The sequence below is a fragment of the Saccharothrix coeruleofusca genome (genome assembly GCF_017876325.1).
GTDB lineage: Bacteria > Actinomycetota > Actinomycetes > Mycobacteriales > Pseudonocardiaceae > Actinosynnema > Actinosynnema coeruleofuscum.
The window spans coordinates 1,495,176-1,606,417 of the sequence record NZ_JAGINV010000001.1 but is presented as its reverse complement, the minus strand read 5'-3'; the positions used below and the strand labels follow the sequence as shown (position 1 = coordinate 1,606,417).

Genomic DNA, 111,242 nt, shown 5'->3' with positions numbered 1-111,242 from the left:
TCCCCCGGCTCGGGCACCACCCAGCCCGTGTCGCAGTCGGCGGGCAGGCTCACCGAGGTCACCACGGCCAGCGGGGTGTCGGGGTCGTTCGTGGCGGTCATCCGCCAGACGACGAACGGGATCACCAGCACGAGGACCAGGGCGACGACCAGGAGCGCGTACAGGCCGCGGCGGTCGTCGCTGCCGCCGATCCGGATGCGCCGGGCCTGGACCACCGTCCCCGCTCGGCCGCTCATCTCGTTGCGCGTGTCTTCGATGGCCACGATCATCCGTCACGGGCGTCGGATCGATCACGCAATTCTGCGGCGGGTGACGCGTCATCGCCCCGCAGGTAGGACACCGTGAGCAGGACGATCTTCCGGGCGCTGACCGCCACGGCGTGCACGTCGCGCAGTTCCACCGCCTCCGCGGCGTTCGGCTTGCGGTAGTAGATGGGGCCGGTGAGGGACAGCTCGCGGTCCGGGCCGTCGTCGGCGGAGTTGCTGAACCACTTCAGCCACCCGGCCACGTACGAGCCGTCGTCCAGCACGCACCCGACGTACTTGCGCGTTCCGGGGTTGCGGGTGAACAACGCCCACCAGTTCGACAGGTAGGTGATGCTCTGCGACGTGGTGGACTTCCAGTCGGGGCGGAAGCGGCTCAGGTAGAGGCGGCGCGGCCACTCCGCGGCGGCCAGCGCGGCGAGGAGCGTGGCCAGCGCCAGCAATCCCGCTCCCCAGGCGAACAGCGTCGCGTAGTGCGCGCCGAAGTACCCGCCGGGGTCGCGCACCAGCCGCCCCACGTCCGGCGTCGCCTTCGGGAACAGCGCCCTGAGCGCGGCGAACACCGCCAGCGCCGCCGCGTCGGCCAGCACGCTGGTGAACGCCAGCGAGATCGTCTCGCGGAACGGCGAGAAGCTCCGGTGGGAAGCGGACCGCTCGCGCAGCAGCCGGTAGGCGAATCCCGGCATGAGCAGCACCAGGAAGATCACCAGGCTCGCCAGCGTGGTCGGCATCTCACCCCTTCGTGTGAGCGACGGCGGATCGGTCGCTCGGCGCAGTAGTGTGGTCCAGCCCGTGACGGGAGTCCAGTACCGCGGCGACGTCGGAGGAGCGACCGTGTCGGACCCACGACCCGAAGAGCAGTTACCGCCGGAGGGCGAATTCGAGTGGGAGCCCGCCGCCCCTTGGGGCCAGCCCCCGGCGGGCGGCGCCTACCGGGGGTGGGAGTCCGACGGGGCTCTGCCCGGTTACGGGGCTCCCCTGGTGGCCGAGGTGGAGGGGCCCGACCCGGAGATCTCGGACAAGCGGCCCGAGTCGCTGTGACCGGGTCGCTGTGACCGGGCCCCGTGGCCGCGCCGGGGCGCGACCACGGGACGCGATCAGGCGCCGGTGAGCGCCGAGACGACGGCGGGGAACCAGCGGTCGGCCATCTTCCGCTCCCCCGAGGCGTTGGGGTGCACGCCGTCGTAGGTGTCGGTGGCCGTGGCGAACCCGGTCCACTGGTCCACGACGGTGATCGGCGAGGCGGTGGTGGACTTGCCGCTCGCCCAGCCGGGGATGGCCGCGTTGAGGTCGACCACCCGCTGCCCGCAGGGGGCGCACTGGGACGTGCCCATGGGGATGATCTTGGCGACGATCACCCTGACGGTCGGCTTCTGGGCGCGCATCCGGTCGACGAGCTTGCCGTAGGCGGCCAGGATCGTCACCGTCGAGCGGTTGCTCCACACGTCGTTGGTGCCGAAGTGCACCAGCACCACGTCGGGGTCGGTCGCCCGCAGCCAGGGCACCAGCTGGTCCTGGTCGGCCACGGCGGTGACCAGCGCCCCGCCGTGCCCCTCGTGCTCGCCGTCGTAGGCGACACCGCAGCCCTGCGCGGGTTGGGTGCCCACGAAGTCGATGTCCGTGTGCCCCGCCGCGCGCAGGTCGACGTCCAGCCGCGCCCGCCAGCAGCCGGGGGAGCCGGTGATCGAGTCGCCCAGCGGCATGATCCGCACCGGCGCCTCGGCCCGCGCGGGCGCGGCGACCACGAGGAGCCCGACCAGCGCCACCAGCACCGCTGACGCGGTTGCCCTGATCACGGCCGCCCCTCAGGCCGTGTGGTCACGGCCACCGCCCCGGAGCGGGCCGAGCGGTTGCCCGCGGCGTCCCGCGCGTGGACGGCGAAGGTGTGGGAGGCGACCGCCGTCTCGGTCCCGCCGCTGTAGACGCTGGCCTCGCGCGAGGTCGCCTTGATGCCGTTGGCGCCGTTGAACGCCCGCTGTCCCCAGGAGGTCAGCCGCGCGGCGTCGAAGTCGGTGACCAGGTCCAGGTACTCCACGCCGCCGCCGTTGCCGCTCCAGGACCAGGCCAGGTAGCCCAGTCCCAGCCGCTGGGTGGTGGCGAAGATGGCGTCCTCGTCGGGGTTGCCGTCGGAGTGGTCGTGGCCGAACTCGCCCACCAGGATCGGCAGGCCTGCGGAGACGAAGCGGTTCAGGTAGTCGTTGATCTCCGTCGCGGTGTCGAACACGCCGTACATGTGGATGGAGAAGATGGTGTTCCTCTGCGGGTCGGCGTCGAACACCGACGCCGCGTTGTCGCGCATGGTGAAAGCCCAGTCCTGGCCCCAGTTCGGCGCGTCCACCATGATCGTGTGGGTGAAGCCCGCCGAGCGCAGCCGGGTGATGGCGTCGCGGGTGTCGGCGGTCCAGGCGGTGTAGTTGTTGTTGCCGTAGGGCTCGTTGCCGATGTTGAGCAGCACGTAGCGCTCCTGGCCCGCCAGCGCGCTCCGCACGCTGATCCAGTAGTCGACCGCCTTGGCCAGGCTCACCGCGCCGCTCTGCTCGCCGTAGCCGGTGGTGTCGTGCACCTCCAGCACGCAGATCAGCCGGTTTGCCTTGCACTGGGCGATGACGCCGGCGACGTCGTCGGCGTTGTTGCGGGTCCACCGGTCGCCGCTGGAGAGCACGACGCGGACGGTGTTGGCGCCCAGCGCCTTGATGTCCTTGAGCGCCTGGGTGGTCCGGCCGGTGTACCAGGTGTGGGCGTGGTTGACGCCGCGCATGACGAAGTCGTTGCCGTTGGCGTCGAGCAGCCTGCCGCCGCTGATGGAGAAGCCGGTGGCCGCCGAGGCGGGCACCACCGACACCAGGGAGAGGGCCAGGGCGGCGATGGCGGCGCCGACCAGGGCGAATCGCTTGCGCATGGGGACCTCGCGTGGTTGTCGTCGTTGACGGGCGAGTGCAGGGCAGCGCGATCCCACCAAAGCAATTAACCGCTTAAGTGTCAACGGCCCCGCATTGTTCGACGATCGTTCGACGGCGGTTGCCGCGCGAGCGGTCAGCGCAGCGGGCCGGTGCTGGCGCGGGGCACCAGTTCCGGGTCCGAGGTCCGGACCTGCTCGACCGCCGCGCCGTCGATGACGCGCAGCAGCAGGCGGACCGCCTCCGCGCCGCGCTCGGCGATCGGGCGGCGCACCGCCGACAGCGCGGGCCGGACCAGCCTGCACAGCGCCGAGTCGTCCCAGGCGACCAGGGACAGTTGCTCGGGCACGGACAGGCCCAGCTCCTGGGCCACGCCCAGCGCCGACACCGCCATCACGTCGTTGTCGAACACCAGCGCGGTGGGCGGCTCGCCGCCGGTGAGCACCCGGCGCGTCACCCGCGCGGCGGCCTCGTCGGAGTAGTCGGCGTGCACCACGCGCGCCCCGGTCAGCCCCAGCCGCGCGGCGGTGGTGGTGAACGCGCGCGAGCGGGTCTGCGTGTGCACGAACCTGGTCGGCCCGGCGACCCGCACGATGCGGCGGTGCCCCAGCGCCACCAGGTACTCCAGCACCTCCACCACGGCCACCGCGTCGTCGGTCCACACGCAGGGCACGTCGTCCACCACCGGCTCGCCCAGCACCACGGCGGGCAGCCGCAGCTCGCGCACCAGCTCCACCCTCGGGTCGTCCTGCACCAGGTCGACCAGCAGCACGCCGTCCACCCGGCGCTCGCCCCACCAGCGCCGGTAGGCGGCCAGCTCGGCGGCGGCGTTGTCGGTCACCTGCAGCAGCAGCGAGGTCGGCCCGCCCGCCAGCGCGCCCTGGATGCCCGAGATCAGCTGCATGAAGTACGGCTCGACGCCGATCACCCGCGCGGGCCGGTCGACCACCAGCCCGATCGCGTTGGCCCGGCCGTCGGACAGCGAGCGGGCGGCGCTGCTGGGCACCCAGCCCAGCCGGTCGGCGATGGCCATGATCCGGCGGCGGGTGGGCTCGGAGACGCCGGGGCGGTTGTTCAGCGCGTAGGAGACCGCGCCGGTGGACACGCCCGCTGCCCTTGCGATGTCCGAGATGGTCGGACGCTTGGCTGGCACCCCCACCTCCTCAGCGTACTGATCATCGAGTCTAGACCTGCCCAGTAGGGTGGTTAAGCGCTTAATGATCACTCGAAAGGGGTGCGCCGTGCCCTGGTTCGACCTGCCCGAGCCGGAACTGGTCCGGTACCGGACCGCCACCGAGGAGCCCGAGGGGCTCGACGACTGGTGGCGCGCCCGGCTCGACGAGGCCCGCGCGGCAGCCGCGCCGCCCGCCCTCGAACCCCACCTGCCCGAGGTGTACGGACCGCTGGGCGTGTGGGACGTGGAGTTCTCCGGCGCGCTGGGCGACCGCGTCAAGGGGTGGTACCTGCGCCCGCCGGGGTCGGGCGACGAGCCGCTGCCCACCGTGGTGACCTACATCGGCTACGGCGGCGGGCGCGGGCTGCCCACCGAGCACGCGCTGCTGCCCGCGGCGGGCTACGCGGTGTTCGTCATGGACACGCGCGGCCAGGGCGGTCGGTGGACCCCCGGTGCCACCGCCGACTCCGCGCCCGCCGGTCCGTCCCACCCCGGCTTCATGACCAGGGGGATCACCGCGCCGGAGACCTACTACGTGACGCGGCTGATGACCGACGCCGCGCTGGCCGTCGAGGTGGCCGCCGGGCTGCCGGGGGTGGACGCGGCGCGCCTGGCGGTCTCCGGCGGCAGCCAGGGCGGCGGACTGGCGCTGGCCGCCGCGGCACTCAACGGCGACCGGGTCAAGGTCTGCCACGCCGACGTGCCCTTCCTGTGCGACTTCCAGCGCGCCATCACGCTGACCGGCTCCGACCCCTACGCCGAGATCGCGTCCTTCCTCGCGCACAACGTCCACCTCGTGCCCGCCGCGCTGGACACCCTGCGGTACGTCGACGCGGCGCTGCTGGCCCGGCGGATCACCGCGCGCAGCCTGCTCAGCGTGGGGTTGATGGACGAGGTGTGCCCACCGTCCACTGTGTACGCCGCCTACAACGAGATCACCGCGCCCAAGGAGATCGCGGTGCTGCCGTTCACCGGCCACGTGGTGCCGCAACTGCACGCCGAGACCAAGCTGCGCCACCTGCGCGAGCACCTGTGACGTCCAGGGTGGGCGGTCACCAGGCGTCGCGCTGGAAGCTGGGCGTCTCCTCCGGCTCGTCCCACACCGGGCGGGACGGCCGGGGGGCGGGCGGCGCCTGCGCCGGGGCCGGGACCCGCGGGAGCAGGTCGGGCACCGTGCGGATCACGCCTTCGTCCACCAGACCGGCGTAGAGGGCGCGCACCCGCTCGCGGGCCTGGATCGCGGCGGCGCGAGTGGTCTCGGTGATGCGGCGGGCCAGTTCGGCGGCCGAGGTCCTGGTCATCACCTCCGGGGCGATGACCAGTTCGGTGAGCAGCCCCGTGGCGTCCACGGTCACGCGGACGGAGTTCTCGGGCGAGACGGCCGTGGCGCTGACCGCCGCCGCCTGCCCGCCCGCCGCCTCCAACGCCTTGCTCTGCCGGGCGATGCGGGTGCTCAGGTCCTCGGTGCGCGAGCGGAGTTCCGCGGCTCGCGCGGCGAACGTATCGGAGTCGGTCACGCCTCGGGTCCTCTCAGCTGCGGATCTGCTCGGGATAGGCGTCGTCCTCGGTGCCCCACGGGCCGTGGTCGGACGGGCGGTCCGGTTGCTTCGGCGGTTCCACGACCACGTCGTCCTTGGGCAGGCGGTCGCGGACCTGCGGGGTGTAGCCGTCCTCCGGGTGGAAGTCGTCGGGCTCGAAGCCGCCGTCGGAGACCACCCTCGGCCGGTCCGGGCGGACGTACTTCAACTCGTTGCCGGTCAGGTACTTCGCCACCTCCGCGAAGCCCTTCTCGATCTGGGCGCGGGCCTCCTCGGCGCGGGCCACGATCTCCTCGCCCGCGACGACCATGGACACGATCACCTGGGCTCGGTTGTGCCCGTCCAGGCTCGCGCTGTACACACTGACCGCGCCGGACATCATCGCCCCGACGACCGCGGCGGCGATCGGCCCGCCGGGGATGGCGGCCGAGGCGACCGCGGCGATCGCGCCGACCACCGCGAGCACCAGCTTCGTTTTGTTGGCGCCTGCCTGCTCGATGCCGGTGTTGGTCTTGTCGATCAGTTGCAGCACGTCGGAGCGGAGCCCCTCCACGACGGCGCGCTGCGCCTTCACGACCAGGATCAGCGCGTCGACGCACTCGCGCTTGCGGTTGATCGCGGCTTCCATACCGCGCAGGTACGACCGCGCGTTCTCGGCCGCGGAGCCCTCCCAGTCGTCGAGGTGGTCGATGGCATCGCCGATCAGCTTCGCGTGGTCGCGGCCCAGCCGCATGTTCAGGTCGTTCAAGTCCTGGATCGTGTTGTCGAGCGAGTCGAGGTCGCCGGAGCAGAACTTGTCGAACACGTCGTACAGGCGCGGCACGATGGGCCCGCCGAAGTAGTGGTAGTCGTCGGGGATCGGCGAGTTCTCGGTGACCTGCCACAGGATGTTGCTGAAGTTGCTCGCGGCCCCGATCATCTCCTGCTGCCACTGCGCCTGCGACATCAGCCCAGCCCCTGGTTCTCGATGGCCTGGAGGTTGGCTGCGGCGCCCTGGTCGGCCTGGCGGTAGCGCTGGGCGATCTCCAACAGGGCCGCCGCGGCCAGCAGCAGGTTCTCGGCGTTGTCGGCGAAGATCCGCTCGAGGAAGCCGCGCGTCTCGTCCCAGGCGCTGCCCGCGGGGGCGAAGATGCCGTCCTCGTCGTACTGCCCGGCGGTGAAGCCGATGTCGGAGTAGCGGGTGTCGGCGAGCCGGGATCTGGCGTCCAGCAGTTCGGCCGCCAAGGGCCGCAGCGCCTTGTTCGCCGCTTCCTCCAGGCTGGTCACCTCGGCTGAGAATCCGCCGGCCACGCGCCCCTCCCCCGGTCGCCCCCGCTGTCACCGGTCACGGTAACGCGAGCGACGTCACGGCGCGGGGGAAACGGGCGGATCACCCGGTGAGCGGCGCCGGGTGGTGCTCGCGGGCACTGGGCGGACCGTGAGGGGGCCACCGCCAGGACCCCCTCACGACCGTCCCGGTCAGTGGACTCGACGGCTCTCCGGCGGCCCGAAGTAGCTCTGCTTCAGGCCACCTGTGTCCACGACCAGCTTCTGCACCACCACGGTCGGGTCGACCATCCAGAACTTCAGCGTGTGCGTGCCCGCCTTCGTCAGCACGTGCTCGGTCACCGTGCGGTTGACGTTGTCAGAGGTGTTGCGGGCCCACTGGTTGTTCATGGACGTGTCGTCCGCCCCGGTGGCGGCGATGATGTCGACGACCTGCGGGGCCTGGTCGTCGAACGAGACCGCGTAGCGCAGGCCCGGCCCGGACAGCACCGGGTTGCGCGGCGACAGGTGCGCCCACACCCGCACCGGGCCGCTGGTGGTCAGGGTCATCTCGTACTCCAGGCGCGGCCCGTTCGGCTCGCGGCTGGGCGCGGTCACCGGGAACGGCTCCACGCCCGCGCCGGTCCGGCCCAGGTCGGGGATGACCTGCCAGCGCACCCCGTCGCCGCCGACCGCGCGGGAGTAGTGCGACGCCTCGACCGAGACGTACCCGTTGGCCTCGACGAAGCCCTTGGCCTTGACGGGCCGGTTGTCCACCACCGCGTTGACCACGACCTCGCGGCCCGCGCCGGTGATGGTGATCGGGACGGTGGTCTCGCCCCTGGGCGCCCGGCGCCAGTCCACCTCGACGTCGAGGCGGACCTGCTTGTCCACGGTCCCCTTGGGGCGGGAGACCTTCAGCCACGGCGCGCCGGACTCGGCTCGGTACTGGAAGGGCACCGACCCCCGGTTGAACACGTCGACGTACTGCCCCGGCTGGGACTGGTGCGGGCTGAACGTCGGCAGCACCGGCGTGGACCCGGCATGGGGCCACCACTGGTCGGAGCCGTCGACCGCCACGCCCAGCTCGGCCACGGCGGGCAGCTCGATCCGCTTGACCGCCGGGAACACCTCGTCGGGCAGCGCCTCGTTGTTCAGCTCCGGCTGCTGCCACGGCGCGTTCGGGCCGTAGCGGGCCACGTCGCCGTAGCCGATCTTGGGCTGGGTCTGGAAGTCCTTCCACTTCCCGCCCGCCAGGGTGTTGTTGTAGTAGTCCGACATCGCCTGGTCCTCGGCGAACCGGGCGTCGGTCTCGTCGGCGAGGTCGTTGGCCGAAGCGCGGCCCTGCGCCACGTACAGCAGGTTGGTGAACTCGGCGCGGCGCAGGGCGTACAGGTTCGCCGACGCCTTCACCTGGTAGTGCACCAGCTGGTAGTAGGCGTCCTGCAGCGCGCGCGGGATGGTCCGCTTGATCCGCTCGGACTTCTCGGCCAGCCGCTGCCACTGCTCGGTGACGCGGTCGATCTCCCGGTAGTCGGTCAGGCTGAACGGGGTGGCCTGGTCGTCGTAGACCACCGTGGTGCCCTCACCGCTGATGCGGCGGTTGAGCAGCTCCGGCTTGCGGTCGGACTGGAGCTTGGCGTACTCGCGCAGCACCTCGGCGATGCCCGCCGCGCTCGCCGCCCCGAAGTTCTGCGCGGCGTAGCGCTTCTCCCACTCCCCCAGCTTCTCCAGCGGCCAGCGCTGCGGGTTCCAGGCGTAGTCCAGGAAGAACTGCAGCGGCAGCTCGTTGTTCTTCAGGTCGCCGACGTTGACCACCCACAGCCGGTCGATGCCGTAGCTGTAGGACTGGTTGAGCTGGTCCCAGACGTTGGGCAGCAGGTTGGTGTCGACCCACTTGTAGTTGCGGCCCACGCCCACGTAGTCGAAGTGGTAGTACAGGCCGTACCCGCCGGAGCGGGGTTCCAGCGACCGGTCGGGGAACTTGCGCATGTTGCCCCAGTTGTCGTCGCAGAACACCACGGTGACGTCGTCGGGCGGGCGCAGTCCCTTGTCCCAGTAGCGCTGGACCTCCTTGTAGAGGGTCTGCACCTGCGGGATGTCGGTCAGCTGCTTGCCGCTCTCACGGGCCAGGATCTCCCGCTGCGAGGCCAGGATCTCCTGCATCAGCTCGATGCCGTCGCCGTCGGGCAGGCTCACGTCGCCGTTGCCGCGCATCCCGAGGGTGACCACGCCCTCGAAGTCCTCTTCCCGCATGCGCTTGATGCCGTCGGCCCAGTACTGCTTGATGGCGTCGGCGTTGCGGCGGAAGCTCCAGTTGCCGTTGCCGCCGTAGGGATCGCCCACGTCGGGCTGCGCGTGCCGGTTCCACTCCTCGATGCCGCGCATCATGGGCGCCTCGTGCGAGGTGCCCATCACCACGCCGTACTCCTTGGCGGTGCGGTGGTTGAGCGGGTCGTCCTCGGCGAAGGCCCGGCCCCACACCGCGGGCCACAGGTAGTTGGCCTTGAGCCGCAGCATGGTCTCGAAGACCTCGGCGTAGAACTGGGCGTTGAACCCGCCGGGGTAGCCGGGGGCCTTGCCGGGGCCGAAGAACTTCGGGGCCCAGCGGCCCAGCTGCGGGTTCTCGTCGTTGATGAAGAAGCCGCGGTACTTCACCGCGGGCGTGCCCTGGCTGTGCCTGCCGGGCAGCACGTGCAGCTCGTCGCGGTGGCGCGGCACCACGTCGTCCCAGAAGTGCCACGGCGACACGCCGATCTCGCGGGAGACGTCGTAGGCGCCGTAGATCGTGCCTCGCTGGTCGCTGCCCGCGATGACCAGCGCCCGCCGCACGCCCGGCAGCGGGTCGGCGACGACCTGCTGCAGGGAGGTCTCCCACTTGCCCGCCACGCCGGAGACGTCGAGCTTGCCGCGCCGGACCAGGTCGTCGATCAGCGGGCTCTTGCCGATGGTGCCGATCAGCACCGCGTCGCCGCGCGGCACGTCGTGCGCCAGTGCGGGTTTGACACCGGTGACCCGCTCGACGTCGTCGCGCAGGTCGCCGACGACGCGCACGACGCCCGCGTGGTCCTGCGGGCTGACCACCAGGGTGGCGGCCTTGCCCTTGGCCACCAGGGGGAACCGCCCCGGTCCGGGGCGGTCGACCACGTAGCCCTCGACGCGCGAGGGCCCCGCCGGCTCCGCGGCCGCGGTGACGACGGGCGTCACCGCGGCCAGCAGGGCCAGCGGCACTAACAGGGGCAGTGCCTTCACCGATCGCCTCCACGGGGTGCGGTGGTCACCGGGGTCACCAGGACCCGGTCGTGCCCGACGAACCTGGGCTCGCCGGTGAGCTGGACCGAGCGCTCCCAGCGGATGTCCTCGCTGGAGCAGCCGACCAGGACGCGCAGCTCGCCCGGCTCGACCACGCGCCTGCCGTCGCGCCCGGTGAAGGAGGTGCGGTCGGCGTGCAGCCGGAAGGACACCAGCGCCTCCTCGCCGGGGTCCAGCTCGACCCTGGCGAAGCCCGCGAGCTGGCGCACCGGCCGCGTCACGCTGGCGACCGGGTCGTGCAGGTAGAGCTGGACGACCTCGGCGCCGCGCTGCGCGCCCGAGTTGCGCACCGCGCAGCTGACCTCGACCTCGCCGTCGACCGGCAGCTCGTCGGCCACCGCGAAGTCGGTCAGCTCGAAGGAGGTGTAGGACAGGCCGTGACCGAACGGGAAGCACGGCGTGGGGTCGACCGAGCTGATGTCGGTCTTGCCCGCCAGCGCCGGGCGCAGGTAGGTCACCGGCTGCCCGCCCGAGGTGGCGGGCACCTGCACCGGCAGCTTGCCCGAGGGGTTGACCCGCCCGCTGAGCACGCCCGCGACCGCGCCCGCACCCTCCTCACCGGGGAAGAACGCCTGCACCACCGCGGCCGTGCGGTCCACGTAGGACCCCAGGGCGTACGGACGGCCGGTCAGCAGCACCAGCACCACCGGCTTGCCGGTGGCCAGCAGCGCCTCCAGCAGCTGGCCCTGCACGCCGGGCAGCTCCAGGTCCTCGGCGTCGCAGCCCTCGCCGGAGGTGCCTCGGCCGAACAGCCCGGCCAGGTCGCCCAGCACGGCCAGCACCACGTCCGCGTCGTTGGCGGCGGCCACCGCCTCGTCGAAGCCCGCGCGGTCGTCGCCGCTGACCTCGCAACCCTTGGCGGAGAGCACCTCCGCGTCGGGGAACTCCTCGCGCACGGCCTCCAGCAGGGTCTTCATCGCCACCCCGAGCGGCACCTCGGGGTGGCGCACGCCGACGTGGTTGGGGAAGGAGTAGCAGCCCATCATCGACAGCAGGTCGTCCGCGCACGGCCCGACCACGGCGAGCTTGCCGCTGCCCGCCAGCGGCAGCGCCGAGCCCCGGTTGTCCAGCAGCACCACCGACCGCTCGGCCATGGTGCGGGCCAGCTCGCGCAGGTGCGGCGGGTCCAGGTCCACCGGTTCGCCCGCGACCACGGCGGGCGAGTCGGGGCTCCAGTCCGGGTCGAGCAGGCCCAGCTCGCACTTCTGCCGCAGCACGCGGGTCACCGCGCGGTCCACCAGCGCCTCGTCCACCACGCCGGAGCGCACCAGCTCGGCCAGCGGCTCGCCGTAGCAGCGCACGCTGGGCAGCTCCACGTCCACGCCCGCGGCCAGCGCCAGCGCGGCGGCCTCGCCCGGTGAGCCCGCGATGCCGTGGGTGGTCTCCAGGAAGGACACGCCGAAGTAGTCGGCGACCACGACGCCCTGGAAGCCCCACTGCTCGCGCAGCAGCTCGGTCAGCAGCTTCGGGTCCGACGCGGGCGGCACGCCGTCCACCTCGGCGTAGGAGTGCATGACCGACCGGGCGCCGCCCTCGCGCAGCGCCATCTCGAACGGCGGCAGGACCACGTCGGCGAACTCCCTGGGCCCCATCGACACCGGGCCGTGGTTGCGCCCGCCGCGCGAGGCCGAGTAGCCGGCGAAGTGCTTGAGGGTGGCCACGATCCCGGACGACTCCAGGCCGCGGGTGTAGGCCGCACCGAGGAGGCCGACGAGGTACGGGTCCTCGCCGATGGTCTCCTCGGTGCGGCCCCAGCGCGGGTCGCGCGTCACGTCGAGCACGGGGGCCAGGCCCTGGTGCACACCGACGGTCCGCATCGCGCGACCCACCTCGGCGGCCATCCGCTCGACCGACTCGGGGTCGAAGGAGGCGCCCCACGCCAGGGGAACCGGGAACACCGTCGCCTGCCAGGCGGTGAAGCCCGCCAGGCACTCCTCGTGGGCCATCGCCGGGATGCCGAACCGGTTGTTGGCCACCAGCCTGCGCTGCGTGTCGGCCAGCACCTTCGCGCCGGTCAGCGGGTCCACCGGCTGCGTGCCGAACACGCGGGTCAGCTGCCCGAGGCCGGGCTTGGTCAGCTCGTCCCACGGCGGCAGCGGCTCGGCGAACTCGTGCTGGGCGGGCGCGACCGCCTCCTCGTCCTCGGTGATGCCCACCCACACGCCCACCAGTTGGGCCAGCTTCTCCTCCAGCGTCAGCTCGGCCAGCAGGGCGGCGACCCGCTCGCCGGTCGGCCTGCTGGGATCGGCCCAGGTGTTCACGTGCACGGTGGCTCCTTGGTTGATGATCTGACGACGAGCTCGGTGGCCAGTTCCACGCGCTCGGTCTCCACGGCGCGACCCGCGATCAGGTCGGCCAGCATCCGGCCCGCGTGCCTGCCCATCTCGGTGAGCGGCTGCCGGACGGTGGTCAACGCGGGTGAGGACCACACCGCCACCGGCAGGTCGTCGAAACCGACCACGCTCAGGTCCTGCGGCACGGCCAGGCCCGCGACCCTGGCCGCCTCGATGACGCCGAGCGCCTGCTCGTCGTTGCCCGCGAACACGGCGGTCGGCCGGTCGGGCAGGCTCAGCAGCTCCACCGCGCGCCGGAACCCGCCCTCGTGCCGGAAGTCGCCGTGGCGCACCAGTTCCGGGTCGAACGGGATGCCCGCGCGGTCTAAAGCCGCGCGGTAGCCGTCCACGCGCGCGCGGCTGCACAGCATCCCCAGGGGGCCGCCGATCACGGCGATCCTACGGTGCCCCAGCTGGATCAGGTGCTCGGTGGCGGACAGGCCGCCCGCCCAGTTCGTCGCGCCGACGCTGGGCACGTCGGGGTGCGGCAGGTCGACCGGGTCGATCACCACGACCGGGATGCGGGAGTCGGCCAGCACCCGGCGGTCGGCCGCGGTCAGCTGCGAGGTCACCAGCAGCACGCCCGCGCGCCGCGCCTCCACCAGCGAAGTCGCCCACGAGGCGTGCTGGCGCGGCCTGGCCATCGAGGAGACCACGACGTGCAGGCCGGAGTCGACCACACCGCGGATGATCTCCACCGCCCACGGGCTGTCCAGCGCGGTGAAGACCAGGTCCACCAGCAGGTGACTGGAACCGCGGCGGGAGCCGACCGGGACGTAGTCGTACTCGGCGAGCAGCTGCCGGACCCTGGCTCTGGTCTCGGCGCCGACGTCGTCCTTGCCGTTCAGCACTTTGGAGACCGTCGGCAGCGACACTCCCGCAGCCGCGGCGATGGTGGCCAACGTGGCTCGACGCATGCGCCGATAGTATCGAAACTAGATCGAAACACAAGAGTGATGCTTTGAGCTGCTGAAATGGGTTGTCTCAACACGCCCAAGTGACGCTTGACACCTGGTGTTAACCCCCCTAAGGTCTGCGCAAGTCGTGGATGTTTCGAAACTTTTCGACGCCACGGAATTCCGCAGCGTGGCAGAAGGGTGGCGGTCGCATGTCCCGCCGATCTTGGACGCGTCCCCTCATCGCGATGGGGCTCGTCACGGCAGCAGCAGTGCTCTCCGCATGTGGATCGGCCGGTCCTGCCGGTCCGGCCGGCGGCGGGGTGAAGGTCTGGGCGCTGCAGGACCCCGTGCTCAACCCGATCGAGCAGAAGTCGCTTGACTCCTTCAAGGCCGCCGGTGACAACGGCTCCCTGGAGACCTTCGGCAACGACCCGTACAAGCAGAAGCTCCGGGTCGCCATCGGTTCCCCGAACGCGCCCGACGTGTTCTTCAACTGGGGCGGCGGCAACCTCAAGGAGTACGTCGACGCGGGCAAGATCGCCGATCTGACCCCCGTGCTCGACCAGAACCCCGAGCTGAAGAACGCGTTCATCCCCAGCGTGATGGACGGCGCGAAGATCGACGGCAAGCAGTACGGCATCCCCATGCGCGGCATGCAGCCCGTCCTGCTGTTCTTCAACAAGAAGGTCTTCGCCGACGCGGGCGTGCAGCCCCCGAAGACGTGGGACGACCTGCTGTCGCTGGTCGACACCTTCAAGAACAAGGGCGTCCAGCCGATCTCGCTGGCGGGCTCGCAGGCGTGGACCGAGCTGATGTGGGCGGAGTACCTGCTCGACCGCATCGGCGGCCCCGAGGTGTTCAAGGCCATCCGCGACAACGGCGCGGCGGGTTGGAAGCACCCGGCGGTGCTGGAGTCGCTGACCAAGCTGCGGGAGCTCATCGACCGCGGCGGCTTCGGCGACAACTTCGCCTCCGTGGGCTACGACGTGGGCGGCGCCTCGACGATCCTGGCGCAGGGCAAGGCCGCGATGCACCTGATGGGCTCCTGGGAGTTCGTCAACCAGCAGGACCAGAGCCCCGACTTCGTCAAGAACGGCGACCTGGGCTGGACCTCGTTCCCGTCCATCGCGGGCGGCAAGGGCGACCCGAGCAACGTGGTCGGCAACGCCAGCAACTACTACTCGGTGACCTCGGACTCCAAGCAGCTCGACGCCGCCAAGAAGTTCGTCTCCACCACGCTGCACGAGGACTCCTACGTGCAGGCGCTGGTCGACGCCGGTGACGTGCCCGCGGTGGTCGGCGTGGAGGACAAGCTGGCCAAGGCGCCCAACGCCGACTACACGACGTGGATCTACAACACCGTCAAGGAGGCCAAGCACTTCCAGCTGTCCTGGGACCAGGACCTGCCCGCCGACGACGCGACCTTCATGCTGACCCAGCTGCAGGAGCTGTTCCTGAAGAAGGTCTCGCCGGAGCAGTTCGTCAACGCGGTGGCCGCGCGCTGATGCAGTCCCAACGACCGTCCAGCTGGTACGCCGTGCCCGCGTTCGCCTTCTTCGGGCTGTTCGCGGCACTGCCCATGGTGCTGGTGGTGTACCTGAGCTTCACCTCGTGGCAGGGCCTGGGCACGCCGACGTTCAACGGGGTGGCGAACTGGTCCAGGCTCATCTCCGATGGAGAAGCCCACGCGTCCATGGGGCGGACCTTGCTGCTCATGGTCGTGTCCTGGGCCGTCCAGACCCCGATCGCACTGCTGATCGGGGTCTGGGCGGCGGGCAAGCAGCGCTCCCGCGCGGTGCTCAGCTCCATCTTCTTCCTGCCGCTGCTGCTGTCCACCGCCGCGATCGCCCTGCTCTGGCAGGCGCTGCTGGACTCCAACTTCGGCATCTTCGCCGGGGGTCCGCAGTTCCTCGGCGACCCGGACATCGCCATCTACACCGTGGTGTTCGTGATCTCCTGGCAGTACATCCCGTTCCACACGCTGCTGTACCAGGGCGCAGCTCGGGGCATCCCGGCTTCGCTCTACGAGGCGGCGATCATCGACGGGGCGGGCAGGTTCGGCCGGTTCTTCAACATCACGCTGCCGCAGCTGCGCTACACCATCGTGACCTCGTCGATCCTGATGCTGGTCGGCTCGCTGACCACGTTCGACACGGTGCTGATCCTGACCCAGGGTGGCCCTGGCACCGCGAGCCGGATCATCCCGCTGCACATGTACATCACCGGCTTCAGCGGGTTCGAGATGGGCTACGCCAGCGCGATCGCCGTGCTGCTGGTGGTGCTGGGCACGGCGTTGTCGGTGATCGTCACGCGCGCCACGGGTTTCCGGGCGATGAGCAGCCAGCAGGAGGGTTCGTGAAGTCGCGCCCCAACTGGCCCGCCGGGCTGTTCGCCGTGGCGTGGCTGGTCATCGTCCTCGGGCCGCTGGTGTACGTGCTGACGGCGAGCCTGCGCAGCCGGGCGGACTACCTGACCGGCGGTACCCTCGCGGTGCCGGAGAACCCCACGCTGGACAACTACACGACGGTGCTGACCGGCGGGTTCGCGCAGTACCTGCTCAACAACGTCATCGTCACCGTGGCGACGGTGGCCATCGTGGTGCTGGTCGGCGTGCCGTGCGCGTACGCGGTGGTGCGCGGCACGGGCCGGTTCGTGCAGCGGGGGTTCACCCTGCTGCTGGCAGGCCTGGCCATCCCCGCGCAGGCCGCCATCATCCCGGTGTACCTGCTGATCACCCGGATGCACCTGTACGACACCCTCACCGCGATCATCCTGCCCACGGCGGCGTTCGCGCTTCCGGTGGCCACGCTGGTGCTCACCAACAGCCTGCGCGACGTGCCGCGCGAGCTGTACGAGGCGCAGGCGATCGACGGAGCGGGTTCGTTCCGCGTGCTGGTGAGCCTGGTCCTGCCGCTGGCCAGGCCGGCGATCATGACCGTGGTGGTCTACACGGCGCTGAACGCGTGGAACGGCTTCCTGTTCCCGCTGGTGCTCACGCAGTCGCAGTCCAGCCGCGTGCTCACCCTGGGCCTGTGGAACTTCCAGGGCCAGTTCGGCACCAACATCCCGGCGCTGATGGCCGCGGTGACGCTGTCCGTGCTGCCGATCTTCGTGGTCTACCTGATCGGCCGCCGGTTCCTGCTCAGCGGTCTGACCGCGGGCTTCGGCAAGTAGTCCTGCCCGTCCGGAGCGGGTCCTCGGGGTGCTCCCCCGCGGACCCGCTCCGGCGTTTCCGGGGTAGTCGGAACCCGATTGGTCCAGACCGAACCGGGTCACCCGATCGTGTGAGCGCTCTCCTCGTTGACACGCCACGCGAATGTTGCCGATAGTTTCATGGTCATTAACGATTGTTTTCGACTTCGCGCAGTGCCGATTCATGCCAGAGAACCACAGGAGAGCATCGCGGCTGGGGGTCAGAAGTGCACCTCGCTGCCGTAGACTGCGCCCATGCCGACCAAAGCCGACCCGTCCTCCCCGGATGGCACCGCACCGGGCAAGATCACCATCGCGGATATCGCGGCCGAGGCCGGGGTTTCGGTACCGACAGTTTCGAAGGTGATGAACGGTCGGGCGGACGTCGCCCCGCACACCCGCGAGCGCGTCGAGGCCATCATCCGCAGGCACGGCTACCAGCGGCGGGCCGACGAGCGGTCACGGCGCTCCAACCTGGTGGAGCTGATGTTCCACGAGCTGGAGAGCGCGTGGGCGCTGGAGATCATCCGGGGCGCCGAGCAGGTGGCCGCCGACAACGGCCTGGCGCTGGTGCTCTCCGAGTCCCAGGGGCGGCTGACCCCCGGCCACGGCTGGCTTGAGGGCGTCATCGCGCGCAAACCGCTGGCGGTCATCTCGGTCTTCTCCGACCTCACCGGCCAGCAACTGGCCAAGCTGCGCGCCCGCGACATCCCGGTCGTGGTGGTCGACCCGATCGGCGAGCCCGACCTGGACACCCCGTCGATCGGCGCGACCAACTGGAACGGCGGGCTGACCGCCACCCGGCACCTGATCGAGCTGGGGCACACCAGGATCGCCATGATCGGCGGGCCTGAGCGCGTGCTGTGCAGCCGGGCGCGGGTCGACGGCTACCGCGCCGCGCTGGAGACCGCGGGGCTTCAGGTCGACCCGGACCTGATCCGCTACGGCGACTTCCACGTCGCCTCCGGGCACCGCCAGTTCGCACCGCTGCTGGACGGCCCGAACCGGCCCACCGCGGTGTTCGCGGGCAGCGACCTGCAGGCGCTGGGCGTCTACGAAGCCGCGCGCGCCGCCGGGCTGCGGGTGCCCGAGGACCTGAGCATCATCGGCTTCGACGACCTGCCCGTCGCCCAGTGGGTGGGCCCGCCGCTGACCACGATCCGCCAGCCCTTGCAGGACATGGCAGCGGCGGGCACCCGTCTCGCCATCACGCTGGCACGGGGCGAGGAGCCCGAACACCGCCGAATCGAGCTCGCCACCTCGTTGGTCGTGCGGCAGAGCACCGCACCGCCGCGCGGACGAGCCGTCTAGTGGTGATGCCCCGGCGGCTGGATGTAGACGCAGCCCGGTGCTTCAGCTGGAAGTGTGTGTCCTCCTCCGTCCTCCGTCCCGCTCTCCGCTGTCGACGTGCCGCCCGTCGCTGACCCGCTGTTCGCCGTCGAACCGCCGTCCGTTGTCGGAGCGCCGTCGGCTGCCGGAGCGCTGTTCGCCGTTGAAGCGCTGTCCGCTGCCGGGCTGCACCGCAGGTGGTGCAGCCCCAGTGACTCCAGCCCCAGCGTGCCGCTGAGGGCGAAGCCGTTGCCGAACCCGAAGTCGGGGTCGTCGCCGACCTCCCCGCTCGCCCGCGCGGCCTGCCAGGACTTCTGGAACTCGGCCAGCCGGTCGCGGTGGAACACCACCAGCCCCAACCGCTCGTAGGGCCCGACCTTGCAGGTCGCCCACTCGGCCACGTAGGGCGCGTAGAGCTTGGTGCGCAGCGGGCCGAGGAACTCGGCGAACTGCTCCATGGTGCGCTGCTCGGCCTGCGCGCACTCACCCGTCTTCTCCCGCAACCACTCCGCGATCTGCGTCGTCGTGGTCAGCGGCGGTCCCAGCGCGGTCGCGCCGAGGGTGGGGCCGGAGGTGGCGGAGCCGCCCGCCGAACAGGCGGCCGACCCCACCAGGAGCGCGGCCGCGGCCGCGCAACCCCCCAGCATCACGCCGACGCGCACAACGCTCCGTTCAGGGTGAACGAGGCGGGCTTGGCCGGGTTCCCGCCCGTCGTGCCGTTGAAGCCGAAGCTGACCGAGGACCCCGGCGCGATGTCGGCGTTCCAGGCCATGCCCTTCGCGGTGGCCCTGCCGCCCACCACGGCGACGTCGGCCGACCACGCGCTGCCCGCGATCCCCTCTCCGGAGGGCAGCTCCCAGCTCAACTGCCACGCCTTGACGGCGCTGGAGCCGGTGTTCTTGACCAACACGTTCGCGGTGAAGCCGCCGGACCACACGCTGGGCGTGGCGTAGGAGACCGCGCACTCGCCCGCCGTGCCCCCGCCACCCGCAGTGGTCACCGACACCGCTGCCGACGGCGGTGAGGTGTTGCCCGCCGCGTCCCGCGCCACCACGTAGAACTGGTAGGTGGTGCTCGGGGTCAACCCGGTGATCGTCGCGGAGGTCGTCGAACCCGAAGCCACCTGCACGTCGGTCGCGCCCGCCTCGCGGAACACCTGGTAGCCGGTGACGCCGACGTTGTCGGCGGACGGCGACCAGCTCAGCGCCACGGAGTCGGCCGACGCGGTCCCGGTGGGCGCGCCCGGCGCGGTGGGTGCCTGGCCGTCACCGCCGCTGCCGCCGGTGAAGATCACGTCCGAGCAGCTGTAGAACGCCTCGGGGCTGTCGGTGCGCTGCCAGATCGAGTAGATGATGTGCCTGCCGGTCTTGTTGGGCAGGGTGGCGTTCCAGGAGTACTCGCCGCTGCCCAGCGGCGGGTTGAGCACGCTGTTGAACGGCGCGGGCTCCAGGTCCGACCACTTCAGCGGCTTGGTGACGTCGAAGCCGTCCTTGGTGACGTACTGGTCCCAGGTGCCGGGGTGCGGGGCCCAGGCGTTGTAGCGGAAGGTGATCGGCGCGCCCGCCCGCAGCGTGGTGGTCGGCCAGTCGTCGCGGGCCAGGTTGTAGGCGTCGTACTTGGTGCTGGGCCCGCACAGGTCGCCGTCGGCGATGATCTCGCGGTGCTTGCCCGCCGCCTGGCTGATCAGGTTGCCGTACCAGTCCCACAGCGGCTGCTTGCCGCCGATCGCGACCGCGGCGACGCACGCCGGGTTGGTGGGGTTGAGGTCGCCACCCCCGCCCGCCCGGCCGTCCTCGTAGCAGGCGTAGGTCCGGCTGGCCGGGTAGGTCATGGACCCGTGGGCCATCGCGACCCCGCCATGGCCGAACACGGTGGTCACGCCGACGACGCCGAGTACGGCCGCGGCCAACGCCCCTAAGCGCTTGAGTCGCAACGTGTCTCCTTCAGATCCACGGTGATCTGGGAAATCTGGGAGCGCTCCCAGTTCCACACGATCGCACCCGTGCGCCACGACGTCAACAGCGTGTTTCGGCCAGGGCACGCCGGGTATCGATCCAGTCATGCGGATCGCGGTGGTCGGACAGGTCGCGCGGGACCTGGTGCTGGTCGTGCCGCACGTGCCCGACGCGGGCGGCTCGGCGCCGGTGCGGCAGCGACGCGAGATGCTCGGCGGCAAGGGCGCCAACATCGCCGTGTCGGCGGCGCAACTGGGCGCGTCGCCGGTGCTGGTGGGCGTGCTCGGCGACGACGAGGTGGCCGACCGGCTGGTCGAGCAGCTGACCGCGGACGGCATCGACACCTCCGCCCTGGTGCGCAGGCCCGACACCACCACCGGGCTGGTGGTGGACGTGGTGTGCGACGGGCGGTACCGGTACTTCGAGGACCTGCCCGAGTCGGTGCTGCTGGCGCCCGCGGACGTCTCCGCCGCGGCCGACGCGCTCGCCTCGGCCGACGCCGTGGTGGTGCAGCTCCAGCAGCCCGGTGAAGCCGCGCTGGTGGCCGCCCGCGCCGCGCGGGGACTGGTCGTGCTGGACGGCGTGCCCTCGGACCGCGTGGACGAACTGCTGGCCGCCGCCGACGTGCTGCGGGCCGACCACCAGGAAGCCGAACTGCTCACCGGGCACCCGGTGGACGGCGTGGACGCGGCGCTGCGCGCGGGGCGCGAACTGCTGGAACGCGGACCGTCCGTGGTGGCGCTGGAGGTCGGCGGAGAGGGCAACGCGTTCGTCTGGCGGGAGGGCGAGCTGTTCCTGCCGCTGGACGACGTCGAAGTGGTCGACACCAGCGGCGGCGGCGACGCGTTCGTGGCCGCGCTGACCGTCGCGCTCGTCGGCGGCGCGGACGTGCCCGAAGCGGCGCGGCGCGCGGTGACCGCGTCCGGCAAGACCGTGGACCACCCCGGTGGCCGCCCAGATCTGGCCCCCTCCCCTCGGGAGTCGAACGCCCAAGCCGTGTGAGTTCAACGCCCAGGTCGTGTGAGTTGAGCGTTCGGGCACGGTGAGTTGAGCGTTGGGGTTGGGTTATCCAGCAAAGCGGCGCTCGCGGGGGCCCCGCTGCGCGCGCGCCGGTGCGTGGGCAAGTACTACCCGAGGGGGCTGGGAGGGTCGGTAAGTACTGCCCGAGGTGGGTGAGGGCGGGGGGCGGGGTGTCCGAACGCTCGGTTCGTGGTGTCTGGACGCGCTACTCGCGTGGGGGGCGACACGCCCATGGTCGGGTGACACCGGGGGCGGGCGTGGTTGTTCTGAGCGTTGAACTCAGGGGTCCTGAGCGTTCGACTCGCGGGGGTCAGGTGGGCCAGTGGCGGAGGGTGGTGTCGAGGACGTCGAGGAGTCTGTCCCAGGAGGACTCGATCTCGCCGGAGTGGTCGAACCCGCCGGAGCGCTCCAGGCTCACGTAGCCGTGGAAAGCGCTGTGCAGCAGCCGCACGGCGTGCACCTGCTCGGACTCGGGCACCTCGTAGCCGCGCAGGATCGCCCGCGTCATCTCGGTGTGCCTGCGTCCCGCGCTGGCCGCCGCCGTCTCCGCGTCGAGCCGGAGTTGACCCGCGGCGTACCGGCCGGGGTGCCGCTTCGCGTAGTCCCGGTAGGCGTTGGCGAAGGCCACCAGCGCCTGCTTGCCCGACCGGCCCGCCACCGCGTCGGCGGCCCGGTCGGCGAGTTCGGCCAGTGCCAGCAGCGCCACCCGGACCCGCAACTCCTGCGCGTTCCTGATGTGCGAGTACAGGCTCGCGTCCTTGACGCCGAACCGGCGCGCGAGCGCTGAGACGGTCACGTTCTCGAAGCCGACCTCGTCGGCCAGCTCCGCCGCGGCCGTGGTCAGCCGCTCGGCGGTCATCCCCACCCGTGCCATGTGTCCCCCTTCACTCTGCCTAGAGATAATAGTCATTTGCCTAATGCCTCTAGGAAACCTACCGTCGTACCCGTGAAACCAGTGACCGAGCGTGACATCCGCGCCTCCTTCATCAATTGCACCAAGGGCGAGGCGAAGCGGCTGGCCGTGCCCAAGGACCTGGCCGGGCGGCCGTGGGAGGACTTGGACTTCCTGGGCTGGCAGGACCCCTCCTCGACGGAGCGCGCCTACCTGATCACCGAGTCCGGCGACGGGTTCGTGGCGGTCGCGCTGCGCCGGGCGACGCCGGCGGCCGGGCAGGCGCGGCGCAACATGTGCTCGTTGTGCCTGACCACGCACACCGGCGGAGGTGTCTCGCTGATGACCGCGCGCAAGGCCGGGCGCGGCGGGCAGGCGGGCAACTCGGTGGGCGCCTACATGTGCTCCGACCTGGCCTGTTCGCTCTACTTGCGCGGGAAGAAGGACGCAGGCCCCGGCAGCAGGCTCCACGAGTCGCTGTCGCTGGAGGAGAAGGTCGAGCGCACCACCGCCAACCTCGCCGGGTTCCTGGCCAGGGTGGCCGGATGACCGACGGGGCGCGTGAACCCCGTATGGACGAACCCGGCTGCGTTCCGTAACCTGTCCGAGACCCGAGGACGTAACCCATTCGGGCTACACCCGGCACGAGGAGGATTGCGCGAACGTGGCGTCGCACCCCGCAAGGCGCAGCGTCCGCGCGGCACTGGCGGCCACCACGGCCGCCGCCGCGCTGGTCGCCGGACCACTGCCCCACGCCGCGGCCGATCCCGTGCCGCCCAACGCGTCGGACGCGCTGAAGAAGTACAACGAGCTCTCCACCGAGGCGGAGAAGCTCAACGAGGAGCACCTGCGGGCGCAGGAGGACCTCAAGGCCAAGCAGGGCGAGCTGGACCAGGCCAACCGCGACCTGCAGCAGGCCAGGCAGGCGCAGGACGCGCTGCGCGGCGAGGTGGACCTGCTGACCGAGGCGTCCTTCGAGGGCGCCCGGTTCAGCCAGCTGTCCGCGCTGCTGGTCAGCGACTCCCAGCAGGACTTCCTCGACCGGATGAGCGCGCTGGGCGTGCTGGCCGCCGACAACGCCGCGGCGCTGGACGGGCTCGGCCAGGCCGTCGACAAGGCCGACGACGCGCAGCGCCGGGCCACCGAGGCCACCGCCGCGGCGACCAAGCTGGTCGACGAGATCGCGGGGCGCAAGAGCGAGCTGGACAAGCAGGTGGGCGAGGCCCGCGAGCAGTACCGGTCGCTCAGTGCGGCCGACCGGGCGGCGCTGAGCGACCTGGGCGACACCAGCGCCATCCAGGTCCCCGCGGGCACCGCGGGCAAGGCGCTGCAGTTCGCCCTCCAGCAGCGCGGGAAGCCCTACGTCTACGGCTCCAACGGCCCCGACTCGTGGGACTGCTCCAGCCTCATGCAGGCCGCCTACCGCTTCGCGGGCGTGTCGATCCCGCGCACCACCTACGGTCAGGCCACCATCGGCCGCGCCGTGGGGCGCAACGAGGTCAAGGCGGGCGACCTGGTCATCTACTACTCCAGCCAGTCGCACGTGGCGATGGCGATCGACGGCATCCGGGCGGTGCACGCCTCCACCGAGGGCGTGCCGGTCAAGATCGCCGACATCGACTCGATCGGCCCGGTCAGCGTCATCCGCCGGGTCGAGGGCTGATCGGGGAACGAGGCTTAGAACCACCTCGTCGGGGGGTACACCGCGCCGGTAGGCAAGATCCCCGAGGAGGAGGCGGCCGTGGCGGTCGACGTCGTTGACCTGATCATGCAGGACCACCGCGAGGTGGAGCGGCTGTTCGCTGAGCTGAAGAACCACCCCGAGAAGCGACCGCTGCTGGTGCCCGTGCTGGCGGCCGTGCTGACCGCGCACAGCCGCGCCGAGGAGGCCGAGGTCTACCCGGTGGCGCGGGACGAGGCGGGCGAGATCGACGAGGTCGCCCACAGCCAGGAGGAGCACGTCGAGGCCGAGCAGCTGCTGGCCCGGCTGGCGGCCGCCGACCCGTCGTCGCCGGAGTTCGAGAGCCTGCTCGACGAGGTGGTCGAGTCGGTCACCCACCACGTCGAGGAGGAGGAGTCCTCGGTGCTGCCGGGGATGCGGGAGAAGCTGTCCGCGCGGCGCAGGCTGGAGCTGGGCGAGGCGTTCGCCGCCAGCCGCGCCCGGCACCTGGGCGAGATGCCCGGCGAGGCCACCAAGGAGGAGCTGCTCGCGCAGGCGCGCAACGCGGGCCTGACCGGGGTCGCGGGCAAGAGCAAGCAGGAGTTGACCGAGGAGCTGAAGTCCGCGGCCTCTTCCTGAGCTGTCGCCACCCCTGGTCGCGATCACGCTCGGGTCGGGCACGGCCTCGGCGTCCGCGACCAGGGGTGCTCGCCGGAATCCCGCAGGACTTCAGGAACTCTGCTCCATCACCAGGATCGCGCCGTTGGGCGTGTCGGTGTTGGAGCGCAGCGAGCTGCACACCACGCGCACGGTGACCTCGCGCCCCTTGCGGTTGACCGCGGCCATCTTCATCTCGGTCAGGTACGCCGCGTCGGTCAGCGCGTTGCGCACCACCGGGCGCAGATCGGCGACCGGCAGGCCGATGTCGAGGTTGAGCAGGTGCTCGCCCTCGGCTTCGTCGCGGCGCACCCCCCACAGCTCCTCGGCGCCCCGGTTCCACGCCAGCACGCGCATCTGCAGGTCCAGCACCACCACGCCGGGGCGCAGCGAGGTGAGGATCGACTCCAGGAAGTCGTTGACCTGGTCCAGTTCCAGGGTGCGCTCGCGCAGCGTGTCGTTGATCGTCTGGAGCTCGTCGTTGGTGGACTGCAGCTCCTCGTTCATCGTCTCCAGCTCTTCGTTGGTGGACTGGAGCTCCTCGTTGGTCGTCTCCAATTCCTCCACTGTGGACTGGAGTTCCTCGTTCGTGGTCTCCAGCTCCTCGTTGGTGGACTGCAGCTCCTCGTAGGCCGATTCGAGCTGGCGGTTGGCGTACTCCAGGTCCTCCAGCAACCGGCGGGCCGAGGTCACGTCGTGGAAGACCACCGACACGCCGATGAGCGTGTTGTCACCGGTGACCAGCGGGTTGATGTGCACCTCGAACCACAGCGACTCCCCTGCGGCGCGCGACCACTCGACCTCCTTGACGCGCAGCGCGCGCCGTTCCAGGCGAGCCTGCTCGACGTAGCCGCGCAGCTCCACCGGCCGGTAGGACAGGTCCAGGTCGCGCAGGGGCCTGCCGATGTCCTTGGCGCTCAGCCCGAACATCGCCTGGGCCTGCTGGTTGACCAGCGCTACCACGTCCTCCGCGCTGACCACCACCTGGGCCACCGGGCTGGCGGAGAACGCGTACTCCCGCAGCTGGTCCAGCCCGCCCAAGTCGATCCGCCGGTCCTGCACGTAGCTCTGGGTCACGAAGTGGGCGGTTCCCCCCACACCGCTGAGGGCCTTGCGGAACAGGCGGTGCTTGAGGTCCACCGGGTCGAAGATGCGGCTGTGGCTGAGCAGCATCTCCGCCTTGCCCAGGAACAGCACGCCCCTGGGCATGAGGGCGAAGTGGAACCGGCCCAGCACCTTGGCCTGCGTCTCCTGGTTGAAGTACATCAGCGTGTTGCGGCACACCAGCAGGTCGATCCGCGAGATCGGCGCGTCCTGCACCAGGTCGTTGCGGCCGAAGATGACCGACCGGCGCAGGTCCTTGCGGAAGGCGTAGCGCCCGTTCTGGGGCTCGAAGTACTTGGCCACCAGCTCCGCGGGCACGTTCTGCAGCTCGCGCTCGCCGTAGAGCGCGTGCCGGGCGTGGGTGAGCGCCTCGTCGTCGACGTCGGTGGCGTAGATCTTCACCCGCTGCCGGAACCGCTCCGGTCCCACCGCCTCGGCCAGCACCATGGCCAGGCTGTACGCCTCCTCCCCGGACGCGCAGCCCGCGCTCCACACCCGGATCGGGTCGTCCGGGCCGCGCTCGGCCAGCAGGGTCGTCACCACGTCCTCGCGCAGGAAGTCCCACGCCTCGGCGTCCCGGAAGAACCCGGTGACGTTGATCAGGATGGTGTTGAACAGCGAGTTGAACTCGTCGGCGTTGACCTGCAACTGGTCGATGTAGTCGGGGTAGTTGTCGATGCCGACCTGCGTCATCCGGTGGCGCACCCGCCGCATGAGGCTGGTGCGCTTGTAGCCGGTGAAGTCGAAGCCCCGGCTCTCTTTGAGGTAGCGGAGGACTTCCTCGAAGTCGTCGTCCGGTGCCAGGCGTTCGCTCACGGCCCGCAACGCTACCCGGATTCCCGACGGCCGCTCGACCGCCTAACCGTCCAGGACCGCCCAGACCACCTTGCCGCCCCCCGGCCACGGCGAGTAGCCCCAGAACCGGCTGACCGCCTCGACCAGCTGGATGCCGCGCACGCCCGCCTCGGGGCCTGCGGCGACGCGCGCCGTGGGCGGGCTGTTCGAGCCGTCCCGCACCGCGATGACGAGCCGGTAGCCGCGCAGCTCCATCCGCAGGTTGGGCGCGGAACGCGCGTGCCGCAGGGCGTTGTCGACCAGCTCGGTGGCCACCAGCACCGCGTCGTCGGCCAGTTCGTGGACCTCCCAGCGCTCGCAGGTCGCCCGGACGAACTGCCGCGCCATCAGCGCGCTCGCGGGCGACTCGGGCAGCTCCACCTCGTCGCGCCTGCGGTGGGGCGGGTCCTCCACCACGGCCAGCGCCTCCTCCAGCGAGGCGAAGTGCGGGACGAACCGGCCCGCGCCGCCGCTGGCCAGGGCGTGGCGGTGCGTATCGGACTCCCCGACCAGCATGATCCGCACACCCGGCCACTCCGAGACGCGCATCCACACCGTGGAGAACACCGACATCACCGCGGGGGTGGCGAACTCGAAGTCCTCGCCGAGCCGCACGACCACCGCGGAGGGGCCGGTGACCGCGCACTTGAGCAGCCCGTCGCGCAGGGTGCGGTAGGTGGTCAGGTCGAGTCTGCCCTCCGGGCGGACCACCACCACGTTGTCGACCTCGGCCAGGTCGAGGGTCAGGCTCATCCGCTTCGCTCCGCGTTCGACTGCCTGTTGAACAACCCGCTGAGCAGGTGGTCGCGCAACACGTCGGCGGCGTCCTGCGCCTCCCGCTCGGTGTGCCCGTAGCGGTCGGCCAACCACCGGTTACCCCTGGCCTCGGCTTCCCTGCCCATGCGCTTGGCGAGCTTCACCTTCTCCTCCAGGGTTCGCAGAGCCGTCCACAGCGCCTTCTCCAGCGACACCGCCTGCGCGTCCAGCAGCGCTTCCGCGGTCCAGGCGTGGCCGACCTGGCAGCGGAAGCGCTTGTGCTCGGCGTCCAACTCGATCAGGGTGCCATGGCAGTCCGGGCAGCTGAAGTCCGAGGGCGTGCCCATCTCGTCCACCTCACCGGGGGTCGCACCCCCACCGCCGCCCGCCAGCCTGGCCTCCAACCGCAGCAGCTCGGGCATCCCGGCGTCACCGCCGGTCTCCACTTCCTGGAGGGCGTGCTCCCGCAGCAGGAACCCCATCTTGCCCACCGGCTGCACCTGCGCGTCCGGGACGTGGCGCAGCACGCTCTCGGGCATCCCCCGGTACAGCGCCTCCTCCGGGTCCTGGACGACCGCCAGGCCGCCGCGCGAGACGATGGCGACCACACCCGCCGTGCCGTCGTCGAGGGTGCCCGACAGGATCACGCCGATGGCGCCCGCGCCGCGCGCGACGGCGGCGGAGCGGAACAGGGCGTCGACCGCGGGCCGGTGGCCGTTCTCGGTGGGGCCGTGCGAGAGGCGGAACTCCCCGTCGACCACGAGCAGGTGGTGGTCCGGCGGGGCCACGTGCACCCGCCCCCTGACCACGGGCATTCCGTGACGTGCGCTGACGGCGGGCAGCGGACCGCTGCGGTCCAGGATGGCGGGCAGCGCGCTGGTGCCCCCGGCGGGCAGGTGCAGCACCACCGCGACCGCCGCGGGCAGGTCCGGAGGCAGGTTGGCGACGAACCCGCGCAGCGCTTCGACCCCGCCGGCCGACGCGCCGACGACGATCAGGTCTCTCGGCACGAGCGGCATCCGATCACCTCGCCCGGTGGTTACCCCGCGATGACGGGACGTACTCGTTAACATTTTCGTTTCAGAACCGATGCGAACAGGGCCGGTGGTGATTCCGTGGGCAGCGGCGAGCTGTGGAGTCCCGGCGCGGTGGCCAGGATGCTCGCCATCTCCCCCACCACGCTGCGGACCTGGGACCGGCGCTACGGCTTGGGGCCGAGCAGCAGGCAGGAGGGCAAGCACCGGCGGTACTCGCCCGAGGACGTGGCCCGGCTGCGCCGGATGCTCGCGCTGACCGGGCAGGGCGTGGCGCCCGCCGCCGCGGCAGCCATGGCGCTGGGCGACGCGCCCACCGCGCCACCGGACGAACCCGAGCGGGCAGAAGGCGCGAGCGCCGCGGAACGGCGCGGTTTCGCCCGCGCCGCGGAACGGCTGGACCTGCCGCTGATGGTCGAGCTGGCCGGGCAGCTCGTGCGGCGGCACGGCGTGGTGCGCGCCTGGGAGACCGCGCTGGCGCCCTACCTGGTGTCGCTGGGCGAGCGCACCGCGGCGCGGGAGGACGGGGTGGAGGTGGAGCACCTGGCGACCGCGAGCATCCTGCGCGCCCTGCACGCCGTGCCCGCCCCACCGGAGAACGGCAGGTTGCCCGCGCTGCTGGCGTGCGCACCGGAGGAGCAGCACTCGCTGCCCCTGGATGCGCTGGCCGCCGCGCTGGCCGAACGCGGCTGCGCCGCCCGCAACCTGGGCGCCAGGGTGCCACCGGAGGCGCTGCTGGGCGCTGCGGCGCTGCTCTCCCCCGCTGTCGTCGTGCTGTGGGCGCACGCCCCCCGGTACGCGGAGGCGGCCCCGGCGGAACGGTTGGCGGAACGCGGTCACAGCGTGGTGGTCGGAGGACCTGGTTGGGGGGCGCCTCCGCCGGGCATCCGGGTGATGCGGTCGCTCTCCGAAGCGGTCACCACCGTGCTCGAGTTGAACCGATTCTGAATCGAATTTAGGCTGGGCGAGCCAGCGGGTTCCCTCCGGACCGAGGACGTGGTCGCATGCCCGAACTGTCCCGACTGCCCCAGCCCACTGCCGAGTCCTGGGACTGGCAGCTGCGCGGCCTGTGCCGGGGGATGGACAGCGCGCTGTTCTTCCACACGCCGAACGAACGCGGCCCGGCACGACGCCAGCGCGAGGAACGGGCCAAGCAGGTGTGCGCTCACTGCCCGGTGCTGGCGCGGTGCCGAGAGCACGCGCTGGAGGTGGAGGAGACCTACGGGATCTGGGGCGGGCTGGGCGAGAGCGAGCTGCGCCGGTTGATCGCACGACAGCACCGGCGCGGCTGACGCCCCGTGATCAGTCCTGGCGGGCGCCCGCCTTGGGACGCCATTGGGTGTACCCGGCCCGCTCTGCCTCGGCGACCGAGTTGAAGGTGACATCGCCCTTCATGCGGCGGAAGTAGGGCGAGTCCGGCGTGTGGAAGATCATTGACTTGGAGCTGCCCTTGATCAGGACCGGTTCGGCGTCGGGAGCCGGGGCTGCCACGGGTGCGGCCTCCGCGACGGGCTCGGTCGCGACGGCGACCGGCTCGGCAGCAGCGGGCTCGGTACCAACGGCAGTGGACTCCGGTGCAGGCTCGACGGCGACCGGTTCGGCAGCAGCAGGCTCGACGGCAGCGGGCTCGACCGGTGCGGGAACCTCGACAACAGGCTCTGCGGCGGGCTCGGGAGCGGATTCCGCCACCACAGGCTCGGCAACAGCAGGCTCGACGGCAGCAGGCTCGACCGGTGCGGGAACCTCGACAACAGGCTCTACGGCGGGCTCGGGAGCGGATTCCGCCACCACAGGCTCGGCAACAGCAGGCTCGACGGCAGCGGGCTCGGCAACAGCGGGCTCGGCAACAGCGGACGCTGCCACAGGCTCGGGAGCAGGCTCGGCAACAGTGGTCTTGGCATCCCCGCCAACCACGGGTTCAGGGTCCACCGCAGGCGCGGGCGCGGGTTCCGCCACCGCGGCGATCGCCGGCGCCGCGACGGGGACATCGGTTCGGGGTTCCGCATCCTCGACGGGCGCGGGGTCGATCTTCGTGGCAGGCTCGACCTCCGAACCGGCCGGAGCGCTCCGGCGCTCCAACTCGGCGCGCAGCCCGCGGATGGTGCTCCGCAGGCGGAGCCAGGTCAGCAACGCACCGACGCCGAACGCGGCGGCGCACAAGACGAACACTTGGGCGAACAACCAGAACACCCCTACTCGTTGGCTCCGCTTACCGGCGGCGAGCACGTCGGTCAGCAGCCCGGCACCGGCCGTTGCCACCGGGGCCGACGACCCCGCTTCCACCGCTCCGGGCTGGGCCCGCAGGGTGGAAAGATACATTTCACCGGAGCAGGTGAATCATGCCGCCCTGCGCACCGCCTCCACCCGGCACCCGCACCGGCTGCACACCGGGTGCTCGTTGATCGGGATCTCCGCCAGCAGCCTGCGGGAATCGTCGAAGGTCGGCACCCGCAGCCCCGGCACGAGCAGGCTGTCGAGCACCTCCTGGTAGCGCCTGCCCCGTTCGCGTGAGCGCTGCACCGGGTCGCGCAGCCGCGCCCGCACCCGCTCCTTGGACGCCTCGCGGGCCCGGTTGCCCTCCTCGCCCAGCGGGACGGCGGGGCGGGGCTGGTTGAGCCGGGCGTTGCGGCGGTTGATCCGCCACCACCGCCCTAAAGTCATGCCCTCCACAGGGGGGCGCGCCCGCCGCGCGCCCCCCTCCCACCACGACCGCAGCCGCGCGCGGAGGAAGTCGTGCGCAACCTGGTCGCGATGCCTGGGAGCCCCCTGCCTGGCTCCGTCGGGCCTGCGGTCCACGGCCATGAGCAGGGCGTCGACGCTCCACCCCTCGGCGAACCACGGCGCCGCCACCTCACGCAGCGCACCGCGGTGGGCGTCGGCCCAGCCCGCCCGGAGGCAGAACGCCTCCACGGCCGTGTCGATCTCGTGGTCGGTTTCGGGGATGACACGGCCGGGCCACTGCCGCGGATCTAGTCGCACGCGCATCGCTTGGCTCCTTCCGAACACGTACCGAACACCCGTTCGAGATAGTGCCACTGACCACCGACAATTTCGGGATGCCAAGTTCTGCTTATATAAACCATCCCTTAAACGCGCTGGTCACGGCGATGTCGCGAAAACGCTGTTGTCACCCTGATGGCGGGTTCGCGCGATCCGGCTGCCCACCCGGCGAGCCCTGCGGGTTCGACTCGCGGAAGGGGTGATGTCGGCGGGGCCGCGGGTACCCGTGGCCACATGACGGACACCTTGTGGGACGAGTTCCACCGAGTCGTGAACATGACCTCGCTCGAACTGGAGGAGTGGCTGCGCACCCGGTCGGCCGATGAGGACGCCGAGCAACTGCCCGACCAGGCGGGCACGCCGACCGGCCAGGAGGTGCTGCGGGTGCTGCGCAAGCGGCGCACCGACCTGACCGAGCAGGACGTCCTGGTGATGCGGAAGGTCGTCGACCGGGTGCGCGCCGAGCGGCGCGAGGACCTGGAGCCGACCGCCGGGCAGGCACCGTGGCGGCACCGGCTCATGTCGATCGGGCACGACCCCCTCAAGCCCGCCTGACGCCCGTGGCGGGTTCGCGAGCGCCACCACCCGGTGGTGCTCGCGAACCCCCGGCCGCTCAGACGCGGGTCGCGGGCACCTTGTCGGCGTCGCCCAGGCGCACGCCCGCTTCCGGGATCAGGCCGAACTGCACGACCTGGCGGCGTGCCAGCAGGTCGGTCACCCAGTCCACGGCCACCCGCAGCCGGTTGCCCGGCATCGCCAGCAGGTGGTAGCCGCGGGCCACCACCTTGGCCGGGAAGCCGGTCAGCGGCACGCGCAGCGGGTCGGCGACCGCCTGCGCGCCCGCCAGGTCCACCACGAACCCCAGGTCGCGATGCCGGTAGCGGCCCACCCGCCCGTGCCCGAGCGACGCGGCGACGTTGCGGCCCGCGAGCTTGCCCTGCCGCTGGGCGTGCTGCGCGGTCATCGGGGTCGGCTTGCCGCCGTTGTGCACGTCCGGGACCGCCGCCACGTCACCGGCCGCGTACACGCCCTCATGACCCCGCACGGCGAGCGTGTCGTCGACGACGACACGGCCCTTCTGGTCCGGCAGGCCGGACGCCTCGACCAGCGGGTCGGGCCGCACCCCCACGCACCACACCACGGTGCGGCTGGGGATCTCCGAGCCGTCGGTCAGCTTCACGCACCGCTCGGTGACCTCCTCCACGCTGGTCTCCAGCCGCACCTCCACGCCGCGCCGCTCCAGCACCCGCCGCGCCGGGGCGGACAGCCGCTCGTCCAGGCCGGGCAGCACGCGCGGGGCCAGGTCCACCAGCACCCACCGCACGTCGGCCTCGGTCAGGCCGTCGCGGTGGCGCAGCGCCTCCCTGGTCAGCCGCTGTCCCTGGGCCACCAGCTCGGTGCCCGTGTAGCCCGCGCCGACCACCACGAACGTGGCGCGGCAGGCGCGCTCGGCCGGGTCGTCGGCCTGCTCGGCCAGCTCGATCTGGCGCACGACGTGGTCGCGCAGGAACACGCTCTCCGCGATGGACTTGAACCCGAACGCGTGCTCGGCCACGCCGGGGACGGACATCAGCCGGGTGACGCTGCCCGCGGTCAGCACCAGCCGGTCCCACTCGACGGTCCGCTCGCGGCCCTCCACGTCCACCACCGCGCAGGTGCGCGCCTCGGGGTCGACCGCGGTGGCGTTGCCCAGGACCAGCCGGGTGCGGGGCAGCTTGGGGCGCAGCGGCACGGCCACCCGGCGCGGGTCCAGCGACCCACCCGCGACCTCCGGCAGCAGCGGCACGTACAGCATGTAGTCGGTGGGGTTGACCGCCACCAGCTCGGCGGCGTCCGGTGGCAGCGCCTTCTCCAGCTCGCGCAGGGCGTGGTAGCCCGCGAACCCCGTCCCGACCACGAGCACCCTCGGTTTCCGGTCCATGCCACGTCCCTTCGCGCACCGCGATCGGAGAAGCTGGGTACCCCTGGTCCGGATTGGGTAGACATGCACCATGACGCTGGGTCTGCCCAACGGGGTATCCGCCTGCTTGTTCGACTTGGACGGCGTGCTCACCAGCACCGCCGTGCTGCACCGCCAGGCGTGGCGGCGCACGTTCGACGACTTCCTGCTGCCACGCGGGGAAACAGGGTTCACCGAAGCCGATTACGTGCAGCACGTGGATGGACGGCCGCGCTACGACGGGGTGCGCACCTTCCTCGCCTCCAGGGGCATCACGCTGCCCGAGGGCTCCCCCGACGACCCGCCCGACCTGGACACCGTGCACGGTGTCGGCAACCGCAAGAACGCGCTGCTGGACGAGATCATCCGCACCGAGGGCATCTCCCCCTACCCCGGTTCGGTGCGCTACGTGCAGGCCGCGCAGCGGGAGGGGCTGGCCATCGCCGTGGTGACCTCGTCGGCCAACGCCGAGAAGGTGCTCGACGCGGCCGACTTGAGCAAGTACGTGCAGGCTCGCGTCGACGGGCTGGTGATTGTGCGGGACGGTCTGCGGGGCAAGCCCGCGCCGGACTCGTTCCTGGCGGGGGCGCGGGCGCTGGGCGTGGCCCCGGCGCGGGCGGCGGTGTTCGAGGACGCGCTGGCCGGTGTCGCGGCCGGGCGCGCGGGTGGTTTCGGGTACGTGGTGGGCGTGGACCGGGCTGGTCAGGCCGACGCGCTCAAGGCGAACGGTGCGGACGTGGTGGTCGAGGACTTGGCGGAGCTGCTGTGACGGGAACGGGGTACGACGTCGAGCCGTGGGTGCTGCGCTGGCGAGGGCTCTCGGTGGTGGACCTGCGCCGGACGGAGTCGACCTTCGCGCTGGCCAACGGGCACATCGGGATGCGCGGCACGCTGGACGAGGGCGAGCCGCGCGGTCTGCCCGGCACCTACCTCAACGGCTTCTACGAGGAGCACGAGCTGCCCTACGGCGAGGGCGGCTACGGCTACCCCGAGGAGGGCCAGACGGTCGTCAACGTCACCGACGGCAAGGTGTTCCGGCTGCTGGTGGAGGACGAGCCGCTGGACATGCGCTACGGCCGTGCGCTGGCCCACCACCGGGAGCTGGACTTCCGCTCCGGCACGCTGCGCAGGTACACCGACTGGGAGTCGCCCACCGGCAAGCGCGTGATCGTGCGCTCGGAGCGACTGGTGTCGCTGACCCAGCGGGCGGTCGCGGCGATCCGCTACGAGGTCGAGCCGCAGCAGGACGTGCAGCTGGTGGTGCAGTCGGACCTGCTGGCCAACGAACCGGTGGACAGCGAGTCCGGTGACCCCAGGGTGGCCGCGGCGCTGGACTCGCCGCTGGTGGCCGACTTCGCGCACGCGGAAGGGGCCCGCGCGGTGCTGGCCCACCACGCGCGCCGGTCCGGTCTGCGGATGGCCGCGGGCATGGACCACGAGGTGCACCTGGCCAAGGACGGCGTGCGCACCTCGATCCACGCCGAGGAGGACCTGGCCCGGTTCACCGTGGCCGCGGACGTGCCCGCCGGGCAGCGGCTGACGGTGGTCAAGTACCTGGGCTACGGCTGGTCCGGGCAGCGGTCGGTGCCCGCGTTGCGCGCGCAGGTGGAGGCCGCGCTGGAGGGCGCGCTGCAGACCGGCTGGGCGGGCCTGCTGGCCGAGCAGCGGCGGTTCCTGGACGACTACTGGGAGGTCGCCGACATCGAGGTCGACGGCGATCCCCAGCTCCAGCAGGCGGTGCGGTTCGCGCTGTTCCACATCCTGCAGGCGGCGGCCCGCGGCGAGACCCGCGCCATCCCCGGCAAGGGGCTGACCGGTCCCGGCTACGACGGCCACGCGTTCTGGGACACCGAGACCTTCGTGCTGCCGGTGCTGACCTACACCGTGCCCGACGCCACCCGCGACGCGCTGCGCTGGCGGCACTCCACGCTGGACAAGGCCAGGGAGCGCGCCGAGGTGCTCGGCCAGCGCGGCGCGGCGTTCCCGTGGCGGTCGATCAGCGGCGCGGAGTGCTCGGCGTACTGGCCTGCGGGCACCGCGGCGTTCCACGTCTCGGGCGACGTCGCGTACGCGGTGGCGCAGTACATCGACGCCACCGGCGACGAGGAGTTCGAGCAGCACTGGGGCGGCGAGATCCTGGTGGAGACCGCCCGGCTGTGGGCGTCGCTGGGCCACCACGACAAGGGCGACGTGTTCCGCATCGACGGGGTCACCGGGCCGGACGAGTACACCGCCGTGGTGGACAACAACACTTACACCAACCTGATCGCGCAGCAGAACTTCCGGTCCGCCGCGCGGGTGTGCCGCCGCCACCCGTCGGTGGCCTGCAAGCTCGGCGTGTCCGAGGAGGAGATCCAGTCCTGGGAGCGGGCCGCCGACGCGATGCTGCTGCCGTTCGACGAGGTGCTGGGGGTGCACCAGCAGTCCGAGGGGTTCACCTCGCACGCGGAGTGGGACTTCGAGGGCACCGACCCTGACGCCTACCCGTTGCTGCTGTCGCACCCGTACTTCGACCTGTACCGCAAGCAGGTGATCAAGCAGGCCGACCTGGTGCTGGCCATGCACCTGCGCGGTGACGCGTTCACCCCGGAGCAGAAGGCCCGCAACTTCGCCTACTACGAGGCCAGGACGGTGCGCGACTCGTCGCTGTCGGCGGCCACGCAGGCGGTGCTGGCCGCCGAGGTGGGGGCGTTGCAGCTGGCTTACGACTACCTGGCCGAGGCGGCTTTCACCGACCTGCACGACCTGCACCGCAACGTCCACAACGGACTGCACATGGCGTCGCTGGCGGGCGCGTGGTCGGCGCTGGTGGCGGGCTTCGGCGGGATGCGCGACCACGGCGGCGAGCTGTCGTTCGCGCCGAGGCTGCCACCGCACCTGACGCGGTTCGCGTTCCGGATGTGCTACCGGGGCACCCGGTTCGCGGTCTCCGTGGAGGACGGCTCTGCCACCTACCGGATCATCTCCGGCGGCCCGCTGCGCACTTCCCACCACGGCAAGGAGATCGTGGTGGAGCCGGGCGTCGAGCTGACCCTGGAGGTGCCCGAGCCGCCGACGCCGCCGAAGATCCGCCAGCCCGCGCACCGGATGCCGCGGCGGCGGTTGGCGGGCGGCTAGCGAGGTAGCGCCCCGCCCCCGTCGGGGGCGGGGCGCTACCTGATCACCCCTGCGGCAGCCCGCGCCATGTCGCCGAGCAGGTGGCGCCTGCTGCGCAGCAGGAGCAGGCCCGCGACGACCGAGGTGGTCGGCGCGATCACCGCGATGGCGGCCTGGACGCCCCAGATCCCCTCGGCGATGCCGACGAGCACCGCCCCGCCGAGCCCGCCGACGACCGCCAGGTACAGGCTGACCACCGCGAAGGCCGTGCTGCGGAACGCCGCGGGGATCACCGCGGCGACGACGAGGCTCAACGTGACTATGCCCGCGAAGACCATGCCCTGAGTGATCATCCCGACGACGATGAACGTGGCGACGTTGGGCGAGTAGACCTGGACGGCCAAGCCGATGCCGAGCGTGGCCAGCGCCGCGCAGGCCACGTACAGCGATGCCTTGGGGCTGCGGCTGAACAAGCGGTCGCCGTAGGCGCCACCGAGCCCCGCGCCCACCAGCCCGCCCAGGGCGCTGACGGTGATGATCACGCCGCGCGCCGTGACGCCCTGGTGGAGGTGGTCTTCGAGGATGAAGCTCAGGTAGTTCGGCACCGTGATCGCGGACAGGCCGAACGCGCCGAGCGAGAGCATCGCCAAGTAGAAGGTGCGGATCTTCTTCAGCTGCCCGAAGGTGGCCAGCAGCGGCAGGGGCTTGGTCGTCGGCTCCCGGAGCGGCCCGCCCCCGTGCGCCGCCCGCCGCTCGAAGCCACCACGGGGCGGTTCGGGCAGTCGCAGCGCGGCCAGGCCCAGCAGCAGGGCGGGCAGAGCGAGGAAGCCGAACGCCCACCGCCACGGCTCGTGCTCCTCGGGGATGAGCGCGGCGAAAACCGTGGCCACGAGGGGCCCGGCAACGATGCCCACCGGCTGACCGCTGCGGTGGATGCCGAGCACACGCCCGCGTCCGGTCGCCGGGTAGGTGTCGGTCAGCAGCGCGGTCTGGATGGGGCCCTCGTTGGCCTTGCCGATGCCCGCGAGGATGCGGACGACGGTCAGCTGCCAGAGGTTCTGGGACAGGCTGAAGAAGGCCGTCGACGCGGCCCACACGAGGGTGGAGACGCCCGCGATGGTGGTGCGGCGGCGGCGGTCCGCGAGCACGCCGAGCGGCACCGCGCCGAAAGCGACCATGACACCGGCGAGCGCCGCGATGGTGGCGATGGCCGAGGAGCTGACGCCCAGCGAGTTGCGGATCTCGGGCGCGAAGACGCTGAACACCGAGCCGTCCACGCTGTCGAGCACCTGCAGGCCGAAGATCACGCCGAGCGTCATCGGTCCGCCCGCAGCCATGACCTGCTTGAACGTCATCTTCGGCGGGGGCCCGGCGTCGAGCGGGACCGCTGCTTGACGCGGGGCACCACCGCTGTCCGGCGCGGGAGGTGCGAGGGGGCGTCGACCTGCGGTCATGGCCCGGTCTTGTTCGGTCATCGATGCCCTTTCACGGCATTGCCTGGCGAAAGCCCTTGACGTGGCCTGGTTCGGCGCGCACGGGCAGCGAGCGCCCCCCGAGAGCCGGTTCCGACGGTGACCCGCTGTGTTAGCCAGCATAGCGATAACAGCGCAACACAGGTGGAGCGCCCAGCGTACACACTTCTATGCTGATTGACACAGAGTTGGTCGGCCCGTACGTTCGCCGCATCGGCCCGTGTTGGGTTCCATCGAGGAAAGGCATTCCCGTGCAGGAGTGGGAGGGGTCCGTCGCCTTCGTCACCGGCGGCGGACAGGGCATCGGTCTGGGCATCGCGCGCGCACTGGCCAAGCGCGGTGTCGGTCTGGCGGTGGTCGACATCGACGAGGCGGCGCTGGCTCGCGCCAAGGACGAGCTGTCACAGGTGACCGCGGTGGAGACCTTCCGGCTGGACGTGCGGGACCGCGCGGGGTTCGCCGCGGTCGCCGACGAGGCCGAGGCGAAGCTGGGGCACGTCAACCTGCTGTTCAACAACGCGGGCATCGCGCCGTACTCGCCCGCGGCGGAGCTGCGGTACGAGAAGTGGGACCTGGCCATCGACGTCAACCTCAAGGGCGTGGTCAACGGCGTCCAGACCTTCCTGCCCCGCATGATCGAGCGCGGGCAGGGGGGCTACGTGGTGAACACTGCGTCCGGGGCGGGCCTGGTGGCCGACGGGAACGTGCTGTACGCGACCACCAAGTTCGCCGTGGTCGGGCTCTCCGAGTCGCTGCGGCAGGCGACGGCCAGGCACGGCATCGACGTCAGCGTGCTGTGCCCCGGCCCCGTCGACACCGACATCGTCCGCAACACCCGGTCGGCGAACGAGAACGCTTCCGTGGGTCTGCCGGAGAACCTCGTCGCCGACGTCGAGGCGTTCCTCAAGTCGGGCGCCGACATCGACTCCGTCGGCGAGATGGTCATCGCGGGCATGCGGGCCCGGTCGACGTGGATCCACACCGGTCAGGAGGTGCGGCCCTACCTGGAGAAGCGGATGAAGGAGTTGCTCGCCTCCGTGCCCGCCCCGGCCACCAGCGGGGCCCGCTGACCGGGAACCGGGTCAGCCGGCGCTCCCCCCGGAATCCCGTCCGCCCCCACCCGCGCCGCCGCGGGTGGGGGCGGACGGGATTTCCCAGATGTCGGCGAGGTGCTCGTCGACCAGGGCTGCCAGCGACTGCAGGGCCTGGTCGAGGTCGAAGCTGTCGGGATCGATGAGCGCCTGGAGGTGGATGCCGATGAGCGCCCCGTTGAGCGCCACCGCGAAAGCGCGCTCCCGCTTGGCCGCGGCTTCGGGATCGACCCCCTTCGGGCGCTTCAGGCGCAGCACCGTCTCCAGGCCCTCGCGGCGCTGGGCGAGGAACTGCTGGTACTGGGCGTGGACCGCGCCCGTGCTGTTCATCGCTTCGGTCAGGATCATGAACAGCAGCGCCGAGTTGTCGCTGCGCACCCATGCGGCGTAGTCGTCGAACACCTCGGCGAGCGGGGGCACGACCCGGTACCGCTCGGGCCGCATCACGCGGTCGATCGCGCGTTCGACGACGGCCATCACGAGGCCGGCCTTGTTCTTGAAGTGCCACGGGATGGAGCCCCGGCTGATGCCGGAGAGCTCGGAGATGTCGACGAAGGAAGTGCGGTCGAACCCGCTCTTGGCGAGCAGCTCCTCGGCCGCGTCGAGGATGCGACGACGGCTCTCCTCGCCGATCTCGTCGATCCGACGCCGCCCTCGGGAACTCACGGTCGCCATAGTAGTGCCCGTTTCACAGCTGCTGCGGCTGGGTGAACGCGGGCATCGCACCGTCGGCGTCGCAGGAGTCCGAACGGCGGAGCGCACCGCCCACATAGGACGTTTCGGCGCGCTTCGGCGGTGGGCGGCCGACTCGGCGGCGCAAACGGGCCACCAGGACGCGAGAGCGCCCGGTCGGGGTGCCGAGGGGGGAGTAGCACCCCGACCGGGTCTCGTCAGACGGCCAGGGGGGAGGGCCGTCCAAGCTCTCGTCGCACAGTCGGATACCCCGCCGCGGCGGTTCCAACCGCTCCGGCGGATCAATTCCTGTGAAGCACGTCACTGCGCCAACACCCATGGGCGGGCCGCGACGATCCGCGATCTTGACACCGCCGCGCGCGGCGGAGTAGGACGGCGGGCGTCCGTCCACCGTCGATCTGCGGGGCGATCTTGCGACTGCGAGCACTGCTCACCACGGCGGCGTTGCTCGCCGCCTCCGCCTGCGGCGCCACCCCCGACGCGCCCGCCAAGACCACGCTGACCTGGTGGGACCACTACGACTCCGGCGCGGCCGACCAGGCGGTCACCGCGCTGATCGCGCGCTACCAGGGCGCGCACCCCGACGTCGAGGTCAAGCGCACCGCCATCCCGCCCGCCGAGTTCCGCGCCAAGCTGGACCAGGCGGCGGCCTCGGGCGCGTTCCCCGACGTGGTCGCCGTCGACTCCCCCGACCTGCCCCGGCTGGTGGCGCAGAACGCCGTCGCCGACCTCACCGACCGGTTCCAGGGCTGGGCGGTCGGTGAGGCGCTGCTGGAACCGGTGCGCGAGAGCGCGCGGCACGGTGGCCGGTTCTACGGCGTCCCGCTGCGCAGCGAGACCCTGGCCCTGGTCTACGACCGCGAGGTGCTCGCCGGGGCGGCACCGCCCCGCACGTGGGACGACCTGCGGGCCACCGCCAAGGCGCTGACCAGGGACGGTCGTGCGGGCCTGTGCTTCGCCGGACTGCCCGAGGAGGACCTGACCAGCACCTTCCTGGCCTTTCTGTGGCAGGCGGGCGGTGACCTGGACACCGTGGACGACGAGGCGGGCGTGGAGGCGCTGGCGTTCGTCGACGAGTTGGTCAACGTCGACCGCAGCGTGCCCGCCGCGGCGCTGGGCTGGGACAACGCCCAGGTCGCGCGCGAGTTCGCGGCAGGCCGGTGCGCCATGATGGTCAACGGCCCGCGCGTGGTGCAGGTGCTCAACCAGGCCGGGATGAACTGGTCGGTCACCGCGCTGCCCTCCGGCGCGGGCGGGTCCGCCTCGCCCCTGGGTGGGGAGACCTGGGTCATCGGCAAGGGCAGCAGGCACGCCGACGCCGCGTGGGAGCTGCTCAAGTCGTTGGCGGAGAACCGGGACAACATCACCGAGTTCGGCGCGGGGTTGGGCGCGCTTCCCAATCGCGGCGACACGGTGCAGGACCTGGCCTGGCAGTGGGACCCCAACGTCGCCGCGTTCGCCGCGCAGATGCCGGAAGCCAGGCCGCGCAACGGCTACGGCACGAAGTACCCGCAGGTCTCCGAAGCGGTGTGGACCATGGTGCAGCAGGTGCTCAAGGGTGATCGCGAGCCGGAGGAGGCGGCGGCGGAGGCGCGGGCGAAGATCGAACCGCTGCTGCGCGAGCGCTGAATTCGCGGGACGCGGGCGTTCGACTCGCGAGAGGTAGCCCGATCGAGGGGTGATCTAGTGCTGCCGGGTTACCCCGCACCCATGCGGAAAGGCACACCGGCGAGCCGGGGCGCCCCTCGGACCCGGCGCTACAGCCGGGCACAGGCGCTGGCGCTCGCGGTCGGTCTGCTCCAGGTCTTCTTCGCCGTGGTGCGCGTGCTGCCGCTCAGCCCCGCCAACCAGGTGCTGCACCTGTGCACGGGGGCCGCCGGGATCGCGCTGTCCTGGCGGCACGGGCACGCGCGGCTGTACGGCGTGGGACTGCTGCTGCTCTACGGCCACCTGTTCCTGGAGGACATGGACACCTCGACCGCGCTGCTCCAACTGCCGGACCTGGAGGCGCTGTCCCACGGGCGCACCGCGCTGGCGGGCGCGGTGATCGCGGTGGTGCCCGCGTTCGCCCGGCGGTAGTCCCCCGCCGTCATCACGCCGTCCGGGTGGAAGCGCAGCTTGGGCCCCGTGTCGCGGGCGATCGCCTCGAACACGGCCAGGTCGGCCATGTTCTCGGGCTGCCAGTACATGTGCGCGCCGTGCGTGACGCCCATGTCCATGCCGATCATCGCGTCCACGACCCGGTGATAGCGCCGCTCGGGCAGCGGCACCCCGGCGGAGGAGTGGATGTCGAACACGTCGTGGTCGCCGGTCAGCGGCCGCAGCGCCCCGGCTCGGTCGTAGCCGTGCACCACGCCGTCGCGGACCACGAACTGGCCGCCGCGCTCCAGCGCGTCCATCTTGTCGCGCAACGAGTCGTACTCCGCGCGGCGCTCGGTGAAGCGGCGCAGCAGGTGCTCGCCGCAGCGGCCACCGGGCAGCACGGGCCGGAAGTAGCCCACCAGGCCGCGCTGCCCGCGCCGCGCGCCCAGCCGCACGTCCAGGTCGGTGATGGTCTTGGCCTTCACCGGCTGCGGCTTGGGCAGCGCTCCCCGGCGCAGCCACGCCACCGAGTGCGGGTTGGTCGCCCGCACGTCGATCACGACGTCCTGCTGGGCGGCCACCTGCTGGAACTTGCGGGCGTTCTCGACGGGCATCCCGAAATCGGGCTCCACGGACGCCAGTGGGACGAGGCGATCAGTGCGCACGGGTACCACCGTCCGCCGGAGAGCGACGTGCACCACACCCGGCTTTCGGGTTGGCCGGCCTCGCGGCACCGGGTGCGCTCTGCGGGCTGCTCGCCGGGCCGGAACGGCCGCGGGTGGTGTTTGCGCTGGTCCTGGGTGCGCGCACGGAGGCAGAGGCCGCCGATGCGGCGGGGTTGCCCAGGCGGGAGGTCGCGCGCGAACCGCGCTCGGTCGGACTGGTGGTGGGCGAGGGCCCGCTGCTGGTGCTGCGCCAGTGGTGCGAGGGCGGCGAGGTCGACCACGTGATCTCGCGCCGCTACCCGGTCGACGAGGGCCTGCTCGACCGCGAGGGCGGCCAGTACCGGCGCGCGGGTGGGCCGGTGGGGGTCCGGCCGGTGGAGGTCTGGCCGCCCCCGCAGCGGCCCGTCAGGCGGCGTTGAAGGTGTCCGGGTCGGGCCCGAGGCGCGTACCGGTGTCCATGGTCGCGATCCGGTCCATGTCGTCCGCGTCGAGCTCGAAGTCGAACACCGCGAAGTTCTCCGCGATCCGGCTCGGCGTGGCCGACTTGGGGATCACCACGTTGCCCAGCTGCAGGTGCCAGCGCAGCACCACCTGGGCGGGCGTGCGGCCGTGCTTGTCGGCGATCGAGGTGATCACCGGGTCGCGCAGCGGCTCGCCGCCCTGCGCCAGCGGGCTCCACGCCTCGGTGACGATGCCGTGCTCGTCGTGGAACCGGCGCAGCTCGGCCTGCTGGAGCCGGGGGTGCAGCTCGACCTGGTTGACCGCCGGGACCACGCCCGTCTCGTCGATCACCCGCCGCAGGTGGGCGGGCTGGAAGTTGGACACCCCGATCGCCCGCACCCGACCGTCGGCGTGCAGCTCGCCCAACGCCCGCCAGGTGTCGACGTAGAAGCCGCGGTCCGGGGTCGGCCAGTGGATCAGGTACAGGTCCAGCCGCTCCAGACCCAGCTCGGCCATGCTCGCGTCGAACGCCCGCAACGCCTGGTCGTAGCCCTGGTCGGCGTTCCACAGCTTGGTGGTGACGAACAGCTCCTGCCTCGGCAGCCCCGACGCCGCCAGCGCCCTGCCCACGGCGGCCTCGTTGCGGTAGGCCGCGGCCGTGTCGACGCTGCGGTAGCCGACCCGCAGCGCTTCGGCGACCGCGCGCTCGGTGTCCCCGGCGGGCACCTGGAACACGCCGAAGCCCAGTCGCGGCATGGTGACCCCGTTGTTCAGGGTGACGTCGATCATGCTGATCCTCCTCGTCGTGCCGCTCCATGATGCTGTCAACGCCTTCCACCTGCTGGACGGCGTTGACCCCGCCGCGCGCCGCTGGTGCGATCGGCACGTGGCCGTGACGAGTGCGTTCCCCGATGTGACGAGCGTCGACGTGACGGTCGTCATCCGCCTCACGGCGCGGTCGGCCCGAGCCTCCGATGCCGCGAGCAGGCTGGCCGACGCGCTGAAGTCCGCGCTGGACCTGCCGGGCGCGGAAGTGCTGGTCGACACCGCCGATGAGCCCGCCGTGCGGGTGCTGGCCGACTCCCGGCAGGTGTTGCACCGAGGGCGGTCGGTGGAGCTGACCCGCCTGGAGTTCGACCTGCTGCTGCACCTGTGCCGCTACCCCCGTCAGGTCCACCGGCGCTCCGCGCTGATGAACGTGGTCTGGGGCACCACCAGCTTCGTGGACACCCGAACGGTGGACGTGCACGTGCGCCGCATCCGCCAGAAGCTGGGTGATGCGGCGTCGCTCATCAGCACCGTGCGCGGCGTCGGCTACCGGGTGGACGACCCGCGGCGGGTGCTGGTCGTGCACGACGGGCAAGCGCCATGAGGGTTCGACTCCGGTAGAACCGCTGCGGTTACACCCCGAATCCGGGGGTAGCTGTACTGGTATGGGCTTCCAACGAGCGGTCGTGACCGGCGGCGCGGGCTTCCTCGGCTCGCACGTCTGCGAAGCGCTGCTGCGGCGCGGCACGCGCGTGGTGTGCGTGGACGACTTCCGGACCGGATCGCCCGACAACCTGCGCGTGCTGCGCGAGGATTCCCGCTTCGGCCTGGTCAGAGCCGATGTCGCGGTGCCGCTGGACGTGCTGGGCGAGGTCGACCTGGTGCTGCACCTGGCGTGTCCGGCCTCCCCCGTGGACTACCTGCGGATGCCGGTGGAGACCCTCCGCTCGGGTGGTTTCGGCACCTACCACGCCCTGGAGCTGGCCCGCCGCAAGGGCGCACGGGTGGTGGTGGCCTCCACCAGCGAGGTCTACGGCGACCCGCTCGAGCACCCGCAGACCGAGTCGTACTGGGGCAACGTCAACCCGATCGGCCCGCGCAGCGTCTACGACGAGGCCAAGCGCTTCGGTGAGGCGATGACCATGGCCTTCCGCCGCGAGCACGGCGTGGACGCGGCGCTGGTGCGGATCTTCAACACCTACGGACCGCGGATGCGGACCGACGACGGCAGGCTCGTGCCCACCTTCCTGCGCCAGGCCCTGGCGGGGGAACCGCTGACCGTGCACGGCGACGGGAGCCAGACCCGTTCCCTGTGCTACGTGGACGACCTGGTCCGGGGCCTGCTGGCGATGGCGCACAGCGAGCACCCCGGTCCGGTGAACCTCGGCAACCCCGAGGAGGTCACCGTGCTGGAGGTGGCCCGCAAGGTCATCGAGGTCACCGGCAGCTCCTCCGCGATCCGGCACGTCGAGGCCATGGAGGACGACCCGAAGCGCCGCAGGCCCGACATCTCCCGCGCCCGTGAGCTGCTGGGGTGGGAACCCGAGGTGCCGCTGGCCGAAGGGCTGCGCCGCTCGCTGGACCGCCGCCTCGTCGGGTAGGCGCTCACCACGGACGAAAGGGGCCGCACATGCGCGTGCTCGGCATCAACGCGATCTTCCACGACCCCGCCGCCGCCCTGGTGGTGGACGGCGAGGTGGTGGCCGCCGCGGAGGAGGAGCGCTTCTCCCGGCGCAAGCACGGCAAGCGACCGGTGCCGTTCTCGGCCTGGGAGCTGCCCGAGCAGGCCGCCCGCTGGTGCCTGGCGCACGCGGGCCTGGAACCGGGCGACCTCGACGCGGTGGCGTACTCCTACGACCCCGGCCTGGTCGAGCCGATGGACGAGCCGTGGGAGGACCTGCGCACCACCTACGCCCAGCGCGCGCCCTACTTCCTGGCCACCGCCCTGCCGGGACTGGACCCCGACATCGTGCGGTTCGTGCCGCACCACGTGGCGCACGCCGGTTCCACCGGCCTGGCCGCCCCCTACGGCGGCGATTGCGCGGTGCTGGTCTCCGACGGTCGGGGCGAGTGCGGCTCCCACCTGGCGGGCAGCTACCGGGACCACCGGCTGACCACGCACGCGGCGCAGAAGCTGCCGCACTCGCTGGGCCTGATGTACGAGGAGCTGACCGAGCACCTGGGTTTCCTGCGCTCCAGCGACGAGTACAAGGTGATGGCGCTGGCCTCCTACGCCAAGCCCAAGCACCTGGACCTGATGCGGGAGCACGTCTACGCCACCGGCGACGGCGGTTTCGTCGTCGAGCCGATCGACTGGAGCACGCTGGCCAAGCGGCTGTCCAAGGGCGACGAGATCACCCACGAGCACGCGGAGCTGGCGGCCAGCGTGCAGGTGCGGGTGGAGGAGGTGCTGCTGGACCTGGTGCGCTGGCTGCACGAGCGCACCGGCCAGAAGCGGCTGACCATGGCAGGCGGCGTGGCGCTGAACTGCGTGGCCAACACCCGGATCTTCGCCGAGGGGCCGTTCGAGCAGGTGTGGGTGCAGCCCGCCGCCGGTGACGCGGGCACCGCGCTGGGCGCGGCGCTGCACGTGGCCGCCGAAGCCGGTGAGCCCGCCGCGCCCATGCCCGGCGCGGACCTGGGCCGGTCGTGGACCGACGACGAGATCGAGGACTTCCTGCGCAAGGCCAAGATCCGCTACGAGACGCCGGAGGACGTGGCCGTCGAAGTCGCGCGGGCGTTGGCCGACAACCAGGTCGTGGCGTGGTTCCAGGGCCGCAGCGAGTACGGGCCGCGCGCGCTGGGGCGGCGCTCGCTGCTGGCCAACCCGTGCTACGCGGACAACCTGGAGCGGTTGAACAACGTCAAGGGGCGCGAGCAGTTCCGGCCGGTGGCGCCGATGGTGCTGACCGAGCGCGCGGCGGAGCTGTTCACCCGAGGCCCGATCCCCAGTCCCTACATGCTGTTCGTGCACGACGTCCGTCCGGAGTGGAAGGACCGGATTCCGGCCGTGGTGCACGTGGACGGCACCGCGCGGGTGCAGACCGTCGGACCGGACGAGCCGCTGATGTCGCGGGTGCTCCGGGAGTTCGAGTCGCTGACCGGCGTGCCGGTGGTGGTGAACACCAGCCTCAACACCGCCGGGCGGCCGATGGTGGACGACCCGCGCGACGCGCTGGAGTGCTTCGGCTCCGCGCCGGTGGACCTGCTGGCGATCGGTCGCTTCGTGGTGCGGCGATGAGCGTGGACTACGCGGTCGTCATCCCCACGATGGGGCGCGCGAGCCTGACGGTGGTGCTGGACGCGCTGCACGAGGGCTCCGGCCCGCCGCCGCGCGAGATCATCGTGGTCGACGACCGGCCCGACCCGGACGCGGCTCCGCTGCCCGCGACGCACGACGCGCGCGTGCTGCGCAGCGGCGGGCGCGGTCCGGCGGCGGCGCGCAACGCGGGCTGGCGCGCGTCGTGCTGCGAGTGGGTGGCGTTCCTGGACGACGACGTGGTGCCGCCACCGGACTGGAAGGCCCGCTTCGCCAAGGACGTGGCGGACCTCGACTTGGACGTGGGCGCCAGCCAGGGCCGGATCACGGTGCCGCTGCCCGAGGACCGCAGGCCCACCGACTGGGAGCGCGGCACCGCCGGGCTGGCCGACGCCAAGTGGATCACCGCGGACATGGCCTACCGGCGGGCGGCGCTGTGCCACGTCGGCGGGTTCGACGAGCGCTTCCCCAGGGCCTACCGCGAGGACGCCGAGCTGGCGCTGCGCGTGCGGGACGCCGGGTACCGGATCGTCGTCGGCGAGCGGGAGACCACGCACCCGGTGCGGGAAGCGGACTTCTTCGCCAGCCTGCGCCAGCAGCGCGGCAACGCCGACGACGCGCTGATGCGGCGGCTGCTGGGACCGGGCTGGCGGCAGCGCATCGGCGGGCACCCCGGCAGGCTGCGGTGGCACGTCGCCACCACGGCGGCGGGAGCCGCGTCTGTCCTGTGTGGACTGGCGGGCCGCCGTGGCGCGGCCGTGGTGGCGGGCGCGGCGTGGGCCGGGCTGACCGGGTGGTTCGCCGCGCAGCGGATCGCGCCGGGTCCGCGCACCTCCGACGAGGTCTGGCGGATGCTGGTGACCAGCGCGGCCATCCCGCCCGCCGCCTGCTTCCACCGGTTGCGCGGCGAGTGGCGGCACCGGGCGGTGCGGCCGTGAGGGTGCTGGCGCTGCGCGCGCTCGGGCTGGGTGACCTGCTGACCGGGGTGCCCGCGCTGCGGGCGCTGCGCCGGGCGTTCCCGGACGCGGAGATCACCCTGGCCGCGCCCGCCTGGCTGGCCGACGCCGTGCGCCGGATCGACGCGGTGGACCGGCACCTGCCCACCGCGGGGCTGGTGCCGATCCGGTGCGACGAGCCCGACCTCGCGGTGAACCTGCACGGTCGCGGGCCGCAGAGCACCGAACTGCTGCGGGCCACGCGCCCGCGCGAGCTGATCGCGTTCGGGCCGCGCGTGCCGTGGCCCGACGACGTGCACGAGGTCGTGCGGTGGTGCGGTCTGCTCGAAGCGCACGGCATCGCCGCCGACCCGGACGACCTGCGGCTGCCGCCGCCCGGTGACCGGACCAGCGCCATCGTGGTGCACCCCGGCGCGAGCCACGCCGCGCGGCACTGGCCCGCGCGGCGGTTCGCCGAGGTGGCCCGCGCGCTCGGCCCCGACGTGGTGGTCACCGGCAGCGCCGCCGAGGCCGACCTGGTGCGCGCCGTCGCCGACGGGAAACCGACCGCGATCGGCCCACTGGCCTCGCTGCTCGACCTGGTCGCCACCGCCCGGCTGGTGGTCTGCGGCGACACCGGGGTGGCGCACGTGGCCACCGCCTACGGCACGCCGTCGGTGGTGCTGTTCGGCCCGGTCTCCCCCGCGCTGTGGGGGCCCCGGTCCGGGCCGCACCGGGCGCTGTGGCACGGCACGACCGGCGACACGTTCGCCGACCGGCCCGACCCCGGCCTGCTGCGCATCTCCGCGGCCGAGGTGCTGGCCGCGTCCTACGAGGCTCTGGGAGGTGGACCGTGCGACGGATCGGCGTCATCGGCGCGGGCTATGTCGGGCTGACCACCGCGGCGTGCTTCGCCCACCTCGGGCACCGCGTGGTGTGCGCGGACGTGGACCGGCGGCGGGTGGCCCGGCTGTGCCGGGCGGAAGTCGACCTGCACGAGCCCGGACTGGCCCGCCTGGTCGCGGAGGGCTTGCGGGAAGGGCGGTTGCGCTTCGTCGTCGGCAACCGCGAAGCACTGTCCGATGTGGACTTCGTCTTCGTGTGCGTGCCGACGCCCACCGGGGAGGACGGTTCGGCGGACCTGAGCGCCGTGCGCGCCGTGCTGCGGGAAGCGCGCGAGCTGATGGCCCCGGACGCCGTGCTGGTCATCAAGTCGACGGTGCCCGCCGGGACCACCGACCGTGCGGCCGCCGAGCTGGACGGCCACCAGGTGGTGTCCAACCCGGAGTTCCTGCGGGAGGGCCACGCGGTGCAGGACTTCCTCCAGCCCCAGCGGGTCGTCGTCGGCGCGAGCGCGGAAAGCGCGGCGCTGCGGGTGCTGGACCTGTACTCCGGCACGGGCGCGCCGGTCATGGTGACCACCCCGACCAGCGCCGAGCTGGTCAAGTACGCCAGCAACTGCTTCCTGGCCATGAAGCTGTCCTACGTCAACGCGCTGGCCGAGCTGTGCGAGCAGATCGGCGCCGACATCGGCGACGTGACCGAGGGGATGAGCCTGGACGACCGGATCGGCGCCTCCTTCCTGGCCCCCGGTCCCGGCTGGGGCGGGTCCTGCTTCCCCAAGGACACCAAGGCGCTGCTGTCCACCGCCGAGTCGGTGGACGTCGACTTCTCCCTGCTGCGCGCCACCATCGACACCAACGAGCACCAGCCGCAGCGGGTCGTGGAGAAGGTGCGGGAGCTGCTCGGACCGGTCGAGGGCAGGCGGATCGGCCTGCTGGGGCTGGCGTTCAAGGCGGGCACCAACGACCTGCGCGACTCCCCCGCCCTGGCGGTGGCCGAGCTGCTGGCCGAGCAGGGCGCGCGGCTGGCCGGTTACGACCCGTGCGTGGACCACGGTCCGGTGCCGGTGGTCTCCTCGGTCGAGGAGGCCGCGACGGGCGCTTCCGCGCTGCTGGTGCTGACCGAGTGGCCCGAGTTCGCCGAACTGGACTGGCCCGACTTGGCCTCGCGGATGGCGCGGCCGGTCATCGTCGACACCCGCAACCTGCTGCCGCGCGACAAGGTCACCGAAGCCGGCTTCACCCTGCTCTCCCTGGGCACGCCTGCAAGTACCACCCGTCCCACCACAGCGGGCCTGTGACTACTACCCGGCCACGGGGTCGGGTACTGAGGTTTGTTTTTGGGGTTGATGTGGCTGGTTGCGGTCGCGGAATGGCCGTCGGTGTGTTAAGCCGGGACGATGAGGCTGGGTGGTGGTCTGACCGGCCCGGAGCGTCAGGAGCGTGAACAGGTCCGGCTCAGGGCGGCGGACCTGTTCGACCAGGGGATGTCCCAGGCCGATATCGCCCGCCTGCTGGGCGTGAGCCCGCAGGCGGTGTCGCAGTGGCGCAAACACTTCACCGAACACGGTGTCGACGGGCTGCTCTCGGCAGGCCCGTCGGGTGCGCGGTGCTACCTCGACGACGAGCAGATCCGCACGGTGCTGCGGGAACTGGACAAGGGCCCGGCCGCGCACGGCTGGGCCGACCAGCGCTGGACCCTGGCCCGCATCGGCCGGGTGATCACCGAGACCACCGGCGTGGTCTATGCCGCCCCCGACGGCATCTGGCGCCTGCTGCGCCGCATCGGCTGGTCCTGGCAGATGCCCCGCACCCGCGCCCTGGAACGCAACGAGGAGGTGATCACCGCCTGGCGCACCGAGGTGTGGCCGCGGGTAAAACATCCGCGGGCCAGACAGCGTGGATCTGCTTCCAGGACGAAGCGGGCGCCTCGATGACCCCACCCACCCGACGCACCTGGTCCCCGGTGGGCCGCACCCCCGAACTGCGCATCGCCGGACGACATCGCAACGGCATCAGCCTGGCCGGCATCTGCTGCTACCACCCCGACCGGGCACCGGTACTGCTCTACGCCACCCGCGAGCACAGCTTCACCAACACCACCTTCCCCGCCCTGCTCACCCGACTGCACCGCCGCCTCAACGCCCCCATCGTGCTGATCTGGGACAACCTCTCGGCACACCTGTCGGGCAAGACCCTGCAATACACCAAGGACAACACCGCCTGGCTGACCGTGGTCCAACTGCCCGCCTACGCCCCCGACCTCAACCCCACCGAAGGCGTCTGGGCACACCTGAAAAACACCAGCCTGGCCAACCTGGCCGCCCGCAGTCTCCCCGAACTCACCCACGCCGCCCGCCGCGGACTACGCCACATCCAACGCCACCCCGCCCTGCTCGCCGGCTTCCTCACCCACACCGGCCTCACCCTCGACCCCACCCCATCAACCCCATAATCAAACCCCGGTAGTAGTCACAGGCCGGGGAACGGTGGTCAGGTAGTATCGGTGGTTCGTTGACAGCGGAGTGTGTATGCGGTAGTCCGTGGCCATCCGGAGTGCCCGCTCACGCAGCTCGTCCGGGTAGTTCTTCGGTGGGGCCATCGATCCTCATCATCCAGGCTTGATGGTCTCCATCAAACCCGGTACGGAACAGAACATCGGAAACGTGCCGGTGTCGGGTTGAGCGCGCTGGCTCGTCCGGAGTCTGCGGCACACACGTCTGGTTCAAGGAACCGGTCGAAGCCCCATTAACCCGCCCAGCGGCAGCAGTCGCGGTACGCGGGCCCGGTAGGATTCGTATGCCTGGCCGAACACCTCGCACAAGAGCCGTTCCTCCCTGTGGATCTTGGCTCTCAGCGTCACCGCCGCCAACCCGAACGCGGCGAGCGCCCAGCCGTGCTGGATGATCAGCGCGGTGCACAGGAGCATGCCGAGCACCCCTGTGTAGATCGGGTGTCGGGTGATGGCGTACGGCCCGTCGGTCCGCAGTACGTGGTCGCTGCGCACCGACGGCAAGGGGGTCCACATGGCGCCCAGCGCGATCCGCGCCCAGACGGTGAACGTTGTGCAGACCGGTAGGGTGGCCGCCGCTGTGGTGGCAAGCCACTGGTGGCCAGTGAGTGGTGGCCACTGGATGGAGGGGGACAGTTCGTTGACACCCCACGCAAGCGGGATCACGACCAGGAGCAGGGGCACCAGACCGGATCGTGGCCGCACTCGTGGCCGTGATGCGTGCCGAGTGGTATGCACGGCACCGATGATCCAGGTCAGTGTCACCACTGCCCAGCATATCGCGACAATCCACCACCGCCAGGTTTCTGCCATCTTCAAGCCTTCCCCATGATTAGTGGCCGGTGCTTCCGGCGGCCTGTTCGGGCCGCCGGAAGCACCGGCAGGTCAGATCACGTCCACAAGAGCACGGCCAGACCGATCGCGAGCGCAACCAGGAACATGGCAATACCTCCCCTCAATACATTCCCGCGCGGCACGGGTCAGGAAATCGCGGCGCCGACAATCGCAGCGAAAAAGAAGGCGGCGAGCACGAACACGCCAAACCAGTCCATTTCATTCCTCCTTTCAGAATTCGTCAGAACGAGTCGATGACGGTCGGCAGCGATGCGAGCTCGCCGTTGCCGAATGTCACCATGCCGCTGCTGCGGACCGAGCGGGCGTTCAAGTTCACGCCGGAAATTGGCGTGCCGTTGGCGTAGTCACGGCAATCGATGCTGCTGGCATTCTCCACGCGACAGTCGCGGGGTGGCGGAGGTGTCCAGCAGCGGCCGGTCATGGAACCGAACGTGGGGCAGTCAGTGTTGCCAGCTTCCCCCGCCCGGCGAGGGCTGTAGTCGTTGTGCGCGGTGATCACTCGCGCGGGCCGCTCCACCCAGCGGTCGTCCTCGAAGTGCTCAACTTTGATCGACGAGCCCGCGTCGGAGCCGAAGATCCAGTAGTCGTGGACGAACGCGGTTATCGTGACCCGCCAGTAGCCGTTGGCGGAACAGCGCACGGCCTGCTTCGAGGTGTGGGTGTCGGACGGCAATGCGCCCGATGACTGGCAGGGCGGCGGGATGTTCGGTGCCACCCGAGCCGCAGCCCGCCCGTTGTCATCGAGCGCCTGCCACCGGGTCTGCGGGGTGACGCAGACGTGGTCGCCGGGCACGGCCTCTCGCCAAACCCACCCCTGACGACAGGTGTCCGGACCGAACGGGCCACCGCCGGGTTCTCGCCGTGCGGCCGCCTGGGCGTTGTCGTCCCAGCTCTGCTGCCGGGTTTGTGGGGTGACGCAGACGTGGTCGCCGGGTACGGCCTCTCGCCAGACCCACCCTTGACGACAGGTGTCCGGACCGTACTCGCCCGCCGATGCTGCGAGGGATCCCATCCACAGCATGGTTGACGTCGCGACGGCCGTGAACGCGACGAGGTGATTGACTCCGCGTGTCATCACGCCTCAACTCCTTCCTCTTCGGATCAGCACGGGCATAACCGTTGATAGCCGGGGACGCGTTCATCGGCTACCGTTCGTGAACACTCATGAACGACATGAACACGTTTCCGAGGGAGTCTCATGTCCGAGTCACCGCCGGACCCCTTCCAGGAGGCATGGGCAGATTTCGGCCGAAGACTGCGGAGACTGCGCGAAAAACGTAAAATGTCGATGGACGACGTGGTCCGCAAGTGGGGTCACCCTAAAGCGTCGCTGCACAACATCGAGAAGGGCAAAGCTTTCCCGCGAATTAGAGATTCTGTCGAAAACCTGCTGATCGTCTACTACGGGAGGGAGCCGGACGGAGAACTCAAGGAGGAATTTGAAGAGCTGCGGTCACAGTGGGAGGAAATCGTCCGCCTGTTACCCGAGCGGCGTGGCCGGGTCGCCCTGAAATCGAATGGCTATCCGGTGTTCCCCTGGCTGGCAGCGCCTCCCGCGAGTGACCTCTCCGCATTCCTGGACGCGCTGGCCGTAGATGTGGAGCGACAATGGAGGAACGAGCGCCTGATCAAAGCGATACCGATGCGCTGGACTTTCAGCTGGGATGTCGCAGATCACCGCGACGTGGTGCTGGCCGACGGCGATATCGCGTTCGAGGGCGACTTGGACGCAACGGCGGAGGTCCTGGACTGGCTGCCGCACCATCGGCTCGTGCTTCTGGGAGAGTCCGGCATGGGCAAGACCGTGGCACTGGCGCACTTGGTACTCGGTCGGATCAGGCGCCGCGAACCAGGAGGGCCGGTGCCGGTCATGCTGACGATCAGCGAATGGAATCCGTCGGCGGTGGGACTGGTCGAGTGGCTCGTCGAGCAACTGGTCGCGAGGTACCCGTCCGTACGCAGCAGCGAGCGAGCCTCCGAAATCGTCGGCTCCGGACTGGTGATTCCGGTGCTGGACGGTTTCGACGAGATACCGCAACACCTGCGTCCGGTGGCGCTGACACGGATTAACAATGCACTCCCAGGTGTCGGCGCGCTCGTGCTGTCATCACGTGGAAAGGAGTTCCGCGCGGCAGTGCGGCATCCCCGAGGCCGGGTGCTTGAGGCGACCGCCGTCGCCGAGGCCGAACGTCCTCCTGTCAATGTCGTCGCCGAATACCTACGACTGGTTGTCGACCCCCATCGCCTCGAGGGGTGGGAACCGGTCCTCGCCCGGCTCACTGAGGAGCCGGACGGGCCGCTGGCCGCGACGTTGACCACTCCATTGATGGCGTGGCTTGCCCTGGCCGACTACGGGGAAGGCACTGCCCATCCCACCGACCTGCTGGGCTTCACCGACCAACGCAAGATCGAGGACCACTTGCTCTCGCGGCTCGTGCCGACGCGCTATCACCCATTCTGGGCCAAGGACTCGGGACCAGAGCCCACAGCCGATCGGAAACCTCTCGACCGCGTACCCACCCTTGCGAATGCCCAGCGGTGGCTTGCCTTCCTCGACGACCACATGCGTCACGTCCGGTCTTCCGAACTGGCCTGGTGGCGGGTCGAATTGGCTGTGCCGAGACCCGCGATCGGGACGCTGGGCGGGCTTGTGTTCGCGCTGGTCGTCGCGGTTGCGGTGGGCCTGCCGTCCGGGTTGTTGCACGGCACGGCGATTGGACTCTGGTGGGGGTGCGTGGGCGGGGCGGTCGCGGGCCTGCTCGGCGGAACGGCGCTGTGCCTGCTGGCGGCATCACAACAGCCGCACCCTTCGGTCGTACGCCTGCGCCCGTGGCGTGCGCGTCGTCACCTGACTGACTCTCCGGGAGAACCGCTCTGGCGGCATGTGACAGAAGGTTTTGGCACCGGTGCACTCAGTGGAGCCTGTGTGGCACTGGTGGTGGCGCTCGCGATGTCAGGTGTCGGCCTCAAACAGGCCGCGATCGCCAGCGCGTCGAGCGCGGGCGTCGCGGTCATGCTCGCGATCGGAATCGCCCGCACCCTCGACTTCTGGGTCAGCGCGCCCACCGACGACACGATGTCGATCAGCCCGGTCGTCGTGTTCCGGAACGACCGCGCGGTCGCCTTGATGCAAGGACTAGTTGGTGGCCTGGCATTCGGTCTCGCGTTCGGATTGAGCAGAGGCATCATCGCAGGTGGCGCCGCAGGCGCGGCAGCGGCGGTGACGCGCTGTTTCATCGGTGGGCTTGATCAGGGCCTGAGCAAGGTTCACGTCACCGCATGGGGCCGCTTCATGATCGCCAGTCTGTGGCTCGCCGTCACACGCAGGGCACCGTTGCGCATGATGGCGTTCCTTCAGGACGCCGACTACCGCGGCCTGCTGCGCCAGGAGGGAGCTGTCTACCGGTTCCGCCATGAGCGGCTGGCGGCGGTTCTGCCACGATGACAGAGCATCGCCTCCGAGGACTTGCCCCTGAGTGTTGGACACCAGACACACTTGGATCCTGACGACCCGGGTGGACAGGTGATCCTCACCCCGTTTGGCGGAGTCGGGTCACTGGAGTTCAGGCTACTGGAGCGATCTTGGCGTGTCGGAGTTCGTACTCGATCGGTGTGAGCATTCCGAGTGCGGTGTGGCGTCGGCGGCGGTTGTGGAACATCTCGAGGTACTCGAACAGGGCGTTGGCCAACTCGAGGCGGGTGCGCCATCGTCGGCGGTCGAGCAGCTCGGTCTGGACGCGTCCCCGGAACGATTCGATCATGGCGTTGTCATAGCAGTCGCCGATCGAGGGACTGTAAAACACGAGCGGCTCTGACCCGTAGTCGGTGGTGACGCCAAGTAGCCAGCCATGATCACGATCTTGTGATGGATGTCGATTCCCTTGTAAGGACGGTGTTTTCCGGACTGTCGGCGCTGGTCGTCCAGGACGTGGCGGACGGTGGCGGCATGGTGGTGGTCACGGCCCGCACCCGGGACGCGGCCGTGTCGTGTCCGGGGTGCGGGACCGCGACGGCGCAGGTGCACGGCTACCACCATCGGACGCTCAAGGACGTGCCGGTTGACGGCCGTCAGGTCGTCGTGCACCTGCGCACCCGACGACTGGTCTGTCCTGCTCGGAGTTGCCCGCGACAGACCTTCCGGGAGCAGGTTCCCGGACTGGTGGAACGCCACCAGCGCCGTACGGTGCGGCTTGTTCGGCAGATATCCCAGGTGGCGCAGGAGTTATGTGGCCGGGCGGTCGCACGGCTGGCCGGAGTACTCGCCGTGCCGGTGTCCCGCAGCACCGCGTTGCGCCGTCTGCGACGCCTGCCACTGCCCGAGTTGACGGTTCCACGGGTGATCGGCGTGGACGATTTCGCCCTGCGCCGCCGCCACCGCTACGCCACGATCGTCATCGACGCCGAGACCGGCCGACGCGTCGCGGTCCTGCCCGGCCGCGACGCCGCCACCCTGGAATCGTGGCTGCGCGGGCATCCCGGTGTCGAAGTGGTATGCCGGGACGGCTCGGCCACCTACGCCGAGGCGATTCGCCGTGCTCTGCCCGACGCGGTGCAGGTCAGCGATCGATGGCATCTCTGGCGCAACCTCTGCGACAAGGTCCTGCTCGAAATCCGCGCGCACGCCGGGTGTTGGGCCACAGTCAACCCGCCCCGGCGGAGTTCACGAGCAGACCGTCCACGAACGCCGGAACAAGGTCCACGAGCTACTCGGCCGAGGCGTCGGCCTGCTCGACTGTTCACGGCGCCTCGGCATGGCCCTAAACACCGTCAAACGCTATGCCCGCATGCCCGAACCCCACGCTTTGCGCATCGCCCCCACCTACCGCCCGACGCTGGTCGACCCCTACCGCGACCACCTGCGCGCCCGCCGCGCCGCCGATCCCGCGATTCCGGTTACCCACCTGCTGGCGCAGATCCGGAAATTGGGCTACACCGGCAGCGCCAACCTGCTGGTCCGCTACCTCAACCAGGGCCGCGCCGAAAGCGACCCCCGTCACGACCTCACGTCACGCCAGTCGCATCCTGCTGACCAGACCCGAAAAACTGCGTCCGAAGGACACGGCTCTGCTGGAGAAGATCACTGCGGCCTGCCCGGAGATGACCACACTCGCCGAACTGGTGCGCGGCTTCGCCGCCCTGCTGACACCTGCCGCGGGCAACGACGCGAAACTCACCGAGTGGATCGCGACAGCCCGAGGCGTCGACCTACCGCACCTGCGCAGTCTCACCAACGGCCTCGAGACCGACCGGTCCGCAGTGGACGCCGCCGTCACGCTGCCCTACCACAACGGCCGCACCGAAGGCGTCAACACCCGTACGAAAAGGATCATGAGACAGATGCACGGACGCGCAGGATTCGACCTTATCCGCCACCGCATCCTCCTACCCTGACAGACACCCAGCGTTACCACCGACTACGGGTCAGAGCCGCTCGTTTGACAGACCCACCGCCGGAGCCGACCACGCCGACCGACCGTCGACAAGAGAGGGGGACCCACGACACAGTCCACAACAGACAGGATGGTGTCGAAACCCGCCTGGCCGCTGGCCCTACGCCAAGTCCGTGGATGGCTGGCCCCCTGGAGGTCGCTTCAGCGCTACTTGCAGGCGTGGGTCAGCCGGGCAGGCCGAGGTGCACGACCTTCGTGGTGGTCATCTCGTCCAGCAGCTCGGGCCCGTAGCCGAACCCGGTGCCGCTGGCCCGTCGGGGCTGCGCGGCACCGCCCGGAGCGCCACCGAACACCGCGTTCACCTTCACCGTCCCCACCGGCAGCGCGCGCCACGCCTGCTGCGCGTGCGCCATCGACCCGGTGAGCACCGTGGCGGCCAGCCCGTGCTCGTCCACGCACGCCAGCGCCAGAGCTTCCTCGAACGAGGGCACCACGCACACCGGGGCGACCGGCCCGAAGGTCTCCTCGCGCATCACCCGCATCTGCGGGGTGCAGCGGGCCAGCACCGTGGCCGGGTAGTACGCGCCCTCGCCTTCGGGCACCTCACCGCCGACGAGCACCTGCGCGCCGTCGGCGACCGCCTCGGCCACGTGGGCGTGCACGCTCTCGCGGTGGCGGGTGTCGACCAGCGGCTGCGGGTCCTCGTTCCAGCGTCGCGCCCGCTCGCACAGCGCCGCCACGAACGCCTCGGCCACCGCCTCGTGGACGAAGATCCGCTCCACCGCCGTGCACAGCTGCCCCGCGTTGACGAACGCGCCCAGCGCCGCCTGGTCGGCGGCCCACTCCGGGTCCACGCCGGCGTCGACCACGAGCGGGTCGTTGCCGCCGTTCTCCAGCAGCGCCTTGGCCCCGGTCGCGGCGGTGGCGGCCAGGATCTGCCTGCCGGTGGCGGTCCCGCCGACGTGGGCCACCACGTCGACGTGCGGGTTGGCGGCCAGCAGCGCGCCCACCGCGCCGTCGCCGGTCAGGCCCTGCAGCACACCCGCCGGGAAGTGCTCGGCCAGCAGCTGGCCCAGCAGCAGGCCGGTGTGCGGGCAGCGCTCGCTGGGCTTGTGGATCACCGCGTTGCCGGTCACCAGCGCGGCGCCGAGCAGCCCGCAGGCGATCGCCACCGGGTCGTTCCACGGCGTCAGCGCGACCACCACGCCGCGCGGCTCGGGGACCATGAAGTCGGTGGCGTCGTGGCCGCCCAGCAGCGTCCGGCCGCGGTGCACCGGGCCGAGCTCGGCGTACTGCTCCAGGGTGGACGCGCCCGCGAGCACGCCCTCGCGCGCGGACGCGAACGGCCTGCCGGTCTCGGTCTCCACCACGGTGGCCAGGTTGTCCGCCTGCTCGCGCAGACCCGCCGCCGCGGCGCGCAGCGCGGCCCCGCGCTCGGCCGCGGGCACCCGCGCCCACGCGGCCTGCGCTTCGCGGGCGTCGAGCACCGCCGAGGCGACGTCCTGCTCGGTCGCGGTGGGCAGCCAGCCGACCAGGCTGCCGTCGAGCGGGCTGTGGATGTCCAGTGGTGCGGCGCGCATGTCGGTCATGCGGTCCGGGTACCCCCGGCTCCCCGGCGGAACCATGGAGGGAACATGCCCGGACGCGAGGAACTGCCCAGCACCATCGCCCGCTCGTCGAAGAAGGCGCAGCGCACGTGGATCAAGGCGCACGACTCCGCGGTGGAGACCTACGGCGAGGGCCAGCGGTCGCACCGGACCGCGTTCGCCGCGCTGAAGCACTCCTTCGAGAAGGTCGGCGACCACTGGGAACCCAAGGCCGAAAAGGGGCCGTCGGACGACCAGGCCGCGCGCAGCACGCCCAAACCCGGCAAGACTCACGGCGGCGTGGACGCCAACGCCAGCAAGCAGCACCTCTACGACCTGGCCAAGGAGCTGGACGTCCCCGGTCGGTCCTCGATGACCAAGCAGCAGCTGGTGGAGGCCATCGAGAAGGCCAACCGGGGCAAGACGGCCAAGGCTAGGGAACGCGCCACTTCTCGTCGGTGAGCATGCTGCTGGCCTGCGGGCCCATCAGCAGCATCCCGCCGTCGACCACGTACGAGGCCCCGGTCACGTAGCCCGCCGCGGGCGTGGCGAGGAACGCCACCACCGCGGCCACCTCCTCCGCGTGACCGGGGCGGCCCAGCGGCACACCCGGACGCGGCTGCTGACGCGGGTCCACGTCCTCCTGGCCGGTCATCGGCGTGGAGATCTCCCCAGGGGCCACCGAGTTCACCGTGATGGCGTGCTCGGCCAGCTCCAGCGCCAGCACCTTGGTCAGCGCCCCGAGCCCGGCCTTGGCCGCGCAGTACGGGGCCGCGCCCACCTTCGGCGCGTGCTCGTGCACGCTGGTGATGTTGATGATCCGGCCGCCGCGCCCCGCCTCGATCATGTGCTTGGCGGCGCGCTGGGAGCACAGGAAAGCACCGTCCAGGTCCACCGACAGCACACCGCGCCAGGTGTCGAAGTCCATGTCCATGACCTTCTGGGCTGTGCCCGTGCCCGCGCAGTTGACCAGCACGTCGAGCCCGCCCAGCTCCTCGGCCAGCTCGTCGACCACGGCCGCGGCGGTGGGCAGGTCGGTCAGGTCCAACTGCCGCACGGCGGCACGCGCGCCGCGCTCGCGCACCTGACGGGCGGTCTCCTCGGCGCCCTCGGCATCACGGTGGTAGGTCAGACCGACGTCCACGCCGCCGCCCGCGAAGGCCACGGCGATCGCCCGGCCGATGCCGGAGTCCGAACCGGTCACCACCGCGTACAGCGGGGCGCCCGAGCGGTCTTTCGGTAGAGGTGCGGTAGTAGCCATGGCCGGGGGCTACCCTGCGGCGGGTTTGCCACACGCCGGGAGGGGAACGCCGGGTGCAGGACCACTCGGAAGGAGACCCATGAAAGCCGTCACCTGGCACGGCAAGCGCGACGTGCGCGTGGACACCGTCCCCGACCCCGTGCTCAAGGAACCCACCGACGTCGTCATCCGGGTGACCTCCACCGGCATCTGCGGTTCCGACCTGCACCTGTACGAGCTGTTCGGGCCGTTCCTGGACGAGGGCGACATCCTCGGCCACGAGGCGATGGGCGTGGTGGAGGAGGTCGGCTCCCAGGTCACCGAGCTCAAGCCCGGCGACCGCGTGGTGGTGCCGTTCAACGTCTCCTGCGGCACCTGCTTCATGTGCGGTCAGGGGTTGCAGTCGCAGTGCGAGACCACCCAGGTGCGCGAGCACGGCTCGGGCGCCGCGCTGTTCGGCTACACCAAGCTCTACGGCCAGGTGCCCGGCGGCCAGGCCGAGTACCTGCGCGTGCCGTTCGGCAACACGCTGCCGATCAAGGTGCCCGACGGGCCGCCGGACGACCGGTTCGTCTACCTCTCCGACGTGCTGCCCACGGCGTGGCAGGCGGTGCGGTACGCGGACGTGCCCGAAGGCGGCAGCCTCGTGGTGCTCGGTCTCGGGCCGATCGGCGACATGTCCACCCGCATCGCCAAACACCTGGGCGTGCAGACCGTCATCGGTGTGGACCTGGTGCAGGAGCGGCTGGAGCGCGCCCACGCCAACGGGATCAGGACGATCAACGCGCGCGATCGCCAGCTGGCCGAGCACATCCGCGACCTGACCGGCGGGCGTGGCCCGGACTCGGTGATCGACGCGGTGGGCATGGAGGCGCACGGCGCCCCGGTGACCAAGCTGGCCCAGCAGGCCACCGGGCTGCTGCCCGACGCGCTGGCGGCGAAGTTCATGATGACCGCGGGGGTGGACCGGCTGGACGCCCTGCGCACGGCCATCGACGTGGTGCGGCGCGGCGGCACCATCTCGCTGTCGGGCGTGTACGGCGGCATGGCCGACCCGCTGCCCATGCTGACCATGTTCGACAAGCAGGTGCAGTTGCGGATGGGGCAGGCCAACGTGTGGCGCTGGGTACCCGACATCCTGCCGCTGCTCACCGACGACGACCCGCTGGGCGTGGACGGCTTCGCCACGCACCGCCTGCCGCTGGACGACGCGCCCATGGCGTACGAGAAGTTCCAGAAGAAGCAGGACAACATGGTGAAGGTGCTGCTGCGACCGTGACGGGCGGGTGGTCGGTCATGGTCCGCTCAGCGTGCTTATCAGCGCTGCTGGCGGTTTCGCTGGCGGTGGGCGGGTGCGCGTCGGCTTCGCGGGACCTGGCGCAGCGGGCGGCGGAGGAGTTCGAGGCCGCGGTCGCATCGGGCAGGCCGGAGCGGGTCTGCGAGCTGCTCACGGAACGTGCGCGCGAGGGCGTCGACTGCTCCTCGCTGGAACTGCCGCGGGGTGAGGTGCGCGAGGTCGTCGTCTGGGGCGACGCGGCGCGGGTCCGCACGGATGACGACACGCTGTTCCTGCGCGAGCTTTCCAGCGGTTGGCGCGTTTCGGGCGCGGGGTGCCACGCGGTCCACGACCGCCCGTACGAGTGCGAGGTGGGTGGTCCGTGACGCGGCGGGGGATGTTCTACGCCTACCTGCTGGGCGTGCTCGTGCTGCTGGTCTGCTTCGCGGTCGTCGGAGGGATGGGACTGTGAGGAGGTTCCTGCGCGACAACGGGTTGGGCCTGGCGTTCGGCTCGATCTTCCTGGTTTCCCTGGTGGGGCAGGCGTTCTCGGGCAACAGCGTGCTCAACGACCGGCGGTTGACCGACGGCGGGGACACGATCGGCCTGTGGCAGTACGTGACCTCGTCGGAGTTCGCCGTGGACGTGGCGGAGAACTGGCAGTCGGAGTACCTGCAGTTCTTCCTGTTCATCTTCGCCACGGTGTGGCTGATGCAGCGCGGTTCGCCGGAGTCCAAGCCCGCCCGGCGCCTGGGCGCGGAGTCCGACGAGGAGCAGTCGCTCGGCGCGCACGCGACAGCGGGCTCACCGCCGTGGGCGCGGGCGGGCGGGTGGCGCACCGCGCTGTACTCGAACTCGTTGGGCCTGGCGATGCTGGTGCTGTTCCTGGCCTCGTGGTTCACCCAGTCCGTGGCGGGGCGCAGCGCGTACAACAACGAGCGCCTGGTGGACTTCCAGGACCCGGTCTCGTGGGGCGAGTACGTGCTGTCCGCCGACTTCTGGAACCGCTCGCTGCAGAACTGGCAGTCGGAGTTCCTGGCCATCGGCTCGATGGCGGTGCTCAGCGTCTACCTGCGCCAGCGCGGCTCCCCCGAGTCCAAACCGGTCGGCACTCCGCACGACACCACCGACGAAGCAGGCTGACCGCCCCGCGAGTCGAACGCTCAGCACCCCCGAGTTCAACGCTCAGGACGACCACGCCCGCCCCCGGTGTCACCCGACCATGGGCATGTCGGGCGTGTCGCCCCCGCGAGTCGAACGCCCAGACACCCTGAACTCAACATTCGCGCACCCCGACCCCCACTTTCGCGCCCTGACCGGCGCTTCCGCGCACTCCCGCCCTCGCTTCCCCGCCTCGGGTAGTAGTTACCGGCACTTGCGACGGCCTCGGGTGGTACTTGCCGACGCACCAGGGGGGCGCGCGGGGCGCGCGCAGCGGGGTGCCCGCGAGCGCCGTCCTTGGCGACCTGCCGCGCGGCGAGCGCGCTTTGCCGGATAACCCAACCCGAACGTAGAACTCAGGGGTCCTGAGCGTTCGACTCGCGGTACCTGAGTGTTCGACTCGCGGGGTGGGTCAGTCGTACTGCTCGTCGTCGTCGGTGTCCTCGGGGTCGGGGTCGCGGTCGCGTTCCCGCCATGGCATCAGGAACCACAGCGTGCCGAACAGGACCGCGGCCAGCGCGCCGAGCGTGATCGCCACCCAGCCGCCGATGATGACCTCGCCCAGCAGCAGGATGGTCCCGGTCATCGCGACGGCCAGGGCGCCCATCCCCACCACCGCGAAGCGGTTGGCCACCGCGATGATGTCCTCGCGCCGCCCCCGCCGGAACAGGATGCGGTGCCAGGCGGCGGGGGCGGTCAGCAGCGCTATCGAGCAGGCCGCGAACAGGATCGTGATCAGGTGCGTCGCGCGGACGTACAGGTCGGTCGACGCGTAGCGCTCGGTGAACGCGATGGACAGCAGGAAGCCGAAGAGGATCTGCACACCCGCCTGGGCGACCCGCAACTCCTGCAGCAGTTCGCCCAGGTTGCGGGCCAACCTGCGCTGATGCGACTCCTCCGGACGGCTCACGCCGCTCAAAGTACCCCCGACCGGGGGAAATCACCCGCTGCGGTGCACCGGGAACCGCAGCCCGAAGTGGTTCAACGTCGGCGGCAGCGGCTCCCGCAGCGGTGGCCCGAACTCCAGTTGGGAGCGCAGCACCGCCAGCGCCTCCCCCGCCGTCTCCAGCACCAGGTCGCGGCCGGGGCACACGCCGGGACCGCCGCTGAACGGCACCAGCGCCGGGTCGGTGGTGCCCTCGCGCCAGACCTCCGGCGCGAACCGGTCGGCGAACGGCAGCCGGGTGGCGTCCCGGTGGAAGTACGGGGTGAACACGACGAAGGTGGTGCCCTCCGGCAGCCAGCTGCCGTGCCACCGGGTGGCGATGGTGCTCTCCCGCAGGATCACCGGGGTGGTCGGCCACAGCCGGACCGACTCCAGCACCGCCCACCGGTCCGAGCCGCCGACGGCCAGCGCCCGCATGGTGGCGATGCCCGCCGCGTCGAAGGCGAACAGCCAGTGCGGCACCTGGCCGACCATCTCCGGTGGCGCGAGGGCGTCGGCGTTGCGCTCCAGGTGCCGGGCCAGCCGCCGCTCCACGTCGCGCCGCAGCGCCTCCCGCCGGGGCCGCAGGTAGGCCCAGTTCGCCGCGGCGCGCAGCTTCGCCAGGTCGTCGGTCAGCGCCTGGTCCTGGCGCGCCGCGTCGCCGAGCACGATCCGGCGCACCGCCCGCCACCACGCCTGGGCGAACGAGTCCCAGTCCAGCACGCCGGTGCTGGCCGCGTGCCGCACGAGCAGGTCGACCTCGTCGCGCACCACGTCGACGCAGCGCCGGTCCGGGCGCAGCGCCTGCTCGTTGAACTCCCGTCGCCGTTCGCGGGCCGCGCCGCGGGAGGCCAGCACGCCGTGCGGCTGGAAGTGGCCGAGCGCGGCCCGCTTCTCCTTGGTGGCCAAGGCGAACGGCTCGGGCGACTGGTCCAGCAGGCGCCGCACGTCCGCCGGGTCGAGCAGCAGCGCGAAGCTGCGCCCGGTGACACGCAACCGCAGCGGCTCGGGGCCGTAGCGCTCGCGCATCCTCCGCACCGTCCGCACCGCGGAGCCGTCGAGCCGCAGCTTCTCCGCCGCCGCTACGACGCCCGGTCGGCGCAGGATGACGCCCTTGGCCAGGGTTGGCAGCAGGACTCGCGCGAACACCCGAGCGGTGTCCGCGCGGGAGGCTACGGCCACGAGCCCTCCTCGGCGTGCGCGACGACCAGCTCGCGCACCTCGCACCCGGCGGGTTGGCCGATGGCGAACAGGATCGCGTCCGCCACCCGCTCCGGCGGGTTGAGCTTGCTGTCGTCGGCGGGCTTGTACTGCTCGTCGCGGTCGTCGAAGAACCGCGTCTTCATGCCGCCGGGGATCACCAGCGTCACGCCCACCCGGCCCGCCGTCTCAGCGGCCAGCGCGCGGGTGAAGCCGACCACGCCGAACTTCGAGGCGCAGTACGCGGTGGCGTCGCCGACCGCGCGCAGCCCGAGGGTGGACGCGATGGTCACCACGCGCCCGCCGTCCAGGTAGGGCAGGGCGGCCCGCACGACCGCGGCGGTGCCGAACAGGTTGACCATCACCACCCGCTCCCAGTCGGTGGCGGGGACCTTGTCCAGCGGACCGCAGGCGTCGATGCCCGCGGCGGTGACCACCGCCCGCAGGCCGCCGTTGCGCTCGGCGACGGCCCGCACGGCGCGCTCCGCGGCGCGGGTGTCGGACAGGTCGACCGATTCGAAGTCGGCCACCTCGTCCGAGGACGGCGCGGCCTTGTCCAGCACCAGCGGCACGCCGCCCCTGGCCCGCACGGCGCTGACCACCGCCGCGCCCAGCCCGGACGCGCCTCCGGTCACCAGCACCTGGCCCAGTTCCTGACCCACGTCAACCCCTCCTCGACAACGCGTCCGCCAACCTGGTCGTGGACCGACCCCGGTGGTAGGGCACGACGACGGTGCGACCGCCCCAGCGGCGCACCAGCTCCGCTTCGGGCAGCGACCCGGCCCGGTAGTCGCCGCCCTTGACCCAGATGTCCGGCCGCAGCCGGTCCAGCACCCGCTCCGGGGTGTCCTCCTCGAAGACCACGACCTCGTCCACGCAGGCCAGCGCCCGCAGCACCTCCACCCGGTCCGACTCGCGGGTGATCGGCCGGTCCGGGCCCTTGAGCCGCCGCACGGACCGGTCGGAGTTCAGGCACACCACCAGGCAGTCGCCCAGCGCTCGGGCGGCTTCCAGGGTGCGGACGTGGCCCGCGTGCAGCAGGTCGAAGCACCCCCCGGTGGCCACCACGGTCCCACCACGCGCCCGCACCGCGTCCACTGTGGACAATCGCTCGGCCGCTTCGGCGCGTGCGGCGAACCCGCCCGCGCCACCGCGCAGCAGGAACTCCGCGGCCGAGAGCACCGCGTCGGTCACCGCGTCATCGGTGGCCGCGCCCGCCATCAGCCGGGCGGCGGCGGTGACCGCGAACCGGTCCCCCGCCCCGCACGGGTCCACCACGGGGATGCGCGGCGCGGGCACCGCCGTCATCGCGCCGCCGCCCGCCAGCAGCGCACCTTCGGCGCCGAGCGTGACCACCACCGCCCGCGCGGACCACCGCTCGCGCAGCGCCTCGGCGGCGTCGGCGGGGTGCTCGCACCCGCTCAGCCCCGTGGCCTCGGACTTGTTCGGGGTGACCAGCCGGGCCCCCGCCACCGGGGCCGGGCCGCGCGGGTGCGGATCCCACACCAGCGGCTTGTCCCGCAGCGCGGTGCGCAGCCGCCGGTCCCGCACGAGCCCGCGCCCGTAGTCGGAGACCAGCACGAAATCCGCGCCGCGCACCGCGTCGAGCATCTCGTCGGTGGCCGAGGGCGCCCCCGGTCCGCCGCCGCGGTCGACGCGGGCCAGCGAGTGGCCGCCGCTGCGCAGCCGCGTCTTCACCGGGGTCGGCACGGGCGAGGGCCCGTAGACCCCCTTGACGTCCGCCAGCCGCTCCCGCAGCCGTTCCCCGTCGGCGTCCTCGGCGATGGCGCTGACCAGCGTCACCTCCAAGCCGTCGGCGTGGGCCAGCGCGGCGGCCAGCGCGGCCCCGCCGGGGCGCGCGTGCTCCGCCTCGACCTCCAGCACCGGCGCGGGGGCGTCCGGGCACAGCCGGTCCGCGTTGCCCTCCACGTCCACGTCCAGCAGCGAGTCGCCCACGACGACGAGTCTCACGACACCCTCCGGTCCGCCGCGGGCAGCGCCGCCTCGAACGCCTTGCACAGCACGTGCACGGCCACCAGCTGGGCCTCCTGCACGTTGGCCGAGCGGCCGGGCAGCACCAGCGCGTCGTCGGCGGCCTCGGCCAGCGGGTTGGGCGCGGGGCCGGTCATCGCCCACACCAGCGCGCCCGCCTGGCGACCCGCGCGGGCGGCCTCGATCAGGTTGCGGCTGCGCCCGCTGGTGGACAGCAGCACCACCACGTCACCGGGCCGGGCGTGCGCGGTGACCTGGCGGGCGAAGACGTGGTCGTAGCCGTAGTCGTTGCCGATCGCGGTGACGCTGGAGGTCTCCGCGCACAGCGCGATGGCCGAGAACGGCTGCCGGTCGTCGCGGAAGCGGCCGACCAGCTCGGCGGTCAGGTGCTGCGCCTCGGCGGCGGAGCCGCCGTTGCCCGCGGCCAGCAGCCTGCCGCCCGCGGTCAGCCGCTGCGCCAGCACGCCACCCCACCGGGTGATGCGCGGGGACTGGGAGCGCAGGCCGGTCAGCGACTCGGCCAGGCCGTCGTAGTGGTCGCGCAGCTCGGCGCTCATCGCGCGCTCCCCGCCGCCACGCCCGCTCGACGCCCCAGCTGCGCGCCCGCGCGCTGGTAGACGCGCTCGGTGTCCTCCGCGATCCGGTCCCAGGTGTAGCGGGCCTGGACGCGGTCCGCGCCCGCGACGCCGTAGGCGTCCCGGCGGGCGTCGTCGGCCAGCAGCGACCGCAGCGAGCGCGCCAGCGCGGCCGGGTCGCGCGGCGGCACCAGCAGGCCGGTCACGCCGTCCACGACGGTGTCGGTCAGCCCGCCCACCGCCGAGGCCACCACCGGGACCCCGCAGGCCATCGCCTCCAGCGGCACGATGCCGAACGGCTCGTACCAGGGCACGCACGCCACCACGTCGGCCGAGCGCAGCAGCGAGGGCACGGCGGGGCGGGCGACCTGGCCCACCAGCCGCACCCGGTCGGACAGGCCCAGCTCGGCGGCGTAGGCGCGCAGCCGCCGCGCCTCCGGATCTTCGGCGAGCCGGTCGGCGGGCGGGCCGCCCGCGATGACCAGCTCGGTGTCCGGCAGCGAGCGCAGCGCGCTGATCAGGTCCTCGAAGCCCTTGCGGCGCACGAGCCTGCCCACCGTGACGACGCGGTGCGGCAGGGTGCGGGTCTCGGCCGGACCTTCGGGCTGGAACAGCACGGGGTCGACCCCGCACGGCACCACCGAGATCCGCGCCCTCGGCAGCCCCATGCGCATCAGCTCGAACACCTCGTCCCCGCAGGTGGCGGCGATCCGGGCGACCTCGCGGCCGACCATGCGCTCGATGCCGACCCGCTCGGGCGGGCTGGTGTCCCGCTCGCCCTGGTGGCGCCGCTTGACCACGCCCAGCGCGTGGTAGGTCTGCACCACCGGCGCGCCCACTCCGCGCGCGCCCAGCACCGCGGCCAGGCCGGACATCCAGAAGTGCGCGTGCACCACGTCCGGCCGCTCCACGGCCCACTGCCGGGCCAGGAAGCGGGCGAAGTCGCCCATGTGCGGCAGCAGCTCGTCCTTGGCCACCCGCTCGGGTGGCCCGGCGGGCACGTGCACCACCTCGTAGCCCTCGTCCACGCGCACCCGCTCGGGCAGGTCCGGATCGTCGCGACGGGTGTAGACCGTCACCTCGTGGCCCAGCGCGCCCAGCCCGGCCGACAGCGCCGCCACGTGGACGTTCTGCCCACCGGAGTCGACCTCCCCCAGCGCCGCAAGGGGGCTGGCGTGCTCCGACACCATCGCGATCCTCATCCGCTCACCTCCGCCAACAACCGCTCCCAGTTCCGCAGGAACGCGTCCAGCCCGTAGTGCGCCAAGGCGAACTCCCTGGCCTGCTTGCCCTTCTGCCGCGCCAGTTCCGGGTCGGCCACCAGCTCGGCCACACCGCGCACGAGGTCCTCCACCCGCGTGGACACCACGCCCGCCTCCGGCGGCACCGCCCGCACCACCTCCGTGCACGCCAGCGCCACCACGGGCATCCCGAGGTGCATCGCCTCCAGCAGCGACAGCCCGAGCGAGGTCCACCGCACCGGGTGCAGGTAGAGCCGTCTGCGCGCGAGCTCGGCGTGCAGGGCGTCCATGCCGTGGTCGCCCCGGCCCATCTCCCCCAGCCGCTCGGTGCCCATGCCGTAGACGTCCAGCGGGGCCACCTCGGCGAAGCGCGGCAGCAGGTCGGTGCCCACCACCCGGCCGCGGCGGACCGGCTCGTTCACCACGACGGCGGCGCGGGCCAGCTCGCCGGTGTAGAGCGGGCCGGGGTCGACCACGCCATGCTCGATCACCTCGGTCCGGGTGGTGCCGCAGTCCCACATCAGCTGGTTGAAGTGCGTGACGTGCACGATGATGCCGGGCCAGTCGGCCAGCGGGTGCCGCTGACCGGGGTGCTTGGGGGTGTTGTGCTCCAGGTAGACAGCCGGGACACCGGACACGCGCTCGGCCTCCTGCGGCCGTTGCAGCACCACCACGTCGGCGTCCACATCGGACAGGGAGTCCAGCGGCACCTCGCGCGCGGCGGGCCAGTTCCGCCCCGCCAGCCCCCTGCCCCAGTCGCCGCCCTCCGGTGAGGCGGGCAGCAGGTACTCGTGCCCGCCCCGGACGAACGCGTTCGTCCACGAACCGTGCACGTGCCACAACAGGACTCTCATGCCCGTACTCCCACCAGCTCGGTCACCGCGGCCACCACATCCCGTGCGCTCACCCGGTCCAGGCAGGGGTGCCCCGCCACCGGGCAGTCCCGTGCGCGGGTTCCCCGGCACGGCGCGTCCTGGTCGCCCAGCAGCACGTGCCTGCCGTGCGGCGCCCAGCGGGCGGCGGGCACGACGGGCGCGAACAGCGAGACGACGGGTGTTCCCACGGCCGCCGCGAGGTGCGCGGGGCCGGTGTTGCCGACCACCACCGCGTCGGCGCGGGCGAGCAGCCCGGCCAGCTCCGCGAAGGTGGTCCTCCCGCCGAGGTCGACGCCGTGCGCGCCCGCGACCTCTGCGGTCAGCGCGGTCTCCGAGGGGCCGCCGGTGACCAGCACGCGGTGCCCGGCCTCGGTGAGCGCCACGACCGCCTCGGCGCACCGCCGCGGCGACCAGGCCCGCGCGGGCACGGAGGCGCCGGGGTGCAGCACGACGTACGGTCCGACCTGGGCGGGCTCCGGCGGCGGCAGCACGGCCAGCCGCCCGTCGTCGCCGGGGGGCAGCTCGAACCCGGCGGCCACGGCCACCTCCAGCGCCCGCTCGGCTTCGGGCACGTCCGGGTCCTCGCGCAGCCGCACGTCCAGCAGCGAGCCGGGATAGTCCACGGAGCGGGCGACGATCCTGGGCACGCCCGCCAGGCGCAGCAGCAGCGCCAGCGGCAGCGGGCTCTGGTGGAAGGAGGTGAGGACCAGCGCCACGTCGACCCGGAGCCCCTTGAGCAGCGCCACCAGCCCGTCGATGTCGGCTCCGCGGACGTCGGGGGCCGGGTTCGCGATCCACGGGCACGCCCACCGCACCACGCGCGTGACACCGGGCAGCAGTTCGGCGGCTTGCGCGCCCGCTGGGCCGCACAGCAGCACCACCTCGCCCGCCGTCGCGGCGGCGCGGATCGCGGGGCCCGCCAGCAGCACGTCGCCGTCGCTGTCCAGCCGGGCCACGAGCGTCCTCACAGCACCACCGCCAGCGCCGAGCGCAGGTCCGACGCGACGTGCGGGGCGCGTCGGACCTCTTCGACCAGGGTGACCTCGGTGGGCACCAGGACGGGGAACGCCCCCGCCGAGCGCGCCGCCTCCACGTCCGCCTCGATGTCGCCGACGAGCAGGGTGCGCTCCGGGCGCACGCCCAGCGCCGCGCAGGCCGCGAGCACCAGCCCCGGCTTGGGCTTGCGGCACGGGCAGTGGTCCTCGGGCCGGTGCGGGCAGATCTGCCAGGTGTCGAAGCGACCGAGCAGCCGCTCGACGCGCGCGTTCACCGCCGCCACCCGTTCGTGTGTCAATGTCCCCCGTCCGATGCCGGACTGATTGCTCACCACACCGAGGGGAACCCCCTGCGAGCGGAGCTCGTCGAGCACCTCGCGCGCCCCCGGCACGGGCTCCACCAACGCCGGGTCGCCGTTGTACGGAACGTCGCGGATGAGCGTGCCGTCCCGGTCGAACAGCACGGCGTCGGGCAGCCCTTCGATGTGGTCCACAGAGGAGAGTTAGCCCGTCAGCCGGTGGACAAACACTTCTCGGAGAAACGCTACTCACAGTCACCCGTGTGTGGGCCGCGACGGCGGGCGGCGCGACTCCGGAGGTGTGAGCGCCCGCCCGACGGGTAACCGAAGAACGCACGACAATCCGAAGGAAGGTTGCACAGTGACGACCATCGAGAAGTCCGTGGACGTGGAGGTCCCGGTCACGACGGCCTACAACCAGTGGACCCAGTTCGAGTCGTTCCCGCACTTCATGGAAGGCGTCGAGCAGATCACCCAGGTCACCGACACCAGGACCCACTGGGTCACCAAGATCGGCGGTGTGACCAGGGAGTTCGACGCGGAGATCACCGAGCAGCACCCGGACGAGCGAGTGGCGTGGCACAGCGTCGACGGCCCGCCGCAGGGCGGCGTGGTGACGTTCCACCGGCTCGACGACCGGCACACGCGGGTTCACGTGCAGATGGAGTACGACCCGCAGACGCTGACCGAGAAGGCGGGCGCCGCGCTGGGCGTGGTGGAGCACCGCGTCAAGGGCGACCTGGAGCGGTTCAAGGAGTTCATCGAGCACCGCGGCGCGGAGACCGGCGCGTGGCGCGGTGACGTCGCCCGCCCGCCGCAGGCGGGTGAGACCCGCACCGACCTGCCCGATGGCGGACTGCCGGGTGACCGGATCGTCTGACACCCATTCGAGGAAGCGGCCCCCCAGGGGCCGCTTTTTCGTGCCCATTCCCGGTGGCCTGGAACAAAGTGGCCGGGAACGAACGAAAGGGCCGCGGAGAACGTTCTCCGCGGCCCTTTCGCTGTGCGGGCTGCTCGCGAGCGGATCACCCATCGCGCAGGCGGTCGAACAATCCCCTGACGGACTGGCGCAGTGCTGACGCGGCGTCACCGAGGAGGGAACTCGACCGGTTCTCCGGCTCCATCCCCGGCACCGGCTGGGCACCGGGGTCGACGCCCGCGTCGACGCCGTGGCCCAGCAGTTCGCGCAGCACCTCCAGCACCACCTCCGGGTGCCCCAGCGGGATCGGCGCGGCGAAGGTCTGCACCGACCGGATCGTGCCGTCGTACTTGGTGGCCAGCTCGCCCACCCGCGCGCCTGCCGCCGCACCCGCGACCAGGTGCACCGGCACACCGCGCTGGGCGCAGTCGTCGAACACCCGTTCGACCTCCGACCAGGACTCGTCGGCGGCGGGCAGCCTGCACCAGGTGACGTGCAGGTGGTCGGTCAGCGGGCGCCACGTGGCGGGCAACTCGCCGTGGATGGCCACACCGGCCGGGTCGAGCACCACCACGACGGGCGCGTCGGCCGGGCCGGTGGACACCACCGACGGTCCAGCGCTGCGAGCTTCTTCCACGTCACACCACCTCCACGACTGAGGGCTCCACGCAGTACACCGTGTACGCGGACCGGATGATGGGCTGCGCGACGTTGCGCACCCGGACTCCGCCGGGGGTCATGCCGTGCTCGGTGCCGAAGTGGGCGTGCCCGTGCACCGCCAGGTGGGTGCCGGTGGCGTCGATCGCCTCGCCCAGCAGGTAGGAACCGAGGAACGGGTAGATCTCCGGCGGCTCGCCGCGCAGCGTGTCCGGCACCGGGGCGTAGTGCGTCAGCGCCACCTTGACGTCGGTGTCCAGCGAGGCCAGCGCGCCCTGGAGCCGTTCGGCGATGTCGCAGGTGTGGCGGATGAACGCCTTCATCTCCGGCTCGCCGAAGGCGCTGCCGCACTTGCCCGCGAAGCCGCCGCCGAAGCCCTTGACCCCGGCCACGCCCAGCGTGCGGCCGTCCACGTCGAAGGTCGCGGTCTCGCCCTCCAGCACGCTGATGCCCGCGTCGCGCAGCAGCTTGGTGATCTCGTCGGGCTTGTCGTCGTGGTGGTCGTGGTTGCCCAGCACGGCGACCACCGGCACCGGCAGGCCGCTGAACTCGTCGGCGACCACCTGCGCCTCGTCGAGGGTGCCGTGCCGGGTCAGGTCGCCCGCGAGCAGCAGCACGTCGGCGTGCTCGTCGAGCTTCTCCAGCGCGGGCCTCATCCGCCCGCGCGCGTCCTCGCCCAGGTGCACGTCGCCCACGGCGGCGATGCGGATCATCGCAACTCCTCCCGCCCGCCGGGCTCGCCCACCGGGACGACCTGCACGTCGTCCAGCACGGTCAGCTCCGGCGCGATGTCGTGGATCACCGCTTCCAGTTCGGCCCGCCGCTCGGCGCTGGCCACGTCACCGGAGAGCAGGACGTGGTCGCCCCGCACGGTGACGCGCACCCCGAGCTCGGTGGTGCGCGGGTCCTCGGCCAGCGCCCGCCGCAGCCTGGCGGCCAGGTACTGCTCCGGGTCGGTGCTCATGACGCACTCCTCTCCGCCAGGTCCCGCGTCAGCTTCGGCTCCACCAGGTTCAGGCGCTCGACCAGCAGCAGGAACGCCTCGGCGTAGGGCGAGTCGGCGGTGGCCTCGCGCACCTTGTCCCAGTCGATCTGCTCGCGCAGGGCGCGCGCGAAGGGCAGCAGCACGCTGAAGTCGCAGCGGTGCCCGTCGAGCACGAGCAGCTTGCTGATCATCACCTCGGTCGCGGGCATCACCGGCAGCACCACCGAGCCGACCGCCAGCTCCTCGGCGCGGGCCAGCGTCTCGTCGGTCACCGGGATCTCGTTGGGCCGGTAGAGCAGGTCCACCAGCAGGTCGCCGTCGTAGACCTTGAGCAGCCAGTCCTCCGGGGGTTCGGCCGCGCGCATCCCGGCGGCCACCAGCGCCCGCACCGCGGGTTTGGCATCCTCCTCGCGGACCAGGATGTCCGCGTCGTGAGCTGTGGCGGGCCCACCTCGCGCGTACACCGCGCACCCACCCGCCAACGCGAACGGGATGCCTTCGGCGCGCAGGGTCTTGGCCACCTTGGTCAACGTGCGCAGCAACTCGTCTTGTAGGCCGCTCATGGCGTCCTGATTACCCAAGCGGCGTGAGGTTCACACGGGTGGCGACGGGTACCCGGCGCGCATGACCGCGACCCCGCCCGACCCCGACCCCGCACGCACCCCCGGCCTCGAACCCGGTGGCGGCGTCACCCCCGGCGACACCCCGCCCGACGCGGCCCAGACCTCGGGCCTGTCCCACCCGCAGCCCATGCCGTCGCGACGCGGGCCGATGATCACCCTGGTGCTGGTGGCGGTGCTGACCCTGCTGGTGCTGGCGTTCGTGGTGGCCGAGGTGATGAGCTGGAGCAAGGTCTTCTAGTCCACTCGGGACCTCGGGGCGCGGACCCTGGGGACGCGGACCTCAGGGGCGCAGCGGCGGCTGGCCGGGCACCCCGCGCCGCTCCCCCAGTCCGGTGAGCAGGTCGCGCACCACGTCGCGGGCGTCGTGGCGCGGGGTCCAGCCCAGCACCTCCCGCGCCCTGGTGGTGTCCAGCAGCGGCGTGGTCAGCGCCAGGTCCACCCAGCCCGGCGAGGTGGGCTGCAGGCGCAGCCGCCACGACACCTTCGCGGCCAGGCGCAGCGCCCTCGGCGGGATCGGCACGTGCCGCGCCCGCATGACCTCGGCCAGCGCCCGCGGCGTCAGCACCGGGTCGGCGGCCAGGTTGACCGCGCCGGGAACCCTGCCCAGCACCACCCGCGCGACCGCGTCGGCCACGTCCTCGGCGTGCACGAACTGCAGGACCAGCGACTTGGGCAGGGGCAGCAGGGGCAGCCGGGTCCGGAACAGCGCCGAGGGCACCAGGCCGCCCAGGAAGTAGCGCTTGATCTCGGCCGCCGCGTCCGGTTGCAGGATCAGCGCCGGGCGCACCCGGCTGACCAGCAGCGACGGGTTCTCCCGCGCCACCCGGTCGAGCAGCCGCTCCACGGCGGCCTTGTGCCTGCTGTAGTACGAGCTCGACACGCCGTCGGTGGGCCAGCTCTCGTCGACCGGGCGCTGCTTGGAGGCGGGCGAGTACGCGCCGACCGACGACATGTGCACCAGGTGCGGCACGCCCGCCCGCACCGCCGCGTTGAACACGCGGTCGCTGCCCGCCACGTTCGCCCGGTACAGGGCCGTCTCGTCGTGGGAGGGCTGGATGCGCCAGGCCAGGTGGACCAGCGCGTCCGCGCCGCGCAGCACCCCCTCCAGCACCTCTTCGGCGCCCTCGCGGCCGAGGTCGACCGGGGTCCAGTCGGCGGGCGGGTCCTGCGGGGTGCGGCGGGAGACGCCGTGCACCCGGACCTCGGGCTCTTGGGCGAACCTGCGCAGCAGTGCCGTGCCCACGTTGCCGCTGGCGCCGGTGACGACGATCCTCATGACCACCGGACTACCCAAAGGTGTGCCGCGCGCAACCAGCGCGCTGGGCCGAGGTGCCGGGCGTCCGACTAATCGCCGCCCAGCCAGATCTCCTCCATGTGGTACGTGGCCTTCTCGGTGTGGCGGACGCGGAAGGCGGACATCCGGAGTTCGGCGAAGCCCCACGGGTCGTGCGGATCGAGCAGTTGGCGGCCGAAGTGCTCCCAGGGAACGCCCAAGGGCTCCTCGTCGAGGTCGATGCCTGCCTCGGCGAGCGCTTCGGCGCTGAGGCCGAGTTCGCGCGCGATGGCGTGCGGGTCACCGTCGACGTAGCACTCGTCGGCGAGGGACCAGCCCTCGGTGTGCAGCGTCAGCCCGCCGGGCAGGTGGACGGCGGTCTCCTCGTGTGTCGCCCCGCGGTCGACGTGGGCCGACCCCACGACCCTGGCTTCGGGGTGGCGTTGGGCCAGGGTGCTGGTCACGTCCCACAGGGTGGTGCCGTCGAGGCCGTCGTCGACGAGAGCGAAGTCGCAGACGGCGGTGACGCCGCCCCAGCACCCGACGAGGACGACGTCCAGGTCGGTCCGCGTCCACGGCGACCTGGGGATGGCGTTGGTGAGCGGCAGCTCCTCCAGGACGGCTTCGACCGTCGGGAAGGACTGCGCGAAGGCTCGTGCGCGCGCCGGGTCGTGCGGGGCGAAGTTGGCGGGAGAGCTGCGCGAGCGGGGGTGGAACGGGGGGAGGACGACGGCGATGGTGGAGTTGCCGTAGCCGTTGACTTCCTGGTCGTCGATCACGCCGCCACAGTAGCCAGAGCCGATGCCCTGGTCCGGGGCTGTCGCCGACCGCACTCCCCCCGCTCCCGCTTCCCCGAGCGCGGCTAGCGGTTGAGCGCGGAGCGGATGAGGTCGCGGGCCCGGTCCATCAGCGCGGTCGGCGGCCCGAGCAGGAAGTTCGCGGCCGGGGACTCCACTCCGGGGTGGGGGCGGGTCGGCGCGACGGCCTCCGCGGCCCGCACGGCCTTGGCCAGCGCGCGCAACCGGTCGCCGTCGTACTCCTGGCGCAGCCGGGGGAACTCCTCGCGCTCCTCGTGCTCGGCGTGCGCCAGCACGTCCTCGCGCAGCTGGACCAGCAGCGTGTCGAAGCCCTCCGCCTCGGGGCCGATCTTGTCCAGGGTGACCAGCAGCTCCTTGGCCCGCCGCTCCTCGGCCACGCGCGCGTCCACGACCGCGTCGCCGCCCTCGCCGCGCCGGGCGGCCGGGTGGACGATCTCCTCCTCGGCCGTCTCGTGCACCGCCAGCAGCCGGACCAGGTCGCGGAACGCCTCGTTCCGGTCCGCGCCGGAAGCCGTCTCGACCTTGGTGAACAGGTCCCGGATCTCGCCGTGCTGGCGGACCAGGAGCTCGATGACGTCTTCTTGTTCGCTCATGCGGGCCGGTTACCCAGCGGGCCCGCGGTGAATCCGCGGGGGACGGCTACCCCCGACGAGCCGCCGTCCCCCACGGGGTCAACTGGGCCGGGCGACCGTGAGCTCCCTGGCCGCCGCATAGCGCTCGCGCACGTGCGGCGTCGCCTCGGCCTCGAAGACCTCGGACGTCAGCGAGCTCCACAGCGGCGGGGCGTCGGCCCCGCTCACCGCCCACGCCGCCTGCCTGGCCGCGCCGTCGGCGACGTACTCCCCCGCCGCGGGCACGACCACCTGGCAGCCGAACACGGCGGGCGCGATCCGCCGCACCGCCTCGGATCGCGCGCCGCCGCCGATGAGCAGCACCCGGCGCAGCGGGGTGCCCGCGGCGACCAGCGCGTCGATCGCGTCGGCCAGGCTGCACAGCAGGCCTTCCACCGCCGCCCGCGCCAGGTGCGCGGGGGTGGCGGTGTCCAGCCGCAGGCCGTGCAGCGCGCCGGTCGAGTCCGGCTTGTTCGGCGTGCGCTCGCCCTCCAGGTAGGGCACCAGCGCCAGGCCGCCCGCGCCCGCCGGGGCGGACAGCGCCAACCTGGACAGCTCGGCCAGGTCCACGCCGAGCATGGCCGCGGTCGCGTCGAGCACGCGGGAGGCGTTGAGGGTGCACACCAGCGGCAGGTAGGTGCCCTCCGCGTCGGCGAACCCGTTCACGATCCCGGTGCCGTCGGCGACCGCGGACGCGGACCGGGCGAAGGCGGTGCCGGACGTGCCGACCGACACCACCACGTCACCGGGCTGGATCTGCACGCCCAGCGCCGCCGCCGCGTTGTCGCCCGCGCCCGCGCCGTAGCGCCCCGCGGTCAGCTCGGCGGGACCGACCACCCGAGGCAGCAGCGGGACCTTGCCCATCGCCAGCTCGAGCAGGTCCGGCCGGTAGTCCTCTGTGGACGGGGACCAGTAGCCGGTCCCGCTGGCGTCGCTGCGGTCGGTGACCAGCGCGTCGAGCCCGCCGCCCGCCAGCTTCCAGGTGAGCCAGTCGTGCGGCAGGCACACCGCGGCCGTGCGGGCGACCGACTTCGGCTCGTTGCGCGCCAGCCACCGCAGCTTGGTCACCGTCAGCGAGGCGACCGGGACGCTGCCGATCGCCTCGGCCCACGCCTGCGGACCGCCCAGCTCGCCGATCAGCTCGGCGGCCGCGCCCGCCGAGCGCGTGTCGTTCCACAGCAGCGCGGGCCGCACCACCTCGCCGCGGTCGTCCAGGCAGACCATGCCGTGCTGTTGCGCGGCAACGGAAACCGCCTCGACGTCGGCCAACCCGCCCGCCTGCGAGACCGCCTCCTGCAAGGCGTCCCACCACGCGTCGGGGTGGACCTCGGTACCCGCCGGGTGGGGTGCACGCCCCTCCCGCACCAGCGCGCCGGTCTCGGCGTCGCGCACGACCACCTTGCACGACTGGGTGGACGAGTCGACGCCCGCGACGAGGGCCATCAGCGGGCGCCCAGCAGGTGCTCCAGGGCCAGCTGCGACAGGCGCACGAAGCCGAAGCCGCGCTCGCCCGCCTTCTGCGGGTCGAAGTCCGCGTCGGCCTTCAGGAAGTCCTCGATGGACTCGCCGGCCGAGAGGGTCGGCTGGGCCAGCTCCTCCAGACCGCTGTAGCGCAGCGCCTCCTGCACCTCCGGGTCGGCCCGGAACGCGGTCGCCCGCTCGCGCAGGATCTTGTAGGTGCGCATGTTGGCCGCCGCGCTGTCCCACACGCCGTCGATGTCCTCGGTGCGCAGCGGCTTGTAGTCGAAGTGCCGCGGGCCCTCGTAGCCGCCGTGCTCCAGCAGGTCGACCAGGAAGAAGGCGGACAGCAGGTCGCCGTGGCCGAACACCAGGTCCTGGTCGTAGCGCGGACCCTTCTGGCCGTTGAGGTCGATGTGGAAGAGCTTGCCCTGGTACAGGGCCTGGGCGATGCCGTGCACGAAGTTCAGGCCCGCCATCTGCTCGTGGCCGACCTCGGGGTTGACGCCGAACAGCTCGTGGTGCTGCAGGGTGGAGATGAACCCGAGCGCGTGGCCGATGGTGGGCAGCAGGATGTCGCCGCGCGGCTCGTTCGGCTTGGGCTCCAGGGCGAAGCGCAGCCCGTAGCCCTGGTCCTGCGAGTACTGCGCGACGGTGTCCAGCGCCTCGCGGTAGCGCTCCAGCGCGGCCCGCACGTCCTTGCCCGCGTCGGTCTCCGAGCCTTCGCGGCCACCCCACAGCACGATGGTCTCGGCGCCCAGCTCGGCCGCCAGCTCCAGGTTGCGCAGCACCTTGCGCAGCGCGAACCGGCGAACCGAGCGGTCGTTGCTGGTGAAGCCGCCGTCCTTGAACACCGGGTGGTTGAACAGGTTCGTGGTCACCATCGGCACGACGAGGCCGGTCTCGTCCAGCGCCGCGCGGAACGCGGCCAGCCGCCGGTCCCGCTCCGCCGCGCTCGCGCCGAAGGGGATCAGGTCGTCGTCGTGGAAGGTGATGCCCCACGCGCCCAGTTCGGCGAGCTTGCGCACCGCCACGGGCGCCTCGAGCTCGGGCCGGGTCGCATCGCCGAACGGGTCGCGCCCCTGCCAACCGACGGTCCACAGACCGAAGCTGAACTTGTCCACGGTGACACCTCCAATAAGTTTGATGCCTAAACTTATCTCATCCAGCCGCTAGTATCCAGCGGGTGTCCAGACCGCAGCCCGCGAGCCAGCACACCGTGCGCAGGCACAACTCCGCCCTCGTCCTCGACGCCATCGCCGCGGGCCCCGGCTCCTCCCGCGCCGCCGTGGCCGCCCGCACCGGCCTGACCAAGGCCACCGTCTCCAGCCTGGTCGACCGGATGATCGGCGCCGGGCTGGTCGTGGAGGGCGAGGCGCAGGCCCGCCCCGGCCCCGGCAGGCGCGGCACCGCGCTGCACCTGTCCCCCTCCGGCCCGCACGGCCTCGGCGTGGAGATCGGCGTGGACTACATCGCCACCTGCCTGGTCGACCTCACCGGTCGGGTGCGCAAGCGCTGGCTGCGGCCCAGCGACAACCGGGCGTCCTCGCCCGGCCGGGTGCTGGCCAAGGTGGCCACCGCGGTGCGCACGGCGGTGCGCGAGGAGGTGCCCATCGGCGGCCTGGGGGTGGCGGTGCCCGGCCTGGTGGAGTCGGCCAGCGGGACGCTGCGGGTGGCGCCGAACCTGGGCTGGCGCGAGGTGGACGTGCGCGGGGAGCTGGACCGCCGGATCGGGCTGGACGTGCCGGTGCTGGTGGGCAACGAGGCGAACCTGGCCGCGCTGGCCGAGCTGTGGCACGGCGACGGCGCGGCGGACTTCGTGCACGTCTCCGGCGAGATCGGCATCGGCGCGGGCATCGTGGTGGACGCCCAGCTGTTCGAGGGCGTGTCCGGGTTCGGCGGCGAGATCGGCCACCTGCCGGTGGACCCGCGCGGACCGCGCTGCCCGTGCGGGTCGCGGGGGTGCCTGGAGCGGCTGGCGGGCCAGGACGAGATGGTGCGCGCGGCGGGCGTGTCGGGGCCGGAGGAGCTGCTGACCCGGCTGGCGGCGGGCGACCGCACGGCGCTGATGGCGGTGCGCTCGGCGGCGAAGTGGCTGGGGGTGGCGCTGTCCGCGGCGGTGAACCTGCTGGACCTGCCCACGGTGGTGCTGGGCGGGACGTACGCGCGGCTGGAGCCGTGGCTGCGCGAGCCGCTGGAGGCGGAGCTGGCCAACCGGGTGATGAGCGCGGAGTGGGCACCGGTGCGGGTGGTGGCCTCGTCGCTGGGGGCCGAGGCGGCGGTGCGGGGCGCGGCGGGCGGGGCGGTCCGGGCGATCCTGGCCGACCCGGACCCCTACGTGGCCTCCGTACTGGCCTGACCCCCCGCTCCACACGTCAGCAAGTACTACCCGACCGCCCAGGACAGGCCGGTAACTACCACCCGGCGCACCGAGCGCGCGGCTCGTGGTGCGCGAACGCTCGGTTGGCGGTGCTTGAACGCTCGGTTGGCGGTGTCCGAGTGCCCGGTTCGCGGAAGGCGGGGGCCGTGGGTCACCCGTGCGAAGGACAACCCTGTCACCCATCCGCAGGAAGTGTGAGCAGCTCCGCGTGGTCAGCGGGCGGCGAGCGTTCACCTGCGCGTTCCCAGCGGGTAAGGTGCCCGCGCTGGTGGGAAACCTGCGAGGGGGTCGACCGATGCCGCGTGGCGAGCGACCGCTGGACGTCGGCGACAGCCCCCTGCTCAGGTTCGCCGCGGACCTGAGGTCGCTGCGCGACAAGGCGGGCGGCCACAGCTACCGCCAGCTCGGCGCGCGGGCGCACTACTCGGCCACCACCCTGTCCGACGCCGCGGGCGGGCGCAAGCTGCCCAGCCTGGCGGTCACCCTGGCCTACGTGCGCGCCTGCGAGGGCGACGTGGCCGAGTGGGAGGACCGCTGGCACCGGGTCGCCGCCGAGGTGCTGCCCTCCCCCGAGCCCGCGCCGGAGGAGGCGCAGCCGCCCTACGCGGGCCTGGCCGCGTTCCGCGTCGAGGACGCCGAGTGGTTCTTCGGGCGCGACCGGTTCCTGGAGGACCTGCTGGCCAAGGTGCGCGCCCGGCGCTTCGTCGCGGTCTTCGGCGCTTCCGGCGCGGGCAAGTCCTCGCTGCTGCGCGCGGGCCTGGTGCCGCGCTTCGAGGGCACCGCGGTGGTCACCACCCCCTCCGCGCTCGGCGTCGACCCCGACGCCCTGGACCAGGCGGCCGACCTGGTCATCGTGGACCAGTTCGAGGAGGTCTTCACGCTGTGCCCGGACGCCGGGCGCCGGGCCGCGTTCGTCGAGGCCCTGCTGGCCGCCCCGTTCCGGGTGGTGCTGGGCGTGCGGGCCGACTTCTACGGCCACTGCGGGCAGCACCCGGCCCTGGTGGACGCGCTGGCCGACGGCCAGCTGCTGCTCGGCCCGATGGGACCGGAGGAGCTGCGCCAGGCGATCATGCGGCCCGCGGTGAAGGCGTCGTGCACGGTGGAGACCGCGCTGGTCTCGCGGCTGGTCGCGGACGCGACCGGGCAGGCGGGCGTGCTGCCGCTGCTGTCGCACGCCCTGCTGGAGACCTGGCGCAGGCGGCGCGGCACCACGCTGACGCTGGCGGGCTACGAGGCGGCGGGCGGGGTGCAGCACGCCATCGCGCAGACCGCCGAGCGCACCTACACCTCGCTGGAGAAGCAGCAGCGGGTGCTGGCCAGGCAGGTGTTCCTGCGGCTGACCGCGCTGGGCGACGGCACCGAGGACACCAAGCGCAGGCTGCCGCGCGGTGAGCTGGACGCCGACGTGGACGTGGACGTGGTGCTGGACCGGCTGGCGCACGCCCGGCTGCTGACCCTGGACCGCGACGGCGTGGAGATCGCCCACGAGGCGCTGATCCGGTCGTGGCCGCGGCTGCGCGGCTGGCTGGCCGAGGACCGCGACGGCCTGCGCACCATGCGGCAGCTCAGCGAGGCGGCGGCCACCTGGGAGTCGCTGGGGCGCGACCCGGACGCGCTGTACCGGGGCACCCGGCTGGACACCGCGGTGGAGTGGACCCAGCGCTCCGGCGCCCGCACCAGCACCAGGGAGCGGGACTTCCTCGACGCCAGCCTGGCCGCGCGCGACCGGGAGCGGGCGCTGGCCCACCGGCGCACCCGCAGGCTGCGCCAGCTGGTCGCGCTGCTGCTGGCGCTGCTGGTGCTCGCGGCGGGCGCGACGACGCTGGCGGTCCGGTCCCAGCGGGCGGTGGTCGAGCAGCGCAACAGCTCGGTGGCGCGGTACGTGGCCTACGAGGCCCAGAGCAAGCTGGGCACCGACCAGAACCTGGCCAACCAGCTGTTCCTGGCCGCGCACCGGCTCAGCGGCACCGAGGACCTGCGCGACGGCGTGCTCAGCGCGCACGCGGCCATGTCCAGGGACGTGATCAGCCGCGAGCAGCGCTCCCCCGGCCAGAGCAACCCGGACGGCACGCGGCTGCCCACCGCGCGCGTCCCCGAGGTCCCCGACGACACCACCTACCGCGCGCTGGGCCGCCTGACCTCGCCCGCGAACTCGGTGACCTCCTTCGTGGCGACACCGTCGAACGAGGCGTTCGCGACCACGGCGGAGGCGCACCGGGGGCGGGTCTGGGACCTCACCGAGGCGCGCTCGCCGGTGGTCGCGCACACCTTCCCCGACCCGGTGTCGCACCTGGTCCTCGCGCCCACCGACGGCCGCCTGCTGGTCACCGCGGACGGCGTGGAGGTGACCCTGTGGGACACCTCCGACCTGCGCTCACCGCGGCCGCTGGCCGCTCTGCCCGACCACGGCGGGCGGGTCGCGCGGCTGGAGTTCAGCTCGGACGGCAGGACGCTGGTGACCGTCGACGCGCACGGCGCGGTGCGGCTGTGGGACGTGACCGACCCGCGCGTGCCCAAGCAACTCGGGCTGCTGCCCGACGGCGGCGACGTGCGGGCGGCGGCGCTGTCGGCGGACCGCCGGACACTGGCCGTGGGCGGGCCCGGCGGGGCGATCCGGTTGTGGGACACCACCAACGGCTGGGCGCCGAAGCGGCTGGCGCAGCTGGACGGGCACCGGGAGAACGTGCTGGCGCTGGGCTTCCGCGCCGACGGGACGGCGCTGGCCAGCGCGGGCAGGGACGGCACGGTGCGGTTGTGGGACCTGGCCGACCGCCCCGCCCCCCGTGCCGTGGCCAAGATCAGCGGGCGCACCGAGGGCGTGCTGTCGGTGTCGTTCGGCACCCGCAGCCAGGTGGTCACCCTCAGGAACGACGGCACGACCCGGCTGTGGGAGTTCGACTTCGACCTGGCGGCAGGCCAGATGTGCGCCGCCGCCGCGCGGTCGCCGATCAGTCGCGACGACTGGCGGTTCTACTTCGGCGACGTGGAGTACCAGCCGCCCTGCGGCTGACCGGGTGGCACCGGGTGGCGGGGGCCCGGCGACCGGCCGATAATCCCCAGGGTGACCACTCCCCGTGATGACGACCTCACCCGGCCGGTGCCGGTGGAGGACCCGGCGACCTCGCCGACGCCCGCGGTGCCGTCACCGGTCGGCGGTCCGCTCGACGCGACTCCTCCGCCGCCGCAGCAGCACCGGCCGCGGCCCACGCGCACCAGCGGCACCTGGGTCGCCGTGGTGATCGCGATCTTCGTGCTGACCTTCCTGCTGGTGTTCATCCTGCAGAACCTGGCGGGTGTGACGGTCAACTTCCTGGGCGGCTCGGCCGCTCTGCCGCTGGGCGTGGCGCTGCTGTTCGCCGCGATCGCCGGGGCCGCGGTGGTGGCGCTGGTCGGGGCCGCGCGCATCCTGCAGCTGCGCCGCCAGGCCAAGCACGCCCCGCGAGGGTGAAGACCCCGGTGGCGCGGCAGTTGCCGGCTGCCGCGCCACCGGGCCGAACGAGGGCCCGCCCTACCCCGGTGGGCGGCTCGCGCCGCCCGCGGTGGGCGCGGTGGGGTCGACGATGCTGCCCTGCCAGCTCGCCGGGGAATTGAATCCCGCCGCGCCACCGGTCCCGGTGGCGGGTTGTCCACCCTCGTCGATCGTGGGGGGCGAAGCGCCGGTGGGCGCCTCGCCCCGGTGCGCTCCGCCGCCGAGGACGCGCTCCGCCTGCCCGCCGGGCAGCCTGGGCACCGCCGACGCGGTGGTCAGTCGCGGTGCCATAACGGCGCTCCTTCGCGCGGTCGGGCGGCGGGTGGGAGGAGGCGGTGGGCGAAAGGAACGCCTCCCCCCTGGTCCGGCTCGGGTGGCGCGGCCCCCGCGGCTGCGCCACCCGAATTCTGGGAGCGCTCCCAGAACTCTGCAGAGGACGTTAACGACACCGAAACCGCACTGTAAAGACCTACGCTCTAGCCCGTTCGAGTGATCTGTGAACGGAACTCACGCGCTCGCGCGGTGCACCAACGAGGTCGGCAGCAGCAGGAACGGCGGCAGGTTCTCCTCGCCCGCCAGCTCCGCCATCAGCCGCCAGGTCATGGTGCGGCCCAACTGCTCCACGTCCTGCCGGATCGTGGTCAGCGGCGGCACCGCCGTCGAGGCGATCATCAGGTCGTCGAAGCCCACCACGGCCACGTCCTGCGGCACCCGCTTGCCGTGGGCGTGCAGCGACTGCAGGGCGCCCATGGCCATGATGTCCGCGCCGACGAACACCGCGTCCAGCTCCGGCTCGCGGGTCAGCAGCTCGTCCATCGCCGCCGCCCCGCTCTCCGGGGTGTAGTCGCCGTAGGCCACCAGGTCCTCGGGCAGCCTGGCCTGGCTCAGCGCCCGCTTCCAGCCGCTGAGCCGGTCCATGCCCACCGCCATGTCCCGAGGACCGGCGATGGTGGCGATCTTGCGGTGCCCGCGCGAGATCAGGTAGCGGGCGGCCTCCATGGCCCCGTTGAAGTTGTCCGAGTCCACGTAGGGCACCCCGCCCGCGCCGAGGGGCCTGCCGCACACCACGGTGGGCAGGCCCGCGTCGGCCAGCGTGCGGGGCAGCGGGTCCTGGCCGTGCAGGCTGACCACCAGCACGCCGTCGACGTGCCCGCCGCACAGGTAGTTGACCAGGTCCTGCTCGTCGCCCTCCTTGCTCATCATGAGCACGAGCTGGACCCGCTTGCCCGCCAGCTCCGCGTGCACCCCGCGCAGCACGCCCGCGAAGAACGGGTCGTTGAGCACCCGGCTGCCCTGCTCGGAGACGACCAGGGCGATGCAGTTGGCCCGGCTGCCCGCGAGCGTCCGGGCCGCCTGGTTGGGGCTGTACCCCAGTTCCACGATGGCCTGGTGAACGGCCTCGCGCGCCCTGGAGCTGACGTACGGTTCGCCGTTGATCACCCTGGACACGGTCGACTTGGACACCCCGGCGGCACGAGCGACCTCCTCCAGCCGGGTGTTGGGTCGGCGTGCCCTGGGCGGCTCAACGGCGTCGGTCACGAGACGGCCGTCGCTGCCAGCGCGTTGCCCCGCGCAACCTTCGAGTACCACATGGCGCTCATCTTAGGTGTACGCACCTGGGTCTCGTAGTCGACATGCACGATGCCGAACCGCTTGGCGTAACCCTCCGCCCACTCGAAGTTGTCCATCAGCGACCACGCGAAGTAACCGCGCAAGTCCACGCCCGCCCGGATGGCGGCGTGGGCCGCCCGCAGGTGGGAGTCGATGTAGTCCAACCGCTCCGGGTCGTGCACACCGCCGTCCTCGCCCACCGCGTCCCGGTACGCCGCGCCGTTCTCGGTGATGTAGAGCGGCAACCGGGGGTACTCCTCGTGCAGCCGGACCAGCACCTTGTACAACCCGTCGGGCTGCACCTCCCAGTTCATGTCGGTGCGCGGCAGGCCCCGGCTGGGGAAGGTGACGTGCTCGGCACCGATCCACGGCGAGCTGGTCGGGCGCCTGCCGTTGGTGGCCGCCGGGGCCTCGGCGGGCTTGGCGCTGACGAAGTGCTCGGCGTAGTAGTTGACGCCCAACTGGTCCAGCGGCGCCGAGATGACGCTCAGGTCGTCGGGCTGGATGTGCTTGCTGAAGCCGAAGGGCTCCAGGTCGGCCACCACGTCGGCCGGGTACTCGGCCTTGAACAGCGGGTCCAGGAAGATCCGGTTCTGCAGGCCGTCCAGCCGCCGCGCCGCGTCCAGGTCGGCCGGGTCCTCCGGGTCGGCGGGGATGATCGGGTACATGTTCAGCGTGATGCCCACGCGCGCCTCGGGTCGCGCCGAGCGGATCGCCGCGACGCCCAGGCCGTGCCCCAGCAGCAGGTGGTGCACGGCCGCGGCGGCGGCCTCGGGCTCCTGGCGGCCGGGTGCGTGCACGCCCGAGGCGTAGCCCAGGAACGCCGAGCACCACGGCTCGTTGAGCGTGGTCCAGTTGACCACCCGGTCGCCCAGCGCGCCCACCACGGTCTCGGCGTACTCCGCGAAGCGGTAGGCGGTGTCGCGGTTGGTCCAGCCGCCCCGGTCCTCCAGCGCCTGCGGCAGGTCCCAGTGGTAGAGCGTGACCCACGGGTCGATGCCCTTGTCCAGCAGGGAGTCCACCAACCTGCTGTAGAAGTCCAGACCGGCCTGGTTGACCGCGCCGCCGTCCGGGCGCACCCGCGGCCAGGCGATGGAGAACCGGTAGGCGTGCAGGCCGAGGTCGGCCATCAGCGCGACGTCCTGGTCCACCCGGTAGTAGTGGTCGGCGGCGGGTTCCCCGGTGTCGCCGCCGACGACCGCGCCGGGGATCTGGCAGAACGTGTCCCAGATGGACGCGGTGCGACCGTCCGCGGTGGTCGCGCCCTCGACCTGGAAGGCCGCTGTCGCGGCCCCCCAGACGAAGCCCTCGGGAAAGGAAATCGACTCCACAGCTACCCCTTCACAGCACCCTGCATGATCCCGGCGACGATCTGCCGCCCGAGTACGAGGAAGACGATCAGAACCGGAACGGTGGCCATCGTGGTTCCGGCGAGCACGAGCGAGTTGTCGACGTAGTAGCCGCTCTGCAGCTTCTCCAGGGCGACCTGCATGGTCGGGTTCTCGGCGTTGAGCACGATCAGCGGCCACAGGAAGTCGTTCCAGGAGGTCATGAACGTGAACACGCCGAGCATCGCCGCGGCGGGCCGCACGGCGGGCAGGCCCACGTGCCAGAAGGTGCGGATCATGCTGCACCCGTCCATCCGGGCCGCCTCGACCAGCTCGTCGGGCACGGCGTCGGCGATGTACTGGCGCATCCAGAACACGCCGAACGCGGTGACCAGGTTGGGCACGATGACCGCGCCCAGGGTTCCCGACCAGCCGAACTCGGCCATGGCCATGTACAGCGGGACGATGCCCAGCTGGGTCGGCACGGCCAGGGTGGCGACCACGAACACCAGCAGCGGCCCGCGCCCGCGGAAGCGCAGCTTGGCGAAGGCGAAGCCGGCCAGGCTGGACAGCACCACCACGGAGACGGTGACCGTCCCGGAGACGATGATGCTGTTGCCCAGGGCCTTCCAGAACGGGATGCTGTCGAGCACCCGGCCTGCGTTGACGAAGAAGTTGCCGCCGGGCAGCAGGCTCGGGTTGGCGGTGAACTCGGCGTCGTCGTGGCTGGCCACCAGGAAGGACCAGTAGAACGGGAAGGCCGAGCCGAGGATGAAGGCGATGAGCGGTCCGTAGACCATCAAGCCGGGTCGCTTCTCGCGCACCTCAGTCCTCCCCGCTGGACGCGATGCGGCGGGTGAGCAGGAAGTTGATCCCGGCGATCGCGATGATGACGACGAACAGCACCCAGGCCATCGCCGAGGCGTAGCCGAGGTCGAAGCTCTGGAAACCGGACTGGTACATGTAGAGCACGACCGTCTGGTACTGGTTGGTGGAACCGCCGCTGCTGCTGCCCGCGGGGGCGAACATCTTGGGCTCGGTGAAGATCTGCAGCCCGCCGATGGTCGAGGTGACCACCACGAAGATGATGGTGGGCCGCAGCATGGGCAGCGTGATGCTGAAGAACCGGCGCGCCGCGCTCGCGCCGTCGACCACCGCGGCCTCGTACACGTCGCGCGGGATGGCCTGCATCGCGGCCAGCACGATCAGCGCGTTGTAACCGGTCCAGCGCCAGTTCACCATGGTCGCGATGGCGACGTGGCTCCACCAGCGCTCGGCCTGCCAGTCGATGCGGTCCAGGCCGACCAGCTCGAGCAGGTTGTTGACCAGGCCGTACTGCGGGCCGAACAGGTTGGCGAAGATGATGGTCAGCGCCACCAGGCTGGCCACGTAGGGCAGCAGCACGCCCATGCGCCACGCGGTCCGCGCCCGCAGGGCGGTGTTGAGCAGCGCCGCCAGCAGGACCGCGACCACGACCTGGGGTCCGCTGGAGAGCACGAAGATGCTCAGCGTGTTGACCATCGCGTTCCAGAACTGGGAGTCCGTCATCAGCGTGACGTAGTTCTCCAGTCCCACGAACGGCTGCTCGTCCCCGCCCAGCTCCCAGTCGAACAGGGACACGTAGGCGGTGTAGAGCAGCGGGAACAGGCCGACGATCGCGAAGAGGAGGAAGAACGGCGCGATGAACAGGTACGGCGAGAAGCGGACGTCGAGGTGGGTCAGCCGGTCCCGCCAGCCCAGCGCCGCGCGCCCGCCGCTGTCATCGTTGTCGGAGCGCCGCGGCGGGCGGGGCTGGGAGCCCCGCCCGCGCGCGACCGTGAGCTCGGAGGTCACTTGGCAGCCTTCTTGGCTCCCTCGACCGCCTGCTTCCAGCCGTCCTCAGGGCTGCCGCCCTGCTCGACCGACAGCAGCGCCGGGCTGATCACGTTGTCCTGGATGTCGCCGTCCTTGGGGCCCTTGTACTGGGCGCCCGCGACCTTGTTGGCCTGCTCGGAGAACAGCTGGCCGACCTTCTCGCCGCCGAAGTAGTCGCTGGTCTTGTTCAGCAGCTCGGGCGAGAGCAGCGCCTCGGTCTGGCTGGGGAAGGTGCCCTTGGCCACGAACGCCTTGATCTGCTGCTGGGGCGCGGTCAGCCAGCCCGCCAGCTCAGCGGCTTCCTTGGGGTGCTTGCTCTGCTTGGGCACGGTCAGGTACGAGCCGCCCCAGTTGCCGCCGCCGCCGGGGAAGGAACCGGTGACCGCCCAGTGGCCCTTGTGCTCGGGGCCCGCGTTGCTCTCGATCACGCCGAGCATCCACGACGGGCAGGTGCGGGTGGCGAACGCGGAGTTCTTGAACCCGGTCTCCCACTCGTCGCTCCACGCCACGAGCTTGGCCGACTGGCCCTGGGCCACCGCCTTGGTCACCTTGTCCCAGGTGGACTTGATGTCGGAGTTGCTCTCGATGACCAGGTTGTCGTCCCGGTCGTAGTAGCCGGTCTTGTGCTGGTTGTGCATGGCGTTGAAGACCTGCGAGGCCGAGTCGAACCACGGCTTGCCGGTGGCCTTCACGTACTGCTCACCGGCCGCGAAGTAGGAGTCCCACGTGGCGAAGGTGGCCTTGATGCTCTCGGGGTCGGTCTTGATGTTCGCGGCTTCCAGCAGGTCCTTGCGGTAGCACATGGCCAGCGGGCCGATGTCGGTGCCGTAGCCGATGAGCTTGTCGTCCTTGGTGGTGACCGCGTCGGTCTTCCACTGCAGCCAGCGGTCCTCGCGCACGTCGGAGGGACCGATCTGCTTGAGGTCGTTGAACTGGCCGGACTTGGCCATGACCTGGCTGAGGTAGCCCTCCTCCACCGCTTCGATGTCGGCCAGGCCGGAACCCGCGCCCAGCTTGGTGAACAGGTTCTGGTGGTGCGGCGCGGCCTGCCCCACCTTGCGGGGGGTGATCTTGATGTTCGGGTGGGCTGCCTCGTACTCCTTGAAGAGCTCTTCGTAACCGAACTCGTTGAACGTGGCGACGGTCAGTTCGATCTTGCCGTCCGCCGTGGTGCCACTGTCACCGGACCCGCAGGCGGTGGTGGCGGCGGCGAGTGCGGCGAGCACTGCGGTGCTGGCCAGGCCTCTGGCCAGACCGGCTCGACGGTAGCGCACGAGAACTCCTCAGTTGATCGGCGGTGAACGTCTGGGAGCGCTCCCAGGTTTTGGGGGAGTGTGGTTCGCGCCACGGAGCCATGTCAAGCTCCCGTATCCGCGCTGTTACCGATGTTGCGACTTTTGCCCCGCTGAACCGATTCCGCGACGGCGCGCGGAGACAGCCGTTCAGCTACTCCACGTCGTCCACTCGGCCACGCACCGTTCCTCTTTCAGGTGCGTGGCCAGCGGTTTTCCCGCGATGGATCGAGAAAGTAGGGGTGTGTGAACACCTCCGGCCGGACCGCGGAAGTCAGCGGAAGTCAGCGGCCGTCCTCCAGGTCCCCTTCGGTCTCCAGGTAAACAGCGCGCAACGCCGCCAGCGTCTCCGCCTCCGGGTGCTCCCACAGCCCGCGGTCGACCGCCTCCAGCAGCCGCTCGGAGATCCCGTGCAGCGCCCAGGGGTTGGACTCGGCCAGGAACCGCCGGTTCTCCGGGTCCAGCACGTAGCTGGCGGCCAACTGCTCGTACATCCAGTCCGCCACCACACCGGTGGTCGCGTCGTAGCCGAACAGGTAGTCCACCGTGGCCGCCAGCTCGAACGCGCCCTTGTAGCCGTGCCTGCGCATGGCCGCCAGCCACCGCGGGTTCACCACGCGCGCGCGGAAGATCCGGTTCGTCTCCTCGTGCAGCGTCCGCGTGCGCACCGCGTCCGGGCGCGTGCTGTCACCGACGTAGGCGGCGGGCGCCTTGCCGGTCAGCGCGCGCACGGTCGCGACCATGCCGCCGTGGTACTGGAAGTAGTCGTCGGAGTCGGCGATGTCGTGCTCGCGGGTGTCGATGTTCTTGGCCGCCACGGCGATGCGCCGGTAGGCCGACTCCATGTCCTCGCGCGCCCGCACGCCGTCCAGGTCGCGGCCGTAGGCGTAACCGCCCCACACCGCGTAGACCTCCGCCAGGTCCGCGTCGTCGCGCCAGTTGCGGCTGTCGATCAGCGGCAGGATGCCCGCGCCGTACGCGCCCGGCTTGGAGCCGAACACGCGCAGCGTGGCCCGCCGCTCGTCGCCGTGCGCGGCGAGGTCCGCCCGCGCGTGGGCGCGCACGAAGTTGTCCTCGTCGGCCTCGTCCAGCGCGGCCACCATCCGCACCGCGTCGTCCAGCAGCGCCACCACGTGCGGGAAGGCGTCGCGGAAGAACCCGCTGATGCGCACCGTCACGTCGATGCGCGGCCTGCCCAGCTCGGCCAGGTCGACCACCTCCAGGCCGGTGACCCGGCGGGACTGCTCGTCCCACACCGGCCGCACGCCCAGCAGCGCCAGCACCTCGGCGATGTCGTCCCCCGCGGTGCGCATCGCGCTGGTGCCCCACACCGACAGGCCCACCGACGGCGGCCACTGCCCCGTCTCCGACCGGTAGCGCTCCAGCAGCGAGTCCGCCATGGCCTGCCCGGTCTCCCAGGCCAGCCGCGACGGCACCGCCTTCGGGTCCACGGAGTAGAAGTTCCGGCCGGTCGGCAGCACGTTGACCAGGCCGCGCAAGGGCGAACCGCTCGGCCCGGCGGGCACGTAGCCGCCGTCCAGCGCGTGCAGCACGTTGTCCAGCTCGTCGGTGGTGCGCGCCAGGCGCGGCACGACCTCCAGCGCGGCGAACTCCAGGATGCGCGCCACGTCCTCGGTCTCGGCCAGCTCGCGGGCCGCCGCCACGTCCCAGCCCGCGTCCTCCATGCCCTGCACCAGCTCCCGCGCGCGCCGCTCCACCTCGTCGGTGGTGACGCGGTCGGAATCCTTGAGGCCCAACGCCTCCCGCAGGCCCGGCAGCGCGACCTGCCCGGCCCACATCTGGCGCGCCTGGAGGATCGCCAGCACCAGGTTGACCCGCGCCTGACCGGTGGGCGCCTGCCCCAGCACGTGCAGGCCGTCGCGGATCTGCACGTCCTTGATCTCGCACAGCCAGCCGTCCACGTGCAGGATCAGCTCGTCGAACTCCGCGTCGTGCGGCCGGTCGGAGATGCCCAGGTCGTGGTCCAGCTTGGCGGCCTGGATCAGGGTCCAGATCTGCGCGCGGATGGCGGGCAGCTTCGCCGGGTCCATCGCGGCGATGGTGCCGTGCTCGTCGAGCAGCTGCTCCAGCCGCGCGATGTCGCCGTAGCTGTCCGCCCGCGCCATCGGCGGCACCAGGTGGTCCACCAGCGTGGCGTGCGCGCGGCGCTTGGCCTGGGTGCCCTCACCGGGGTCGTTGACCAGGAACGGGTAGACCAGCGGCAGGTCGCCCAGCGCGGCGTCCGGACCGCAGCCCGCCGACATGCCCACCGTCTTGCCAGGCAACCACTCCAGGTTGCCGTGCTTGCCCACGTGCACCACCGCGTCCGCGCCGAACTCGGCCTCCAGCCAGCGGTACGCGGCCAGGTAGTGGTGGCTGGGCGGCAGGTCCGGGTCGTGGTAGATGGCGATGGGGTTCTCGCCGAACCCGCGCGGCGGCTGCACCATCACCACCACGTTGCCCGACCGCAGCGCGGCCAGCACGATCTCGCCGTCGCGGTCGCGGGAGCGGTCCACGAACAGCCCGCCCGGCGGCGGTCCCCAGTGCCGCTCCATCTCCTCGCGGAGGTCCTCGGGCAGCGTGGCGTACCACTCGCGGTAGCGCGCGGCGGGCAGCCGCACCGGGTTGCCCTGCAGCTGCTCCTCGGTCAGCCAGTCCGGGTCCTGGCCCCCGGCGGCGATCAGCGCGTGGATGAGCGCGTCGCCGTCGAGGTCGTCCACACCGGGCAGCTGGTCACCGATGTCGTAGCCGCGCTCCCGCAGCGCGGCCAGCAGCCGCACCGCGCTGGCCGGGGTGTCCAGGCCCACCGCGTTGCCGATCCGGGAGTGCTTGGTCGGGTAGGCCGAGAGCATCAGCACGACCTTGCGCTCGGCGGGCGGGACGTGCCGCAACCTGCCGTGCCGCACCGCGATCCCGGCCACCCGCGCGGCCCGCTCCGGATCGGCCACGTAGACGGTCAGGCCGTCCTCGTCGACCTCCTTGAAGGAGAACGGCACGGTGATGATGCGGCCGTCGAACTCGGGGATGGCCACCTGGGTGGCGGTGTCCAGCGGGGACAGACCGTCGTCGTTGCCGTCCCACGCGGCGCGGCTGCTGGTCAGGCACAGCCCCTGCAGGATCGGCACGTCCAGCTCGGCGAGCGCGCCCACGTCCCAGGCGTCCTCGTCACCGCCCGCCGAGGCGGCAGCGGGCTTGGTGCCGCCCGCGGCGAGCACGGTGACCACCAGCGCGTCGGCCTCCCCCAGCCGCGCCAGCAGCTCCGGCTCGGCCGAGCGCAGCGACGCGCAGTAGACCGGCAGCGGCCTGCCGCCCTTGGCCTCGATCGCGTCGCACAGCGCGTGCACGAAGGCGGTGTTCCCGGCCACGTGGTGCGCGCGGTAGTACAGCACCGCGATCGTGGGGCCGTCGGTGGCGGGCTCGGGGCGTTCCAGGACGCCCCAGGTGGGGGCGGGAGTGGGCGGGGCGAAGCCGAAGCCGGTCAGCAGGACCGTGTCGGACAGGAAGCGGTGCAGCTCGGCGAGGTTGTCCGCGCCGCCGTGCGCGAGGTAGGCGTGCGCCTCCGCGCACACGCCGCCGGGCACCGTGGACAGCTCCATCAGCGGGGCGTCGGGGTTCTGCTCGCCACCGAGCACCACCACCGGGCGCGGGCCCGCCAGCAGCCAGTCCAGCCCCTCCTCCCACATCCGGCGCCCGCCCAGGATGCGCACCACCACCAGGTCGACCCCCTCCACCAGGGCCGGGAGGTCGTCCACGGCGAGACGGGCGGGGTTGCCCAGCCGGTAGTCGGCGCCGCTGGCGCGGGCGGAGAGCAGGTCGGTGTCGGAGGTCGACAGCAGCAGGATCACGTGCGGGCTCCATCCCTCGGGGGTCCTCGCCCCAGGTCGTAGGGGACGGCGGAGCGGAGTTCCTGACTTCCGGGGGCTGCCCGGTCACAGTGGCGGGACCGCGCCGGATTCGCACCGGCTTCCTCCTGCTGCTTCGCCGTTCGAAGAGCACCCTAACCGGCCCGACGCGGTCCGGTCGCCCCCTCACCCATCCCACGGGCACTCCGTCCAGATCCTGAACCGAGCGTTCCGGCCCCGCGAGTCGAACGCTCAGGTACCGCGAGTCGAACGCTCAGGACCCCTGAGTTCGTCGTTGGGGTGGGTCAAGGACGGTCGGCAAGTACTACCCGACGGGGCCGGGAAGGCCGGTAACTACTACCCGAGGTGTGGGGGAAGCGCCGCGCAGAGCGCGAAAGTGCGGGTCGGAGGGCGCGAATGTTGAATTCGGGGTGCCTGAGCGTTCGACTCGCGGGGGCGACACGCCCGACACGCCCATAGGCGGGTGGCACTGGGGGTGGGCGGGTTGTCCGGATGCGGGGGGCGATGTGATCGCGAGTTAGAGTCCAGACCATGTCCGCTGATCGAGTGCGCCCCGACGCCTGCCCTGGCGCGATTGACGTGCACCTCGCGGCGGATGGCGGGCTGGCCCGGATCAGGGTGCCGGGCGGGACCCTCGACGCGCGCCGGTTCGACGCCGTGCGACTGGCCGCGCTGGAACTGGGGGACGGCTGGATCGAGCTGACCTCCCGGGCAAACTTGCAGGTCAGAGGCTTGCCGCCGGGAGCGGAGCACGAGTTGGGCGCACGGCTGGCCGAGGTCGGCCTGCTGCCGTCGCGAACCCACGAGCGGATGCGCAACATCGTCGCCGCGCCGCTGGAGGACAACCAGGCGCTGGTCGACGAGATCGACCGGGCGCTGTGCGCGGTGCCCGGACTGGCCCAGTTGCCCGGCCGGTTCCTGGTCACGGTGGGCGAGGCGGTCGCGGGCCTGGGGGGCGATGTCGGCCTGGTGGGTGACGCCCTGCTGCTGGCGGGCCGCGACTGCGGACTGCGCGTGACCGATCCCGTGGCGGCGGTCGTCGCGGCGGCGGAGCGGTTCCAGGAGATCCGCGGCACGGCCTGGCGCTTGTCCGAAGTGGACGGTGGTGTGGCCGACATCACGGACGCCATCGGTGGTCCGCGCGGCGAACCGGTCGACACCGCTGTGATCCCGGTCGCACCGGGACCGGTGGGCGACCGGGTGGTGGCGGGGGTGCCGCTGGGACGGTTGAACGCCCGCCTGCTGGCGGGCACTCCGGTGCGGGTCACGCCGTGGCGCAGCCTGGTGCTGCCCGCAGGGGCGGACACGACCGGTCTGATCACCGACCCGGCCTCGCCGTGGCACGGGGTCAGCGCGTGCACCGGGCGGCCGGGCTGCGCGAAGTCGCTGGCCGACGTGCGCGCGGACGCGGCCAGGTGGGTCGCCGCGCGCCAGGGCTCGGGTCCGGCGCACTGGTCGGGCTGCGCCCGCCGGTGCGGTCGCCCGGCGGGCCAAGTGGTGGAGTTCGTCGCGACCGGCGACGGGTACGAGGAGATCAGGTGACCAGCTACGTCAAGGACGGCGCGGAGATCTACCGCCGGTCCTTCGCCACCATCCGCGCCGAGGCCGACCTGAGCGGCCTGCCCGAGGACGTCGCGCGGGTCGCGGTGCGGATGATCCACGCCTGCGGCATGGTCGACCTGGTCGACGACCTGGCCTACTCCCCCGGTGTCGTGCGCGAGGCGCGGGAGGCGCTGCTGGGCGGCGCGCCGATCCTGTGCGACGCGCAGATGGTCGCCGCGGGCGTGACGCGGCGCAGGTTGCCCGCCGACAACGAGGTCCTGTGCACGCTGGGCGACCCTCGGGTGCCCGCGCTGGCCGAGCAGCTGGGCAACACCCGCAGCGCCGCCGCCCTGGAGCTGTGGGGCGAGAAGCTGGACGGCGCGGTGGTGGCCATCGGCAACGCGCCCACCGCGCTGTTCCACCTGCTCGACCTGATCGCCGCGGGCGCGCCGAGGCCCGCGGCCGTGCTGGGCATCCCGGTGGGCTTCATCGGCGCCGCCGAGTCCAAGCAGGCGCTGGCCGACAACGAACTCGGCCTGGAGCACCTGGCGGTGCTGGGCAGGCGCGGCGGCAGCGCCATCACCGCCGCGGCCATCAACGCGATCGCGAGCGAGGAAGAATGACCGGCAGGCTGTACGGGGTCGGCGTGGGGCCCGGCGACCCGGAACTGGTGACCGTCAAGGCGGCCCGGCTGATCGGCGAGGCCGACGTGGTGGTGTTCCACAGCGCGCGGCACGGCCGCAGCGTGGCGCGCCGCATCGCCGAGCCGTACCTGCGCGCGGGCCAGGTCGAGGAGCAGCTGGTCTACCCGGTCACCACCGAGGACTCCGACGACTACCAGGGCGAGATCGACGCCTTCTACGAGGAGTGCGCGGCGCGGCTGGCCGCTCACCTGGACGCCGGGCGCGACGTGGTGGTGCTGGCCGCGGGCGATCCGTTCTTCTACGGCTCCTACATGCACCTGCACAAGCGGCTGGCGCACCGGTACCCGACCGAGGTGGTGCCCGGTGTGACGTCGGTGAGCGCCGGGGCCGCGGTGATCGGCAAGCCCTTGGTGGAGCGGGACGAGGTGCTGACCGTGCTGCCCGGCACGCTGTCACCGGACGCGCTGGCCGAGCACCTGTCCGGCGGTGACCCGGTGGCCGTGATGAAGCTGGGCCGGACCTTCCCCAACGTCCGCGCGGCGCTGGAGAAGGCGGGGCGGCTGGACGAGGCGTGGTACGTGGAGCGCGCCACCACGGGTGCGCAGCGCACCGCACCGCTGTCCGAAGTGGACCCCGACGAGGTGCCGTACTTCTCCTTGGCGCTGCTGCCCAGCAAACCCCGCCCGACCGCGCGGCACGGCGGTGAGGTCGTGGTGGTCGGGCTGGGCCCGGCCGGACCGGAATGGCTGACCCCCGAGGCGCGCGCGGCGCTGGCCGCCGCCGACGACCTGGTGGGCTACGTGACCTACCTGAACCGGGTGCCGGACAACCCGCGGCAGCGCAAGCACCTCTCCGACAACAAGGTCGAGTCGGAGCGGGCGGCGTTCGCCCTGGACCTGGCCAAGCGCGGCAGGCGGGTGGCCGTGGTGTCCTCCGGCGACCCCGGCGTGTTCGCGATGGCCAGCGCCGTGCTGGAGGTGGCCGCCGAGGAGCAGTTCGCCGACGTGCCGGTGCGCGTGCTGCCGGGCCTGACCGCCGCGCACGCGGTGGCCAGCCGGGTGGGCGCGCCGCTGGGCCACGACTACTGCGTGGTGTCGCTGTCGGACCGGCTCAAGCCGTGGTCGGTGATCGCCGAGCGGCTGGAGGCCGCGGCCAGGGCCGATCTGGTGCTGGCGCTGTACAACCCGGCCTCGCGCAGCCGCACCTGGCAGGTGGGCGCGGCGCGGGACCTGCTGCTGGCGCACCGGTCCCCGGACACGCCGGTGGTGGTCGGCCGGGACGTGGGCGGCCCCGAGGAGTCGGTGCGCGTGGTGCGCCTGGCCGACCTCGATCCGTCCACAGTGGACATGCGGTGCCTGCTGCTGATCGGCTCCTCGCAGACCACGCTCACCCCGCGCGGCGCGGTGTTCACCCCGCGCCGCTACCCCGCGTGAGCCACGCCAGCGCCTGCGCCACGGTCTCCGCGACGGGCACCCCCGAGGGCAGTGGCGGGCGGCGCACCAGCACCACCGGCAGGCCGAGGTGACGCGCCGCGACCAGCTTCGCCCCGGTCATCGGGCCGCCGCTGTCCTTGGTCACCAGCACCTCCACGCGGTGCCGCCGCATCAGGTCCAGCTCGCCCGCCACGGTGTAGGGACCGCGGTCGAGCAGCACCTCGACACCGGGCACCGGCGGGTCGGGCGGGTCGACGGTGCGCGCCACGCCACCGGTGAACGCGGCCAGCTCCTGCCGCCCGGTGGTGATGAACGCGCGTCGCCCGGCCACCGCGCGGGCCGCCTCGGGCACCGAGTCCACCCACGTCCAGCGGTCGCCCTCCTCCGGGGTCCAGCCGGGTCTGCGCAGCACCAGCAGCGGCAGGCCCAGCTCGGCGGTGGCCGCCGCGGCGTTGGCGGTGATGCGCCCGGCGAACGGGTGCGTCGCGTCCACCACCGCGTCCACCCGCTCGGCGCGCAGGTAGGCCACCAGGCCGGGCACACCGCCGAAGCCGCCGACGCGCACCTCGCCGACGGGCAGCCTCGGGTTGGCCACCCGGCCCGCCAGCGAGGAGATCACCCGCACATCCCTCAACGCCGCCGCCAGGGCGCGCGCCTCCCCCGTGCCACCCAGCACCAGCACGGTCCTCACGGCTGTTGCATCCTGGCGTCGTGAGCAAGAACCTGCGCTACGGCTGGACCACCGGGGCCTGCGCCACGGCGGCGACCACGGCCGCCTACACCGCGCTGCTCACCGGCGAGTTCCCCGACCCGGTGCGCGTCGAGCTGCCCAAGGGGCGCACGCCGGAGTTCGCCCTGGCGCGCGAGGAGCTGCGCGGAGGCCAGGCGACGGCGGCGGTGGTCAAGGACGCGGGCGACGACCCGGACGTCACGCACGGCGCGCTGGTCAGCGTGACCGTCCGGCACGGCGAACCCGGCACGGGCGTGGTGTTCCGGGCCGGGCCGGGCGTGGGCACGGTGACCAAGCCGGGCCTGCCGCTGCCGGTGGGCGAGCCCGCGATCAACCCGGTGCCCCGGCGGATGATGCGCGAGCACGTGGCGCGGGTGGCCGCGGCGCACGGCGGCACCGGGGACGTGGTGGTCGAGGTGTCCGTGGAGCACGGCGAGGAGCTGGCCAAGCGGACCTGGAACCCCCGGCTGGGCATCCTGGGCGGGCTGTCCATCCTGGGCACCACCGGGGTGGTGGTGCCGTACTCGTGCTCGGCGTGGATCGACAGCATCCGGCGCGGCATCGACGTGGCTCGCGCGGCGGGCTACCACCACGTGGCCGGGTGCACCGGCAGCACGTCGGAGAAAGTGGCGGCGCAGGTGCACGGCCTGCCCGAGGACGCGCTGCTGGACATGGGCGACTTCGCGGGCGCGGTGCTGAAGTACCTCAAGCGGCACCCGGTGGACCGGCTGACCATCGCGGGCGGCATCGGCAAGCTGTCCAAGCTCGCCGACGGCCACCTGGACCTGCACTCGGGGCGTTCCCAGGTCAACCACGACTACCTGGCCTCCCTGGTGCCGCCGGAGCTGGCCGAGGCGGTGCGCGGCGCCAACACCGCGCTGGGCGCGCTGCAGCTGTGCCAGGAGGCGGGCGTGCCCTTGGGCGACATGGTCGCCGCGGGCGCGAAGGCCACCGCCGAGGGCGTCCTCAGGGGCTCCCCCGTCGCCGTGGACGTCATCGTGATCGACCGCGCGGGCGGCATCGTCGGCCGCGCCTGACCGGGACGGGGTCACGTCCTGCACCTGGCCGCCGAGTACAGGTGGCTGTCGGGGAAGCCCTCGGCGGCCAGGACGCGGCCCACGACGATGACCGCCGTCCGCTTCACCCCGGCCGCGAGCACCTGCTCGGCGATGTCGGCCAGGGTGCCGCGCAGCACCAGCTCGTCCGCCCGGCTGGCTCGCGCCACCACGGCCACCGGGCAGTCCGCGCCGTAGTGGGGCACCAGCTCGGCGACCACCTCGGTGATCCGCTGCACGGCCAGGTGCAGCACCAGGGTGGCCCCGGTCCGCCCCAGCGACGCCAGGTCCTCCCCCGGCGGCATCGGCGTGGCGCGGGCGGAGGTGCGGGTCAGCACCACGGTCTGCCCCACGCCGGGCACGGTCAGCTCGCGCTTGAGCGAGGCCGCCGCGGCGGCGAACGCGGGCACGCCCGGCGTCACGTCGTAGGGGATGCCCAGCGCGTCCAGCCTGCGCATCTGCTCGGCCACGGCGCTGAACACCGACGGGTCGCCCGAGTGCAGCCGCGCCACGTCGTGGCCCGCCTCGTGCGCCGCCGCCAGCTCGGCCACGATCTCGTCCAGCGCCAGGTTGGCGGTGTCCACCTGGCGCGCGCCCGGCGGGCAGTGCGCCAGCACCTCGACGGGCACCAGCGCGCCCGCGTACAGGCACACCGGGGACGCCTCGATCAGCCGCACGGCCCGCACGGTCAGCAGGTCGGCCGCGCCGGGTCCGGCACCGATGAAGTGGACGGTCACTCGCTCTCCTTCGTCACGGCCCACGTGGTCACGGGCATGTGCGGTCGCCAGCCGGTGAACCCGCCGACCGGCGCGCCCCGGCTCACCGCGACGCGGGTCAGCTCCCCGCCCAGCTCGGCGTGCCAGCGCGCCACCACGGCCTCGGACTCCAGGGTGACCGCGTTGGCCACCAGCCGCCCGCCCGCGCCCAGTGCCGCCCAGCAGCGCTCCACCACGCCGGGCGCGGTCAGCCCGCCGCCGATGAAGACCGCGTCGGGCCGCTCGAAGTCGAGCACCTGCGGGCTCCGGCCGACGACCACGCGGATGCCCGGCACGCCCAGGGCCGAGGCGTTGCGGCCGATCCGCGCGGCGCGCTCCGGGTCGCGCTCGACGGCGATGGCGCGGCAGCTCGGGTGGGTGCGGCACCACTCGACGGCGATGCTCCCGGCTCCCGCGCCGACGTCCCACAGCACCTCACCGGGTCGGGGCGCGAGCAGCGCCATGGTGATCGCCCGCACCTCGCGCTTGGTCAGCTGCCCGTCGTGCTCGAACACCGCGTCGGGCAGTCCCGGCACGCGCGTCAGCCCACCCGGTCCGCACTCGACGGCCAGCACGTGCAGCGGGTCGGCGTCGGCCGGGTCGTGGTGCACCCGCTCGCGCGGCCCGCCCAGCTGCTCCAGCACGGTCAGCCGCGCGTCCGGGGCCAGCGCGGCCACCTCGGTGGGCGAGCCGCCCAGCACCAGCAGCCGCCGGTGCGGCTGGAGGTGCGGCAGCAGCAGCGACGCGGGCCTGCCGACCAGGCTGACCACGTCGACCTGGTCCAGCGCCCAGCCCAGCCGGGCGCAGGCCAGCGACACCGACGACGGGTGCGGCCACACCCGCACCCGGTCGGGGCCCAGCAGCCGCACCAGCGTGGAGCCGATGCCGTGGAACATGGGGTCTCCGCTGGCCAGCACGCAGACCCGGCGGTCCGCGTGCCGTCGCAGCAGGTCCGGCAGGGCGGGCAGCAGCGGCGACGGCCACGGCACCCGCTCGAACTCGCCCGGCACCAGGTCCAGCTGGCGGGCGCTGCCCATGAGGACGTCGGCGCGGGTGATCTCGTCGCGCGCGGCGGGCGCGAGCCCCTCCCAGCCGTCCGCGCCGATGCCGACGACGCGAACCACGTGCTCGGTCACACGTTGCCCAGGGTCCGGGTCACCGCGATCTCGATGACCACCCGCTCGGGGTTGGGTCGGGGCGTGCGGTACCGCTGGGCGTACCGGCGCTCCGCGTCGGCCACCGACTCCGCGTCCTGCCGCACCACCGCACGCCCCTCCAACGTCGACCAGCGGCGTCCGTCCACTTGGCACACCGCGACCAGCGCCCCGGCTTCCCCGGCGGCCAGCACCTGGCGCACCTTATGCGAGCCGCGCGAGGAGATCACCCGCGCTGTCGCCGACTCCACATCCAGCGTGACGCCGACCGGCACCACGTGCGGTGTCCCGTCGCGGCGGATCGTGGTCAGCGTGCACAGGTGGCGCTCGGCCCAGAAGGCCCGGAAGTCCTCGCCCTTGCTCGACAACATGGGTGCATCATGCGCCACCGCCTTGCTACCGTCGAACACGTGACGCGTCGATTTGGCCACCCCCAGCCGGCAGACCCGGCTGTCGGGGTGCGCTGACCGCGGTCCCCGGTGGCGGACCGGCTCGGGGGATTCCCAGCCGCCCACCACTTCCGAAGGGGAACCGACCGTGCCGCGAGACCTCAGCGACCCCGCCCAGGGGCCGCACGCGATGCAGCTGCTGCTGGACGAGATCCTGACCGCCCTGCCCGTCGAGCCGCGCGTGCTCCGGGCCGATCCGGAGGTCGGCGTCGAGGACAACTACACCAACCTGGGCTATCCGCCGGACGCGGTGACCCGCGACGCCCGGTACACCCGCTACACCGGTCCCGGCCGGGTGCTGCGCAGCCACACCAGCGCGATGGCGCCGCCCGCGCTGCGGGCGCTGGCCGCCGAACCCGGCTGGGACGACGTGCTGCTGGCGTGCGTCGGCGTGGTCTACCGCCGTGACGCGGTGGACCGGGTGCACACCGGCACGCCGCACCAGCTCGACCTGTGGCGGATCTCCCGTCACCGGGCCGACCTGGACGAGCTGGTCGAGGCCGTGGTCGGCGTCCTCCCCGGCGCCCGGCACCGCGCGGTCCCGGCCCGCCACCCCTACACCGAGCGGGGCCGCCAGGTCGACGTGCTGGTGGACGGGCAGTGGCTGGAGGTGGCCGAGTGCGGCCTGGTGGCCCGGCACGTGCTGCGGCGCGCCGGTTTGGCCGACGACGTGCGCGGCCTGGCGCTGGGCGCGGGGCTGGACCGGCTGCTGATGCTGCGCAAGGGCGTCCCGGACATCCGGCTGCTGCGCTCGGAGGAGCCGAGGGTGGCCGCGCAGATGCTGGACCTGGCGCCCTACCGGCCGGTGTCGAGGCATCCGCCGATCACCCGCGACATCTCGGTGGCGGTGTCGGCGCAGGCGGACGCGGAGACCATCGGCGACGTGCTGCGGGGCGTGCTGGGCGACCTGGTGGAGGAGGTCGAAGTGCTGGGCAGGACGCCGGTGGCCGACCTGCCACCCGCGGCCGTCGCCCGGCTGGGGGCGCGGCCGGGGCAGGTGAACGCGCTGCTGCGGCTGGTCCTGCGCCACCCGACCCGGACGTTGACCGACGAGGAGGCCAACGCCGCCCGTGACGCGGCCTATGCGGCGGTGCACGAGGGCGGCTGATCCCGGACGGGTTCGCGGGCGGCGGGCGGGCTCGAACGCCACCACGGGTAGTGGTCACCGGCCCGCTCGGCCACGTCGGGTGGTACTTGCCTGCGTGGTCAGGACCTGATCTCGTTGAGGTAGTTGTAGATGGTGTAGCGGGTGACGCCGAGGACCCCCGCCAGGTAGTCCACCGAGTCCCGGATGAGGAACAGGCCCGCCTCGTCGAGCACCCGCACCACCTGCGACTTGTGCGACTTCTTCATCAGCTCCACCGGCACCCCGACCGCGTCCACCGCGCGCTCCACCAGCAGCCGCTGGAGGGTGTCCACGTCGCCGGGGAACGCCTCCACCGCCGACACCGGGGGCCGCTCGGCCGCCTGCGCGTCGGGCCGGGGGTCGCTGTTGACGCACAGGCAGCCCACGGCCACGCCGCGCGAGTCGCGCAGGAACACCGTGGACGACCGGATCACCCGGCCGTCGGGGGCGTAGGTCTCGTACCCGGCGAGGTCCTGCGTGGTGCCGCGGCGCACCAGGCCCAGCAGCAGGTCGGTCATCGGGCCGCCGACGCCGCGGCCGGTCAGGTCGCCCGCGATGGCCACGATGGAGTTGGGCAGCTTGGCCAGGTCGTGCAGCACCACCTCGGTGCCCGGTCCGAGCGCGTCGGCGAGGCTGTTCACGGTGGGGACGAGCGCGGCGAGCACGTCGCTCGCGGGCGGGGCCGGGGCGGGTCGGCGCAGGCCGCGCAGCGCCTCGGCGAACCGGGCCACCGTGGCGTCGGTGGTCGAGGCGTGCGGGGTGAGCCGGACGTGCTCGGGCCGCACCGTGGCGGTGACGCCCGCCTCCACCAGCGCCGCGCCCACCACCGACGCCGGGTGCTCGGGCAGGGTGAACGCCAGGATGCCCGCGCGCCGGTCGGTGGCCGAGACGACCTCGCCGCCCGCCGAGCGGACGACCTCGGTCAGCTCGTCGAGCCGCTGGGCGATCCGCTGCCCGATCGCGGGCACGCCGCCCAGCTCCACCAGCTCCAGGGCGGTGGCCAGCGCGCCCGCCGCGATCGGGCTGAGGTTGGTGATCGACCACGCCGCCGCGCCCTCGGCCACCGGGTGCACGTCGTCGTCGAACAGGCCCGCGTCCAGCGCGCCGGTCCACCCCGACAGCACCGGGTCCAGCCGCTCCAGCGCCCGGTCCGACAGCGCCATGAACCCGGTGGACCAGCCCGCGCGCAGCCACTTCTGGCCGCCGACCACGAGCACGTCGGCGACCTCCCACGGCTCGTCCACCACGCCGAAGCCCTGGATGCCGTCCACCACCAGCAGCCGGTCGCCCACGACCTCGCGCAGCGCGGCGAGGTCGGCGCGGTAGCCGGTGCGGAAGTCCACCGCGCTCACCGAGACCGCGGTGGTCCCCCTGGTCAGCGCGGCGCGCACCGCCTCCGGGGTGACCGGGCCGGGCGGCAGCCAGTTCACCCCGGCCCGGCCCGCGCGCACCCACGGGTAGGTGTTGGCGGGGAACTCCGCGCGCGAGACGACGACCTCGCCGGTGATCCCCAGCGCGGCCTGGAACAGGCCGGTGCTGGTGTTGGGCAGCAGCACCACGTGGTCGGTGTCGCCGCCGCACAGCCGCGCGGCGGCGGCCCTGGCGCGCAGCTCCTGCCGCATCAGGTCGTCCACTGTGGACGGCCCTGCGGCGGCGGACAGCTCCAGCAGCCGGGTGGAGGTGTCCACCACGGCGTGGGAGGGCGGCCCGAACCGGCCGAAGTCCAGGTAGCCCTCCGGCTCGTGGAACCCGACGAGGTAGGACGAGGGGATGCGCATGACCACCTAGAGCACCTTCGAGAGGAACTGCCGCGTGCGTTGTTCGCGCGGATTCTCCAGCACCCGCGCGGGCGGGCCGGACTCGACCACCGCGCCGTCGACGAGGAACACCACCTCGTCGGCGACCTGCCTGGCGAAGCCGATCTCGTGGGTGACCACGATCATGGTCATGCCCTCGCGGGCCAGGTCGACCATCACCTCCAGCACCTCCCCCACCAGCTCCGGGTCCAGCGCGGAGGTCGGCTCGTCGAACAGCATCAGCTTGGGCCGCATGGCCAGCGCGCGGGCGATGGCCACGCGCTGCTGCTGGCCGCCGGAGAGCTGGTGCGGGTAGGCGTCCGCCTTCTCGGCCAGGCCGACCCGCTCCAGCAGCGCCCGCGCCCGCCCGGCCGCCTCCCGCTTGGGCTCGCCCAGCACCCGCACCGGCCCCTCGACCACGTTCTCCAGCGCCGTGCGGTGCGGGAACAGGTTGAACCGCTGGAACACCATGCCGATGCCGCGGCGCTGCCTGGCCACGTCCCGCTCGCGCAGTTCGTGCAGCTTGCCGCCGCGCTCGACGAACCCGACCGGCTGGCCGTCCACCCAGATCCGGCCCTCGTCGATGGTCTCCAGGTGGTTGACGCAGCGCAGGAAGGTGGACTTGCCCGCGCCGGAGGGCCCGAGCAGGCACACCACCTGACCCTGCGCCACCTCCAGGTCGACGCCGCGCAGCACCTCGGTGCCCCCGAAGCGCTTGCGCACGCCGACCGCGCGCACCAGGCTCATCGCGCCACCCCCTTGCCGTAAGCGCGTTCCAGGAAGTGCTGGCCGACGCTGGCCACGCTGACCACGACCATGTACCACGCCGCGGCGGCCAGCAGCGTCTCCATGATCTGCAGGTTGCGCGAGGCGATGTTGTTGGCCGCGTGGACCAGCTCCAGGAAGCCGATCACCGAGGCCATCGAGGTGCCCTTGAGCATGTTGATGAAGTTGTTGCCGGTCGGCGGGATGATCACCCGCATGGCCTGCGGCAGCACCACCCGGCGCAGCGTGGTCGCGGGCGTCATGCCGATCGCCTTGGCGGCCTCGACCTGGCCGTGGTCCACGCTGTTCAGGCCCGCGCGCACGATCTCGGCCATGTAGGCGCTCTCGTTGAGCCCCAGGCCCAGCAGGGCGGCGACGAACGCGGTGATCAGGACGTTGGTCTTCTCCTGGAACAGCAGCGGGATCGAGATGTTCTCGAACACCAGCGCCAGGTTGAACCACAGCAGGATCTGCAGCAGCACCGGCAGGCCGCGGAACAGCCACACGTAGCCCGCGGCGAACCACCGCGCGACCGGGTTGGCCGAGCGGCGCAGCAGCGCGATGCCCACGCCCAGCACGATCGCGCCGAGCTGGGCGACCACCGCGAGCACGACGGTGTTGAGCAGGCCGCGCAGCATGATGTCGTGGGTGAAGAAGCCCGGCACCGCCGCGTAGTCGATCTTCGCCCCGGCCAGCGCGTACCCGAGCGCGCCCAGCAGGGCCAGGATGACCGCGCCGCCGACCCAGCGGCCCCAGTGCCGCAGGGGGACCACCGCGAGTTCGTCACCGGCCATTGAGGGTCACCTTCGCGACCGCGCCCTGGGAGACGCCCCACGCGTCGAGGATCTTGCCGTAGGTGCCGTCGTCGACCAGGGCCTGCAGCGCCTGCTGGACGGCGGCGGCCAGCTCCGGGGTGTTCTTGTTGACGCCGATGCCGTACGGGCCGCCGTTGATCGGGGTGCCCGGCACGACCTCGAAGAACTCGCCGCCACCCGCGGTCTTGGCGACGTAGACGGCGGTGGGCAGGTCGTTGAGGATGGCCGCGACGCGCCCGGTGCGCAACTGGTTCTGGTTCTGCGTGTCGCTGTCGGTCGAGGTGACGGTGACCTCGCCCCTGCCCGCCTGGGCGCACTTGCCGCTCTGCTCCTTGGCGAAGGCCTCCTGGCTGGTGCCCAGGTTCACCGCGACGGCCTTGCCGCACAGGTCGTCGGGCCCCTTGACGCCCGAGGGGTTGCCCTTCTGCACCATGATCGTGATGCCGGAGGTGAAGTAGTCGACGAAGTCGATCTGCCGCTGCCGCTCGGCGGTGTCGTTCATCGCGGCCATGGTCACGTCGATGCGGCCCGCCTGCAGGCTGGTGATCAGCGAGCTGAACGCCATGTCCTGGTGCTCGACGCGCAGGCCGAGCTTCGCGCCCACCGCCTTGATCAGGTCCACCTCGGAGCCGACGGGGGTCGTGCCGTCGGCGGCGTAGAAGTTGTTCGGCGGGTTCTGGATGTTCGAGCCGACCTTGAGGGTGCCCGCCTGCGCGACGGCGGCGGGCAGCCGCGCGGCCAGGGCGTCGTCCTTGGTCACGGCCTGCAGGATCTGGGCAGTGGCGGGCAGGTCGTCGGCCTGTCCCTGGTCGGGCGGGGAGTCGGTCTGCGCCCCGCACGCGACGAGCGCGCCCAGGACGAGGGCGGTGACTGCGGTCCGGCGGATGAGCACGGGCACCTCCTGGCGTCGGGTCGCCAGGAAGCTACAACTATTTGTTGAACACGTCCATAGTTTGTTGAAGGGAATGGTGGCGGTGTCCGTATCGTTGGAGGGGGTAACCGGGGGGTGACCCCCAGTCGAGTCATGAGGAGGACCTATGGCCACGGTCGAGCTGACCACGGAGAACTTCGACGAGGTGGTCGGCGGCTCCGACATGGTCCTGGTCGACTTCTGGGCGTCCTGGTGCGGCCCGTGCCGCCAGTTCGCCCCGGTCTACGACAAGGCGGCCGAGAAGCACACGGACATCGTCTTCGGCAAGGTCGACACCGAGGACCAGCAGCAGCTCGCGGCGGCGTTCCAGGTGCGGTCCATCCCCACGCTGATGATCGTCCGCGACGGCGTGGTGCTCTACGCCCAGCCCGGCGCGCTGCCCGAGTCGGCGCTGGAGGACCTGATCCAGCAGGCCCGCGAGGTCGACATGGACGAGGTGCGCAAGCAGGTCGCCGAGCAGCAGGCCGACCAGCAGGCCTGACCCCGGACGCCACGCGGGCGGGCACCCATCCGGGTGCCCGCCCGCGTGCTGTTCCGGGGGCTCGTGTTCCGGAAGCTCAGTCGTCCATGGCGCGGGTGTCGCGCGGCGGGGCCACCGGGTCGTCCCCGTTCGACTCCCCGGAGGCCATCCGCCTGCCGCGCTCCAGCTCGGCGTCCAGCTCCGCACCCAGCAGCAGCACCACGTTCGAGATCCACAGCCACACCAGGAAGATGATCACGCCCGCCAGCGAGCCGTAGGTCTTGTTGTAGGACGAGAAGTTGGCCACGTAGAGGCCGAACCCGAACGTCGCCAGCACCCAGAACAGCACGGCCAGCAGCCCGCCCGGCGTGATCCACAGGAAGCTGGGCTGCCGCACGTTGGGCGAGGCCCAGTACAGCAGCCCGATCGCCGCGCTGGCCAGCAGGAACAGCACCGGCCACTTGGCGATGTCCCACACCGTCACGAACTGCGGCCCCAACCCCACCAGGTTGCCCAGCCAGTCCGCCGCGCCGCCGGTCAACGTCACCCCCAGGGCCACCACGGCCAGCAGCACCACCACCGCCAGGGTCAGGCCCAGCCGCAGCGGGATCACCTTCCACCACGGCCTGCCCTCCTCGACGTCGTACATCGAGTTGGCCGCCCGCACGAACGCCCCGATGTAGCCCGAGGCCGACCACAGGGCGGTCACCAGGCCGACCACGGCCAGCACGCTGGAGGCGTCGGAGCCCTGCAGGTTCTGGATCGCCCCGATCAGGATGTCCTTGCCCCCACCCGGTCCCAGCGCCTGCAGGCTGTCCACCAGGGACTGCGTGGCCTGCGGGCCGAGCAGCCCCAGCAGCGAGGTCAGCAGCAGGATGCCGGGGAACAGCGACAGGACGGCGTAGTAGGTCAGCGCGGCGGCCCAGTCGGTGAGGTTGTCGTCCTGGAACTCCTTGACGGTCCTCTTGAGCACGGCCCACCAGGACCGCTTGGGCAGCTTCACGGGTGTGTCGGGTGCGTGCGGCATGTGCCCCGGTTTCCCCACTTCACGACCGGTACACCCGGTGGTTGACCAGTCCCCGCTCCGGGTAGTCGAGGTGGCACCAGGGAAGGAGAGGGCCATGAGCCATGCCGTCGGTGACCGCGACCCGTCCACAGCCCAGCTGGTCAGCCAGCTGTCCGAGCAGGTCAGCAGGTTGGCGCGGGAGGAGATCCGGCTCGCCGCCGCGGAGCTGCGCAGCAAGGGCAAGCGCGTGGGCGCTGGCGCGGGCCTGCTCGGCGGGGCGGGCGTGTTGGCCTGGTTCGGCGTGATGTCGCTGATCGCGGGGCTGGTGCTGGTGCTGGCCACGGTGCTGCCCGCCTGGCTGGCCGCGTTCGTGGTGGCGGCGGGCGTGTTCGCCCTCGCCGGGGTGCTGGCGCTGGTGGGCCGCTCGCAGGTCCGCAAGGGCACCCCGCCGATCCCCGAAGAGGCCATCGAAGGCGTGAAGCGGGACATCTCCGCTGTGAGCGAGAGGGCGCACCGATGAGCGGCAGGGACCTGCCCGACGACCCCGACGTGCTGCGGGCCGACATCGAGCTGACCCGGCAGGAGCTCGGCGACACCGTCGAGGCGCTGGTGCACAAGGTCGATGTACCCGCGAGGGTGAAGGAGAACGCCCACGAACGGGTGGAACAGGTGAAGCAGAGGGGACAGCAGGTGAAGGAGAAGGCCACCGCGGTGGCGGGCCAGGCCGCCGGGGCGCTGCCGCCGCCGGTCCGCCGCCACCCGGCGGCGCTGGTGGCGGGCCTGGTGGCGCTGCTGCTGGTGCTGTGGCAGCTGACCAGGGGGAGGCGGGCGTGAACAAGCTGCTCTACCGGCCCATCGGGATGCTGTTCAGCGTGCTGGGCGGGCTCGCCGCCAGCGCGGTGTTCCGGCAGGTGTGGAAGCTGATCACCGGCGACAAGGTGGCCCCCACCGCGACCCAGCGGGATCGCGGGTGGGGCGAGGTCCTGCTGGCGGCGACCGTCCAGGGCGCGATCTTCGGCCTGGTGAAGGCCGCGATCGACCGGGGCGGCGCCACCGGTTACGACAAGCTCACCGGCGAGTGGCCGGGCGACACCGACGACGTCGACTAGGTCGATCAGGAAGTCGGCTCCTCGCCCGGCTCCTCCGACTCGTGCCGCCGCCGCTCGTCCTCGTCGAGGAACTGCTCCACGTCCACGTCGAGGTCGGGCGGCTGCGGCGTGCCGGGGGCGTACGGCGGATCGGGGTTGATGCGGGGTTCGGCTGATTCGCTCATGCCGCCCTGATACCCCGGATGTCCGCGGCCCGAACGCGGGAATCGGGTGAGCCGCTTCAGAAGCGGGGCGGGCGCTTCTCCAGGAACGCCGCGACGCCTTCGGCGTACTCGGCGCTGTGCGCGGCCTCGTCGTAGAGCGCCCGAACGGCGTCGTCCTCCTCGGACTGGCCGCCCATGATCCGGGCGACGATCCGCTTCGCGCCCCGCACGCTCACCTGCGCCCGCGAGGCGATGGTGGACGCCAGCTCGGCGACCCGCGCCTCCAGCTGCCCCGCGGCGACGACCTCGTTCACCAGCCCGATGCGCAGCGCGGTGGCGGCGTCGACGAGCTCCCCGCTGAACAGGATCTGCTTGGCCCAGGCCGGTCCGACCACGTCCACCAGCTGCTTGGTGGAGGTCAGGCTGTAGACGATGCCCAGCTTGGCTGGGGTGATGCCGAACCGGGCGTTGTCGGCGGCCACCCTCAGGTCGCAGGCCAGCGCGATCTCGCAGCCGCCGCCGACGCAGAACCCGGCGACCGCCGCGATCGTGGGCTTGCCCAGCTCGACGATGGCGCGTTCGCCGTTGTGCACCGCCTCGCCGTAGCGGGCCGCCCCCTCCGCGCCGCGGCGCAGCGTGGCGAACTCGCTGATGTCCGCGCCCGCGGAGAAGTGCTCGCCGCCCCGGACGACCAGCACGCGCACCGCGTCGTCGTCCTGGACGCGCTTGAGCAGGCCGGGCAGGGCGGACCACATCTCGAAGCTCAGCGCGTTGCGCTTGGCGGGGCGGTCGATGGTCAGCACGGCCACCGGTCCGGACAGGTCGAGCCTCAACGTCATTGCCGGAGGGTAATCCCGGTGGCGTCGCGCGGACGCCACCGGGCGCGTGGTCACCGGTAGGCGTTGCGCGTGTAGGTCAGGCTGAACTCGCCTCGGTTGGCGAAGTACACCGACGCCAGGTAGGCGGGGTCGGTGGCGAGCAGCCCGCGCGGCAGGTCGCTGCCGTCATTGGCGTCGTCCCAGCCCCACGCGGTGTTGGCGGCGTTGTCCTTGCCGTTGTCGCCGCGGAAGGTGCCCCACCCGGCGAAGGTCGCCGGGTCGGACCGCCGCGCCCACAGCCCGCCGGGGGCGAAGGTGTCCACCAGCCGGTAGGCCACCGACCGGTCGTTGCCGCCGGAGGGCACCTCGGCCGAGGTGCCGGGGTGGTACACGACGCCGTCACCGCCGGGGAATTCCGCGCCGTTCCACGCGTACAGCCCGTGCCCCTTGGCCTCCTGCCGGGTGGTCGGCCGCTGGTCCTGCAACCGCAGGGTGCCGTCGACGCTCTCCCGACCACCGGTGAAGGTGCTGCCCGCGGGCACGTAGGAGTAGAAGTCGCTGTGCGCCACCGTGATCACCCCCTCCAACCTGCCGTGGGTCGAGCCGTCCTTGCGGACGACCGCGAGCACGCCCTCCATGTCGTTCTCGTGGGTGTGCAGCTCGAACGGGTCCGGCGAGTCCTCCCAGTCGCGCGGGTGGTAGAAGCTGTAGACGACGAACCAGTGCGTCGAGGTCTCGACCACCGAGTAGTACGCCGCGCCGGTGAGCCGGGACGGCGAGTCGTCCTGCGCCTCCCAGTTGTTGGCGGTGTCCCAGTCGCCGTCGAAGTCCACTGTGGACAAGTAGTCGGCGTCGTAGTCGGAGGAGTCGG

The 111,242-nt window shown here is 72.2% G+C and carries 111 protein-coding genes, 2 pseudogenes and 1 riboswitch (2 of these 114 cut by a window edge); of the genes and pseudogenes, 47 read left to right on the top strand and 66 right to left on the bottom strand.

The window, feature by feature from the left end; all coding sequences use genetic code 11:
- Both JOF41_RS07640 and JOF41_RS07635 read right to left on the bottom strand, forming a co-directional pair.
- Positions 1–263 carry the start of a hypothetical protein gene (locus tag JOF41_RS07640; protein WP_209617333.1) on the bottom strand. It extends 484 nt beyond the left edge of the window, so 263 of the gene's 747 nt are visible here — the first part of the coding sequence; the start codon lies at positions 261–263; the stop codon falls past the left edge of the window.
- Positions 264–265: 2 nt separating this feature from the next.
- On the bottom strand, positions 266–994 hold the full coding sequence (locus tag JOF41_RS07635) for a DUF6338 family protein (RefSeq protein ID WP_189226567.1): 729 nt from the start codon (positions 992–994) through the stop codon (positions 266–268).
- A gap of 103 nt (positions 995–1,097) precedes the next feature.
- Between JOF41_RS07635 and JOF41_RS07630 the strand changes: the two genes are divergently transcribed.
- Positions 1,098–1,304 (top strand): hypothetical protein, encoded by a 207-nt coding sequence (locus JOF41_RS07630; RefSeq protein WP_189226566.1) that lies wholly within the window; start codon positions 1,098–1,100, stop codon positions 1,302–1,304.
- 56 nt (positions 1,305–1,360) lie between these two features.
- Here JOF41_RS07630 and JOF41_RS07625 read toward each other — a convergent pair whose 3' ends face one another.
- The 3 genes from JOF41_RS07625 to JOF41_RS07615 all read right to left on the bottom strand — a co-directional run bounded on the left by JOF41_RS07625 (position 1,361) and on the right by JOF41_RS07615 (position 4,313).
- Positions 1,361–2,059, bottom strand: coding sequence for an SGNH/GDSL hydrolase family protein (locus JOF41_RS07625; RefSeq protein WP_307867290.1), 699 nt, complete (start codon positions 2,057–2,059; stop codon positions 1,361–1,363).
- Positions 2,056–3,162, bottom strand: coding sequence for a glycoside hydrolase family 5 protein (locus JOF41_RS07620; RefSeq protein WP_189226565.1), 1,107 nt, complete (start codon positions 3,160–3,162; stop codon positions 2,056–2,058). The genes JOF41_RS07625 and JOF41_RS07620 overlap by 4 nt, the downstream gene beginning before the upstream one ends.
- A gap of 134 nt (positions 3,163–3,296) precedes the next feature.
- Positions 3,297–4,313: a LacI family DNA-binding transcriptional regulator gene (locus JOF41_RS07615; RefSeq protein ID WP_189226564.1), complete on the bottom strand. Its 1,017-nt coding sequence runs from the start codon at positions 4,311–4,313 to the stop codon at positions 3,297–3,299.
- A gap of 88 nt (positions 4,314–4,401) precedes the next feature.
- Here JOF41_RS07615 and JOF41_RS07610 point away from each other — a divergent pair, with 88 nt between their 5' ends.
- Positions 4,402–5,370 carry an acetylxylan esterase gene (locus tag JOF41_RS07610; protein ID WP_209617330.1) on the top strand — a complete coding sequence of 323 codons (969 nt, stop codon included), beginning with the start codon at positions 4,402–4,404 and terminating at the stop codon, positions 5,368–5,370.
- Between the two features lie 16 nt (positions 5,371–5,386).
- Here JOF41_RS07610 and JOF41_RS07605 read toward each other — a convergent pair whose 3' ends face one another.
- From JOF41_RS07605 to JOF41_RS07580, 6 genes are all read right to left on the bottom strand, one after another.
- On the bottom strand, positions 5,387–5,851 hold the full coding sequence (locus tag JOF41_RS07605; protein WP_209617327.1) for a YbaB/EbfC family nucleoid-associated protein: 465 nt from the start codon (positions 5,849–5,851) through the stop codon (positions 5,387–5,389).
- Positions 5,852–5,864: 13 nt separating this feature from the next.
- On the bottom strand, positions 5,865–6,818 hold the full coding sequence (locus JOF41_RS07600) for a hypothetical protein (protein WP_209617323.1): 954 nt from the start codon (positions 6,816–6,818) through the stop codon (positions 5,865–5,867).
- Entirely contained in the window at positions 6,818–7,162 is a 345-nt protein-coding gene (locus JOF41_RS07595) for a hypothetical protein (protein ID WP_209617320.1), read from the bottom strand. Before JOF41_RS07595 ends, JOF41_RS07600 begins: the two co-directional genes overlap by 1 nt.
- Positions 7,163–7,330: 168 nt before the next feature.
- Positions 7,331–10,369, bottom strand: a complete 3,039-nt coding sequence (locus tag JOF41_RS07590; RefSeq protein WP_307867288.1) for a glycosyl hydrolase 115 family protein — start codon at positions 10,367–10,369, stop codon at positions 7,331–7,333.
- On the bottom strand, positions 10,366–12,696 hold the full coding sequence (locus JOF41_RS07585; protein WP_209617317.1) for a beta-xylosidase/alpha-l-arabinosidase: 2,331 nt from the start codon (positions 12,694–12,696) through the stop codon (positions 10,366–10,368). The genes JOF41_RS07590 and JOF41_RS07585 overlap by 4 nt, the downstream gene beginning before the upstream one ends.
- Positions 12,687–13,679, bottom strand: a complete 993-nt coding sequence (locus JOF41_RS07580; protein WP_209617314.1) for a LacI family DNA-binding transcriptional regulator — start codon at positions 13,677–13,679, stop codon at positions 12,687–12,689. Before JOF41_RS07580 ends, JOF41_RS07585 begins: the two co-directional genes overlap by 10 nt.
- 227 nt (positions 13,680–13,906) lie before the next feature.
- On the opposite strand from JOF41_RS07580, the gene JOF41_RS07575 reads away from it, so the two are divergent.
- From JOF41_RS07575 to JOF41_RS07560, 4 genes are all read left to right on the top strand, one after another.
- Positions 13,907–15,166, top strand: coding sequence for an extracellular solute-binding protein (locus JOF41_RS07575; RefSeq protein WP_209617311.1), 1,260 nt, complete (start codon positions 13,907–13,909; stop codon positions 15,164–15,166).
- A complete protein-coding gene (locus JOF41_RS07570; RefSeq protein ID WP_189226559.1) occupies positions 15,166–16,020 on the top strand; it encodes a carbohydrate ABC transporter permease in 855 nt (284 codons plus the stop codon). Before JOF41_RS07575 ends, JOF41_RS07570 begins: the two co-directional genes overlap by 1 nt.
- Positions 16,017–16,835, top strand: coding sequence for a carbohydrate ABC transporter permease (locus JOF41_RS07565; protein ID WP_209617309.1), 819 nt, complete (start codon positions 16,017–16,019; stop codon positions 16,833–16,835). The genes JOF41_RS07570 and JOF41_RS07565 overlap by 4 nt, the downstream gene beginning before the upstream one ends.
- A 273-nt stretch (positions 16,836–17,108) precedes the next feature.
- A complete protein-coding gene (locus tag JOF41_RS07560; RefSeq protein WP_189226557.1) occupies positions 17,109–18,164 on the top strand; it encodes a LacI family DNA-binding transcriptional regulator in 1,056 nt (351 codons plus the stop codon).
- On the opposite strand, the gene JOF41_RS07555 is transcribed toward JOF41_RS07560, so the two are convergent.
- Together JOF41_RS07555 and JOF41_RS07550 are read right to left on the bottom strand one after the other, a co-directional pair.
- Complete coding sequence (locus JOF41_RS07555; protein ID WP_209617306.1) at positions 18,161–18,844, bottom strand: hypothetical protein; 684 nt, start codon at positions 18,842–18,844, stop codon at positions 18,161–18,163. The genes JOF41_RS07560 and JOF41_RS07555 overlap by 4 nt on opposite strands.
- Entirely contained in the window at positions 18,829–20,115 is a 1,287-nt protein-coding gene (locus tag JOF41_RS07550; protein WP_209617303.1) for a lytic polysaccharide monooxygenase, read from the bottom strand. Before JOF41_RS07550 ends, JOF41_RS07555 begins: the two co-directional genes overlap by 16 nt.
- A 127-nt stretch (positions 20,116–20,242) precedes the next feature.
- Here JOF41_RS07550 and JOF41_RS07545 point away from each other — a divergent pair, with 127 nt between their 5' ends.
- On the top strand, positions 20,243–21,139 hold the full coding sequence (locus JOF41_RS07545) for a PfkB family carbohydrate kinase (protein WP_229796188.1): 897 nt from the start codon (positions 20,243–20,245) through the stop codon (positions 21,137–21,139).
- Positions 21,140–21,467: 328 nt separating this feature from the next.
- Here JOF41_RS07545 and JOF41_RS07540 read toward each other — a convergent pair whose 3' ends face one another.
- Positions 21,468–22,031: a TetR/AcrR family transcriptional regulator gene (locus JOF41_RS07540; protein ID WP_209617300.1), complete on the bottom strand. Its 564-nt coding sequence runs from the start codon at positions 22,029–22,031 to the stop codon at positions 21,468–21,470.
- A 72-nt stretch (positions 22,032–22,103) separates the two neighbouring features.
- On the opposite strand from JOF41_RS07540, the gene JOF41_RS07535 reads away from it, so the two are divergent.
- The 3 genes from JOF41_RS07535 (at position 22,104) to JOF41_RS07525 (ending at position 24,348) form a co-directional block, all read left to right on the top strand.
- A complete protein-coding gene (locus tag JOF41_RS07535) occupies positions 22,104–22,598 on the top strand; it encodes an FBP domain-containing protein (protein WP_209617297.1) in 495 nt (164 codons plus the stop codon).
- 115 nt (positions 22,599–22,713) lie between these two features.
- Positions 22,714–23,712 carry a C40 family peptidase gene (locus JOF41_RS07530; RefSeq protein ID WP_189226553.1) on the top strand — a complete coding sequence of 333 codons (999 nt, stop codon included), beginning with the start codon at positions 22,714–22,716 and terminating at the stop codon, positions 23,710–23,712.
- Between the two features lie 78 nt (positions 23,713–23,790).
- On the top strand, positions 23,791–24,348 hold the full coding sequence (locus tag JOF41_RS07525; protein ID WP_189226552.1) for a hemerythrin domain-containing protein: 558 nt from the start codon (positions 23,791–23,793) through the stop codon (positions 24,346–24,348).
- 90 nt (positions 24,349–24,438) lie between these two features.
- Here the strand turns inward: JOF41_RS07525 and JOF41_RS07520 are convergent, their stop codons facing one another.
- Genes JOF41_RS07520 through JOF41_RS07510 form a run of 3 tightly spaced genes read right to left on the bottom strand, consistent with a single transcriptional unit; the run spans position 24,439 to position 28,079 of the window.
- The gene (locus tag JOF41_RS07520; protein ID WP_189226551.1) at positions 24,439–26,286 is read right to left on the bottom strand and encodes a CheR family methyltransferase; all 1,848 of its coding nucleotides are present in this window, start codon (positions 26,284–26,286) and stop codon (positions 24,439–24,441) included.
- 42 nt (positions 26,287–26,328) lie between these two features.
- Positions 26,329–27,057, bottom strand: a complete 729-nt coding sequence (locus JOF41_RS07515) for a hypothetical protein (RefSeq protein ID WP_189226550.1) — start codon at positions 27,055–27,057, stop codon at positions 26,329–26,331.
- Positions 27,054–28,079: a chemotaxis protein CheB gene (locus JOF41_RS07510; RefSeq protein WP_189226549.1), complete on the bottom strand. Its 1,026-nt coding sequence runs from the start codon at positions 28,077–28,079 to the stop codon at positions 27,054–27,056. The genes JOF41_RS07515 and JOF41_RS07510 overlap by 4 nt, the downstream gene beginning before the upstream one ends.
- 96 nt (positions 28,080–28,175) lie before the next feature.
- On the opposite strand from JOF41_RS07510, the gene JOF41_RS07505 reads away from it, so the two are divergent.
- Both JOF41_RS07505 and JOF41_RS07500 read left to right on the top strand, forming a co-directional pair.
- Positions 28,176–29,042, top strand: coding sequence for a MerR family transcriptional regulator (locus JOF41_RS07505; protein WP_209617295.1), 867 nt, complete (start codon positions 28,176–28,178; stop codon positions 29,040–29,042).
- 56 nt (positions 29,043–29,098) lie between these two features.
- Positions 29,099–29,386: a WhiB family transcriptional regulator gene (locus JOF41_RS07500; RefSeq protein ID WP_189226547.1), complete on the top strand. Its 288-nt coding sequence runs from the start codon at positions 29,099–29,101 to the stop codon at positions 29,384–29,386.
- 10 nt (positions 29,387–29,396) lie between these two features.
- Here JOF41_RS07500 and JOF41_RS07495 read toward each other — a convergent pair whose 3' ends face one another.
- On the bottom strand, positions 29,397–30,413 hold the full coding sequence (locus JOF41_RS07495) for a LapA family protein (protein ID WP_209617293.1): 1,017 nt from the start codon (positions 30,411–30,413) through the stop codon (positions 29,397–29,399).
- Positions 30,414–30,431: 18 nt separating this feature from the next.
- Positions 30,432–31,079, bottom strand: coding sequence for a hypothetical protein (locus JOF41_RS07490; RefSeq protein WP_189225921.1), 648 nt, complete (start codon positions 31,077–31,079; stop codon positions 30,432–30,434).
- A gap of 249 nt (positions 31,080–31,328) precedes the next feature.
- Here JOF41_RS07490 and JOF41_RS07485 point away from each other — a divergent pair, with 249 nt between their 5' ends.
- Positions 31,329–31,649 carry a DUF3140 domain-containing protein gene (locus tag JOF41_RS07485; RefSeq protein WP_189225920.1) on the top strand — a complete coding sequence of 107 codons (321 nt, stop codon included), beginning with the start codon at positions 31,329–31,331 and terminating at the stop codon, positions 31,647–31,649.
- A 58-nt stretch (positions 31,650–31,707) separates the two neighbouring features.
- Here JOF41_RS07485 and JOF41_RS07480 read toward each other — a convergent pair whose 3' ends face one another.
- Complete coding sequence (locus JOF41_RS07480) at positions 31,708–33,015, bottom strand: NAD(P)/FAD-dependent oxidoreductase (protein ID WP_209617292.1); 1,308 nt, start codon at positions 33,013–33,015, stop codon at positions 31,708–31,710.
- A 70-nt stretch (positions 33,016–33,085) separates the two neighbouring features.
- Here JOF41_RS07480 and JOF41_RS07475 point away from each other — a divergent pair, with 70 nt between their 5' ends.
- Positions 33,086–33,802: a beta-phosphoglucomutase family hydrolase gene (locus JOF41_RS07475; RefSeq protein WP_209617291.1), complete on the top strand. Its 717-nt coding sequence runs from the start codon at positions 33,086–33,088 to the stop codon at positions 33,800–33,802.
- Positions 33,799–36,150, top strand: a complete 2,352-nt coding sequence (locus tag JOF41_RS07470) for a glycoside hydrolase family 65 protein (protein ID WP_189225917.1) — start codon at positions 33,799–33,801, stop codon at positions 36,148–36,150. Before JOF41_RS07475 ends, JOF41_RS07470 begins: the two co-directional genes overlap by 4 nt.
- A 35-nt stretch (positions 36,151–36,185) precedes the next feature.
- Here JOF41_RS07470 and JOF41_RS07465 read toward each other — a convergent pair whose 3' ends face one another.
- A complete protein-coding gene (locus JOF41_RS07465) occupies positions 36,186–37,484 on the bottom strand; it encodes an MFS transporter (protein WP_189225916.1) in 1,299 nt (432 codons plus the stop codon).
- A gap of 368 nt (positions 37,485–37,852) precedes the next feature.
- Here JOF41_RS07465 and JOF41_RS07460 point away from each other — a divergent pair, with 368 nt between their 5' ends.
- Entirely contained in the window at positions 37,853–38,671 is an 819-nt protein-coding gene (locus tag JOF41_RS07460; RefSeq protein WP_209617290.1) for an SDR family oxidoreductase, read from the top strand.
- 12 nt (positions 38,672–38,683) lie between these two features.
- On the opposite strand, the gene JOF41_RS07455 is transcribed toward JOF41_RS07460, so the two are convergent.
- On the bottom strand, positions 38,684–39,358 hold the full coding sequence (locus JOF41_RS07455; protein ID WP_209617289.1) for a TetR/AcrR family transcriptional regulator: 675 nt from the start codon (positions 39,356–39,358) through the stop codon (positions 38,684–38,686).
- A 438-nt stretch (positions 39,359–39,796) separates the two neighbouring features.
- On the opposite strand from JOF41_RS07455, the gene JOF41_RS07450 reads away from it, so the two are divergent.
- Both JOF41_RS07450 and JOF41_RS38785 read left to right on the top strand, forming a co-directional pair.
- Positions 39,797–41,014: an ABC transporter substrate-binding protein gene (locus tag JOF41_RS07450; protein WP_189225913.1), complete on the top strand. Its 1,218-nt coding sequence runs from the start codon at positions 39,797–39,799 to the stop codon at positions 41,012–41,014.
- Positions 41,015–41,095: 81 nt separating this feature from the next.
- Positions 41,096–41,383: pseudogene (locus tag JOF41_RS38785) on the top strand (hypothetical protein); the annotation flags it as partial.
- On the opposite strand, the gene JOF41_RS07445 reads toward JOF41_RS38785, so the two are convergent.
- Positions 41,326–42,099, bottom strand: a complete 774-nt coding sequence (locus tag JOF41_RS07445; RefSeq protein ID WP_229796081.1) for a hypothetical protein — start codon at positions 42,097–42,099, stop codon at positions 41,326–41,328. The pseudogene JOF41_RS38785 and the gene JOF41_RS07445 overlap by 58 nt on opposite strands.
- Before the next feature lie 146 nt (positions 42,100–42,245).
- Between JOF41_RS07445 and JOF41_RS07440 the strand changes: the two genes are divergently transcribed.
- Positions 42,246–42,551, top strand: coding sequence for a DUF2087 domain-containing protein (locus JOF41_RS07440; RefSeq protein ID WP_209617287.1), 306 nt, complete (start codon positions 42,246–42,248; stop codon positions 42,549–42,551).
- Here JOF41_RS07440 and JOF41_RS07435 read toward each other — a convergent pair.
- Positions 42,538–43,362 carry an aldo/keto reductase gene (locus tag JOF41_RS07435; RefSeq protein WP_209617284.1) on the bottom strand — a complete coding sequence of 275 codons (825 nt, stop codon included), beginning with the start codon at positions 43,360–43,362 and terminating at the stop codon, positions 42,538–42,540. The genes JOF41_RS07440 and JOF41_RS07435 overlap by 14 nt on opposite strands.
- Between JOF41_RS07435 and JOF41_RS07430 the strand changes: the two genes are divergently transcribed.
- From JOF41_RS07430 to JOF41_RS07395, 8 genes are all read left to right on the top strand, one after another.
- Positions 43,361–43,945, top strand: coding sequence for a winged helix-turn-helix domain-containing protein (locus tag JOF41_RS07430; RefSeq protein ID WP_189225911.1), 585 nt, complete (start codon positions 43,361–43,363; stop codon positions 43,943–43,945). The two genes, JOF41_RS07435 and JOF41_RS07430, sit on opposite strands and share 2 nt — an antisense overlap.
- A 61-nt stretch (positions 43,946–44,006) precedes the next feature.
- A complete protein-coding gene (locus JOF41_RS07425) occupies positions 44,007–44,942 on the top strand; it encodes a UDP-glucuronic acid decarboxylase family protein (protein WP_189225910.1) in 936 nt (311 codons plus the stop codon).
- A gap of 29 nt (positions 44,943–44,971) precedes the next feature.
- Complete coding sequence (locus JOF41_RS07420) at positions 44,972–46,582, top strand: carbamoyltransferase family protein (RefSeq protein WP_189225909.1); 1,611 nt, start codon at positions 44,972–44,974, stop codon at positions 46,580–46,582.
- On the top strand, positions 46,579–47,538 hold the full coding sequence (locus JOF41_RS07415) for a glycosyltransferase family 2 protein (protein ID WP_189225908.1): 960 nt from the start codon (positions 46,579–46,581) through the stop codon (positions 47,536–47,538). Before JOF41_RS07420 ends, JOF41_RS07415 begins: the two co-directional genes overlap by 4 nt.
- A 2-nt stretch (positions 47,539–47,540) precedes the next feature.
- Entirely contained in the window at positions 47,541–48,431 is an 891-nt protein-coding gene (locus JOF41_RS07410) for a glycosyltransferase family 9 protein (RefSeq protein ID WP_209624064.1), read from the top strand.
- Positions 48,389–49,678 carry a UDP-glucose dehydrogenase family protein gene (locus JOF41_RS07405; RefSeq protein WP_209617281.1) on the top strand — a complete coding sequence of 430 codons (1,290 nt, stop codon included), beginning with the start codon at positions 48,389–48,391 and terminating at the stop codon, positions 49,676–49,678. Before JOF41_RS07410 ends, JOF41_RS07405 begins: the two co-directional genes overlap by 43 nt.
- A gap of 99 nt (positions 49,679–49,777) precedes the next feature.
- Positions 49,778–50,314: a winged helix-turn-helix domain-containing protein gene (locus JOF41_RS07400; RefSeq protein ID WP_189223275.1), complete on the top strand. Its 537-nt coding sequence runs from the start codon at positions 49,778–49,780 to the stop codon at positions 50,312–50,314.
- Complete coding sequence (locus JOF41_RS07395; RefSeq protein ID WP_209615493.1) at positions 50,311–50,832, top strand: transposase; 522 nt, start codon at positions 50,311–50,313, stop codon at positions 50,830–50,832. The genes JOF41_RS07400 and JOF41_RS07395 overlap by 4 nt, the downstream gene beginning before the upstream one ends.
- 270 nt (positions 50,833–51,102) lie before the next feature.
- Here the strand turns inward: JOF41_RS07395 and JOF41_RS07390 are convergent, their stop codons facing one another.
- Both JOF41_RS07390 and JOF41_RS07385 read right to left on the bottom strand, forming a co-directional pair.
- A complete protein-coding gene (locus JOF41_RS07390; protein WP_189225906.1) occupies positions 51,103–51,573 on the bottom strand; it encodes a methyltransferase family protein in 471 nt (156 codons plus the stop codon).
- Positions 51,574–51,964: 391 nt separating this feature from the next.
- Positions 51,965–52,822, bottom strand: a complete 858-nt coding sequence (locus JOF41_RS07385) for a hypothetical protein (protein ID WP_189225905.1) — start codon at positions 52,820–52,822, stop codon at positions 51,965–51,967.
- Positions 52,823–52,942: 120 nt separating this feature from the next.
- Here JOF41_RS07385 and JOF41_RS07380 point away from each other — a divergent pair, with 120 nt between their 5' ends.
- Positions 52,943–55,189, top strand: a complete 2,247-nt coding sequence (locus tag JOF41_RS07380; RefSeq protein ID WP_209617279.1) for a helix-turn-helix domain-containing protein — start codon at positions 52,943–52,945, stop codon at positions 55,187–55,189.
- Positions 55,190–55,307: 118 nt separating this feature from the next.
- Here the strand turns inward: JOF41_RS07380 and JOF41_RS07375 are convergent, their stop codons facing one another.
- A complete protein-coding gene (locus JOF41_RS07375) occupies positions 55,308–55,547 on the bottom strand; it encodes an integrase core domain-containing protein (protein ID WP_268248843.1) in 240 nt (79 codons plus the stop codon).
- 62 nt (positions 55,548–55,609) lie between these two features.
- Here JOF41_RS07375 and JOF41_RS07370 point away from each other — a divergent pair.
- Positions 55,610–57,135, top strand: a pseudogene (locus JOF41_RS07370) (ISL3 family transposase).
- A 223-nt stretch (positions 57,136–57,358) separates the two neighbouring features.
- Here JOF41_RS07370 and JOF41_RS07365 read toward each other — a convergent pair.
- On the bottom strand, positions 57,359–58,714 hold the full coding sequence (locus JOF41_RS07365; RefSeq protein ID WP_209624063.1) for an aldehyde dehydrogenase family protein: 1,356 nt from the start codon (positions 58,712–58,714) through the stop codon (positions 57,359–57,361).
- A 54-nt stretch (positions 58,715–58,768) separates the two neighbouring features.
- Here JOF41_RS07365 and JOF41_RS07360 point away from each other — a divergent pair, with 54 nt between their 5' ends.
- The gene (locus tag JOF41_RS07360) at positions 58,769–59,182 is read left to right on the top strand and encodes a ChaB family protein (RefSeq protein ID WP_189225902.1); all 414 of its coding nucleotides are present in this window, start codon (positions 58,769–58,771) and stop codon (positions 59,180–59,182) included.
- Here JOF41_RS07360 and JOF41_RS07355 read toward each other — a convergent pair.
- Positions 59,154–59,981: an SDR family oxidoreductase gene (locus JOF41_RS07355; protein WP_189225901.1), complete on the bottom strand. Its 828-nt coding sequence runs from the start codon at positions 59,979–59,981 to the stop codon at positions 59,154–59,156. The two genes, JOF41_RS07360 and JOF41_RS07355, sit on opposite strands and share 29 nt — an antisense overlap.
- A gap of 79 nt (positions 59,982–60,060) precedes the next feature.
- Here JOF41_RS07355 and JOF41_RS07350 point away from each other — a divergent pair, with 79 nt between their 5' ends.
- The 3 genes from JOF41_RS07350 (at position 60,061) to JOF41_RS07340 (ending at position 62,379) form a co-directional block, all read left to right on the top strand.
- Complete coding sequence (locus JOF41_RS07350; RefSeq protein ID WP_189225900.1) at positions 60,061–61,239, top strand: zinc-dependent alcohol dehydrogenase; 1,179 nt, start codon at positions 60,061–60,063, stop codon at positions 61,237–61,239.
- Positions 61,240–61,256: 17 nt separating this feature from the next.
- Positions 61,257–61,622: a hypothetical protein gene (locus JOF41_RS07345; RefSeq protein WP_189225899.1), complete on the top strand. Its 366-nt coding sequence runs from the start codon at positions 61,257–61,259 to the stop codon at positions 61,620–61,622.
- 82 nt (positions 61,623–61,704) lie between these two features.
- Positions 61,705–62,379 (top strand): DUF6766 family protein, encoded by a 675-nt coding sequence (locus JOF41_RS07340; protein ID WP_189225898.1) that lies wholly within the window; start codon positions 61,705–61,707, stop codon positions 62,377–62,379.
- Between the two features lie 430 nt (positions 62,380–62,809).
- Here JOF41_RS07340 and JOF41_RS07335 read toward each other — a convergent pair whose 3' ends face one another.
- The 9 genes from JOF41_RS07335 to JOF41_RS07295 are packed head-to-tail and all read right to left on the bottom strand — an operon-like array spanning position 62,810 to position 70,694.
- Positions 62,810–63,307: a DUF6328 family protein gene (locus JOF41_RS07335; RefSeq protein WP_189225897.1), complete on the bottom strand. Its 498-nt coding sequence runs from the start codon at positions 63,305–63,307 to the stop codon at positions 62,810–62,812.
- A 30-nt stretch (positions 63,308–63,337) separates the two neighbouring features.
- Positions 63,338–64,504 carry a cytochrome P450 gene (locus tag JOF41_RS07330; RefSeq protein ID WP_209617276.1) on the bottom strand — a complete coding sequence of 389 codons (1,167 nt, stop codon included), beginning with the start codon at positions 64,502–64,504 and terminating at the stop codon, positions 63,338–63,340.
- Complete coding sequence (locus JOF41_RS07325; RefSeq protein ID WP_189225895.1) at positions 64,495–65,184, bottom strand: SDR family oxidoreductase; 690 nt, start codon at positions 65,182–65,184, stop codon at positions 64,495–64,497. Before JOF41_RS07325 ends, JOF41_RS07330 begins: the two co-directional genes overlap by 10 nt.
- A gap of 1 nt (position 65,185) precedes the next feature.
- Complete coding sequence (gene rfaE2, locus JOF41_RS07320; RefSeq protein WP_189225894.1) at positions 65,186–66,493, bottom strand: D-glycero-beta-D-manno-heptose 1-phosphate adenylyltransferase; 1,308 nt, start codon at positions 66,491–66,493, stop codon at positions 65,186–65,188.
- Positions 66,490–67,071 (bottom strand): D-sedoheptulose-7-phosphate isomerase, encoded by a 582-nt coding sequence (locus tag JOF41_RS07315; protein WP_189225893.1) that lies wholly within the window; start codon positions 67,069–67,071, stop codon positions 66,490–66,492. The genes rfaE2 and JOF41_RS07315 overlap by 4 nt, the downstream gene beginning before the upstream one ends.
- A complete protein-coding gene (locus JOF41_RS07310; RefSeq protein WP_209617273.1) occupies positions 67,068–68,291 on the bottom strand; it encodes a glycosyltransferase in 1,224 nt (407 codons plus the stop codon). The genes JOF41_RS07315 and JOF41_RS07310 overlap by 4 nt, the downstream gene beginning before the upstream one ends.
- Positions 68,288–69,184: a glycosyltransferase gene (locus tag JOF41_RS07305; protein ID WP_209617270.1), complete on the bottom strand. Its 897-nt coding sequence runs from the start codon at positions 69,182–69,184 to the stop codon at positions 68,288–68,290. Before JOF41_RS07305 ends, JOF41_RS07310 begins: the two co-directional genes overlap by 4 nt.
- Positions 69,181–70,173: a glycosyltransferase family 9 protein gene (locus JOF41_RS07300; protein ID WP_189225890.1), complete on the bottom strand. Its 993-nt coding sequence runs from the start codon at positions 70,171–70,173 to the stop codon at positions 69,181–69,183. The genes JOF41_RS07305 and JOF41_RS07300 overlap by 4 nt, the downstream gene beginning before the upstream one ends.
- A complete protein-coding gene (locus JOF41_RS07295) occupies positions 70,170–70,694 on the bottom strand; it encodes a D-glycero-alpha-D-manno-heptose-1,7-bisphosphate 7-phosphatase (protein ID WP_209617265.1) in 525 nt (174 codons plus the stop codon). The genes JOF41_RS07300 and JOF41_RS07295 overlap by 4 nt, the downstream gene beginning before the upstream one ends.
- A gap of 166 nt (positions 70,695–70,860) precedes the next feature.
- Here JOF41_RS07295 and JOF41_RS07290 point away from each other — a divergent pair, with 166 nt between their 5' ends.
- The gene (locus tag JOF41_RS07290; RefSeq protein WP_189225889.1) at positions 70,861–71,379 is read left to right on the top strand and encodes an SRPBCC family protein; all 519 of its coding nucleotides are present in this window, start codon (positions 70,861–70,863) and stop codon (positions 71,377–71,379) included.
- 145 nt (positions 71,380–71,524) lie between these two features.
- On the opposite strand, the gene JOF41_RS07285 is transcribed toward JOF41_RS07290, so the two are convergent.
- Genes JOF41_RS07285 through JOF41_RS07270 form a run of 4 tightly spaced genes read right to left on the bottom strand, consistent with a single transcriptional unit; the run spans position 71,525 to position 73,623 of the window.
- A complete protein-coding gene (locus JOF41_RS07285; RefSeq protein ID WP_189225888.1) occupies positions 71,525–72,055 on the bottom strand; it encodes a hypothetical protein in 531 nt (176 codons plus the stop codon).
- 1 nt (position 72,056) lies between these two features.
- Positions 72,057–72,788: a metallophosphoesterase family protein gene (locus JOF41_RS07280; RefSeq protein ID WP_189225887.1), complete on the bottom strand. Its 732-nt coding sequence runs from the start codon at positions 72,786–72,788 to the stop codon at positions 72,057–72,059.
- On the bottom strand, positions 72,785–73,039 hold the full coding sequence (locus tag JOF41_RS07275) for a BON domain-containing protein (protein ID WP_189225886.1): 255 nt from the start codon (positions 73,037–73,039) through the stop codon (positions 72,785–72,787). The genes JOF41_RS07280 and JOF41_RS07275 overlap by 4 nt, the downstream gene beginning before the upstream one ends.
- A complete protein-coding gene (locus JOF41_RS07270; protein WP_189225885.1) occupies positions 73,036–73,623 on the bottom strand; it encodes a nucleotidyltransferase family protein in 588 nt (195 codons plus the stop codon). The genes JOF41_RS07275 and JOF41_RS07270 overlap by 4 nt, the downstream gene beginning before the upstream one ends.
- Before the next feature lie 61 nt (positions 73,624–73,684).
- Between JOF41_RS07270 and JOF41_RS07265 the strand changes: the two genes are divergently transcribed.
- A complete protein-coding gene (locus JOF41_RS07265; RefSeq protein WP_189225884.1) occupies positions 73,685–73,921 on the top strand; it encodes a DUF6480 family protein in 237 nt (78 codons plus the stop codon).
- 42 nt (positions 73,922–73,963) lie between these two features.
- Here JOF41_RS07265 and JOF41_RS07260 read toward each other — a convergent pair whose 3' ends face one another.
- The 5 genes from JOF41_RS07260 to xylA all read right to left on the bottom strand — a co-directional run bounded on the left by JOF41_RS07260 (position 73,964) and on the right by xylA (position 78,967).
- Positions 73,964–74,959, bottom strand: coding sequence for an NAD-dependent epimerase/dehydratase family protein (locus JOF41_RS07260; protein ID WP_189225883.1), 996 nt, complete (start codon positions 74,957–74,959; stop codon positions 73,964–73,966).
- 68 nt (positions 74,960–75,027) lie between these two features.
- A complete protein-coding gene (locus JOF41_RS07255; protein WP_209617263.1) occupies positions 75,028–75,735 on the bottom strand; it encodes a DUF6333 family protein in 708 nt (235 codons plus the stop codon).
- An 83-nt stretch (positions 75,736–75,818) separates the two neighbouring features.
- Positions 75,819–76,367 (bottom strand): hemerythrin domain-containing protein, encoded by a 549-nt coding sequence (locus JOF41_RS07250; protein WP_189225881.1) that lies wholly within the window; start codon positions 76,365–76,367, stop codon positions 75,819–75,821.
- 78 nt (positions 76,368–76,445) lie between these two features.
- Positions 76,446–77,828, bottom strand: a complete 1,383-nt coding sequence (gene xylB / locus JOF41_RS07245) for a xylulokinase (protein WP_209617261.1) — start codon at positions 77,826–77,828, stop codon at positions 76,446–76,448.
- Positions 77,828–78,967, bottom strand: coding sequence for a xylose isomerase (gene xylA, locus JOF41_RS07240; protein WP_189225879.1), 1,140 nt, complete (start codon positions 78,965–78,967; stop codon positions 77,828–77,830). The genes xylB and xylA overlap by 1 nt, the downstream gene beginning before the upstream one ends.
- Before the next feature lie 62 nt (positions 78,968–79,029).
- Here xylA and JOF41_RS07235 point away from each other — a divergent pair, with 62 nt between their 5' ends.
- The 3 genes from JOF41_RS07235 to JOF41_RS07225 all read left to right on the top strand — a co-directional run bounded on the left by JOF41_RS07235 (position 79,030) and on the right by JOF41_RS07225 (position 83,671).
- Positions 79,030–80,202, top strand: coding sequence for an ROK family transcriptional regulator (locus JOF41_RS07235; protein ID WP_189225878.1), 1,173 nt, complete (start codon positions 79,030–79,032; stop codon positions 80,200–80,202).
- 316 nt (positions 80,203–80,518) lie between these two features.
- The gene (locus JOF41_RS07230; RefSeq protein ID WP_209617259.1) at positions 80,519–83,233 is read left to right on the top strand and encodes an nSTAND1 domain-containing NTPase; all 2,715 of its coding nucleotides are present in this window, start codon (positions 80,519–80,521) and stop codon (positions 83,231–83,233) included.
- 51 nt (positions 83,234–83,284) lie between these two features.
- On the top strand, positions 83,285–83,671 hold the full coding sequence (locus JOF41_RS07225; protein WP_372448473.1) for a LapA family protein: 387 nt from the start codon (positions 83,285–83,287) through the stop codon (positions 83,669–83,671).
- Between the two features lie 60 nt (positions 83,672–83,731).
- On the opposite strand, the gene JOF41_RS07220 is transcribed toward JOF41_RS07225, so the two are convergent.
- The 7 genes from JOF41_RS07220 to cobN all read right to left on the bottom strand — a co-directional run bounded on the left by JOF41_RS07220 (position 83,732) and on the right by cobN (position 93,622).
- The gene (locus JOF41_RS07220; RefSeq protein WP_209617257.1) at positions 83,732–83,983 is read right to left on the bottom strand and encodes a hypothetical protein; all 252 of its coding nucleotides are present in this window, start codon (positions 83,981–83,983) and stop codon (positions 83,732–83,734) included.
- A gap of 216 nt (positions 83,984–84,199) precedes the next feature.
- Positions 84,200–85,231, bottom strand: a complete 1,032-nt coding sequence (locus JOF41_RS07215; protein WP_189225875.1) for a LacI family DNA-binding transcriptional regulator — start codon at positions 85,229–85,231, stop codon at positions 84,200–84,202.
- Positions 85,228–86,625 carry a GH1 family beta-glucosidase gene (locus tag JOF41_RS07210; protein WP_189225939.1) on the bottom strand — a complete coding sequence of 466 codons (1,398 nt, stop codon included), beginning with the start codon at positions 86,623–86,625 and terminating at the stop codon, positions 85,228–85,230. Before JOF41_RS07210 ends, JOF41_RS07215 begins: the two co-directional genes overlap by 4 nt.
- Before the next feature lie 11 nt (positions 86,626–86,636).
- On the bottom strand, positions 86,637–87,431 hold the full coding sequence (locus JOF41_RS07205; RefSeq protein ID WP_189225938.1) for a carbohydrate ABC transporter permease: 795 nt from the start codon (positions 87,429–87,431) through the stop codon (positions 86,637–86,639).
- A gap of 25 nt (positions 87,432–87,456) precedes the next feature.
- Positions 87,457–88,371 (bottom strand): carbohydrate ABC transporter permease, encoded by a 915-nt coding sequence (locus tag JOF41_RS07200; RefSeq protein WP_229796086.1) that lies wholly within the window; start codon positions 88,369–88,371, stop codon positions 87,457–87,459.
- Between the two features lie 89 nt (positions 88,372–88,460).
- Complete coding sequence (locus JOF41_RS07195) at positions 88,461–89,759, bottom strand: ABC transporter substrate-binding protein (RefSeq protein ID WP_189225873.1); 1,299 nt, start codon at positions 89,757–89,759, stop codon at positions 88,461–88,463.
- Between the two features lie 302 nt (positions 89,760–90,061).
- Positions 90,062–93,622, bottom strand: a complete 3,561-nt coding sequence (gene cobN, locus JOF41_RS07190) for a cobaltochelatase subunit CobN (protein WP_209617255.1) — start codon at positions 93,620–93,622, stop codon at positions 90,062–90,064.
- A 35-nt stretch (positions 93,623–93,657) separates the two neighbouring features.
- Positions 93,658–93,792: riboswitch (cobalamin riboswitch) on the bottom strand.
- A gap of 379 nt (positions 93,793–94,171) precedes the next feature.
- Here cobN and JOF41_RS07185 point away from each other — a divergent pair.
- Genes JOF41_RS07185 through JOF41_RS07175 form a run of 3 tightly spaced genes read left to right on the top strand, consistent with a single transcriptional unit; the run spans position 94,172 to position 97,259 of the window.
- Positions 94,172–95,182, top strand: coding sequence for a ferredoxin-like domain-containing protein (locus JOF41_RS07185; protein WP_209617253.1), 1,011 nt, complete (start codon positions 94,172–94,174; stop codon positions 95,180–95,182).
- Positions 95,179–95,805: a precorrin-8X methylmutase gene (locus JOF41_RS07180; protein ID WP_189225870.1), complete on the top strand. Its 627-nt coding sequence runs from the start codon at positions 95,179–95,181 to the stop codon at positions 95,803–95,805. The genes JOF41_RS07185 and JOF41_RS07180 overlap by 4 nt, the downstream gene beginning before the upstream one ends.
- Positions 95,802–97,259 carry a precorrin-2 C(20)-methyltransferase gene (locus tag JOF41_RS07175; protein WP_209617251.1) on the top strand — a complete coding sequence of 486 codons (1,458 nt, stop codon included), beginning with the start codon at positions 95,802–95,804 and terminating at the stop codon, positions 97,257–97,259. The genes JOF41_RS07180 and JOF41_RS07175 overlap by 4 nt, the downstream gene beginning before the upstream one ends.
- On the opposite strand, the gene JOF41_RS07170 is transcribed toward JOF41_RS07175, so the two are convergent.
- Positions 97,234–97,950 (bottom strand): cobalt-precorrin-6A reductase, encoded by a 717-nt coding sequence (locus JOF41_RS07170; RefSeq protein ID WP_189225868.1) that lies wholly within the window; start codon positions 97,948–97,950, stop codon positions 97,234–97,236. The genes JOF41_RS07175 and JOF41_RS07170 overlap by 26 nt on opposite strands.
- Positions 97,951–97,970: 20 nt before the next feature.
- Here JOF41_RS07170 and JOF41_RS07165 point away from each other — a divergent pair, with 20 nt between their 5' ends.
- The gene (locus JOF41_RS07165; RefSeq protein ID WP_189225867.1) at positions 97,971–99,026 is read left to right on the top strand and encodes a cobalt-precorrin-5B (C(1))-methyltransferase; all 1,056 of its coding nucleotides are present in this window, start codon (positions 97,971–97,973) and stop codon (positions 99,024–99,026) included.
- A gap of 11 nt (positions 99,027–99,037) precedes the next feature.
- On the opposite strand, the gene cobM is transcribed toward JOF41_RS07165, so the two are convergent.
- The 3 genes from cobM to JOF41_RS07150 are packed head-to-tail and all read right to left on the bottom strand — an operon-like array spanning position 99,038 to position 101,324.
- Positions 99,038–99,781 (bottom strand): precorrin-4 C(11)-methyltransferase, encoded by a 744-nt coding sequence (gene cobM, locus JOF41_RS07160; protein ID WP_189225866.1) that lies wholly within the window; start codon positions 99,779–99,781, stop codon positions 99,038–99,040.
- On the bottom strand, positions 99,778–100,935 hold the full coding sequence (cbiE, locus tag JOF41_RS07155) for a precorrin-6y C5,15-methyltransferase (decarboxylating) subunit CbiE (protein WP_307867285.1): 1,158 nt from the start codon (positions 100,933–100,935) through the stop codon (positions 99,778–99,780). The genes cobM and cbiE overlap by 4 nt, the downstream gene beginning before the upstream one ends.
- Positions 100,932–101,324, bottom strand: coding sequence for a pyridoxamine 5'-phosphate oxidase family protein (locus JOF41_RS07150; RefSeq protein ID WP_189225865.1), 393 nt, complete (start codon positions 101,322–101,324; stop codon positions 100,932–100,934). Before JOF41_RS07150 ends, cbiE begins: the two co-directional genes overlap by 4 nt.
- A gap of 166 nt (positions 101,325–101,490) precedes the next feature.
- Between JOF41_RS07150 and srmL the strand changes: the two genes are divergently transcribed.
- Complete coding sequence (srmL, locus tag JOF41_RS07145) at positions 101,491–102,510, top strand: PheS-related mystery ligase SrmL (protein WP_307867284.1); 1,020 nt, start codon at positions 101,491–101,493, stop codon at positions 102,508–102,510.
- Positions 102,511–102,608: 98 nt separating this feature from the next.
- On the opposite strand, the gene JOF41_RS07140 is transcribed toward srmL, so the two are convergent.
- The 4 genes from JOF41_RS07140 to JOF41_RS07125 are packed head-to-tail and all read right to left on the bottom strand — an operon-like array spanning position 102,609 to position 106,802.
- Positions 102,609–104,306 (bottom strand): aminotransferase class V-fold PLP-dependent enzyme, encoded by a 1,698-nt coding sequence (locus JOF41_RS07140; protein WP_189225935.1) that lies wholly within the window; start codon positions 104,304–104,306, stop codon positions 102,609–102,611.
- 6 nt (positions 104,307–104,312) lie between these two features.
- Positions 104,313–105,071 (bottom strand): amino acid ABC transporter ATP-binding protein, encoded by a 759-nt coding sequence (locus tag JOF41_RS07135; protein WP_189225864.1) that lies wholly within the window; start codon positions 105,069–105,071, stop codon positions 104,313–104,315.
- Positions 105,068–105,883 (bottom strand): amino acid ABC transporter permease, encoded by an 816-nt coding sequence (locus JOF41_RS07130; RefSeq protein ID WP_189225863.1) that lies wholly within the window; start codon positions 105,881–105,883, stop codon positions 105,068–105,070. The genes JOF41_RS07135 and JOF41_RS07130 overlap by 4 nt, the downstream gene beginning before the upstream one ends.
- Entirely contained in the window at positions 105,873–106,802 is a 930-nt protein-coding gene (locus tag JOF41_RS07125) for an ABC transporter substrate-binding protein (protein WP_372448472.1), read from the bottom strand. The genes JOF41_RS07130 and JOF41_RS07125 overlap by 11 nt, the downstream gene beginning before the upstream one ends.
- 139 nt (positions 106,803–106,941) lie before the next feature.
- Between JOF41_RS07125 and trxA the strand changes: the two genes are divergently transcribed.
- Positions 106,942–107,316, top strand: a complete 375-nt coding sequence (gene trxA / locus JOF41_RS07120; protein ID WP_189225861.1) for a thioredoxin — start codon at positions 106,942–106,944, stop codon at positions 107,314–107,316.
- Positions 107,317–107,392: 76 nt separating this feature from the next.
- Here trxA and JOF41_RS07115 read toward each other — a convergent pair whose 3' ends face one another.
- Positions 107,393–108,322, bottom strand: coding sequence for a YihY/virulence factor BrkB family protein (locus tag JOF41_RS07115; protein WP_209617247.1), 930 nt, complete (start codon positions 108,320–108,322; stop codon positions 107,393–107,395).
- Between the two features lie 94 nt (positions 108,323–108,416).
- On the opposite strand from JOF41_RS07115, the gene JOF41_RS07110 reads away from it, so the two are divergent.
- Genes JOF41_RS07110 through JOF41_RS07100 form a run of 3 tightly spaced genes read left to right on the top strand, consistent with a single transcriptional unit; the run spans position 108,417 to position 109,410 of the window.
- Positions 108,417–108,821: a phage holin family protein gene (locus JOF41_RS07110; protein WP_189225859.1), complete on the top strand. Its 405-nt coding sequence runs from the start codon at positions 108,417–108,419 to the stop codon at positions 108,819–108,821.
- A complete protein-coding gene (locus JOF41_RS07105) occupies positions 108,818–109,135 on the top strand; it encodes a DUF3618 domain-containing protein (RefSeq protein ID WP_209617244.1) in 318 nt (105 codons plus the stop codon). The genes JOF41_RS07110 and JOF41_RS07105 overlap by 4 nt, the downstream gene beginning before the upstream one ends.
- Positions 109,132–109,410 (top strand): DUF4235 domain-containing protein, encoded by a 279-nt coding sequence (locus tag JOF41_RS07100; protein ID WP_229796075.1) that lies wholly within the window; start codon positions 109,132–109,134, stop codon positions 109,408–109,410. The genes JOF41_RS07105 and JOF41_RS07100 overlap by 4 nt, the downstream gene beginning before the upstream one ends.
- Before the next feature lie 5 nt (positions 109,411–109,415).
- Here the strand turns inward: JOF41_RS07100 and JOF41_RS07095 are convergent, their stop codons facing one another.
- The 3 genes in view from JOF41_RS07095 to JOF41_RS07085 are tightly spaced (at most 56 nt apart) and all read right to left on the bottom strand, a layout consistent with a single transcriptional unit that may run on beyond the window.
- A complete protein-coding gene (locus tag JOF41_RS07095) occupies positions 109,416–109,574 on the bottom strand; it encodes a hypothetical protein (protein WP_209617242.1) in 159 nt (52 codons plus the stop codon).
- Positions 109,575–109,630: 56 nt separating this feature from the next.
- Positions 109,631–110,392, bottom strand: a complete 762-nt coding sequence (locus JOF41_RS07090; protein WP_209617239.1) for an enoyl-CoA hydratase-related protein — start codon at positions 110,390–110,392, stop codon at positions 109,631–109,633.
- A gap of 50 nt (positions 110,393–110,442) precedes the next feature.
- Positions 110,443–111,242, bottom strand: partial view of a hypothetical protein gene (locus JOF41_RS07085; RefSeq protein ID WP_209617236.1) — the 3' portion only. The gene runs 133 nt beyond the window's last position; 800 of the gene's 933 nt are visible here — the last part of the coding sequence; the start codon falls outside the window, past its right edge; the stop codon is at positions 110,443–110,445.

Bases quoted from the DNA above. Each gene is read 5' to 3' on its own strand.
- JOF41_RS07090 (WP_209617239.1), bottom strand. From the start codon at position 110,392: ATGACGTTGAGGCTCGACCTGTCCGGACCGGTGGCCGTGCTGACCATC.
- JOF41_RS07415 (WP_189225908.1), top strand. From the start codon at position 46,579: ATGAGCGTGGACTACGCGGTCGTCATCCCCACGATGGGGCGCGCGAGC.
- JOF41_RS07430 (WP_189225911.1), top strand. From the start codon at position 43,361: ATGCTGATCCTCCTCGTCGTGCCGCTCCATGATGCTGTCAACGCCTTC.
- JOF41_RS07360 (WP_189225902.1), top strand. From the start codon at position 58,769: ATGCCCGGACGCGAGGAACTGCCCAGCACCATCGCCCGCTCGTCGAAG.
- JOF41_RS07475 (WP_209617291.1), top strand. From the start codon at position 33,086: ATGACGCTGGGTCTGCCCAACGGGGTATCCGCCTGCTTGTTCGACTTG.
- JOF41_RS07380 (WP_209617279.1), top strand. From the start codon at position 52,943: ATGTCCGAGTCACCGCCGGACCCCTTCCAGGAGGCATGGGCAGATTTC.
- JOF41_RS07435 (WP_209617284.1), bottom strand. From the start codon at position 43,362: ATGATCGACGTCACCCTGAACAACGGGGTCACCATGCCGCGACTGGGC.
- JOF41_RS07480 (WP_209617292.1), bottom strand. From the start codon at position 33,015: ATGGACCGGAAACCGAGGGTGCTCGTGGTCGGGACGGGGTTCGCGGGC.
- xylB (WP_209617261.1), bottom strand. From the start codon at position 77,828: ATGGCCCTCGTCGCGGGCGTCGACTCGTCCACCCAGTCGTGCAAGGTG.
- JOF41_RS07140 (WP_189225935.1), bottom strand. From the start codon at position 104,306: ATGCGCATCCCCTCGTCCTACCTCGTCGGGTTCCACGAGCCGGAGGGC.
- JOF41_RS07500 (WP_189226547.1), top strand. From the start codon at position 29,099: ATGCCCGAACTGTCCCGACTGCCCCAGCCCACTGCCGAGTCCTGGGAC.
- JOF41_RS07395 (WP_209615493.1), top strand. From the start codon at position 50,311: ATGACCCCACCCACCCGACGCACCTGGTCCCCGGTGGGCCGCACCCCC.
- JOF41_RS07185 (WP_209617253.1), top strand. From the start codon at position 94,172: ATGTCCGCTGATCGAGTGCGCCCCGACGCCTGCCCTGGCGCGATTGAC.
- JOF41_RS07130 (WP_189225863.1), bottom strand. From the start codon at position 105,883: ATGGCCGGTGACGAACTCGCGGTGGTCCCCCTGCGGCACTGGGGCCGC.
- JOF41_RS07580 (WP_209617314.1), bottom strand. From the start codon at position 13,679: ATGCGTCGAGCCACGTTGGCCACCATCGCCGCGGCTGCGGGAGTGTCG.
- JOF41_RS07305 (WP_209617270.1), bottom strand. From the start codon at position 69,184: ATGAGAGTCCTGTTGTGGCACGTGCACGGTTCGTGGACGAACGCGTTC.
- JOF41_RS07600 (WP_209617323.1), bottom strand. From the start codon at position 6,818: ATGTCGCAGGCGCAGTGGCAGCAGGAGATGATCGGGGCCGCGAGCAAC.
- JOF41_RS07315 (WP_189225893.1), bottom strand. From the start codon at position 67,071: ATGAGCGCCGAGCTGCGCGACCACTACGACGGCCTGGCCGAGTCGCTG.
- JOF41_RS07205 (WP_189225938.1), bottom strand. From the start codon at position 87,431: ATGGTCTACGGACCGCTCATCGCCTTCATCCTCGGCTCGGCCTTCCCG.
- JOF41_RS07105 (WP_209617244.1), top strand. From the start codon at position 108,818: ATGAGCGGCAGGGACCTGCCCGACGACCCCGACGTGCTGCGGGCCGAC.
- JOF41_RS07150 (WP_189225865.1), bottom strand. From the start codon at position 101,324: ATGTTGTCGAGCAAGGGCGAGGACTTCCGGGCCTTCTGGGCCGAGCGC.
- JOF41_RS07265 (WP_189225884.1), top strand. From the start codon at position 73,685: ATGACCGCGACCCCGCCCGACCCCGACCCCGCACGCACCCCCGGCCTC.
- JOF41_RS07250 (WP_189225881.1), bottom strand. From the start codon at position 76,367: ATGAGCGAACAAGAAGACGTCATCGAGCTCCTGGTCCGCCAGCACGGC.
- JOF41_RS07310 (WP_209617273.1), bottom strand. From the start codon at position 68,291: ATGAGGATCGCGATGGTGTCGGAGCACGCCAGCCCCCTTGCGGCGCTG.
- JOF41_RS07110 (WP_189225859.1), top strand. From the start codon at position 108,417: ATGAGCCATGCCGTCGGTGACCGCGACCCGTCCACAGCCCAGCTGGTC.
- JOF41_RS07515 (WP_189226550.1), bottom strand. From the start codon at position 27,057: ATGAGCCTGACCCTCGACCTGGCCGAGGTCGACAACGTGGTGGTGGTC.
- JOF41_RS07495 (WP_209617293.1), bottom strand. From the start codon at position 30,413: ATGTATCTTTCCACCCTGCGGGCCCAGCCCGGAGCGGTGGAAGCGGGG.
- JOF41_RS07135 (WP_189225864.1), bottom strand. From the start codon at position 105,071: ATGAGCCTGGTGCGCGCGGTCGGCGTGCGCAAGCGCTTCGGGGGCACC.
- JOF41_RS07570 (WP_189226559.1), top strand. From the start codon at position 15,166: ATGCAGTCCCAACGACCGTCCAGCTGGTACGCCGTGCCCGCGTTCGCC.
- JOF41_RS07230 (WP_209617259.1), top strand. From the start codon at position 80,519: ATGCCGCGTGGCGAGCGACCGCTGGACGTCGGCGACAGCCCCCTGCTC.
- JOF41_RS07280 (WP_189225887.1), bottom strand. From the start codon at position 72,788: ATGATCCGCATCGCCGCCGTGGGCGACGTGCACCTGGGCGAGGACGCG.
- JOF41_RS07545 (WP_229796188.1), top strand. From the start codon at position 20,243: ATGCGGATCGCGGTGGTCGGACAGGTCGCGCGGGACCTGGTGCTGGTC.
- JOF41_RS07425 (WP_189225910.1), top strand. From the start codon at position 44,007: ATGGGCTTCCAACGAGCGGTCGTGACCGGCGGCGCGGGCTTCCTCGGC.
- JOF41_RS07175 (WP_209617251.1), top strand. From the start codon at position 95,802: ATGACCGGCAGGCTGTACGGGGTCGGCGTGGGGCCCGGCGACCCGGAA.
- trxA (WP_189225861.1), top strand. From the start codon at position 106,942: ATGGCCACGGTCGAGCTGACCACGGAGAACTTCGACGAGGTGGTCGGC.
- JOF41_RS07400 (WP_189223275.1), top strand. From the start codon at position 49,778: ATGAGGCTGGGTGGTGGTCTGACCGGCCCGGAGCGTCAGGAGCGTGAA.
- JOF41_RS07510 (WP_189226549.1), bottom strand. From the start codon at position 28,079: ATGCCGCTCGTGCCGAGAGACCTGATCGTCGTCGGCGCGTCGGCCGGC.
- JOF41_RS07620 (WP_189226565.1), bottom strand. From the start codon at position 3,162: ATGCGCAAGCGATTCGCCCTGGTCGGCGCCGCCATCGCCGCCCTGGCC.
- JOF41_RS07365 (WP_209624063.1), bottom strand. From the start codon at position 58,714: ATGCGCGCCGCACCACTGGACATCCACAGCCCGCTCGACGGCAGCCTG.
- JOF41_RS07465 (WP_189225916.1), bottom strand. From the start codon at position 37,484: ATGACGTTCAAGCAGGTCATGGCTGCGGGCGGACCGATGACGCTCGGC.
- JOF41_RS07260 (WP_189225883.1), bottom strand. From the start codon at position 74,959: ATGAGGATCGTCGTCACCGGCGCCAGCGGCAACGTGGGCACGGCACTG.
- JOF41_RS07575 (WP_209617311.1), top strand. From the start codon at position 13,907: ATGGGGCTCGTCACGGCAGCAGCAGTGCTCTCCGCATGTGGATCGGCC.
- JOF41_RS07345 (WP_189225899.1), top strand. From the start codon at position 61,257: ATGGTCCGCTCAGCGTGCTTATCAGCGCTGCTGGCGGTTTCGCTGGCG.
- JOF41_RS07115 (WP_209617247.1), bottom strand. From the start codon at position 108,322: ATGCCGCACGCACCCGACACACCCGTGAAGCTGCCCAAGCGGTCCTGG.
- JOF41_RS07540 (WP_209617300.1), bottom strand. From the start codon at position 22,031: ATGGCACGGGTGGGGATGACCGCCGAGCGGCTGACCACGGCCGCGGCG.
- JOF41_RS07355 (WP_189225901.1), bottom strand. From the start codon at position 59,981: ATGGCTACTACCGCACCTCTACCGAAAGACCGCTCGGGCGCCCCGCTG.
- JOF41_RS07485 (WP_189225920.1), top strand. From the start codon at position 31,329: ATGACGGACACCTTGTGGGACGAGTTCCACCGAGTCGTGAACATGACC.
- JOF41_RS07220 (WP_209617257.1), bottom strand. From the start codon at position 83,983: ATGGCACCGCGACTGACCACCGCGTCGGCGGTGCCCAGGCTGCCCGGC.
- JOF41_RS07095 (WP_209617242.1), bottom strand. From the start codon at position 109,574: ATGAGCGAATCAGCCGAACCCCGCATCAACCCCGATCCGCCGTACGCC.
- JOF41_RS07275 (WP_189225886.1), bottom strand. From the start codon at position 73,039: ATGAGCACCGACCCGGAGCAGTACCTGGCCGCCAGGCTGCGGCGGGCG.
- JOF41_RS07560 (WP_189226557.1), top strand. From the start codon at position 17,109: ATGCCGACCAAAGCCGACCCGTCCTCCCCGGATGGCACCGCACCGGGC.
- JOF41_RS07490 (WP_189225921.1), bottom strand. From the start codon at position 31,079: ATGCGCGTGCGACTAGATCCGCGGCAGTGGCCCGGCCGTGTCATCCCC.
- JOF41_RS07270 (WP_189225885.1), bottom strand. From the start codon at position 73,623: ATGAGCGGCCTACAAGACGAGTTGCTGCGCACGTTGACCAAGGTGGCC.
- JOF41_RS07350 (WP_189225900.1), top strand. From the start codon at position 60,061: ATGAAAGCCGTCACCTGGCACGGCAAGCGCGACGTGCGCGTGGACACC.
- JOF41_RS07635 (WP_189226567.1), bottom strand. From the start codon at position 994: ATGCCGACCACGCTGGCGAGCCTGGTGATCTTCCTGGTGCTGCTCATG.
- JOF41_RS07420 (WP_189225909.1), top strand. From the start codon at position 44,972: ATGCGCGTGCTCGGCATCAACGCGATCTTCCACGACCCCGCCGCCGCC.